General features: G+C 55.0%; 105 protein-coding genes, 4 tRNA genes and 1 rRNA gene (1 of these 110 cut by a window edge). 69 read left to right on the forward strand and 41 right to left on the reverse strand.

Annotation, left to right across the window (positions count from 1 at the left end):
- Nucleotides 1-54: 54 nt before the first annotated feature.
- Nucleotides 55-170, forward strand: a 5S ribosomal RNA gene (rrf, locus tag QHL1GM_RS13300).
- A 69-nt stretch (nt 171-239) separates the two neighbouring features.
- Here rrf and QHL1GM_RS13305 read toward each other — a convergent pair.
- The 4 genes from QHL1GM_RS13305 to flgA all read right to left on the reverse strand — a co-directional run bounded on the left by QHL1GM_RS13305 (nt 240) and on the right by flgA (nt 2,602).
- The gene (locus QHL1GM_RS13305; RefSeq protein WP_071694916.1) at nt 240-980 is read right to left on the reverse strand and encodes an SDR family NAD(P)-dependent oxidoreductase; all 741 of its coding nucleotides are present in this window, start codon (nt 978-980) and stop codon (nt 240-242) included.
- A 77-nt stretch (nt 981-1,057) separates the two neighbouring features.
- Nucleotides 1,058-1,507 (reverse strand): flagella synthesis protein FlgN, encoded by a 450-nt coding sequence (locus tag QHL1GM_RS13310; RefSeq protein WP_071694917.1) that lies wholly within the window; start codon nt 1,505-1,507, stop codon nt 1,058-1,060.
- A gap of 13 nt (nt 1,508-1,520) precedes the next feature.
- Entirely contained in the window at nt 1,521-1,787 is a 267-nt protein-coding gene (flgM, locus tag QHL1GM_RS13315) for a flagellar biosynthesis anti-sigma factor FlgM (RefSeq protein ID WP_071694918.1), read from the reverse strand.
- Nucleotides 1,788-1,885: 98 nt separating this feature from the next.
- Nucleotides 1,886-2,602, reverse strand: a complete 717-nt coding sequence (gene flgA / locus QHL1GM_RS13320) for a flagellar basal body P-ring formation chaperone FlgA (protein ID WP_071694919.1) — start codon at nt 2,600-2,602, stop codon at nt 1,886-1,888.
- 203 nt (nt 2,603-2,805) lie between these two features.
- On the opposite strand from flgA, the gene flgB reads away from it, so the two are divergent.
- The 11 genes from flgB (at nt 2,806) to flgL (ending at nt 14,034) form a co-directional block, all read left to right on the forward strand.
- On the forward strand, nt 2,806-3,240 hold the full coding sequence (flgB, locus tag QHL1GM_RS13325) for a flagellar basal body rod protein FlgB (protein WP_071694920.1): 435 nt from the start codon (nt 2,806-2,808) through the stop codon (nt 3,238-3,240).
- Nucleotides 3,241-3,271: 31 nt separating this feature from the next.
- Complete coding sequence (gene flgC / locus QHL1GM_RS13330) at nt 3,272-3,682, forward strand: flagellar basal body rod protein FlgC (RefSeq protein WP_071694921.1); 411 nt, start codon at nt 3,272-3,274, stop codon at nt 3,680-3,682.
- Between the two features lie 3 nt (nt 3,683-3,685).
- Complete coding sequence (locus QHL1GM_RS13335; protein WP_071694922.1) at nt 3,686-4,375, forward strand: flagellar hook assembly protein FlgD; 690 nt, start codon at nt 3,686-3,688, stop codon at nt 4,373-4,375.
- A 52-nt stretch (nt 4,376-4,427) separates the two neighbouring features.
- Entirely contained in the window at nt 4,428-6,146 is a 1,719-nt protein-coding gene (locus QHL1GM_RS19385) for a flagellar hook protein FlgE (protein WP_175540385.1), read from the forward strand.
- 31 nt (nt 6,147-6,177) lie between these two features.
- Complete coding sequence (locus QHL1GM_RS13350) at nt 6,178-6,936, forward strand: flagellar basal body rod protein FlgF (RefSeq protein ID WP_071694923.1); 759 nt, start codon at nt 6,178-6,180, stop codon at nt 6,934-6,936.
- 50 nt (nt 6,937-6,986) lie between these two features.
- Nucleotides 6,987-7,769 carry a flagellar basal-body rod protein FlgG gene (flgG, locus tag QHL1GM_RS13355; RefSeq protein ID WP_071694924.1) on the forward strand — a complete coding sequence of 261 codons (783 nt, stop codon included), beginning with the start codon at nt 6,987-6,989 and terminating at the stop codon, nt 7,767-7,769.
- 38 nt (nt 7,770-7,807) lie between these two features.
- Entirely contained in the window at nt 7,808-8,497 is a 690-nt protein-coding gene (locus QHL1GM_RS13360) for a flagellar basal body L-ring protein FlgH (RefSeq protein ID WP_071694925.1), read from the forward strand.
- Between the two features lie 61 nt (nt 8,498-8,558).
- Nucleotides 8,559-9,689: a flagellar basal body P-ring protein FlgI gene (locus QHL1GM_RS13365; RefSeq protein WP_071694926.1), complete on the forward strand. Its 1,131-nt coding sequence runs from the start codon at nt 8,559-8,561 to the stop codon at nt 9,687-9,689.
- Complete coding sequence (gene flgJ, locus QHL1GM_RS13370; protein WP_071694927.1) at nt 9,689-10,717, forward strand: flagellar assembly peptidoglycan hydrolase FlgJ; 1,029 nt, start codon at nt 9,689-9,691, stop codon at nt 10,715-10,717. The genes QHL1GM_RS13365 and flgJ overlap by 1 nt, the downstream gene beginning before the upstream one ends.
- A gap of 73 nt (nt 10,718-10,790) precedes the next feature.
- The gene (flgK, locus tag QHL1GM_RS13375) at nt 10,791-12,725 is read left to right on the forward strand and encodes a flagellar hook-associated protein FlgK (protein ID WP_071694928.1); all 1,935 of its coding nucleotides are present in this window, start codon (nt 10,791-10,793) and stop codon (nt 12,723-12,725) included.
- Nucleotides 12,726-12,741: 16 nt separating this feature from the next.
- Nucleotides 12,742-14,034 carry a flagellar hook-associated protein FlgL gene (gene flgL, locus QHL1GM_RS13380; protein ID WP_071694929.1) on the forward strand — a complete coding sequence of 431 codons (1,293 nt, stop codon included), beginning with the start codon at nt 12,742-12,744 and terminating at the stop codon, nt 14,032-14,034.
- Nucleotides 14,035-14,096: 62 nt separating this feature from the next.
- Here the strand turns inward: flgL and fliR are convergent, their stop codons facing one another.
- The 13 genes from fliR to fliF all read right to left on the reverse strand — a co-directional run bounded on the left by fliR (nt 14,097) and on the right by fliF (nt 25,465).
- A complete protein-coding gene (fliR, locus tag QHL1GM_RS13385) occupies nt 14,097-14,888 on the reverse strand; it encodes a flagellar biosynthetic protein FliR (protein WP_007112098.1) in 792 nt (263 codons plus the stop codon).
- Between the two features lie 4 nt (nt 14,889-14,892).
- Entirely contained in the window at nt 14,893-15,162 is a 270-nt protein-coding gene (gene fliQ / locus QHL1GM_RS13390) for a flagellar biosynthesis protein FliQ (RefSeq protein WP_027958744.1), read from the reverse strand.
- An 85-nt stretch (nt 15,163-15,247) separates the two neighbouring features.
- Nucleotides 15,248-15,979: a flagellar type III secretion system pore protein FliP gene (fliP, locus tag QHL1GM_RS13395; protein WP_368087072.1), complete on the reverse strand. Its 732-nt coding sequence runs from the start codon at nt 15,977-15,979 to the stop codon at nt 15,248-15,250.
- Nucleotides 15,980-16,056: 77 nt separating this feature from the next.
- Nucleotides 16,057-16,500 (reverse strand): flagellar biosynthetic protein FliO, encoded by a 444-nt coding sequence (gene fliO / locus QHL1GM_RS13400; protein ID WP_071694930.1) that lies wholly within the window; start codon nt 16,498-16,500, stop codon nt 16,057-16,059.
- Nucleotides 16,497-17,021 (reverse strand): flagellar motor switch protein FliN, encoded by a 525-nt coding sequence (gene fliN / locus QHL1GM_RS13405; protein ID WP_071694931.1) that lies wholly within the window; start codon nt 17,019-17,021, stop codon nt 16,497-16,499. The genes fliO and fliN overlap by 4 nt, the downstream gene beginning before the upstream one ends.
- On the reverse strand, nt 17,018-18,073 hold the full coding sequence (gene fliM, locus QHL1GM_RS13410; protein WP_071694932.1) for a flagellar motor switch protein FliM: 1,056 nt from the start codon (nt 18,071-18,073) through the stop codon (nt 17,018-17,020). The genes fliN and fliM overlap by 4 nt, the downstream gene beginning before the upstream one ends.
- Before the next feature lie 21 nt (nt 18,074-18,094).
- Nucleotides 18,095-18,571, reverse strand: a complete 477-nt coding sequence (gene fliL, locus QHL1GM_RS13415) for a flagellar basal body-associated protein FliL (RefSeq protein WP_071694933.1) — start codon at nt 18,569-18,571, stop codon at nt 18,095-18,097.
- Between the two features lie 173 nt (nt 18,572-18,744).
- Nucleotides 18,745-20,052 carry a flagellar hook-length control protein FliK gene (locus QHL1GM_RS13420; RefSeq protein ID WP_071694934.1) on the reverse strand — a complete coding sequence of 436 codons (1,308 nt, stop codon included), beginning with the start codon at nt 20,050-20,052 and terminating at the stop codon, nt 18,745-18,747.
- Between the two features lie 19 nt (nt 20,053-20,071).
- A complete protein-coding gene (fliJ, locus tag QHL1GM_RS13425) occupies nt 20,072-20,524 on the reverse strand; it encodes a flagellar export protein FliJ (protein WP_071694935.1) in 453 nt (150 codons plus the stop codon).
- Nucleotides 20,521-21,915, reverse strand: coding sequence for a flagellar protein export ATPase FliI (fliI, locus tag QHL1GM_RS13430; RefSeq protein ID WP_071694936.1), 1,395 nt, complete (start codon nt 21,913-21,915; stop codon nt 20,521-20,523). Before fliI ends, fliJ begins: the two co-directional genes overlap by 4 nt.
- A gap of 11 nt (nt 21,916-21,926) precedes the next feature.
- Nucleotides 21,927-22,700, reverse strand: coding sequence for a flagellar assembly protein FliH (locus tag QHL1GM_RS13435; RefSeq protein ID WP_071694937.1), 774 nt, complete (start codon nt 22,698-22,700; stop codon nt 21,927-21,929).
- Nucleotides 22,693-23,700, reverse strand: a complete 1,008-nt coding sequence (gene fliG / locus QHL1GM_RS13440; protein WP_071694938.1) for a flagellar motor switch protein FliG — start codon at nt 23,698-23,700, stop codon at nt 22,693-22,695. The genes QHL1GM_RS13435 and fliG overlap by 8 nt, the downstream gene beginning before the upstream one ends.
- Nucleotides 23,693-25,465, reverse strand: a complete 1,773-nt coding sequence (gene fliF, locus QHL1GM_RS13445) for a flagellar basal-body MS-ring/collar protein FliF (RefSeq protein ID WP_071694939.1) — start codon at nt 25,463-25,465, stop codon at nt 23,693-23,695. Before fliF ends, fliG begins: the two co-directional genes overlap by 8 nt.
- Nucleotides 25,466-25,720: 255 nt before the next feature.
- Here fliF and fliE point away from each other — a divergent pair, with 255 nt between their 5' ends.
- Nucleotides 25,721-26,053 carry a flagellar hook-basal body complex protein FliE gene (fliE, locus tag QHL1GM_RS13450; protein ID WP_071694940.1) on the forward strand — a complete coding sequence of 111 codons (333 nt, stop codon included), beginning with the start codon at nt 25,721-25,723 and terminating at the stop codon, nt 26,051-26,053.
- A gap of 17 nt (nt 26,054-26,070) precedes the next feature.
- Here fliE and QHL1GM_RS13455 read toward each other — a convergent pair whose 3' ends face one another.
- Entirely contained in the window at nt 26,071-26,433 is a 363-nt protein-coding gene (locus QHL1GM_RS13455; protein WP_071694941.1) for a flagellar protein FlaG, read from the reverse strand.
- A gap of 333 nt (nt 26,434-26,766) precedes the next feature.
- Between QHL1GM_RS13455 and QHL1GM_RS13460 the strand changes: the two genes are divergently transcribed.
- From QHL1GM_RS13460 to QHL1GM_RS13590, 27 genes are all read left to right on the forward strand, one after another.
- Nucleotides 26,767-28,455 carry an HD domain-containing phosphohydrolase gene (locus tag QHL1GM_RS13460; protein WP_071694942.1) on the forward strand — a complete coding sequence of 563 codons (1,689 nt, stop codon included), beginning with the start codon at nt 26,767-26,769 and terminating at the stop codon, nt 28,453-28,455.
- Nucleotides 28,456-28,661: 206 nt separating this feature from the next.
- Complete coding sequence (gene fliS, locus QHL1GM_RS13465) at nt 28,662-29,078, forward strand: flagellar export chaperone FliS (protein ID WP_071694943.1); 417 nt, start codon at nt 28,662-28,664, stop codon at nt 29,076-29,078.
- Between the two features lie 7 nt (nt 29,079-29,085).
- On the forward strand, nt 29,086-29,496 hold the full coding sequence (gene fliT / locus QHL1GM_RS13470) for a flagellar protein FliT (RefSeq protein WP_071694944.1): 411 nt from the start codon (nt 29,086-29,088) through the stop codon (nt 29,494-29,496).
- Nucleotides 29,493-30,749, forward strand: a complete 1,257-nt coding sequence (locus tag QHL1GM_RS13475; RefSeq protein WP_071694945.1) for a flagellar hook-length control protein FliK — start codon at nt 29,493-29,495, stop codon at nt 30,747-30,749. The genes fliT and QHL1GM_RS13475 overlap by 4 nt, the downstream gene beginning before the upstream one ends.
- Nucleotides 30,733-31,026: an EscU/YscU/HrcU family type III secretion system export apparatus switch protein gene (locus tag QHL1GM_RS13480; protein WP_071694946.1), complete on the forward strand. Its 294-nt coding sequence runs from the start codon at nt 30,733-30,735 to the stop codon at nt 31,024-31,026. The genes QHL1GM_RS13475 and QHL1GM_RS13480 overlap by 17 nt, the downstream gene beginning before the upstream one ends.
- Nucleotides 31,027-31,132: 106 nt before the next feature.
- Nucleotides 31,133-31,465, forward strand: a complete 333-nt coding sequence (flhD, locus tag QHL1GM_RS13485) for a flagellar transcriptional regulator FlhD (RefSeq protein ID WP_071694947.1) — start codon at nt 31,133-31,135, stop codon at nt 31,463-31,465.
- On the forward strand, nt 31,462-32,004 hold the full coding sequence (gene flhC, locus QHL1GM_RS13490; RefSeq protein WP_071694948.1) for a flagellar transcriptional regulator FlhC: 543 nt from the start codon (nt 31,462-31,464) through the stop codon (nt 32,002-32,004). Before flhD ends, flhC begins: the two co-directional genes overlap by 4 nt.
- A gap of 254 nt (nt 32,005-32,258) precedes the next feature.
- Nucleotides 32,259-33,128, forward strand: a complete 870-nt coding sequence (gene motA, locus QHL1GM_RS13495; RefSeq protein WP_071694949.1) for a flagellar motor stator protein MotA — start codon at nt 32,259-32,261, stop codon at nt 33,126-33,128.
- Nucleotides 33,125-34,072 carry a flagellar motor protein MotB gene (gene motB / locus QHL1GM_RS13500; protein ID WP_071694950.1) on the forward strand — a complete coding sequence of 316 codons (948 nt, stop codon included), beginning with the start codon at nt 33,125-33,127 and terminating at the stop codon, nt 34,070-34,072. The genes motA and motB overlap by 4 nt, the downstream gene beginning before the upstream one ends.
- Before the next feature lie 52 nt (nt 34,073-34,124).
- The gene (cheA, locus tag QHL1GM_RS13505; protein WP_071694951.1) at nt 34,125-36,212 is read left to right on the forward strand and encodes a chemotaxis protein CheA; all 2,088 of its coding nucleotides are present in this window, start codon (nt 34,125-34,127) and stop codon (nt 36,210-36,212) included.
- Complete coding sequence (gene cheW, locus QHL1GM_RS13510) at nt 36,209-36,706, forward strand: chemotaxis protein CheW (protein ID WP_071694952.1); 498 nt, start codon at nt 36,209-36,211, stop codon at nt 36,704-36,706. Before cheA ends, cheW begins: the two co-directional genes overlap by 4 nt.
- A 132-nt stretch (nt 36,707-36,838) precedes the next feature.
- Entirely contained in the window at nt 36,839-38,110 is a 1,272-nt protein-coding gene (locus QHL1GM_RS13515) for a methyl-accepting chemotaxis protein (RefSeq protein ID WP_254795314.1), read from the forward strand.
- Between the two features lie 59 nt (nt 38,111-38,169).
- Nucleotides 38,170-40,320 carry a PAS domain-containing methyl-accepting chemotaxis protein gene (locus tag QHL1GM_RS13520; protein WP_071694954.1) on the forward strand — a complete coding sequence of 717 codons (2,151 nt, stop codon included), beginning with the start codon at nt 38,170-38,172 and terminating at the stop codon, nt 40,318-40,320.
- A complete protein-coding gene (locus QHL1GM_RS13525; RefSeq protein WP_071694955.1) occupies nt 40,317-41,189 on the forward strand; it encodes a CheR family methyltransferase in 873 nt (290 codons plus the stop codon). The genes QHL1GM_RS13520 and QHL1GM_RS13525 overlap by 4 nt, the downstream gene beginning before the upstream one ends.
- Before the next feature lie 91 nt (nt 41,190-41,280).
- On the forward strand, nt 41,281-42,342 hold the full coding sequence (locus tag QHL1GM_RS13530) for a chemotaxis response regulator protein-glutamate methylesterase (protein WP_071694956.1): 1,062 nt from the start codon (nt 41,281-41,283) through the stop codon (nt 42,340-42,342).
- Between the two features lie 93 nt (nt 42,343-42,435).
- Entirely contained in the window at nt 42,436-44,130 is a 1,695-nt protein-coding gene (locus QHL1GM_RS13535; RefSeq protein ID WP_071694957.1) for a methyl-accepting chemotaxis protein, read from the forward strand.
- Between the two features lie 125 nt (nt 44,131-44,255).
- Nucleotides 44,256-44,645: a chemotaxis response regulator CheY gene (gene cheY, locus QHL1GM_RS13540; RefSeq protein WP_022520923.1), complete on the forward strand. Its 390-nt coding sequence runs from the start codon at nt 44,256-44,258 to the stop codon at nt 44,643-44,645.
- 41 nt (nt 44,646-44,686) lie between these two features.
- Nucleotides 44,687-45,382 (forward strand): protein phosphatase CheZ, encoded by a 696-nt coding sequence (gene cheZ / locus QHL1GM_RS13545; RefSeq protein ID WP_007112065.1) that lies wholly within the window; start codon nt 44,687-44,689, stop codon nt 45,380-45,382.
- A 104-nt stretch (nt 45,383-45,486) separates the two neighbouring features.
- The gene (gene flhB / locus QHL1GM_RS13550; RefSeq protein WP_071694958.1) at nt 45,487-46,653 is read left to right on the forward strand and encodes a flagellar biosynthesis protein FlhB; all 1,167 of its coding nucleotides are present in this window, start codon (nt 45,487-45,489) and stop codon (nt 46,651-46,653) included.
- Nucleotides 46,650-48,737 carry a flagellar biosynthesis protein FlhA gene (gene flhA / locus QHL1GM_RS13555; protein WP_071694959.1) on the forward strand — a complete coding sequence of 696 codons (2,088 nt, stop codon included), beginning with the start codon at nt 46,650-46,652 and terminating at the stop codon, nt 48,735-48,737. The genes flhB and flhA overlap by 4 nt, the downstream gene beginning before the upstream one ends.
- Nucleotides 48,738-48,796: 59 nt before the next feature.
- The gene (gene flhF / locus QHL1GM_RS13560; protein ID WP_071694960.1) at nt 48,797-50,980 is read left to right on the forward strand and encodes a flagellar biosynthesis protein FlhF; all 2,184 of its coding nucleotides are present in this window, start codon (nt 48,797-48,799) and stop codon (nt 50,978-50,980) included.
- A complete protein-coding gene (locus tag QHL1GM_RS13565) occupies nt 50,977-51,543 on the forward strand; it encodes a hypothetical protein (protein WP_071694961.1) in 567 nt (188 codons plus the stop codon). Before flhF ends, QHL1GM_RS13565 begins: the two co-directional genes overlap by 4 nt.
- A gap of 25 nt (nt 51,544-51,568) precedes the next feature.
- Nucleotides 51,569-51,997, forward strand: coding sequence for a flagellar protein FlhE (locus QHL1GM_RS13570; RefSeq protein ID WP_083571033.1), 429 nt, complete (start codon nt 51,569-51,571; stop codon nt 51,995-51,997).
- Between the two features lie 26 nt (nt 51,998-52,023).
- Nucleotides 52,024-52,725 (forward strand): RNA polymerase sigma factor FliA, encoded by a 702-nt coding sequence (locus QHL1GM_RS13575; RefSeq protein WP_071694962.1) that lies wholly within the window; start codon nt 52,024-52,026, stop codon nt 52,723-52,725.
- A 40-nt stretch (nt 52,726-52,765) separates the two neighbouring features.
- A complete protein-coding gene (locus QHL1GM_RS13580; RefSeq protein ID WP_071694963.1) occupies nt 52,766-53,587 on the forward strand; it encodes a motility protein A in 822 nt (273 codons plus the stop codon).
- Nucleotides 53,588-53,592: 5 nt separating this feature from the next.
- Nucleotides 53,593-54,267, forward strand: coding sequence for an OmpA family protein (locus QHL1GM_RS13585; protein WP_071694964.1), 675 nt, complete (start codon nt 53,593-53,595; stop codon nt 54,265-54,267).
- Nucleotides 54,268-54,290: 23 nt separating this feature from the next.
- A complete protein-coding gene (locus QHL1GM_RS13590; RefSeq protein ID WP_083571034.1) occupies nt 54,291-56,297 on the forward strand; it encodes a sensor domain-containing diguanylate cyclase in 2,007 nt (668 codons plus the stop codon).
- Between the two features lie 11 nt (nt 56,298-56,308).
- On the opposite strand, the gene QHL1GM_RS13595 is transcribed toward QHL1GM_RS13590, so the two are convergent.
- On the reverse strand, nt 56,309-56,818 hold the full coding sequence (locus tag QHL1GM_RS13595) for a hypothetical protein (protein ID WP_254795360.1): 510 nt from the start codon (nt 56,816-56,818) through the stop codon (nt 56,309-56,311).
- Between the two features lie 300 nt (nt 56,819-57,118).
- On the opposite strand from QHL1GM_RS13595, the gene QHL1GM_RS13600 reads away from it, so the two are divergent.
- Together QHL1GM_RS13600 and QHL1GM_RS13605 are read left to right on the forward strand one after the other, a co-directional pair.
- The gene (locus QHL1GM_RS13600) at nt 57,119-59,230 is read left to right on the forward strand and encodes an adenosylcobalamin-dependent ribonucleoside-diphosphate reductase (protein ID WP_071694967.1); all 2,112 of its coding nucleotides are present in this window, start codon (nt 57,119-57,121) and stop codon (nt 59,228-59,230) included.
- A gap of 56 nt (nt 59,231-59,286) precedes the next feature.
- Nucleotides 59,287-60,081, forward strand: a complete 795-nt coding sequence (locus QHL1GM_RS13605) for a ribonucleoside-diphosphate reductase (RefSeq protein ID WP_071694968.1) — start codon at nt 59,287-59,289, stop codon at nt 60,079-60,081.
- Between the two features lie 55 nt (nt 60,082-60,136).
- Here QHL1GM_RS13605 and QHL1GM_RS13610 read toward each other — a convergent pair whose 3' ends face one another.
- Both QHL1GM_RS13610 and uvrA read right to left on the reverse strand, forming a co-directional pair.
- Nucleotides 60,137-60,880 carry a Crp/Fnr family transcriptional regulator gene (locus QHL1GM_RS13610; RefSeq protein WP_071694969.1) on the reverse strand — a complete coding sequence of 248 codons (744 nt, stop codon included), beginning with the start codon at nt 60,878-60,880 and terminating at the stop codon, nt 60,137-60,139.
- Nucleotides 60,881-61,041: 161 nt separating this feature from the next.
- Entirely contained in the window at nt 61,042-63,888 is a 2,847-nt protein-coding gene (gene uvrA, locus QHL1GM_RS13615) for an excinuclease ABC subunit UvrA (protein WP_071696004.1), read from the reverse strand.
- Nucleotides 63,889-64,071: 183 nt separating this feature from the next.
- On the opposite strand from uvrA, the gene QHL1GM_RS13620 reads away from it, so the two are divergent.
- The 4 genes from QHL1GM_RS13620 to QHL1GM_RS13635 all read left to right on the forward strand — a co-directional run bounded on the left by QHL1GM_RS13620 (nt 64,072) and on the right by QHL1GM_RS13635 (nt 67,839).
- Nucleotides 64,072-65,451 carry an MFS transporter gene (locus QHL1GM_RS13620; RefSeq protein ID WP_071694970.1) on the forward strand — a complete coding sequence of 460 codons (1,380 nt, stop codon included), beginning with the start codon at nt 64,072-64,074 and terminating at the stop codon, nt 65,449-65,451.
- A 72-nt stretch (nt 65,452-65,523) separates the two neighbouring features.
- Complete coding sequence (gene ssb / locus QHL1GM_RS13625; RefSeq protein ID WP_071694971.1) at nt 65,524-66,165, forward strand: single-stranded DNA-binding protein; 642 nt, start codon at nt 65,524-65,526, stop codon at nt 66,163-66,165.
- A gap of 52 nt (nt 66,166-66,217) precedes the next feature.
- Entirely contained in the window at nt 66,218-67,108 is an 891-nt protein-coding gene (locus tag QHL1GM_RS13630; RefSeq protein WP_071694972.1) for a sugar nucleotide-binding protein, read from the forward strand.
- Nucleotides 67,105-67,839: a 1-acyl-sn-glycerol-3-phosphate acyltransferase gene (locus QHL1GM_RS13635; protein ID WP_071694973.1), complete on the forward strand. Its 735-nt coding sequence runs from the start codon at nt 67,105-67,107 to the stop codon at nt 67,837-67,839. Before QHL1GM_RS13630 ends, QHL1GM_RS13635 begins: the two co-directional genes overlap by 4 nt.
- A gap of 80 nt (nt 67,840-67,919) precedes the next feature.
- On the opposite strand, the gene fabB is transcribed toward QHL1GM_RS13635, so the two are convergent.
- The gene (fabB, locus tag QHL1GM_RS13640; protein WP_071694974.1) at nt 67,920-69,137 is read right to left on the reverse strand and encodes a beta-ketoacyl-ACP synthase I; all 1,218 of its coding nucleotides are present in this window, start codon (nt 69,135-69,137) and stop codon (nt 67,920-67,922) included.
- A 13-nt stretch (nt 69,138-69,150) separates the two neighbouring features.
- Entirely contained in the window at nt 69,151-69,666 is a 516-nt protein-coding gene (gene fabA / locus QHL1GM_RS13645; protein WP_022520895.1) for a 3-hydroxyacyl-[acyl-carrier-protein] dehydratase FabA, read from the reverse strand.
- A gap of 277 nt (nt 69,667-69,943) precedes the next feature.
- On the opposite strand from fabA, the gene QHL1GM_RS13650 reads away from it, so the two are divergent.
- On the forward strand, nt 69,944-71,785 hold the full coding sequence (locus QHL1GM_RS13650) for a bifunctional diguanylate cyclase/phosphodiesterase (RefSeq protein ID WP_071694975.1): 1,842 nt from the start codon (nt 69,944-69,946) through the stop codon (nt 71,783-71,785).
- Here the strand turns inward: QHL1GM_RS13650 and QHL1GM_RS13655 are convergent.
- The 10 genes from QHL1GM_RS13655 to QHL1GM_RS19755 all read right to left on the reverse strand — a co-directional run bounded on the left by QHL1GM_RS13655 (nt 71,763) and on the right by QHL1GM_RS19755 (nt 80,695).
- Entirely contained in the window at nt 71,763-72,272 is a 510-nt protein-coding gene (locus tag QHL1GM_RS13655; protein WP_071694976.1) for a DUF2878 domain-containing protein, read from the reverse strand. The two genes, QHL1GM_RS13650 and QHL1GM_RS13655, sit on opposite strands and share 23 nt — an antisense overlap.
- Nucleotides 72,273-73,541, reverse strand: a complete 1,269-nt coding sequence (locus tag QHL1GM_RS13660; protein WP_071694977.1) for a cyclopropane-fatty-acyl-phospholipid synthase family protein — start codon at nt 73,539-73,541, stop codon at nt 72,273-72,275.
- Entirely contained in the window at nt 73,538-74,326 is a 789-nt protein-coding gene (locus QHL1GM_RS13665; RefSeq protein ID WP_071696005.1) for a DUF1365 domain-containing protein, read from the reverse strand. Before QHL1GM_RS13665 ends, QHL1GM_RS13660 begins: the two co-directional genes overlap by 4 nt.
- 8 nt (nt 74,327-74,334) lie before the next feature.
- Complete coding sequence (locus tag QHL1GM_RS13670; RefSeq protein WP_071694978.1) at nt 74,335-75,702, reverse strand: NAD(P)/FAD-dependent oxidoreductase; 1,368 nt, start codon at nt 75,700-75,702, stop codon at nt 74,335-74,337.
- Nucleotides 75,699-76,484: an SDR family oxidoreductase gene (locus tag QHL1GM_RS13675; protein ID WP_071694979.1), complete on the reverse strand. Its 786-nt coding sequence runs from the start codon at nt 76,482-76,484 to the stop codon at nt 75,699-75,701. Before QHL1GM_RS13675 ends, QHL1GM_RS13670 begins: the two co-directional genes overlap by 4 nt.
- Nucleotides 76,485-76,548: 64 nt before the next feature.
- Complete coding sequence (locus tag QHL1GM_RS13680) at nt 76,549-76,980, reverse strand: nuclear transport factor 2 family protein (protein ID WP_071694980.1); 432 nt, start codon at nt 76,978-76,980, stop codon at nt 76,549-76,551.
- A gap of 33 nt (nt 76,981-77,013) precedes the next feature.
- Nucleotides 77,014-78,426 (reverse strand): deoxyribodipyrimidine photo-lyase, encoded by a 1,413-nt coding sequence (gene phrB / locus QHL1GM_RS13685; RefSeq protein WP_071696006.1) that lies wholly within the window; start codon nt 78,424-78,426, stop codon nt 77,014-77,016.
- Between the two features lie 83 nt (nt 78,427-78,509).
- Nucleotides 78,510-79,430 (reverse strand): MerR family transcriptional regulator, encoded by a 921-nt coding sequence (locus QHL1GM_RS13690; protein WP_175540426.1) that lies wholly within the window; start codon nt 79,428-79,430, stop codon nt 78,510-78,512.
- Between the two features lie 206 nt (nt 79,431-79,636).
- A complete protein-coding gene (locus QHL1GM_RS19750) occupies nt 79,637-80,026 on the reverse strand; it encodes a hypothetical protein (RefSeq protein ID WP_254795315.1) in 390 nt (129 codons plus the stop codon).
- 81 nt (nt 80,027-80,107) lie between these two features.
- Nucleotides 80,108-80,695: an NAD(P)/FAD-dependent oxidoreductase gene (locus QHL1GM_RS19755; protein WP_254795316.1), complete on the reverse strand. Its 588-nt coding sequence runs from the start codon at nt 80,693-80,695 to the stop codon at nt 80,108-80,110.
- A 147-nt stretch (nt 80,696-80,842) separates the two neighbouring features.
- Here QHL1GM_RS19755 and QHL1GM_RS13700 point away from each other — a divergent pair, with 147 nt between their 5' ends.
- Entirely contained in the window at nt 80,843-81,745 is a 903-nt protein-coding gene (locus QHL1GM_RS13700) for a TIGR01777 family oxidoreductase (RefSeq protein WP_071694981.1), read from the forward strand.
- 153 nt (nt 81,746-81,898) lie between these two features.
- Here the strand turns inward: QHL1GM_RS13700 and rapA are convergent, their stop codons facing one another.
- Together rapA and QHL1GM_RS13710 are read right to left on the reverse strand one after the other, a co-directional pair.
- Nucleotides 81,899-84,844, reverse strand: coding sequence for an RNA polymerase-associated protein RapA (gene rapA / locus QHL1GM_RS13705; protein WP_071694982.1), 2,946 nt, complete (start codon nt 84,842-84,844; stop codon nt 81,899-81,901).
- Between the two features lie 113 nt (nt 84,845-84,957).
- A complete protein-coding gene (locus tag QHL1GM_RS13710) occupies nt 84,958-85,761 on the reverse strand; it encodes a TlpA disulfide reductase family protein (RefSeq protein ID WP_071694983.1) in 804 nt (267 codons plus the stop codon).
- A gap of 141 nt (nt 85,762-85,902) precedes the next feature.
- On the opposite strand from QHL1GM_RS13710, the gene QHL1GM_RS13715 reads away from it, so the two are divergent.
- From QHL1GM_RS13715 to QHL1GM_RS13725, 3 genes are all read left to right on the forward strand, one after another.
- Entirely contained in the window at nt 85,903-86,139 is a 237-nt protein-coding gene (locus QHL1GM_RS13715) for a hypothetical protein (protein WP_071694984.1), read from the forward strand.
- Nucleotides 86,132-87,685, forward strand: coding sequence for a phospholipase D family protein (locus QHL1GM_RS13720; RefSeq protein ID WP_071694985.1), 1,554 nt, complete (start codon nt 86,132-86,134; stop codon nt 87,683-87,685). The genes QHL1GM_RS13715 and QHL1GM_RS13720 overlap by 8 nt, the downstream gene beginning before the upstream one ends.
- A gap of 143 nt (nt 87,686-87,828) precedes the next feature.
- Nucleotides 87,829-89,037 (forward strand): ABC transporter substrate-binding protein, encoded by a 1,209-nt coding sequence (locus QHL1GM_RS13725; protein WP_071694986.1) that lies wholly within the window; start codon nt 87,829-87,831, stop codon nt 89,035-89,037.
- A 77-nt stretch (nt 89,038-89,114) separates the two neighbouring features.
- Here QHL1GM_RS13725 and QHL1GM_RS13730 read toward each other — a convergent pair whose 3' ends face one another.
- The 6 genes from QHL1GM_RS13730 to typA all read right to left on the reverse strand — a co-directional run bounded on the left by QHL1GM_RS13730 (nt 89,115) and on the right by typA (nt 96,642).
- The gene (locus QHL1GM_RS13730) at nt 89,115-90,440 is read right to left on the reverse strand and encodes a branched-chain amino acid ABC transporter permease (protein WP_071694987.1); all 1,326 of its coding nucleotides are present in this window, start codon (nt 90,438-90,440) and stop codon (nt 89,115-89,117) included.
- Nucleotides 90,440-91,444, reverse strand: coding sequence for a branched-chain amino acid ABC transporter permease (locus QHL1GM_RS13735; protein ID WP_071694988.1), 1,005 nt, complete (start codon nt 91,442-91,444; stop codon nt 90,440-90,442). Before QHL1GM_RS13735 ends, QHL1GM_RS13730 begins: the two co-directional genes overlap by 1 nt.
- A gap of 16 nt (nt 91,445-91,460) precedes the next feature.
- On the reverse strand, nt 91,461-92,180 hold the full coding sequence (locus QHL1GM_RS13740; RefSeq protein WP_022520879.1) for an ABC transporter ATP-binding protein: 720 nt from the start codon (nt 92,178-92,180) through the stop codon (nt 91,461-91,463).
- A gap of 75 nt (nt 92,181-92,255) precedes the next feature.
- Nucleotides 92,256-93,026 carry an ABC transporter ATP-binding protein gene (locus tag QHL1GM_RS13745; RefSeq protein ID WP_071694989.1) on the reverse strand — a complete coding sequence of 257 codons (771 nt, stop codon included), beginning with the start codon at nt 93,024-93,026 and terminating at the stop codon, nt 92,256-92,258.
- A 49-nt stretch (nt 93,027-93,075) separates the two neighbouring features.
- Nucleotides 93,076-94,521 carry a sodium-dependent transporter gene (locus QHL1GM_RS13750; RefSeq protein ID WP_071694990.1) on the reverse strand — a complete coding sequence of 482 codons (1,446 nt, stop codon included), beginning with the start codon at nt 94,519-94,521 and terminating at the stop codon, nt 93,076-93,078.
- A gap of 270 nt (nt 94,522-94,791) precedes the next feature.
- Entirely contained in the window at nt 94,792-96,642 is a 1,851-nt protein-coding gene (gene typA, locus QHL1GM_RS13755; protein WP_071694991.1) for a translational GTPase TypA, read from the reverse strand.
- A gap of 230 nt (nt 96,643-96,872) precedes the next feature.
- Between typA and QHL1GM_RS13760 the strand changes: the two genes are divergently transcribed.
- From QHL1GM_RS13760 to tuf, 18 genes are all read left to right on the forward strand, one after another.
- Complete coding sequence (locus QHL1GM_RS13760; RefSeq protein WP_071694992.1) at nt 96,873-97,868, forward strand: biotin--[acetyl-CoA-carboxylase] ligase; 996 nt, start codon at nt 96,873-96,875, stop codon at nt 97,866-97,868.
- Nucleotides 97,865-98,704: a type III pantothenate kinase gene (locus tag QHL1GM_RS13765; RefSeq protein ID WP_071694993.1), complete on the forward strand. Its 840-nt coding sequence runs from the start codon at nt 97,865-97,867 to the stop codon at nt 98,702-98,704. The genes QHL1GM_RS13760 and QHL1GM_RS13765 overlap by 4 nt, the downstream gene beginning before the upstream one ends.
- Nucleotides 98,705-98,855: 151 nt before the next feature.
- Nucleotides 98,856-98,939 (forward strand) — tRNA-Tyr (locus QHL1GM_RS13770).
- A gap of 134 nt (nt 98,940-99,073) precedes the next feature.
- Nucleotides 99,074-99,147: transfer RNA gene (locus QHL1GM_RS13775), tRNA-Gly, on the forward strand.
- A gap of 13 nt (nt 99,148-99,160) precedes the next feature.
- Nucleotides 99,161-99,235: transfer RNA gene (locus QHL1GM_RS13780), tRNA-Thr, on the forward strand.
- A 194-nt stretch (nt 99,236-99,429) separates the two neighbouring features.
- Nucleotides 99,430-99,505 (forward strand) — tRNA-Trp (locus QHL1GM_RS13785).
- Between the two features lie 73 nt (nt 99,506-99,578).
- The gene (secE, locus tag QHL1GM_RS13790; protein WP_071694994.1) at nt 99,579-99,962 is read left to right on the forward strand and encodes a preprotein translocase subunit SecE; all 384 of its coding nucleotides are present in this window, start codon (nt 99,579-99,581) and stop codon (nt 99,960-99,962) included.
- An 8-nt stretch (nt 99,963-99,970) separates the two neighbouring features.
- A complete protein-coding gene (nusG, locus tag QHL1GM_RS13795; RefSeq protein WP_071694995.1) occupies nt 99,971-100,504 on the forward strand; it encodes a transcription termination/antitermination protein NusG in 534 nt (177 codons plus the stop codon).
- Nucleotides 100,505-100,590: 86 nt separating this feature from the next.
- The gene (rplK, locus tag QHL1GM_RS13800; protein ID WP_007112017.1) at nt 100,591-101,022 is read left to right on the forward strand and encodes a 50S ribosomal protein L11; all 432 of its coding nucleotides are present in this window, start codon (nt 100,591-100,593) and stop codon (nt 101,020-101,022) included.
- A 2-nt stretch (nt 101,023-101,024) separates the two neighbouring features.
- Nucleotides 101,025-101,717 carry a 50S ribosomal protein L1 gene (gene rplA, locus QHL1GM_RS13805; RefSeq protein WP_071694996.1) on the forward strand — a complete coding sequence of 231 codons (693 nt, stop codon included), beginning with the start codon at nt 101,025-101,027 and terminating at the stop codon, nt 101,715-101,717.
- 319 nt (nt 101,718-102,036) lie between these two features.
- Nucleotides 102,037-102,543 carry a 50S ribosomal protein L10 gene (rplJ, locus tag QHL1GM_RS13810; RefSeq protein ID WP_071694997.1) on the forward strand — a complete coding sequence of 169 codons (507 nt, stop codon included), beginning with the start codon at nt 102,037-102,039 and terminating at the stop codon, nt 102,541-102,543.
- A gap of 112 nt (nt 102,544-102,655) precedes the next feature.
- The gene (gene rplL / locus QHL1GM_RS13815; RefSeq protein WP_022520870.1) at nt 102,656-103,024 is read left to right on the forward strand and encodes a 50S ribosomal protein L7/L12; all 369 of its coding nucleotides are present in this window, start codon (nt 102,656-102,658) and stop codon (nt 103,022-103,024) included.
- Between the two features lie 300 nt (nt 103,025-103,324).
- Nucleotides 103,325-107,401 carry a DNA-directed RNA polymerase subunit beta gene (rpoB, locus tag QHL1GM_RS13820; protein ID WP_071694998.1) on the forward strand — a complete coding sequence of 1,359 codons (4,077 nt, stop codon included), beginning with the start codon at nt 103,325-103,327 and terminating at the stop codon, nt 107,399-107,401.
- A 10-nt stretch (nt 107,402-107,411) separates the two neighbouring features.
- Nucleotides 107,412-111,626 carry a DNA-directed RNA polymerase subunit beta' gene (rpoC, locus tag QHL1GM_RS13825; RefSeq protein WP_071694999.1) on the forward strand — a complete coding sequence of 1,405 codons (4,215 nt, stop codon included), beginning with the start codon at nt 107,412-107,414 and terminating at the stop codon, nt 111,624-111,626.
- A gap of 213 nt (nt 111,627-111,839) precedes the next feature.
- A complete protein-coding gene (rpsL, locus tag QHL1GM_RS13830) occupies nt 111,840-112,214 on the forward strand; it encodes a 30S ribosomal protein S12 (protein WP_008959173.1) in 375 nt (124 codons plus the stop codon).
- Nucleotides 112,215-112,416: 202 nt separating this feature from the next.
- On the forward strand, nt 112,417-112,887 hold the full coding sequence (gene rpsG / locus QHL1GM_RS13835) for a 30S ribosomal protein S7 (protein ID WP_009288145.1): 471 nt from the start codon (nt 112,417-112,419) through the stop codon (nt 112,885-112,887).
- 200 nt (nt 112,888-113,087) lie between these two features.
- A complete protein-coding gene (gene fusA / locus QHL1GM_RS13840; RefSeq protein ID WP_071695000.1) occupies nt 113,088-115,211 on the forward strand; it encodes an elongation factor G in 2,124 nt (707 codons plus the stop codon).
- A 28-nt stretch (nt 115,212-115,239) separates the two neighbouring features.
- Nucleotides 115,240-115,343: the beginning of an elongation factor Tu gene (tuf, locus tag QHL1GM_RS13845; protein ID WP_064235089.1), read on the forward strand. It continues 1,090 nt past the right edge of the window; 104 of the gene's 1,194 nt are visible here — the first part of the coding sequence; the start codon lies at nt 115,240-115,242; its stop codon lies off the right edge, out of view.

Here is a 115,343-nt window from a genome sequence, read left to right on the forward strand (position 1 = left end):
AGACGCACACACTTGAGCAAACGCTCGTCAGCATGATATGCATTAACAGTTACGCCTGACGACCATAGCACGCGTGAACCACCTGATCCCTTGCCGAACTCAGCAGTGAAACCGCTTAGCGCCGATGGTAGTGTGGGGTCTCCCCATGCGAGAGTAGGTCATCGTCAGGCACCTATTCAACGAAGAACCCAGCCACCCGGCTGGGTTTTTTGTGTGCGTGGAAGAAAAACACCTCACTCTTACCAATCGATAGGTTGGCCATTCCAATCCCAAAAGGTACCGCTATCATCAGGCGTTCGCTGGGCGATAACTGCCAGCAACTGCTCCGCTACAAATGTGGGCGTGAACAACTTCTCGTGAGGAACCCTTGCTTGAAAGGGTTTGGAGAGTGCCGTGTCGGTGGTGCCTGGATGCAGGCAAAGCACGGTGGATTGCTTATTAAGTCGTTTAAGTTCTATGGATGCTGTCTTAAGCAGCATGTTATGCGCTGCTTTGCTGGCACGATAGCTGTACCAGCCTCCCAACTGATTATCCTCGATTGAGCCAACTCGCGCCGAAAGGCTGGAGATTACTGTCGGATGCGTCCCTTTGAAAGAGTCTTGCAGTGCCGCTAGCAATAAAATCGGCGTAAAAGCATTGATGTTCATTGTTTGGGTTAGGTTTTCGACGCTAAGCTGATCGAGGCGCTTTTCAGGCAACAGCTGTTGCGCCTTATCATGAAGGATGCCAATGGCATTGAAAAGGAAGTGAATGGGTCGGGCAGCTAGCTCTTTTTGAAGTGCCTTTCTACCTTGCTCTTGAGAGACATCAAGCATTAAGTGAGTAAGGCGGGGATCGTCAATTCGTGGTGGTTGGCGGCTAACGGCAATAATGTGACCAACATGCGGAGTAGAGAGTAACTGCTTAATAATGGCAGTGCCTATTCCCCCCGATGCGCCGACAACCATCGCTGTATAATGGTGAGGCAGTAAATTGAACATGATAAGCCTTTGAAATCCCACTGATGAGGGCTTTCATTGAAACGTCATGCAGAGAGTTTGTCGAGAGATTAGATATATTAGGCGGAGGCGTTGATTCTGCCCGGTTGGGCGCTATTACGGCCATCCGGTTTATAAAGCGTTTTTTCTGCAATTTGACGGATATAATCCAGCATTGCTTGGTTATGCTTCATGCGTACGGACAGCATCTGCCCCGTTAGCTCATTCATGCGCGAGGCTCGTTCGCTCTTTTCTAGCAAGCTTTCCCAAGCCGTATGACAGCCTGCATCGTGAGCAGCCGCTCTGGCGCCGTTAGCTCCTTGGGCATAGCCAAGACGCTCTTGTACATTGCGACGCAGGGTCTCGATACGCTCTAGCTCTGCCAATAGTGACTGCTTGTCTAGTGCAACTTGAGATAGTGCATCACCGTCAATGTCACCTTGCGTCAATAAATTTTGCTCGCTGGACAACAACGAAATAAGAGAATCAAGGCGCTGTTGTTGATTGGTAAGCAAGGATGCAAGGCTCATTTACAGGCTCCCCTTATAAATCTTTAAGATTGGCAATTAGGCCCTCGGCGATACGGTCCGCGTTCATTTCAAGGCGGCCCTCGCGAATGGCGTCGCGTATCTCTTCAACTTTTGCGCTATCGATATCTTGAGATTCATCGATGCTAGATTGGCTCAGTTGAGTAGATTCACGTGTTGTGCCACCCGGTGTAGCGGGTGTAACGCTGTTAGCTTTTTGCGTTTCGTCGCGCTGCTGAGCCTGGTTAGAGCGTAACAGCGGATTAATGTTATCAATATTCACGTCGTCTGCCTCATCGTCAGCGTCGATGCGCTTTGCGTTTAGTATAGCTTGTATAAAGATAACTATCGGCAGTGCTGGGTATAACTTTAGGCGTCACGCTAAAAATCCACTACCAAAATACCTCGTTCAGCGACACGAGCAGTCAAGATTTCTCGTGAACCAAAACGGACTCTAACTTGCTCACCAAGAGCGCCATTTTCAAGCGCTTCGCCTTCACGAGAAACGCGAAAAGCTGAGCCTTGAGCTATGACAGTGACGCGCTGACCACGTTCAACTAAATGAGGCGCTTGTAAATAATGGGCTAAAAAGGCGCTGCCACTGCGAATGGGGCGCTGAGCTATTTTGCCCACGATATCTTCTTCGGCTGTCAGCGCTTGAGCTGACAGGTCACCAAGGTTGCCACCGCGTTCATTGAGCATGTTTGACGTTATCAGTGTGCCCCGCTCAATGTCTCTTGCTGCCACCACATAATTACCAATGACATCAATTTGGGCCTGCAAGTAGCGGACTTGTCGGCTGTCTTCACCGCAACGTACCCCAACGGACACACGGCCCAAGGGGGCTTGATTAGCATTGGGTAAAAAAGGTTCCGGCTGGATGCATTCCGGCAAATGTGGGGACGGTGGCCGTAGATCAATCACCACTTCTTCGCCTAATGCTTGCGTCTCTTCGTACAGAAATTGATGCACTTGTTGGAGAAGATTGTCGTCATCAGCCTGAGCCTTGGTTAGAGCAGTCACGCATAGGATGGTCAAGAAGAGGACCACTTGCCAGTAGCGAAGCGTGCTTGGCTTAATAAAGCGCTGTCGTAGCATGAGGGGAGGCCACTTACTTGGGAGCGAAGGAAGGAGAGCAACGAGAAGGGTTCATCGCTCAGTCTAGCGAAAAGGCAGTAGCCGTATCACGCGAAATGCTGGCAGAAACGACAGCTGTTCCATGCTTTAGGCTGACAGCTCCAGACGTATTCTTCATCATCAACAAAATCCATTTTATTTTTTGCCTCAAAGCGAGGGTCGGCATGATTGATCAACTGGAATCTGCCTTTAATTTTCATCAGCAAGCAGTCGGGTTACGTCAAGCGCGTCACGAGGTGTTAGCGGCTAATATCGCCAATGCCGATACGCCTAACTATAAAGCGCGTGACATCGATTTTGCTAGTGAGCTGAAAAAAGCAGTAGACGGTACTCAGAATGCATCCAGTAATACCGGCGGTGGTCTGACGTTGGCGCGCACCACTGGTAGCCATATTGCTGGAGAAGGCCCCGCATGGCGTGGAGCGGGCAACGCCGATTTACTTTACCGCATTCCTGACCAACCTAGTTTGGATGGAAATACGGTTGATATGGATCGTGAGCGCACGCAATTTGCTGATAACGCTGTTCGTTATCAAGTCGGACTCACAATGCTCAACAGCCGTATTCAAGGGCTGAAAAATGCCATGCAGCCCGAATAACCAGACCAAATTAGTGAGGAGTTAATAAACGATGTCGATGTTCTCTACGTTTGATATTGCCGGTTCGGCAATGAGCGCCCAGTCCCAGCGGATGAACGTTACCGCTAGCAATATGGCCAATGCCGACAGCGTGGCCGGGCCTGATGGCGAAACCTATCGAGCGAAACAGGTCATGTTTGAGACTCAGGCACAAGGCAACCGCTATGGCGTTGGCGGTGTGCGTGTTACCGAGGTGGTGGAAGACGATTCGCCTCTGCGCATGGAGTATATGCCCAGCCATCCGGCAGCTGATGAAGAGGGCTATGTAGCAAAGCCCAACGTTGAGCCAGTGCATGAAATGGTCAATATGATTTCTGCCTCGCGCTCTTATCAAGCCAACGTTGAAGTATTTAATACCAGTAAGCAGATGCTGATGCAGACGCTGTCGCTGGGTGAGGGATAAGCCATGAATGTCGATACGAGTGTATTGAATAGCGTAAATGGCAGCGGCGCTAATGGTCTCTCTGCCCGTCAATCCGATGAGCTGCGTGAAAGCTTTATGACGCTGCTTATCACCCAGCTACAGAATCAAGACCCGCTTAAGCCGATGGAAAATTCGGAGATGACCTCGCAGTTAGCGCAAATTAATACGGTCAGCGGCATTGAAGAGCTGAATAGCACGCTAGAAGGCATCACCAGCCAAATGGATGCCAATCAGGCGCTGCAAGCAAGCGGCCTAATCGGCAAAGGTGTCATGGTACCTGGCAAGGATGTTTTATTAGAAAAGGATGACGACGGGAATTCTTACACCACACCCTTTGGTATAGAGCTGGCCAAACCGGTGGCGAATGTAAAAGCGACCATAGTGGGACAAGGTGGCCAAGTCATTGCACGGCTTGATCTGAAGTCGTTGGATGCAGGTGTCCATTCTTTCGAGTGGGACGGGCTCAATGAGCAGAAAGAGGCGGTTGCCAGCGGACGATATTCGGTGCAGTTAGAGGCAACCGATGCTCAAGGTGAAAAAATTGAATCTACGGCCTTACAGTACGCAGTGGTCAACCGGGTAACGCCTAATGATGGCAGTGGCAACGTTCGGCTCGATCTAGGCGCTATTTACGGCCAGATCAGTCTGAATGACGTTAAGCAAATTCTTTAACTATTAATTAATCCAAGTATTTGATTAAACACAGCTTTCTTAGGGGAACATTATGAGTTTTTCACAAGCACTCAGTGGCCTAAACGCTCAGCAACAAAAACTAGGTGCCGTTGGTAACAACATCGCCAACTCGCAAACGGTCGGTTTTAAGAGTTCAAACGTACAATTTGCCGATGTATACGCCCAGTCCCGTGTAGGGCTTGGGGTTCGCACCTCGACCGTGCAGCAGAACTTTGGACAAGGCAATATTGAGTCCACAAACCGCAATTTAGACTTAGCCATTGCCGGGGAAGGCTTCTTCCGCTTTCAGCAGCCCAATGGCGAAGTAGGCTATTCACGTAATGGACAGCTGACCATGACGGCTGATGGACGCTTAGTGAACGCCCAGGGAGCCCAGATTATGGGTTACTCAGCTGATGCAAATGGCAATGTGCAAGCGGGTGGCCAGGTAGCAGGGCTAACAGTTGACTCAGATGCACTGCCTGCTCGAGCAACAACCGCTGTCGAAAATGTACTGAATTTGGATTCTCGTGAACAAGTAGGCGAAGATCTCGACACGGTTGAAGTTAATGGACAAGAAATCGATTTCCACTTCTCGACGAATTTTACTGTCTATGACTCATTAGGTAATCCATTTAATAATACGGTTTACTATGAAAAAGTTGGCAGCCCGGATGGCACTAATCAAAATGTTTGGGAGGCAAAAGTTGTAGCTGGGAATGAGTACAATCCAGAGAATAATTTCTTAGTTGAGTTTAGTGAAAATGGTACGCTAAATTCAGTCCGTGAAATAACTGCTCAATACCTGACGGCGCAAGACAACCTTAATATCGAACAGTCAGATTTTAATGCTTCCCAAACCGCATTAAGTAGTCAAATTGGCCAAATTCGTGAGCAATTTGACGCAGCTAAAGCTTATTTAGACGGTTTAGTTTCCTCAGGCGACGTAGATGATAGTATTGCTCTAATATCAGACTTGAAGGTTGCAATCGGAAATGTTGAGTCAGTTTTAGTTGCAGCAGAGTCAGCAGTAACCAATGGAAGCGAAGTTCCTGATTTGTCAGCTAGTTTAACGGGTCTGACTGATGCAAGTGATGCTGCTGATGCTGTTCCAAACTTTGAAAGAACAGTATTTGATGGCAGCTTGACTGATGCTGCAGGCGATCCTGCAGGTCCTGCAATTGATTTGTTGGCTAATATTGATGGCTATAATGACAGTGCTGAAGATGTGGAGCAGGCTGAAGCCGCGTTATTAGCGGCATACAATGCACTGCCCGCGCAAGATAGTCAGACTGAAATCTCATTAGCTATTAATAGCGGCGCGGCTTCACCTCTTACCTATAGCTATGACCTTGCTGGTACAACACAGTTTGGTAATGGTTCAACCGCCACCGATTCAGATCAAGATGGTTATACTTCCGGTGCTTTGGTAGGAATCACTATCGAAGATGATGGCACCGTTATGCGTAACTACTCTAATGAGCAGTCGTTAGCTGCGGGCCAGATAGCACTGGTGAGCTTTCGTAACCCTGAAGGTCTAAAGCCTGATGGCGATAACCTGTGGACCGCTACTGCTGCTTCCGGCCAAGAGTTGGTCGGGGTGGCGGGTACTGGTTTGCGCGGCTTAATTGAGGCGAGTGCGGTTGAAACCTCCAATGTCGATATGGCGCGCGAGCTGGTGGACATGATTGTTGCACAGCGTGCGTATCAGGCTAACTCGCAGACTATCAGTACCCAGGACGAGCTCCTGCAGACCATTATTAACCTTTAATGATCGGTCATTTGGGTAAGGAGTAAGTACCGTGGATCGAATGCTCTATACCGCCATGAGTGGTGCCAAAAACAGTATGGACCAGCAATCGGTGGTGAGTAATAACCTATCGAATGTGGGCACCACCGGTTTTCGTGCACAGCTACAGGCGGCTCGCTCCGTTCCCGTGCAGGGCGATGCGTTACTGGCAACGCGCACCTCAGCGGTGACGACGACGCCCGGCAGCGATTTTTCCCAGGGCCCCGTTGAATATACGGGGCGCACCCTTGATGTCGCGATGCAAGACGACGCATGGATGGCGGTGCAAGCGGATGACGGTACCGAAACCTATACACGGCGTGGCGATCTGCAGATCGATAGCGATGGCGTTCTGCTCAACGTTGGGCGTCCAGTGATGGGCGAAGGTGGCCCTATTGCGGTACCTCAGGGCGCACAGGTCTCCATCGGTGCCGACGGGACAATTAGCGCCATTCCCGAAGGCGTTGGGCCAGAAGCATTGGTTGAGGTTGGCCGTATTAAATTAGTGACGCCTGAAGAGGGAGCGCTAACGCGCGGTGAGGACGGCCTATTTCGTGCGCCACCGAACGATGAAGGTGAGCCCGGTGCTTTGCCCGTTGATCAGAATGCCAAGTTAGTTAGCGGCGCGCTTGAGGGCAGCAACGTTAGCGCCGTTGATGCCATGGTCTCGATGATCGATGTTGCGCGTCGATACGATATGCAGATGAAAGTGCTAAGTACCGCTGACGAAAATGCCCAGCGCGCCAACGGCATTCTATCTATTCAAGGTTGATGTTGGCCATTTAAAGCTGATGTGAGTCAGTCGGTCAAGGGAGCATAATTATGATTAAGTCGTTGTGGACAGCTAAAACAGGCTTGGAATCTCAGCAAACCAAGCTGGACGTTATTTCAAATAACCTGGCCAACGTGAGTACCAATGGCTTCAAACGCTCACGCCCGGTGTTTGAAGACCTGTTATACCAAAACATGCGTCAGCCAGGGGCCCAGAACAATATTCAGGATCGCCTGCCATCCGGTATGCAGGTGGGTACCGGGGTGCGCGCCGTGGCTACTGAGCGCCTGCATACACAAGGTGGGTTAGAGCAGACTGAAAACTCACGCGATCTTGCGATCAATGGCGAAGGTTTTTTTCAGGTACTGATGCCAGACGGTACAACGGGTTATACCCGAGACGGTAGTTTTCAGTTAAATGAAAATGGCCAAATGGTAACCGCCAACGGCTATCCCGTTGAGCCTGCCATTTTTCTACCCGAAAATGCGCTGTCTGTGAATGTGGGTGAAGATGGCACGGTGAGCGTTCGCCAGCCAGGCGTTGCACAGGATAATGAGGTGGGGCAAATCACCGTCAGCACCTTTATTAATCCAGCTGGTCTTCAGAGTATTGGTGGCAACCTCTACCTGGAAACGGGAGCCTCCGGGGCACCCAATGAGAATATGCCGGGTATGAATGGCGCGGGTCGCCTGTTCCAGGGCTATGTGGAAACGTCGAACGTCAATGTGGTTGAAGAAATGGTCAATATGATTCAGACCCAGCGCGCCTATGAAATTAATAGCAAAGCGGTGTCCACCAGCGATGAAATGTTGGCACGTTTGAGCCAGCTGTAACGGTTGTTACTCATCGGGCTTATCTTATAGGTTGCGTTATGCTGGAGTTGCACCACATGTCACGTCGTATTGCGCTAGCGGGGCTGGTGCTTTTAATGCTAGTTGTTGCCGGGTGCGCTCAGATTCCAAGAGCCTCTGTCGTAGGCGAACAAGAGCAGATCAGTATTGTTGATCGCCCACCCCCCATCCCCAATGGCTCTATTTATCAGGCCAGGCAAGGCTATCAGCCGCTCTTTGAAGATCGCCGACCGCGTTCGATTGGCGATATTTTGACGATTTTGCTGGATGAAGAAGTTAGCGCGAGCAAAAACTCGCAGTCCAATGCAGGGCGTAGCGGTAGCGCCGGCCTTAACCTTGCCCAGCTCCCGGATGCACTCGAAACACTTGCAGAATATGGTTTCGACGTTTCTGGGGAAAACGATTTTACGGGCAGCGGTGGGTCACAGGCCAATAACTCCTTTACCGGCACCATCACGGTATCGGTATTAGAGGTAATGAATAACGGTAATTTACGTGTGCGTGGCGAGAAACAAATTGCCATCAATCAGGGCACGGAGTTTATTCGTTTTTCCGGCGTCGTTAATCCGCGCACGATCACCGCCCAAAATACCGTGCCTTCCACCCAGGTGGCGGACGCGCGAATTGAGTATGTGGGTGACGGTTATATTAACGAAGCGCAGCACATGGGTTGGCTACAACGTTTCTTCTTAAACGTCTCGCCATTCTAGCCCCTATTTGGAGCTATCAATGTTAAAGCGACCAATAACACTGTTACGACGGGCAATAGCGATGCGGTTAAGTGGTTATCGAACAATCAACACCTGGTTTATTCAGTTAGGTGTTTTGGTGCTGATGTGTTTATTGGCTTTTCCTGCCCACGCAGAGCGTATTCGTGAGTTGGCCGGGTTTGCCGGTGTCCGCGATAACCAGCTGGTGGGCTATGGCTTAGTGGTTGGCCTTGACAGTACCGGTGACCAAACAACTCAAGCGCCTTTCACCAGCCAAAGTCTGATCAATATGCTTTCCCAGCTTGGGGTGACTGTGCCTGCAGGAACGAACTTACAACTGCGTAACGTAGCTGCAGTGATGGTAACAGCTAATCTCCCACCGTTTTCAAGGCCGGGTCAGCGGTTGGATATAGTGGTTTCGTCGATTGCCAATGCGCGTAGTTTGCGAGGCGGTACGCTGTTAATGACACCTTTAAAAGGCGCCGACGGTGATACCTATGCTATTGCCCAGGGCAACATGTTGGTAGGTGGCGCAGGCGCCCAAGCGGGAGGCAGCAGCGTGCAGATCAATCAGCAGGCTTCGGGGCGTATTCCCAATGGTGCCCTGGTTGAAAGGGAAGTGCCGCTCAACCTGGGCGGTAACGGTGGCATGCTTGAATTGCAGCTTAACGATTCCGATTTTGGCACCGTTCAGCGTATGGTCACAGCTATTAATAATGAGTTTGGCCAGTCAGTTGCCTATGCGCGTAATGGACGAGTAATCGCCCTGGATGGCCCTGTGGATGACAACGCGCGCGTCAACTTTATGGCGCGCGTTGAAAACGTTCAGGTGACGCCCACAGAGGCACCCGCGCGTGTTGTGCTGAATTCACGTACCGGCTCGGTAGTGATGAACAGTGCCGTCACATTGCGAGAGGCGGCGGTGGCCCATGGCAGCCTGTCGATCATGATCGATACCCAGTTTGGCGTTAGTCAGCCTAATCCCTTTGGAGAGGGTGAGACGGTCGTGGTACCCGACGCGGATATTGATATTGAGCAGCAAGAGGCTTACCTGCAAATCGTAGAGGGCGCGCAGCTCAACGAAGTGGTCAATGCATTGAATGCGCTAGGCGCTACACCTCAAGACTTGATGTCGATTCTGGAAGCGTTAAAAGCGTCGGGTTCACTGCGTGCTGAGCTGGAGGTTATTTAATGAGCGCGAGTGATATGACCAATCAGTTCGCCCTGGATATGAATGGCTTTCAGCGGCTGCAACATACCGCACGAGTTGACCCCGAAGCTGGCGTGAATGGCGCAGCCCAGCAGTTTGAAGCGCTGTTTATTCAGATGATGATGAAGAGTATGCGCGACGCGACGCCCAGTTCAGGATTGATGAACAGCAGTGCGACGGATACCTATCAGTCGATGCTGGATCAACAGTGGTCACAGGTAATGGCTTCGCGTGGAATGGGTCTTGCTGATGTCCTCGTTGAGCAGTTGGAGCGCCAAGGGGCCATCTCAAAAGCGCAGCCAGATGCCGATCAAGAGCTACAAGCTTTAATAGCAGGGATTCCCCGTGGCACCCCCCGTGTGCTTGACGATTCATTTGCAGCTAATGCTGACAGGATTGACACCACAAATACGCAGGACAGCGGTCAATTCTTAACCGAGCTAGAGGCCATTCGCCAGGGCGTCGAGAAGGGTAATACAGTAGATGAATCCGAGCTAAGCCAGCGTGAGCAGACGGCCTTAGGTCACGTAGATCAATTCATTCAAACGCTAGCGGCTCCAGCCCAAGCGGCCAGTGCGACTACCGGTGTTCCCGCGGAACTTATTTTAGCCCAGGCAGCGTTGGAAACAGGCTGGGGCCGCCATGAAATCGCAACTCGTAGCGGTGCTAATAGCCACAATCTATTTGGCATTAAAGCGGGCAGCCAGTGGCAGGGCGAAACAACCGATATTGTGACCCACGAATATATCAACGGGCGACGAACGCAGGTGGTCGACACCTTCCGTGTCTACGACTCGTTTGAGCATGCCTTTACCGACTATGCTGGCTTAATCGGCAATAACCCCCGCTATGCCGGTGTGGTTCAGGCGCCTACCGCAGAGCAGGCAGCACGTGAACTGCAGTCAGGCGGGTATGCTACTGACCCACTCTACGCGGAGAAATTAGTCGCGGTGATGAATACCATGGGGCCACTTAACGCTGACGGCAATTTCTTAGCCGATTCGCGTTAGCCCTTTCCTCAAGTTTTTCTGCGCAGTGCCGATACTTAAAGAAGATATAGGTATCGGCCTAAGGAATTGAACCATGAGCATGTTTTCGATCGGCTTAAGCGGCCTCAATGCCGCGCAGAATGCCCTGAATACAAGCAGTAATAATATCAGTAATGTCTATACGCCTGGCTATAACCGAGAGTTGGCCCAGTTGGGTGAAGGTCGTGTCGGTGGCGGGGTTCGTGTCAATGATATAGAGCGCCAGTTCAATACGTATGTGGCTGACCAGTTAAATAGTGCCAAAACACAGTCAAGTGCTTTAAACACTTACAATAATCAGGTAACGCAAATCGATAACCTGTTAGCCGATCGTGAGGCAGGCCTAGCTCCTCTGATGCAGGGGTTCTTCTCATCGCTGGAAGATTTAGCTAGCTCGCCTTCTGATCCGGCCGCTCGGCAGGGTGTACTGGGTCAAGCCAATACGCTGAGTTCACAGTTCCGCTCTTTTGATGGCTACCTGCAAGATATGCAGAGCAATATCAATAGCCAGATCAATGATGAAATTACCCAGATCAATAATACTACGGAGCAGATCGCTGGTATAAACAAAGAGATAGCTCTGGCACGTGCCCGGACTGGCGAGGCGCCCAATAGTTTGCTCAACCAGCGCGATCTCATGGTTTCCGAGCTCAATGAGCGTATGGATTTGCGCCTGAATGTTCAGGATGGCAAAACCTATAACATTAGCTTACCCAATGGTCAGCCGCTAGTAGCGGGCACGGACTCGTTTCAACTCGAAGCGATGCAATCAGATACTGATCCCCAGCGTACAGTGGTAGGTTACCGCGATGGGGGAGGCAATTTAGGTCAATTAGACGAATCGACGATTACGGGCGGGGCATTAGGTGGATTAATGACCTTCCGCTCGGAGACCCTGGATAAAACCCAGAATCAAATTGGTCAATTAGCTGTCTCGCTCTCGGTGGCGTTTAACGAGCAGCATAAGAAAGGCGTAGACCTTAATGGTGAGCAGGGCGGAGACTTTTTTACCGTGCGCTCGCCTCAGACTTATAGTAATGAGAATAATAATGGCACGGCCGTCATTAAGTCTGCAGAGTTTGATACTGAAACTATTGGTCAGCTTCGCGCGACAGATTACACCGTGCGTTTTGAAGGTGGCACGCCTACGGTCACACGTAACGACAATGGCGTGGCATTAGAAGATGACGCCGTTGAGTGGGATGCTGGCGCCGGAGAGCTCACTTTCGGTGGGGTTTCGCTCAGCTTTAGCGGCACAACGAGTAATGGCGATCGCTTTGAAATTCAGCCTGTTCGTCGTGCCGGTAATGGTATGGATTTGAACATTTCTGATGTAGACAAGATTGCGGCGGGTGACGCAGGTTTTATTAATGTAGGAAATGATACCGGTAACTCGTTCGAACGTGAGGGTGATTTAAACGTTAGCAGTTTAGGTATATCTTCTGGCGCTTTCGCCGATAACAGAAAATATCAATTTGAGGTGGATTCGGACGGCAAGCTGACAGTGACACCAGCAACATCGATTACGGTTGGAGGCGCGGCTTTTGATCCGTCTGACGACGAGTTGCTTCCTGGACAAGCTGTTGTTGTTGATGGCATCAGTTTTACGATTGATGCCCTCCCGGAAGCAGGCGAAACGTCGTCATTAACAGTTAACCAGACTATTTTCGCCACTGGCGATAATCGCAACGCTTTGGCACTGCAAAACCTGCAGGCCGAGTCGAAAGTAGGTGGTAGCGCCACCTTTACCGGTGCCTATGCCTCAATGGTCAGTGATGTGGGTAATCGTACTAATATTACACAAGTGAACTTGGATGCTAGGCAGGGGCTTACGGATCAGCTGACCGCTGTGCAACAGTCCGAGTCTGGGGTTAATTTAGACGAGGAAGCCGCTAACTTAATCCGTTACCAACAGTACTATCAGGCCAATGCGCGTGTAATTGACACCGCAGGAACGCTGATGGATACCATCTTGAACCTGCGCGGTTAATTCGGGAGCTTAAGTTATGCGTATTAGTACCGTTACCATGTTCGAGCAAAGCACGGCGTCTATGAACCGCCAGCAAAGCGATTTGATGAAAGTTAGTCAGCAGATCGCCAGTGGCCGACGCGTGGTTAACCCATCAGACGACCCCCAGGCCGCCTCGCGGGCGGTTGGTGTAGATCAGGCAAAGGCGGTTACGGAACAATATTCAGATTCTCGCGTATCGGCGCGTAATTCGCTATCGCAGACTGAAAGTATCTTGAACAGTGTAAGTGATGCGGTGACCAGCGCGAAAACGCTTTTGATCCAGGCCTCGAGTGACACTTTGAGTGATGTCGATCGCGAATCAATTGCCAGCGAGCTTAAAGGCGTTTACGAAACGATGCTGGGTCAGGCCAATGCTACAGATGGTAATGGTCGCTATCTGTTTGGCGGCTATAAAGATAATGCCCCACCGTTTGTTAAGTCAGCCGATGGCAGCGTGGAGTATAAAGGCGACAGTAATGTACGCGAGCAGCGTGTGGATGCCTCGCGGTTGATACCGGCTAATGATAATGGCGAGACTATCTTCAAGAGCGTACCTAGCGGTGCGGGCTATATAGCTGAATCTGTTAAGACTGATGGCCAGGGAATGCGTCTAACTGCTGACGAGGCTAGAAACGATGGCACCGTAACATTCACCGGTCCGCAGGTATCTGATGTCAATGCCGAGGGCTATGGTGAAAATTACCGCATAGTGTTTACTGAAAATCCAGATGCCGACAGCGGTTTTGATTACCAAGTTCAGCGTTTTGAAGAAGATGCTTGGCTAACAGACGAAGGCAGTTTGGTATCTGAAGGTGAATATACGGGAGCAGGTCAGCAGCTATCCTTTGGTGGTATTAATATTACGTTAGAAGGTGAGCCAGCTGAAGAGGATGAAATTCTAGTGGCTCAGTCTGGTGGGGACGTGCGTGGTGCTGATCTTTTTCGTACCATGGAAGAAGCCATTCGCGTATTGGAAAACCCCGCTGATGATGCCACCAAAAAAGCTGACCTGCGCAATACCCTAAACACTGCCATGCGCGATCTGGACAATAGCCTAGATAACGTTCTAACCGTACGCGCTTCGGCTGGGGCTCGCTTGAATGAACTTGATGTGATTGATGCGGTAGGTGGTAATCGTATGCTTAACTATGAGCAGACGCTATCCGATTTAGTAGACCTTGATTACGCAGAAGCAATTTCTGAGTACAGCTTACGCCAAGTAGGCATGCAGGCAGCGCAAAAAGCATTCGTGGATATTAAAGGCTTATCGTTATTTAACTATATGTAACGAGCATCTAGCTCTTACACGTTTTACTAAAATCCCCATGCTTTTTATTAAACCTGGGGATTTTAGTTTAAAGGAGCCATTGTTTCGATTAGCCCTTGCATAAATCCCAGCCCCTGGGTAAATAACCGCTGCAAAAAACGATTAATGTCGGTCATCAATACCATCATTAATATGAGGCCCACGATGAGAGAGGTAGGGAAGCCGATATTAAATACCGTGAGCTGCGGAGCCGAACGGTTCAGGATGCCCAGTGCCAGGTTGATGGTCAGCAGTGAGCCCACCAGCGGTAACGCCAATAACATACCCGAGGCAAAAATTGTTCCCGCATAGCGGGCGAGCAACTCAAATGCCCCTGGGTTAAAGGTACCAATCCCAATAGGCAGCGTTTGGAAGCTCATGATCAGGGTTTCAAGCACCATCAGGTGGCCATTCATCGCCAAAAACATGAGCAGGGTGATCATATAGAGAATACGTGATAGCACCATAATATTGGTGCCGCTCGACGTATCAAAAAAGCTCGCAAACGCCAGACCCATTTGCAGGCCGATAAAATCCCCCGCGGCTTGAACAACCGCAAACATGATGTGCATAACGAGACCCATCGCTAAGCCGATTAGGATCTGTTCGATCATCACTCCGACCCCAGCCCATGACATGATGGCGATATCAGGCATGGCCGGTAAAATCGGCGCAATGACAATGGCAATTAGGGCAGCAAGGCCCACTTTAGCTTGGTTAGGAACGCTAGAGTGACCCCACAGAGGTGAGGCCGCCATGAAGGCAGTAATACGCGCAAACGGCCATAAGAAAGCCACCAACCACCCCTGCAGTTGTGCGAAAGTGACTTCCACCATAGCGCTACATCACCATGCTAGGGATGTTGGTAAATAGGCGGTGAGTAAAGTCGGTAATCAATCCAATAAGCCAGGGGCCAGCTAATACCAGTACCGCGAACACCGCTAGAATTTTAGGAATAAAGGTTAGCGTCATTTCATTTATCTGGGTCGCGGCTTGAAACAAGCTGATGATAAGACCGGTGAATAGCGCCGCAAGCAGCATGGGACCAGCAAGGAGAAGCGTTACACGCATACCTTGGTAAGCAATGCTCATCACCATTTCAGGGGTCATAGCTGTGATCCTCTGTGTCGTATAAACGACGTGTCATATAAAACGACGCGACCTACTCAAGCAATAAAGCTATCTCTATGAAGCGCTATATCATGTAAAAGCTTTCTGCCATCGAGCCAATAATAAGCTGCCAGCCATCAACTAAAATGAAAAGCATTAGCTTAAAAGGTAACGAAATAGTAATGGGTGGAACCATCATCATACCCAGCGCCATCAGGGTACTGGCTACTACTAGGTCGATGATTAAAAATGGGATAAAAATAGTGAAGCCAATTTGAAACGCTGTTTTAAGCTCGCTAGTGACGTAAGCCGGCAATAACACTCGCATAGGTAACTCTTCCGGACCTTGCATTGGCCCTATATCCGCCAAGCGAACGAACAGGGCCAGGTCAGGCTCGCGGGTTTGGGCAAGCATGAATTCGCGAAATGGCTGCTGGGCAAGTAGCAAAAATTCTTCAAAATTAATCGATTCATTAGTCAGCGGTACCCACGCGTTGTCATACACCTGTGCCAATACTGGCGACATGATAAAAAAAGTTAAAAATAGCGCTATCCCCAAGAGCACTTGGTTGGGCGGGGTTGCCTGGGTGCCCATTGCCGTACGTAATAGGCTAAGCACAATGATGATACGCGTGAAGCTTGTCATCATTAGCAGCATGGAAGGTAAAAACGCTAGCGAGCTTAGAAAGAGCAGTGTTTGCAGCGAAAGCGACCACTGCTGTCCGCCGTCTTCTAGCGGCTGCGAAATAATGCCGGGGATCTGTTGTGCATGCACTGGGCCTGCTATAAAGCACGCGACAACAATAGCCAGCCACAGTGAGAGCGGCTTAGCCATTTTGCTCTTCAAAACAATGCTCTTAAAAGCACAGGGCCAAGAAAGGTGCATCCATTGCCTCATGGCGTGTGATGTGGGTCGGTGGGCGCGGATGCATCACGGCGGCGGCCTGCAGCTAGCGCTTTTGATAGGCGACGCGAAAAGCGTGAGGAAGGCGGAGCCGGCGCGGTTGCTGGGGGCGTTTCTGGCGCCGGTCGCTCGTGGAGCTTAGTAATTCGCCCACCGCCCACACCAACGACCAGCCAGGTATCTTCTACTTCGACAATCACAATACGCTCACGATTGCCCACAGCAGTGCTGCCGACAATGCGCAGGTGAGCGCCATGGCGAGTGGTATGGTTGCTCCAGCGCTTTAAAAGCGCCGTGCAGATTAAAATGATCACTATGACTAGGGCTAGAGCCGCGGCTGTCTTGCCTAAAACAGCCATGCCTATCAATGCCTCGCCACCGTTACCTAATGCATCGAGCGATCCATTCTGTGACGCGGGGTTTGCAACGCTCATCGGTTCAATTTATGAATACGTTCAGAAGGCGTGATGATTTCAGTAATACGAATACCGTACTTATCTTCGATCACGACAACTTCGCCTTGAGCAATCAAATAGCCGTTAATCAAGATATCCATTGGCTCACCGGCGAGCCCTTCAAGCTCAATGACAGACCCTTGCGCCAACTCCAGCAACTGCTTAATAGTTAGCTTCGTACGGCCGAGTTCCACGGTGAGTTTCACCGGGATATCCATGATCATCTCTAGCTCACGCGCCTGCGATGAGCCGCTGTCCGGACTCAACGGGCGGAAGATGTCTTCACTCGCTGCTTTCGCTGCAGGTGCTTTTGACTCTGGTGCAGCGGGTGTTTCTTCTTCGCTCTCTTCAGCGGATTCCTGCTCCGCCATCGCGGCTGCCCAAGGATCTTCCTCTTCGCTAGCAGCATCGGCGCTGGATGTAGGCTCTTCTTGCTCGGACATGGCATCCGCCCAATCGTCGTCAGAGACGTTCTGATCAGGCTTATTGGGATCAGTCATGCTTTGGATTCCTTGGCTTTCTGTCGCGTAGACCCTTTAATAAAGTCCTTGGACGATGCGTTATTCATAGCGGCATGGTCAATCATATGTAAGACACGCAGTGCATGCTGTTGACGCTGACTACCGTACTCACACTCCATCACAGGAACCCCATCAACGCTGGCGGTGATAGAGCTCGGAATGTCTAACGGTAGCACGTCGCCTTTCTTCAACCCCATTACATGGGCGATACGGCTGGGTATTTGAGCAAATTCAGCGACCAGTTCTACTTCTGACTGACGTAGCTCACTCGCCATACGGCGCGACCAACTGCCATCTTGGTCGTGGTTACTATCATTGATCGGGTTGGCCAGTAAATCACGCAATGGCTCGATCATGGCGTAAGGCATGCATATCTGAAAATTACTCGATAGGTTGCCGACTTCGATATTGAACTTGGTATTCACCACAATTTCGTTGGGTGAGTTAGTGATGTTGGCAAACTTTGACTGTACTTCTGAGCGCAAAAAACTGACATCTAGCGGATAAACGACTTTCCAGGCCTCTTGATAAGCATCAATGGCGAGATTGAGCAGCCGCTGGATAATGCGCTGTTCGGTATTGGTGAATTCTCGACCGTCCGATTTAGTCACAAAGCGACCGTCACCACCGAAGAGGTTATCAACCACCATAAAAACAAGGTTGGGTGGGAAAACCACGAGAGCTGAACCACGTAACGGCTTCATCGACACGATGTTCAGGTTTGTCGGCACGGGAACATTACGTGAGAACTCGCTAAAGCTTTGGTAACGAACGGACTCTACGGTAATGTCCGCGCTGCGCCGTAATAGGTTGAATAGGCCGTTACGGAAATAGCGCGCAAAGCGCTCATTGATAAAATCTAGCGCGTGCAGGCGCTCGCGAATAACGCGATGCTGAGTCGACGGGTCATAAGGGCGAACGCGAGCTTCATCTTGCGCTTGGGAAGATGAAGCCGAAGGCTCATCATCTCCGCTAACGCCCTTTAACAGGGCATCAATTTCTTCCTGGGACAGTAGATCGTCCTGTGACATGAACGGCTCCAGTTCCCGAGGTTATTGCACAATAAATTCAGTGAATAAAACTTCACGCAAATCAAGCGGCGGCTGATTTTCCGTCAGCGGGACGTTGAGACGATCAACAATCGCTTGTGCAAGCTGCTGCTTACCTTCAGATGAGGTAAGTTCATCAGCCTGCTTGCCGGATAGTAGCATCAACAAACGGCTGCGCACTTGGGGCATGTGTTCTTCTAGAATCGCTTTACTTCTCTCATTACCCACACGCAGAGTCACGCCTGTATAGAGTAAGCGCGAGCCATAGCTGTCATCGGCAAGGTTGACGGTAAAGGGTTCAATACGCATGAAAATAGGCGACTCGAGCTCCATTGCCTGCTGCATTTCTGCGTTTCCAGAACCGTCATTACGCTGATCGATTACCATATATATAGCCACTGCTGCGCCTGCTGACGACAGCAAGACCAGGATAATCATTATCCAGAGTAGTTTTTTTGACCCACCGCTTTGTTCTGCCATTTGCGATTCCTGTGAACTCCATGCGTATCACTAGCAACGTATTATGCCTAACGCGCATGCTGGTGATGAAATGAACAGGCTCATTTGGCAAGCCTATCTTTTGGTTTAGCTATTTAATGCGCGTATTGATATGTGTAGCACAAGAGTAATCATACAAATTCAGGCACCCCCGCTTAAGCATAAAGGTCTACGCGTCCATCCAGTATCAATGGACTGCTGCCAGCGCTTTGTGTTGCTTCATCCAAACCAATATCGCCGCTGTCACCGCCCGCTTCAGTGCCTTGTTGACCGTTTGATTGGGCAAAGCCCTGGGCGTTGGGGTCACGCTGTTCGCCAACCGATGTCTCACCTAGCGATATGCCTTGCTCAGCCAGCGCTTCCCTTAGCTGCGGAATCGCTTGTTCGAGCACTTGTCGCACCTGGGCATGGGCTGACAAAAAGTGTGCTTGAGCTCCCTGCTCACCAAATTTTAGTGAGATAGAAAGTGGCCCTAGTTCTGCAGGGTTCAACTGCATTTGGACATGCTGTTCGCCCCCGCGCTGTGAAATCTGCACCAACTGCTGGCTTAGCTGTTGTGGCCAGGCAGGGTTTGTTAAAGGCGTTGTTAAAGTGGCAGCTGTGGGATTGACCGCGGGAGCAAACCCTTGTGCTGAGGGCTGCGAGGGTAACGACCCACCGGCGCTTAAAGAGAATCCAGAGAGTAAGTGCTCACCAGTTGGAGTTCCTTTAGGTGCGCCCTCTACGGTCATTAGAACGCCCATGAGCGCCTCACCACTGATTTGAGAGGCTGCACCGCTAGTGTTAATTTGAGCAAAGAAAGTATCAGGCTGTGGTCTTGGGGCTGCCTGGAGCTCAACAACAGGCGAGCGGGCATCGGCTAATCGAGCCATCTCAGCAGGTAGTGAATTGGTGCCCTGCTGCTGTCCCACCAGGACATTTAGTGCCGAAACAAGCTGCGCAGCTTCCGTTTGATTAATATTTAGCTGTTGGGCAACCGCCTCCAGCGTCGCCGGAGTTATCGGAGACTCCAACTGCGCTTCTGGGCTGCTTTCAGAAAAGGACGCCATCAGTGCAAGACGGCTAGCAATTTCGTCAAGGGGCGTTGATGCCTCTCCACTATTAAGGCCTAGTGTGTCTACGCTGATGTCTGAGTTCGGTAACTGAAGCTGCGCCAGCAGGTCGGATAAGTCGCTCTCACTGACGTCAAGACCCAGGGTTTCAAGTAGAGCGCTCAAATCTTCAACGTCAGCTCCTAACGCGTCTGATAAAAGCGTGCTGAGTGCTTTTAGCTGCCCTTGCTGAAGCGGCGCCTGGGAGGCGCTAGTTTCACTCAGCATCCGCGCTGGTAAACGTTGAGCATCAGACACTTGTGTAAGCGTTTGATGAAATAAACCGCTGGCTGAGTCTGATCGGCTGAAAGCGCCTTGAGACTGCGTCTGAGGCGAACTTTGGCTGACTGAAAGCAACTGGTGAATATTCATGTTCAGTTCCCTGACACCGCTAATGCGGAGTGTCGTTATGCTGACGAGCCGCGCGGCTTGTCACCAGATCATCGTTAGTTTTTTGTTCATGACGCTCACTGCGGCGGTGCTCTTCTAATAGACGACGCGACGCCAGTGTATCGTAGGAAGACAGCTTTCGCTGCTCTTGTTGCCAGTTCTTTTTACTCTGTTCAACGCTTGCCTGTTGAGAGGCTAGCGCCTGGCGGGCACGACTTAGGGCCGCGTCCAAAGAGGCCAGGAACTGTTGATAATTGTACATCGTGGCGGGGTCAATACCGTCACTCATCGCTTTTTGCAAACGCTCGGCGTATTCCGCCCGATAGCTCAACAGCGACTGTAACTGAGCAGTCGTTTGCTGCTCAGTTTGTCGCTCTTGAGCCAGTGTCTTGCCGGCTTGATCGCGGGCGCCTCTGGCTAAGTCGGTCAACATTTCGAGCTGTGAATTGCTCATGCACGTCCTCCTACTAACGCGTGTAGCGCTTGGCGAGCATCGGCAAGCGTCGCACACTCATCAATATTCTGTTGCAGGAAGTTTTCTAACGATGGAAAGCGTTTCACTGCCTCATCAAGCTGTGGGTCATGACCTGGGCTATAGGCTCCCACGCTGATAAGGTCCCGGTTACGCTGGTAGCGCGAGAACAGTTGCTTGAAGACCCGCGCTTCCTGGAGCTGTTCGGGTGAGGCAATTGAAGTCATTGCACGGCTAATCGAGGCTTCAATATCGATTGCCGGATAATGACCTGCTTCGGCTAATGTTCTCGACAACACGATGTGCCCGTCTAAAATGGCCCGAGCAGAATCGGCAATAGGGTCCTGCTGGTCATCGCCCTCCGTTAGAACGGTATAAAATGCCGTAATGGAACCACCGCCACGCTCAGCGTTACCTGCACGCTCCACTAGCCCCGGCAGTTTGGCAAACACCGACGGCGGATAACCTTTAGTAGCAGGTGGCTCACCAATGGCCAGGGCAATTTCCCGCTGTGCCATGGCATAGCGCGTCAGTGAGTCCATAATCAGCAGAACATCGCGACCTTCGTCACGAAAGCCTTCTGCCAGGCGTGTCGCATAAGCAGCACCCTGCAGCCGCTGTAACGGTGAGGTGTCAGCGGGAGCAGCGACCACAACCGCGCGCCGTCGTCCTTCAGGGCCTAAAATATTATCGATAAAGTCCTGTACTTCACGTCCTCGCTCACCAATCAAGCCGACCACAATCACATCGGCCTTGGTGTAACGCGCCATCATGCCTAGCAGCACTGATTTACCTACCCCGGAGCCTGCAAACAGCCCCATTCGCTGCCCTCGGCCTACGCAAAGCAGTGCATTAATAGCGCGAATCCCGACGTCAATTTGCGCATCAATCGGCGCGCGAGAAAGCGGGTTGAGCGGTGGTGAACTGAGTGTTGCCCGGGGTATCTCTTCTACGCTCTCACGATCATCAAGCGGATTACCATTGCCATCCAGGACACGGCCCAGCAGGCTATCACCCATAGGAAAGCGGCGTGCACTGTTGTTGCCGCTCTCATCCAGAGGTGCGACGCGCGCGCCAGGCATCAGCCCAATTACCTCTTCCAAGGGCATCAGGAATAGCTTGTCGCCAGAAAAGCCGACGACCTCTGCTTCAGCATGCCTATCGCTGTCGGTTAAGCGACCGTCGCTGCCTGGCAATTCAATCCGGCAGGCGCTACCCACGGCAACACGAAGACCAACCACCTCAATCACCATACCCGTCGCGCGAATAACGCGGCCGCTATTGCGGTAGCGAGGCAGATGGCTGACACGCTGCTGCGTGCGTCGCAATGCCTTATTCCAACGATGTTGATGGGGACAGGTGGTATCTGCCATAGCGTATCCGCCTAGGATGAAGGAACGTTAGAAGAGGGTGGGGAATTGAGTCCGCGTTTGCGCGATTGAGCCTGAATGGCGTGCCAACGGCTTTCAAAGGTAGCGTCAATTTCACCCTGGGCACTGGTTACCCGACAGCCGCCACGGGCAAGCTGGTCATCCGGCTGCAACTTCCAGTTGGCGGCCCTGAGCTCATTGCCCAAGTGCTCCTCTACTAGAGCGTGATCATCGGGGTTGAGCCAAAGGCGCTGCTGGCCAACCAGGGGAGGCTCGGTGTGTAGCAGTTCGCGGACGATGGCCAAGATTTCTTCAGGTGCCTCCTGTAGGGCATCACTAGCCAGCTGTTTGCCAGTGGCTAGTGCTAACTCGACCAAGTCGTAGGCGATGGTGTCATCAAGGCGTTCAAGCGCATCCGAAAACTGTTTGCCAAGGGTTTCCAGCGGTGCAACCGTCTTGCGGATTTGTGCTTCTAACTCAGTTTTTGCCTGTACAGCAGCTTCCTCTAAACCCTTTTCAAGCCCCTCTTGGCGGCCCTGTTCAAAACCAGCCTCATAGCCCTCTTTTTCGGCTTGTTGGCGAATACGCTCATAAAGTGCTTGGCGTTCACTCTCTTCACGCTGGCGTGCCAGCTCGGCAGCTTTTTGTGCCGCCTGAACTTTGCGCTGGTGAGCCGTGGGGACCTCGCCATCTGACGCCTGGCTGCTCTGGGTGGTTGCCAACTCATCCATTTGCCAGCGACGCCAATCGCCATGGCGATCAAATTTAGGCGAGTGAGTATTAGACATACTCGTCGTCTCCACCTGCCAAGACGATTTCACCTGAATCAGCTAAACGCCGTACGACCTGCAGGATAGCTTTCTGCTCGGTTTCAACTTGAGAGACGCGGATAGGGCCACGGGCTTCCATATCTTCACGAACTAAATCGGCAGCGCGCTGCGACATATTGCGCAGGAACTTGTCCACCAGAGCGTCCTGAGCCCCTTTAAGGGCCACCACCAGCGAGTTGGTTTCGACTTCTTGCAACACCATCTGAATAGCGCGGTTGTCGAGGTCAAGCAGATTCTCGAACAAGAACATTTCGTCGATAATCTTCTGGGCCAAATCTTCGCTATGAGCACGCACAGTCTCGATAGCGGTCTCCTCTTGGGAGGAGTTCATTAAATTGAGAATCTCGGCAGCCGTTCTTACGCCGCCCATTTTGCTGCGCTTGAGGTTCTGACCGTCCAGCATGCTGGTGAGTACTTCGGTCAGTTCCTGTAATGCGGCGGGCTGAACGCCGCTAAAGGTAGCGATACGAAGTACCACATCATTGCGCAGTTTTTCTTCAAATAGTTCGAGGATGTCGGACGCTTGATGACGATCCAGGTGAACGAGAATCGTGGCAATAATTTGCGGATGCTCGTCGCGAATGAGTTCGGCAACCATGGTGGCTTCCATGAGGTTGAGTGCGTCGATGCCCGAATTATTCCCCGTTGTTTCGAGAATATCTTCAATTAGGCTAGTTGCGCGCTCGCTGCCCAGTGCTTTGGTTAACACCGAGCGGATGTGATCGCTGGAGTTAAGGTTGAGCGCTACAAACTCTTCGGTCTCCTTATGGAACGCTTCGAGCACCGCTTTCATGTCGTCATGGGAGACCTGGTTCAGCCGGGCCATCTCCATACTAATTTCTTGCACTTCATTGGCACCAAGGTATTTAAAAACCTCTGCGGCACTGTCTTCATCGAGTGCAAGCAATAAGACGGCGCTCTTGCGGGCACCGCTCATCTCAGCAATTGAACTACTCATTAGCATTCATCCAGCTACGAATGATCATCGCGACCATGCGGGGGTCTTCCTGAGCCATTTCACGCAGGTCATTGAGGTTATGCTCGTAGAGTGAGGTTTTACGCCGACGCTTCGGCTTGGCGTAGGTCTCATCGCTCTCTTCAGGCGCTTCACTCTCTTCGTCATCATCGCCACCGACGCTAGCCGCTAGCGTGCTGCCAGGCGCAGCCGTTGCCATAACCGGTGTTTGGGTATAACGCTTAATTAAGGGGCGCAAAATCAGCAGATAAAGCAATAGAATCGCCAACGCAACCAGTAGGTAGCGACCCACTGTGGCAGCCATTGAAAGAATATAAGGATCTTTCCACCACTCGACCTCGGCGGTTTCCTCTGTACTGCGCGCGAAGGGAGAATTGACGACTTCAACTTCATCGCCGCGAAGTTGCGAGAAGCCCATTGCTTGACGAACCAGGCGCTCAATTTGTGCCACCTCATTGTCCGTTAGGGCAACATCGACCCATTCACCTTCGTCGTTCATTTCCGAGCGAAAGTTCACGACCACCGCAGCGGAAAGCCGCTCTATCTGGCCGAGACGGTGCTGGACATGCTCAATACTGCGATCGACTTCATAGTTGATTACGTCGTCTTGACGCAGGTTGCGCAACGCTTCCGGCGGCACGTCTTCTTCTTGCGGATCGTCACCTTCTTCCTCGCCTTCCGGCTGGTTGATAGGGGAGGGTATGGTGCCCGGCGGGGTATTGCTTAGTGCACCAGGAATTCCTGTGGCCAATGGGTCTTCACCATCAAATGCAAGGCTAAGCTGGCGGCTACGCACGGCTGCTTCGTTGGGCGGTTGATTTGGCCCGTAGCGTTCAGATGTTTGCTCGCGCCGCGAGAAATCGATCTGCGCAGCAACCTGGGCGCGCACGTTATCGCGTCCCAAAATAGGCGTTAGAATGTGTTCAATGCGCTGTTGGTAAGAGCGCTCAACCTCGGCAATGTACTCAAGCTGCGAACCATCCAGGTCGTTTCCATTGCTTGTCTCAGCAGACAGTAATCGACCATCCTGATTAACCACGGTGACATCTTCAGCGGCAAGCTCTGGGACGCTACCCGAGACCATGTGGACGATCGCGCTGACCTGGCCTTCACCCAAAACGCGGCCAGGTAACAGGGTTAGCACAACGGATGCTTTAGCTGGCTCACGATCACGAATAAATACCGATGGTTTGGCCATGGAGAGATGAACCCTCACGCCTTCCACCGGCCCCAGCGATTCAATTGAGCGCGCAAGTTCGCCTTCCAAGCCCCGTTGGTAGTTAATCTGCTCAGCAAACTGGCTGATCCCAAACGCCTGGCTATCCATTAACTCCAGGCCAAGGTTGCCGCCTCGTGGAAGGCCTTGCTCTGCGAGTTGCAGGCGCAGTGTGTGGACCTGGGTGCTAGGCACCATTAACGCCTGGCCACCTTCGCTGAACTGATAAGGGATTCCGCGGGCATCAAGTTCATTGATGATGCTGCCACCATCAGCTTCGCTAAGGTTGCTGTAAAGCACTCGGTACTCAGGACTGCTCGCCCACATAAAGAGAGCTGCGACAATAGCAATTGAGGCGGCACCAGCGATAAGCAGTGCGACTAGTGGATTGCCACGCAACTGCTTCAGCGTTCGCTCGAAAGCCGAATCGCTAGCTGTACGTTCGGCATTTCCACTGCCTGAGCTTCCACTAGAGGGAGCGGCTTGATTCGTACTGTTTTGACGGCCTGCCGTCGCACCAGTTTCGCTCATGCGACCCTCCAAAGGGGCAGGCAAAACTGGTGGCGGCCCAGGCGCATCACCAAAGAAGGCATAGGCTATATCCGTCAATCGCGGTTATCCGCCTAAAAGATGAGGCGGAATTGTGATGACGGCCATTATCCGGTGGCTAGTCGAGCCTAAAGGAAAGATAAGCTCCGCTTTTTATGCGCATTTGTCCGTATGAGGCGGATTGCTTTGGTGTTAGGCTTTTCGCATTAGATCTTTTTTGCGAATTGAGGTGAGCGTATGAGTACTCCCGCAATACAGGCTGCGCTACAGCAGATGCAAGGCATGGCGACCCAGGCGGCATCCACACAGCCGCTTAGTGGTGCTCAGGCGTCAGCAGCTGTCGGGCAAGGCGGTTTTGGTGGTGAGCTGCAGGCCTCTATTCAGCGTATTAACCGGCTTCAGCAGGCGGCTAACAGCCAAGCGATGGCTTTTCAGGCGGGTGACCCTAATTTACAGCTCAATGACGTGATGGTCGACATGCAGAAGTCTAGCGTTGCGTTTCAAATGGGGCTTCAGGTTCGCAACCGCTTGGTTTCTGCATATCGTGATGTTATGAACATGCAGGTATAGGCTTTCGACGCCAAGTTTTAGGCTTCAATAGAGATTATTCGTCCTTGCATTTCTTCTAGTCGCTCAGCAATGTCGAGTACTTCTTCTGCTGGGATCTGGCGTATTACCTCCCCAGACTCCTTATCGATGATCCGCGTAATCACGCGTGAGGTTTCTTCGCTTAACTCAAACTCTATGCCGCGTGGGCGCATTATTTCGTTAATGCGTTGAATGGGTTCAACGAGCTCGATGGCAGAGATTTCCCGCTCGGTGGAATCTACATTAAGCTGAGTGTTCGTTGTCGGTAGCTGGGCCAGTGTGTTTTCTAGCCGCTGACGTGGATTTAAGTTAGTGAGAGTTGAAGCTATCTGTGTAGTGGCTTCAGTGGGTAGTGAGCTCATGGGGCACGTTCCTTTTTCGAAGTCAGCTTTGGCAGCCAATTGTGATGCAGCAGCGTGGAACGGCGGCCATAGCTCGGTTTTTTGCATTTAAATAAACGTTTCTAAACTATTATCGGCAGGACGCTGAAAAACTTTACGCTTACCGGTCTAGCGCTCCGTTTGCTCACTATTGAGAGCGTCGACACTACCCCTCCCGCCTCTGTTTACTTTTCTGTAGCCATCTAATAAGCATGGGAATGATGCCTTTTTGCGCATACGCCCGGCTGTCGGCATCTGATATGCTTTCCCGCTTTGCGGTTAACTAATTAACGCATAAGAGTAAGTGAGGCGAGAATGGTGGCGCAGCAGGGTGAGTTTGAAACAATAGCAAGCACAACAGTGATCGAGTCTCTGCTGAATGCCTTGATCGAAACGGGCGGTGTATCGCTCTGCCTTGCCGCAGCTGGTGCTCGCCCAGAGCCCATTGTCTTGATGGAGCAGCACCTAGGGCAAACACTGGTGATGGATCTCTCATCAGTTGATTATTTACTTCACCATCTTCAGGGCGGCGCCGCTTTCTACTTGCGCGGTCAGGCGCAAGGCAAAGTGGTACAAACGCCATTGCTGCACCTGACGGAGACGCGTCATTCTGGAGGGCGCTTTCTGTGTTGCAGTGATTATCCGACATCGTTGGATGTGTTGCAGCGCCGTGAGTCCTTCCGCGCTAAGTTACGCATGGGGATGGTAGTGTCGGTAGGCTTGCAGGGTGGTGATGCCGAGATAGAAGGTGAGTTACGGGATTTGTCCCAAGACGGCTGCCAGCTTGAATTGCCGTTGGCGGCTAGCGGCCTGTTGGCAGAGGCCGCTAGCCCCCTGAAGCTAGCGTTTACCTTCCCCGATGGCACGTATTTTGAGGTGCTTGGAGAGGCTCGCCATCAAAAGACAGACGCTGAGCGCCATCTGCTGCGCGTCGGTTTTAACTTCGTGGAGTGTAGCTCAGAGCAAGAGCGGCAAATTTGGTATTTCGTGTGTGAAATAGAGCGCGAAGCGGCCCGCTATAAAAAAGAAGAGCAAAGCGAGCGTCAACCCTCTCCGCTGTTCGCGTTGCCAAACAAGCGACCTGGCGCCGGAGAGATGCTTGGGCGACGTGATGTCCAGCGCTATGCTACCCCTATGGCGCGTCGGTTGGTAAAAGTCGCCGCCTATCTGGATGCGCAGCTACTGTTGTTACAACAGGGTAGCGATATCGATGGGCGCCAGCTCTCGCGCTATGCTGATCGAATTCTGGATCTTCACGAAGAGGATCGTGAGGCATTGCTATTTGCTTCTCGCTGCTTATTTCCCGAGCCTTTAATAGTCCGCCACGGTATTGCAGTCGCCATTCATTTGCTCGATTTTGTGGGTGCCAGCATGCCTCGCGAGCTGCGCAAGGCGATAGTGGCCAGCGGTCTTGTCCATGACCTCGGTAAGGCGCTGGTTCCTCAGGTGTTATTCAAAGCGCCGCACTTTGAAGGGAGTCACCGAGAGGCGATCAGTGAGCATGTTCAATTGCTGCTTGATCGTTTGCATAGCTGCCAGTGGCTGTCGGCGGGTGTTGCTCAGGCGGTGATTGGGGGAATTAACGAGCGAATGGACGGTAGCGGTTATCCCGGCGGCCTAAGTGGGGCCGACCTTAGTGAATTGGCTAAAGCGAGCGCTGTAGTCGACGTCGTAGAGGCAATGCGGCGTGATCGTGCAGATCGTTCGGCTAAAACAGCGCAGCAAATTTATCGCCATTTATTGCAGCATCCACATCACTTCGATATGCGCTGGATTAAGCGCTACATCGATCATTTTAAGGGTCTGCCAGTTGGCTCGCTGGCGCGCTTTTCCAGTCAGCAACAGGGCTGGGTTTTACGCATTGATGCTAAAGGCAATCCTACGGAAGTGTTGCTTGCGCCCCAGGTTGAACCGCCTATGCGTGACAATGTGGGCGTGGTTGTGCGGGATAATATTACTGAGCGGCTTGGTCGAACCGTAGGTGAAATCGCGGTGTCTACCTGACAGGTGCGAACACAAGGCGTTAGTGAGTTATGAGCAGCTAGTTATTGTCATATGCAGCGCTAAAAAAGCGTTGTGAGTCGTTAAAGTCCCCTAAGCTCGCGCCGATAGATACTAGTAGTGCAGTACGTTGTTTGTTTTTGTCTTTTAATATTTGTGGTTTATCACTCTATAGGGTGAGCATAAAACCACGCACAGGAGTTCCGCTTATGACTTACTCTCGCGGTGGCGCCGCCTATGGGCGGGGAGCTAACGCTTATGCGCGTGTCGGCGTAGAAAGCGGAGTGATGTCTGCAGACCCTCATCAGCTAATTGTGATGTTGTTTGACGGCGCCCAGGCCGCTATTCGTGCTGCGCGCATTCATATTCAGGCGGGCAATACGGCCGAGAAAGGCAAGTCGATATCGAAAGCGCTGGATATTGTTAATAACGGCCTTGCCGCTGCTCTTGATCAAGAGAAAGGTGGTGAGATTGCCGAGCGCTTAGCATCGCTTTATGACTATATTTCGCGTCTGCTGTTGGCGGCGAATCTTCGTAACGATGAAGAGAGTTTAAATCAGGCCGAGCGCCTTCTCGAAGATATCGCTTCAGCCTGGCGTGATATTGGTCAACGGCAGAGCGCGTGAGGCAATAATGTCAGCATCTACATCTGCTCATGATAAAAGTGCTCAACAGTCGTTACTCAACAGCTATGAAACGCTACTGAGCCGCGTTGAGCATATGCACGAACTTGCTAATGCCGAGCAGTGGGCAGAGTTGATCGATCAGCGTACAAGCTATGTATTGCTGGTGGAACAACTGCGTGAGTTGGATATGACCGTATCGCTTGATACTGCTGCTCTAAAGCGCAAAGCCGAGCTGCTTGAGCGCATTCTTGAACATGATGTGGATATTCGACGTCGCTTAGTATCGCGCCGCGATGAGCTGGGTAAGCTAATTGAAGTGTCTCAACGTCAGCGAAACTTGCATCGCGCTTATGCGCCCCAGCAAGGCTCTGCGGTTGCCTATGAAACGGATGATGCTGATTCCTCGAGGTCTCCGTGAGCGGTATTACTCCGCTGATTGATACGCTCTTGCACCAGGTGCTAGGGCGGCAAGGGGAGTTGTCGCTGCAGCGGGCGCTTGATCAACCCGTAAAGCCCATTCCTCCAGGCCAAGGCCCGCGTGCAGTGATGGGCGATGCTAATTTGGATGGGCGAGCGTCACCGTTAAGCGATTTAAAGCGATTGCCACTTCCCGCCGATGGGGGGCGAACATTACCCCGCGGTGATTCACCACCATCTGCGCCAGGGTCAACGCAGACGCATTTTAGCCCTGCTGCAAGGACTATTGCGGACGTTCTGTTACGTTTCCCGGCTCCCCCCTCGGTGATGCGACCAGAAGCACCCCTGATCACCAGCCAAGAAATACCAGCGGCTAATACAGTAGCGACGCGCTTAGAAGCAAGTATTCGTGACAGTGGACTGTTTTATGAGTCGCATTTGAAACGTTGGTTCCAGGGCGAGGGCGCCCGTCAGCAGTTATTAAATGAACCACAAATGCAGGCTGGGCCACGTCCGTTAGCGCCCCTTTTGCCCACTGGTTTGGGTGCTTCACATACGCTGATGACGGGGTTGGCTCCATTGGCCACACCGGGGGGGCAACAAGGGGCGGGGCAGGGTGGTAAGTCTATCCTGCCCAACATACCGCTGATACCCGTGAACCATGAAAATGGAATGGCCCGTTCCAATGTTGCAACGACTGCTCCTAACTCGGGTTCGCCTGTTGCATCCCCTCCCGCTGCTACTCCCACCCAGAATGCGCCTGCTGCTATGGCAGGCGAAGGGCGTGAGATTAGCCAGGCAAGGGAAGTAGCCGAGCTGATGGCCAATCGTCCTGCTCGCGAAATCGTCCATGAAAGTTTGCAGAGTCTGGTGCGTCAACAACTTGAGATGTTGGTGATGCCGACTATCCGCTGGGAGGGTGATGTTTGGGCAGGAATTTTTATGGCCTTGGTAATCAACCTGCCTGCTCGCGAGGAGGGGAAAGAGGGTCAGCAGCAGGAGGGTGAGCCGGATGGCGGTTGGCGCTCTGATATGCAGCTTGATGTTCCCAGTTTGGGTTCGTTTAATGCGTCCCTGTGGCTCTATCGAAATGTGTTAAGTATCGATTTCACCACCGAAAGCACACAGGCTTATCAGCGCATTGATGCTGGATTGCCCGCCTTAGAGAAACGACTGAGCGCCTTGGACTTACATAAAGTGCAGCTTCGCGCACGCTATATCGAAGCGGAGGCTACGTATGGCAACGCCGGGTGAGCGTCGTCGCCAAGCCGTTGCTTTGGCTTATCAAGAGAATGACCGGGCGCCCCGAGTAGTGGCGAAAGGCTACGGCGACTTGGCCGAGCGGATTATGGCCGAAGCACATCGCCAGGGCATTTATGTGCACGACGCGCCAGAGCTGGTGGCGCTTTTAATGCAGCTAGATCTGGACGCAGAAATCCCTGCAGGCCTTTATCAAATCGTCGCAGAACTCCTGGTGTGGGTGTTCGAGCTTTCAGAAGAAGGGCTGAGTCATCGTACAATCCCCGAGTAGCCATTTACAGACGTTGTGTGTAACCATGATGAGAGGTAATAAAAAGTCATTAACGGCGCCAGTATAATGGTCACAACAACGCGCCTGAGTCGTTCAATGGGACATCATGAGTCAAACCAACTTTCTCGATGAAATTCAGGAAATAAATTTAGCTTATTTGCTTCTGGCGCAGCGCTTGCTCGATGAAGATCGTGAAGCTGCAATGTTTCGCTTAAAAATAGACAGCGATGTCGCCGAGCTAATTGTGTCACTCAATGCTCGTCAGCTGACCAAGCTGGCACGCACCAGCCAGTTGCTGTGTCGGTTTAGCCAGACTAGTGCAGAACGTTTGCGCCAGCTCACTGATAATCCTCGTGATCAGGGTTTGTCAGGGCTCCATGCGTCGCTGCTGCTGGCGAGTGAACCGTTTGAGCCAATGCCGTCGGGGGGAGTTAAGTGAGCCAGAAAAGCTTGGTCGATGAAATGCACCAAGTGCAGCTGGCCATCGAATTGATTGAGCTGGGTGCGCGGCTGCAGGTGCTGGAAACAGAAACGGAATTAAGCCGTACGCGTTTGATCAAGCTGTATAAAGAAGTGCGAGGAATGTCACCGCCAAAGGGAATGCTACCTTTTTCCACCGATTGGTTTATTACCTGGCTTCCCAATGTTCACTCGTCACTGTTTTACAACATTTATGTAAGCCTGAAGAAGGCGGCAGGTTGCGATCGAATTGATGCCTTCGTCAAAGCGTATCGGCTCTATGACGAGCAAATGTTTCTGGAAAAGGTGGAGCCGGTTCTTGGGCTTACACGCGCATGGACGCTGATACGGTTTTTCGAAAGTGATTTGCTGCAACTCAATCAGTGTACGCGTTGCAAAGGGCAGTTTGTGGCGCATGCGCATAGTCCCGCTCAGCACTACGTATGTGGCATATGTCAGCCACCTTCACGGGCGGGGAAAACGCGCAAAGCACAGCAGGAAAATAGTGAAAAAATGTAACAACCTAATTTCCCTTGCCACCTATCGCAAGAATTAGGGTATAAGACGTAGTGATGAGTGCTTAGTCATAAAATTTGAGTGTATCGAAGCAGATAGCCGCAAAAGTCAGCGATACTTTTTAATTAGACAACCGCTTAGCCCTAGTACTATGGGGCATCAATTTTGCTCGGGATGGAACATCTCTTAAACATCAGAACAGGTGGCTAAGTTTTGGTTCCCTTACATTAATACTGAATACCGCAAGGACTCTGCTTGTGCTGATACCTCTAGGCTATGTAATCGTATTGCTGTCTGTGTTTGGTGGCTATGTGCTGGCAGGTGGCAGCTTAGGTCCCCTGTACCAACCCCTTGAGCTGCTCATTATTGGCGGCGCGGGTGTTGGTGCGTTTATCGCAGCGAACAATGGCAAAGCGATTAAAGCGACATTTAAAATTCTGCCCCGGCTCAAGCGCGCAAAAAAATATAACAAAGCACTTTACATGGAACTAATGGCGCTGCAGTTCAAATTACTCTCCAAGATTCGTCGTGAGGGGATGTTAGGCATTGAGCGGGATATTGATAACCCGCAAGAAAGCCCCCTTTTTCAGGAGCACCCTACGGTACTTGCTGATCCGCATATCATGGATTTCCTAACGGACTATCTGCGCTTAATGGTAAGCGGCGGCATGGAGCCTATGGAAATCGATGAGCTGATGCTGCATGAGATTGAAGTCTTTGAGCAGGAGGCTCACGTGCCCATTGATGCCATCGCTAAGGTTGGCGATGCCATGCCTGCCTTCGGCATTGTGGCGGCGGTGATGGGGGTTGTTAAAACCCTGACCTATGCTGACGCATCACCGACCCAGATGGGCGAGATGATCGCTCACGCACTGGTAGGAACCTTTCTGGGTATTTTGCTGGGCTATGGTTTTGTCAGCCCGCTGGCAAGTTACATTGACCGCCAGGCTAAAGAAGCCGAAAAAATGCTCCAGTGTATTCGCATTACGCTGCTGGCAAGTTTGCACGGGTACGCTCCGCAGTTGGCCGTTGAGTTTGGCCGCAAGGCACTCTTTGCTGCCGAACGCCCGAGCTTTACGGAGCTTGAAGAGTACGTGAGGGATGCAAAAAAGGCCGGTAACGCATGAGTAAGGGTGGTGACAAGCGTCCGATCGTCATTCGGCGCAAAAAAGTCGTTCATGCCCATCACGGTGGTGCCTGGAAAATTGCCCTAGCGGATTTTATGACCGCTCTGATGGCTTTCTTTTTAGTGTTATGGATATTAAGCATTGCCAGTGAAGAAGAGCGGCAGGGCGTAGCGGAATATTTTAGCACCCCGCTTGTTACGGCCATCACCGGTGGGGACCGCTCTGGTAGCACCAGTGTGATTCCTGGGGGTGGGCCAGATCCCACTCATAGCGATGGCGAGCGGGCGCGCATTGATAGCCTTCAGCGCACTCGCCCAAGCATGCAGGAGCGAAACTTCTTCAGGAATTTGCAAGAACGTATTGAGCGAGCCATTGAGCAGGACCCAGAGCTGCGCCAGTTGCGTAGTCAAATGCGTTTTGACTTAACCCGTGAAGGGCTTCGAATACAGCTGCTGGATACCGATCAACGGCCTATGTTTGAGTTAGGTAGCGACCAAGTCGCTCCTTATATGCGTAGCCTCTTACGCACTATTGCACCGCTGCTAAACGAGCTTCCCAATGAGCTAAGTATCAGTGGGCATACCGATAGCGTCCCCTATGCGGGTGGCTATCGCGGCTACAGTAACTGGGAGCTTTCCAACGATCGCGCAAACGCATCGCGTCGAGAACTTGTTGCGGGGGGCTTTGACCCAGATCAGTTATTGCGCGTTTCGGGCTTTGCGGATCGCGTGCTACTGCCCGAGACTGAGCCAACCGATCCGATCAACCGACGCATAGAGTTGGTGGTGCTCTTCCCAGAGATTGCTGAAGCAATTCGCGATCCCGCCGTGATGGATTCGGGTGCTGCATCGCCGGAAGCTTCAATTGAGGCGCTAGAAGCTTCAACCGAAGCGCAAAATGAATCAACACAACAAGACGAGCCTCAGGTGCAAGTGCCAGAGTGACCTGAGCCTGTCATAGGCTTTCATAAAAGCGACGTTTAGGGTGGAGCGGTGAATGGATATAGCGGATTTTTTTGACACCTTTTTTGAAGAGGCTGAAGAGCTGCTGTCGGATATGGAGCAGCATTTATTGGAACTGGATGTTGACGATCCAGACAGTGAACAGCTCAATGCTATTTTCCGTGCCGCCCACTCGATCAAGGGGGGAGCGGGGACCTTTGGTTTTACCGTACTGCAGAAAACCACGCATATTTTGGAAAACCTCCTCGATTACGCACGTAAGGGCGAACTGACGCTGCGGGCCGATCTCGTGGATACCTTTTTAGAGGCTAAAGACATCATGCATGAGCAACTCGATGCCTACCGCAGCGAAGAGGAGCCAAATCAAGAGGCATTTGAGCGCATTTGCCAAACGCTGCAACAAATTGCCCTGGATGAAATCGGCGAAAAGCTAGATGGACCGGCTATTCCAGCTGCTGAGCCCAAGGCTTCGCCTGGTCAAAGCGAAAACGGTACAGAAGCAAAAAGTAGCGAAGAACAGACCGTGAACGGCCAGCTGTTAGTGGCGCTACTAAATGTTGAAGATAAAGACCGTATCTTACTGGTTGAAGAGTTAGAGCAGCTCGGCGAAGTGCAGTCCCAATCCGGCGACGCAAAGCGCTACGAGGTTATTCTCAAAAGCAGCGACAGCGCTGACGATATTGAAGCGGTCATGTGCTTTATTATCGAGCCTGATCAGATTGAGATTACGGCTGTCGAGGGCGTTGCTGTCGAGCCAGCCACCCCCGAGACCGAAGCTCCGCCGCCTGCTGCCCCGGCGCCGCAAGCTGCTGCAGAAAACACGGCCTCTAAGGTGAGCCCAGCAAAAGCCGCTGCTAAAGAGAAGCCCAAAAAAGCGGCCGCCGAGTCGTCGTCAATCCGCGTGTCTGTGGATAAAGTCGATCAAATTATCAACTTGGTGGGTGAGCTGATCATCACCCAGTCGATGCTCGATCAAACGGTTAGCGATTTAGAAGATCAGTCAGTTGGCAATAGCTCGCTGCAAAATGGCATGAGCTTGCTGCAGCGCAACGCCCGCGATCTCCAAGAAGCGGTCATGTCGATTCGAATGATTCCCATGGAGTTTGTATTCAGCCGCTTCCCTCGCGTGGTGCGCGACACCGCCGGTAAGCTGGGTAAAGAGATCGAGCTGATTACCGAAGGCAAGTCCACAGAGCTAGATAAAAGCTTGGTGGAACGGATTACCGATCCGTTAACGCACCTGGTGCGCAATAGCCTTGATCATGGCGTAGAGATGCCTGATGTACGCGAAGCCATTGGCAAACCGCGGACCGGTAAATTAACTCTATCGGCGCGCCATCAGGGCGGCAATATTTTGATTGAAGTGCGCGATGACGGTGCCGGTATGGATCGTGATCGTCTTCTTGCCAAAGCGCGTGAAAACGGCCTTAACGTGTCGGACACCATGTCCGACGAAGAGGTCTTCCAGCTCATTTTTGCTCCCGGTTTCTCGACCGCTAACGAAGTGACCGACGTATCTGGTCGTGGCGTGGGCATGGATGTGGTGAAGCGTAATATTCAGAGCATGGGCGGTCGCGTTGAAATCCAGTCGAAACTAGGCGAGGGCACCAACACCCGTATCGTATTACCGCTGACGCTGGCTATTTTGGACGGTATGTCGATTAAAGTCGGCGGTGAGACATTTATTCTTCCGCTTTCCACCGTGCTTGAGTCGCTACAGCCCTCAAAAGACGATATGTATGCCATGGCCGGTGACGACGTGGTGATCAAAGTGCGCGACGAGTATCTGCCCGTGATCGCTATTCACGAAGTGCTGAACGTCGAGAATGCGATTACCGACCCCACCAAAAGCATCGCTGTCATTGTGCAGGGCGAAGGTCGTCGCTATGCCATGTTGGTAGATGAGTTGATCGGACAGCAGCAGGTCGTGGTCAAGAATTTGGAAGACAATTACCGCAAAGTACCGGGGATCTCGGCCGCAACCATTTTGGGCGATGGTAGTGTTGCGTTGATTCTGGATATTACCGGTTTGCATCGCCTGAGCCGCTATAAAAAAGAGGCCGGCAAAAAAGTAGTAAACAATCAAAACCTTTCAATTTTTAAGGAGGCTGAGCCGTCATGAGTCAAGCCAACAGTGGTGCGGTATTAGCCGCAGAAGCCGAAAACCGCGAATTCCTAGTGTTCTCATTAGGTGATGAAGAGTACGCCATTGATATTTTGAAAGTGCAGGAGATCCGTGGTTACGAAAACGTAACACGCATTGCCAATGCACCTGATTTTATCAAAGGGGTCACCAATCTGCGCGGCGTCATTGTGCCGATCGTTGATCTACGCATTAAGTTTCATTTTGATAAAGTTGAATACGGTGGCCAGACGGTGGTGATCGTGGTCAATGTAGCAGATCGGGTGGTCGGTATCGTTGTGGATGGCGTTTCCGACGTGATGACATTAACCCCTGATCAGATTAAACCGGCTCCGGAATTCGGTGTCACGCTCTCGTCTGATTTCCTAAGTGGATTAGGCAGTCTAGACGACCGTATGTTGGTACTCGTAGATATCGATAAGTTGCTCACTAGCGACGAGATGGCGTTAGTGGAAAGTACCAGCAATCACTAAGGCTTAAATGCATGGCACAGGGAGTGTGCCAGATCCGTTTTACCTAATGATGCATTCTCGCGCTACGGAAAGTGCTGGCGAGTGCCGGTTGTGCGTGGAGAAAAGGGCGTGACACAGCGAATGCGGCAATTAATGAATAATATGACAGTGCGCTTAAGTTGGGGCTTAGTTTTAGCGACGCTTTCGGTACTTGTCTTGATTGCCAGTGGTATCGGCCTTTATGCCCTGCACCATGGCGCGGCGATTGTGCAGGCATCTGACGACGTGCAGACGCAGCAGGTCGCGTTTAGCGCTTTTGCCGCAACGGTTCGCTGGGCGCTGCTCGGCATTGTGGTAATGACCATTGCCACGGTTGTCGTGGTTGTCTGGGGGGTAACAGCCAATGTATTGCGCCCACTAGATCGTTTGGTGGGCCATTTTGAGCGCATGGCGCAGGGAGATTTAAGCCAGGCCATCACCTCGCCGGGTAATAATGAGATAGGGCGGCTTTATAGCGCCATGGCCCATATGCAGGGCTCTCTCTCCCAAACGGTAGGCACAGTGCGCACCAGCGGTACGTCGATTTATGAACGCTCGCAGCAAATTGCCAGTGGCAATAACGACCTCTCTTCGCGCACTGAGCAGCAAGCAACCTCGCTAGAAGAGACGGCTTCCAGCATGGAGCAATTAGCCTCCACGGTGGGCCATAACGCTGAAAATGCTCGCCAAGCCAGCCAACTGGCCGGGAGCGCGACCCTGACGGCACGTCGCAGCGGTGAAGAGGTGGGAGAAATCGTCAGCACCATGCAGGACATTAGCGCAAGTTCTCATCAAGTCGCTGATATTATTACTGTTATCGATAACATTGCGTTTCAGACCAATATTCTAGCGCTAAATGCCTCGGTGGAAGCGGCGCGTGCCGGCGAGCATGGTAGGGGGTTCGCCGTAGTGGCACAGGAAGTGCGCAGCTTAGCCAGCCGCAGTGCTGCTGCCGCCAAAGAGATTCGTACGCTGATTGACGCATCACTTAGCAAGGTGGATACCGGCACACAGCGCGTCAATCAAGCCGGTCAAACGATGCAAGACCTAGTCAGTGCTGTTCAACGCGTTAGCGATATTATGGATGATATCGCTGCCGCTTCTGAGCAGCAGAGTAGTGGCATAGGCCAAGTGAACCAGGCCGTGGCACAAATGGATCAGGTCGTGCAGCAAAATGCCCAGTTGGTTCAGCAGGCCGCGCGAAGTGCCAATGAACTTGAAAGCGAAGCGGCTCGCTTACGTGAGGCTGTGGAGCGTTTTCGTGTCACTGAGGCGCCCGGCCAGCGCACTCCGGCAGCACCGGCTCTTATGCCTTCGGCATCACCAAGCCTTCCCGCGCGGCACAAACAACCAGCGGAAGAAGCAGAGGAGTGGGCATCGTTTTAATTTGCTTGGTAGGGCAGGCAACTTTTTCTAAAAAATAAAACATTATAAAAAGGCAAACCATGCGTAATAACCAGCCAGTCTCTCAGCGTGAAATTGAGTTAAAAGAGGACGACTTCTTAGTCTCGCGTACCGATATCAAGGGGCGCATCACCTATGCCAACCCTGCGTTTATCGATATTAGCGGCTTTGAGCACGCAGAGCTGATAGGTGCGCCGCATAACCTGATACGTCACCCAGATATGCCGCCAGCAGCCTTTGAAAATCTCTGGCAAACCGTCAAGACGGGTGAGACGTGGCGCGGGCTGGTCAAAAATCGCTGCAAAAATGGCGACCACTACTGGGTCAACGCCAGTGTGACGCCGATTGTCGAAGATGGACAAGTAGTGGGCTATACCTCGGTGCGCGTGCAGGCAAGCCGCGAAGCCATTGCGCAGGCAGAGCAGGCGTACGCTGAAATACGTGAAGGCCGTAACAAACGTTACTACTTGGATAAAGGTCGATTACGCCAGAAAGGTGTGATCAAACGTTTGGCCCGAGTACGCCTCGATACTATTCGTGCCAAGTTGGTAGGCATGATTGTCGTGGCCGGACTGCTGCTGTTAATTAGCGGAGGGCTAGGCTTGTATGGCTTGAATGTTTCGGGCGAGCGCTTGGGACAACTGAATAATGATGGCCTGGGAGACGTTATTCGCCTGCAGCAAATCGATCAAACCATTGCCCAAACCCGCCAGGCGATGATTGAACCAGAGCGTATGGAGCTGATTGAGCAGCGTTTTGAGATGGGCGAAAGTATTCAGGAAAGCGCCGCATCGGTCGCCGCTGTATGGCAAGAGTACTACTCGCGGGAGGTCAATAAAACCGAACTTGCCGCCGAGTTTGATCAGGCGCTGCAGGTGTTCTTGCAAAATGGTATGAGCCAGGCGGCCAGCGTCCTGCAGGCGGAAGAGGCTTATCAAGCCTTTACCGGTCTAGATGCGGTGATCAGCGTGATGACCAACGAGGGCCGCGTCCTGTCAGGCATGGTGAATCAACTGATTGCCCAGAAGCAGCAGGCAGCTGAGGCCATGGCCGATGAAGCGCAGCAAGGTCAAACCACTATGCTGGGCGCGCAAGCAATAGTCCTTGGGGTTGGTTTACTGCTACTTATTTTGATCGGTGTGGTGACCTTGCGGGCGATTACTCGACCGTTAAAAAGTGCCGCAGGTTTTACGCTGCAAATTGCTGGCGGTAATTTGGCGGCTAAAGTGCCTGCCCTGCGACGCGATGAAGTGGGCCAGCTAATGGACTCGCTGAACACTATGCGCAAAAGCCTCAGCAGTATTATCGCCGACGTCAAAAACGGCATTGACGTGGTCACCCCGGCTGCCCAGGACATCGCCAGTGGGAACGAAGAGCTTTCCTCGCGTACTGAGCAGCAGGCGGCCTCATTGCAGCAAACCGCTTCCAGCATGGAAGAAATGACCGCGACCGTGCGGCAAAACAGCGATAACGCTCAAGAAGCCCGTCGCTTAGCCGATAACAATGCTATCCAGGTGACGAATACCGGCGAGTTGATGGCACAGTTGGTCGACAATATGCAGCGGATTACGCAAAGCTCCCAGCAGATGGCCGATATCATCAATGTGATTGATTCGATTGCGTTTCAGACCAACATTTTAGCGTTAAATGCATCGGTAGAAGCAGCGCGTGCGGGCGAACATGGGCGTGGTTTCGCCGTGGTGGCCGAAGAGGTGCGTAATCTGGCGGGTCGCAGCGCAGGCGCTGCTCAAGAAATTCGCGGCCTGATTGATGGCTCTAACCGTGAGGTTAACGCGGGGGCCAGTTTGGTGACTAAAGCCGAAGCCGCGATCAGTGAAGTCGCAGAAGCCGCGCGAAGCGTGACGCAAATTATGCACGAGATATCGGCCGCCTCCGAAGAGCAGAGCCATGGTATTGCCCAGGTTAACCAGGCAGTCGCAGAGATGGATCAAGGTACCCAGCGCAATGCCGTGCGAGTTCAAGAAACCGCACGTGCGGCGGTCTCCCTAGAGAAACAGGCGGGGCTATTGGCGCTATCGGTGGAAGCGTTCCGATTAAACAGTCAGGGGGCGCTACGTCCGCCAGCAGTGACAGTATCCAAGCACGCTGCCCAACTGCCTAGCACTGCGCCGTCGAATAATTCGCCCGTTAAACGGCAAACAGCCTCAGTAGAGGAGTGGGAAGAGTTTTGACCGAACAACGTGAACGGGTTGTAGACGCTGGTCAGTGGACATCGAGCAGTCAGATTGAACGCGATCTGGTACTGACGGATGCGGATTTTACGCGTATTCGCGAGCTGATTTATCAGCGCGCCGGCATTGTGCTGGCTGAGCATAAACGTGAAATGGTCTATAGCCGCTTAGCAAAGCGGCTACGCCACCATGGCATGACGCGCTTTACCGATTATTTGGTACGCCTGGAGCGCCAGCCAGAGGCCAAAGAGTGGGAGGCGTTTACCAATGCGCTGACCACCAATCTCACGGCCTTTTTTCGTGAAGCGCACCATTTTCCGCTGTTGGCTGAACACATAAAGAATAAGCAAGACCCGGTCACCATTTGGTGTTCGGCCGCCTCCACGGGGGAGGAGCCGTACTCGCTGGCAATGACATTGCTGGAAACGCTAGGCGCGAAAGCGTCGCAAGCCAAAGTGATCGCGACCGATATCGATACCGATGCGCTGGCCAGGGCTCGTGCTGGCGTTTATCCCTTGGAGCAGGTGCGCAAGATCGATGAGACGCGGGTAAAACGTTTTTTTCAAAAAGGTACCGGTAACCATGCGGGCTTTGCACGGATACGCCCAGAAGTCTCCGCACTAGTGGAGTTTTTGCCCCTAAACTTGCTGGCGCCCCAATGGCCAATTAAAGGCCCTTTTGATGCGGTGTTCTGCCGAAACATCATGATTTATTTTGATAAAGATACTCAATCAAAAATTCTTAAACGGTTTGCGCCACTGATGAAACCCGATGGCTTGTTGTTTGCAGGTCACTCAGAAAATTTCTCGTACATCAGTGATGCTTTCAAACTGCGTGGCCAGACTGTTTATAACCTGGCCAAAAAATGAATAATTATCGTGTCTTTCTGATCGCCTCAGGCGCTGTGGCTCCGGCGGTTGCAATCACACATCAGGCGTCTACAGCAATAGGAGGCGTGCTTTGAGCGCAGCCAAGATCAAAGTACTGTGTGTCGATGATTCGGCGCTAATTCGCGATTTGTTAACTGAAATTATTAACTCTCAGCCTGATATGGAAGTCGTTGCGGTAGCGCCTGACCCCATTGCCGCCAGGGATTTGATCAAGCAGCACAATCCTGATGTGTTAACCCTCGACGTGGAAATGCCGCGCATGGACGGCTTGGATTTTCTCGAGCGGTTAATGCGTCTGCGTCCTATGCCGGTGCTGATGGTGTCGTCGCTAACCCAAAGCGGTTCAGAGATCACCCTGCGTGCGCTTGAGCTTGGTGCGCTGGATTTCGTCGCCAAGCCGAGCCTGGGCATCCGCAATGGGATGATGGAGTACGCCGACGAAATTGCCGAAAAGTTGCGTGCCGCGGCGCGCTCACGGCCCCGTCAGGCGCGGCATAAAAACACGCCGCCACCAGCGGCCTTAAAGGCCCCGCTGGTATCGAGCGAAAAGTTGATTATTATCGGCGCCTCCACTGGCGGTACTGAAGCGATTCGGGCGGTGCTTGAACCGTTACCGGCGAATGCCCCGGCGATTTTGATTACCCAACATATGCCCGGTGGTTTCACCCGTTCGTTTGCCGAGCGGCTGGATCGGCTGTGCCGGATTACGGTTAAAGAGGCTACCGATGGTGAACGGATCCTGCCTGGGCATGCTTATATTGCCCCCGGCGACCAGCACCTCAAGTTGGCACGTAGTGGCGCTAACTACGTGGCGCGATTAGATGACGGCCCGCCGGTAAACCGCCACCGCCCATCAGTCGATGTACTGTTTCACTCAGCGGCTCAGCACGCGGGCAAGAACTCAATCGGCGTGATTCTTACCGGTATGGGTAAGGACGGTGCCGCAGGGCTGCTTGAGATGCGCCAGGCGGGTGCGCCCACCATTGCCCAAAATGAGCAGACCTGTGTGGTCTTTGGTATGCCGCGAGAAGCCATCGCGATGGGGGGCGCGGTAGAAGTAGTCGCATTGGATGATATCCCTTCACGGATGATGGCGCTGATCGCCGCCTCTGGCCGCGCCCAGCGTGTATAGGTAATTGATAAGAAATTAGTTAAACGACTTTGCTTAACAACTAAGCATATGAACTGAACATAAAATTTTAATAAGCTCGCAAGGGAACTCCCAATGAATCGTTTACTGCGCAACTTGAGTATTCACGCCGCTGTAGTGGCGGCACTCGTTTGCTTTGTCGCTCTGATTTTAGTACTTGCGGGCTTGGCGGTTGTGGCCGATCGCAACGCGCAAAATAACTTAGCAACGCTAAGCCAGATTAGCGATGCGCAGTTAAATGAAATTAATCGCGCCGACTCGCTGCTAAACCAAGCCATGCTGGCGATGGAAACTGCTTCAAACTATCTGATGGTCGGCCAGACTCAGCAATCCAATGCACAGGTCGATATCGCGGCTGATCGTATTGAGCGTGCCGAGCAACGTTTTGAAAGTTTTGCTGCAACACCTCTGACCTCTCAAGGTCAGGCATTGGGGGACGCTTTGACTACTGATTTTCGAGCGGTACTCGAATTGGTTAAGCAGCAGCACGAAACCTTTCAATATATGGATTTAACCAGCTACAACAGTCTGCGCGATGAGTTGGTTGAGCCGTTAATTACTTTGGCTGGCAGTATGACGGCGTTTGTTGATTACGGTTTCCAGCGGGTAGACACAATACGCACCGACGCAGAGGCTCAAGGCAATCTGTTTACCATAATCAATATGGCGGTGGTGGTGTTTGCCATGTTCATGACCTTGGTAATCTACCTAGGTTTGCGGCGTACGGTGATTGCGCCGCTAAGAGGCGCCATCCAGCGCCTGGATGCGATTGCCGAGGCTGACCTAACCGATCCGCTGCCGGAAGCGGGTAAAAATGAAATTGGTCGTCTGTTTGGCGCCATGGGCACCATGCAGCAAAACCTCACCAATATCGTTGGCCGGGTACGTGAAGGCAGTAACGAAATCCATCATGGCACTCGCGAGATTGCCAGCGGTAACGCTGATCTCTCCTCGCGCACGGAGCAGCAGGCGGCATCGATTCAACAAACCGCGGCCAGCATGGAAGAGATGACCGCGACGGTAAAACAGAACGCCGACAACGCCCGCCAAGCCAGCACCCTGGCAGCAGACGCCTCCACCACGGCAGAGCGCGGTGGTGAAGTGGTCGCGCAAGTAGTTCAAACCATGCACGGCATCTCCACCAGCTCAAAAAAAGTCGCCGATATTACCAGCGTTATTGATTCGATTGCCTTTCAAACCAATATTTTGGCGCTCAATGCCTCAGTAGAAGCCGCGCGTGCCGGCGAGCAAGGCCGAGGCTTTGCGGTCGTGGCGGGGGAAGTGCGCAATTTGGCCAGCCGTAGTGCGGATGCGGCCAAAGAGATTAAAACGCTGATTGATGCCTCGGTGACGCAGATTCAGCAAGGCTCAACGCTGGTCGAGCAAGCCGGTACCACAATGTCGGATGTGGTCACCGCAGTGCGCCGCGTAACCGATATTATGGATGAAATATCCGCTGCCTCCCAAGAGCAGAGCGACGGCATTGAGCAGGTCAGCCAAGCGGTGGGTCAGATGGATCAAGTCACCCAGCAGAACGCCGCGCTGGTACAGCAAGCCTCTGCGGCGGCGGCATCGCTCGAGGAGCAGGCCAACCGGCTGGAGCAAGCGGTTGCCGTGTTTAAACTGCTAGGTATGCAAGGGTCGTCACATCAGACGCTGCCCGCTGCATCGCCAGCCACGAATGCAATGCCTGCACCCCGGGTCGACCAGCAGCAAGCGAGTCGACCTGTCGCCAAGCGCAGCGACCACGAAGAGTGGGAAGAGTTTTAAGAATGAGTTTTAAGAATGAGTTTTAAGAAAAAGTCTTAGCAACAGTTCTAAGAAACAGCTTTAAATCCCTGACTGTACTGTTCAGTCACCCCAGCGCCATATACTGATTGATTAGAGGATGACCCATGGCAGATAAGAATATGAGTTTCCTGGTTGTAGACGACTTTCCTACCATGCGTCGGATCGTGCGTAGTCTGCTTAAGGAGTTGGGCTTCACCAACGTGGATGAAGCAGAAGATGGTCAAGATGCGCTCAATAAACTGCGCGCTGGCAAGTTTGAATTCGTCGTTTCCGATTGGAACATGCCGAACCTGGATGGCCTGGAGATGCTTAAGGAGATCCGTCAGGATGACGCCTTGAAAGATCTTCCCGTGCTGATGGTGACCGCAGAAGCGAAGAAAGAGAACATTATAGCGGCCGCTCAAGCGGGCGCTAACGGCTATGTCGTCAAGCCGTTCACCGCTGCAACCCTGGAAGAGAAGCTCAACAAGATCTTCGACAAACTGGGTATGTGAGCGACTGAGCCTATGTGCTTGGTTAACGAGGAGACAACATAATGAGTCAGAATGAGCAGTCCGATTCTGCCCAATCGTCCGAACAAGCCGCTGAAGACCTAATTCATCGCATCGGGAAGTTGACGCGCATGTTGCGCGAAAACATGCGCGAGTTGGGGCTGGATAAAGAAATCGAGAAGGCGGCCGAAGCCATCCCCGATGCACGCGACCGCTTGCACTATGTCGCCACCATGACGGAGCAGGCAGCAGATCGAGCGCTCAATGCCGTTGACCGTGCGCAGCCGCTGCAGGATCAGTTGTCAGACCGAGCGGAAGCGTTGGATAAGCGCTGGGCCGAGTGGTTTGAAGCGCCGAAAGAGCTGGATGAGGCCAAGGCACTCGTCGTTGAGACGCGCACTTATCTTAGCGATGTGCCTGATGTGGTTTCCGCGACGAATAAAGAGCTGATGGAAATCATGATGGCCCAGGACTTCCAAGACCTGACCGGCCAGGTAATTAAGAAGATGATGGACGTGATCCATGAGATCGAACATCAGCTGGTTCAGGTGCTCATTGATAACGCGCCGGGCGCACATGCACGAGAAACACTGCAGCGCAAGGCCGAGGATCAGTGGAAAAGCGACAATGCACGGCGTAACGAAGAGCTTTTGAATGGGCCGCAAGTGAAGGATAATGTCCCCGATACCGTCTCTGGACAAGACCAAGTAGACGACCTATTGGATGAATTAGGCTTTTAAAGCGCGTTATTACACGCCCTCTGGGCACGCAAGCACGCTATTCAGCCGTCCCTATGGACGGCTGAATACGTGATAAGCTTCGCTTCACCTGGCCGGATACCCGTATGGCAGATAACGATAGCGACCAGGAAAAGACCGAAGAGGCCACGCCCAGGCGAAAAGAGAAGGCCCGTGAAGAGGGCCAGGTTGCCCGTTCCCGCGAGTTAAATACGTTTTTGCTGCTACTGGGCGGTGTGATTGGCCTCTATAGCATGGGCAAAATGCTCTATGACCAGCTGGGTGCGGTGATGGAGCAGGCTTTCTTGTTTGAGCGTCGCCAGGCAATGGAAAGTACGCCGATGTTGGTCAATGCGCTGGATCTTGGGCAGCGCACACTATTTGCCATGATGCCGCTGTTTTTACTGTTAGCCGTGATTGCATTGGTAGCCCCGGGGTTGATGGGAGGCTGGCTGATATCGGGTAAATCGATGCAGCCCAAGTTTTCCAAGCTAAACCCTATTAAAGGCGTAAAGCGTATTTTCTCCACCCAGGCACTGATCGAATTGGCTAAAGCGATTGCCAAGTCGGTTCTGGTAGGGGGTGTCGCCGCAACGTTTTTGTATTTCAACATCGGCAAATTTATGGCGCTAATGGATCAGCCTATCCAGCAAGCGCTGACCAACGCGCTAACCATGGCGGCTCAGGCGGCCGGGCTCATGGTGCTGGTGTTGATCGTGGTTATTTTGATCGATGTCCCTTTCCAGCTCTGGGACAATGCAAAGAAGCTGCGCATGACTCAGGAAGAGGTTAAGCGTGAGCACAAAGAGTCCGAAGGCGACCCGCATGTGAAAGCGCGCATTCGCCAGCAGCAGCAGGCCATGGCGCGGGGTAGGATGATGAGCAAAGTGCCCGAGGCCGACGTCATCATTACCAACCCCACGCACTATGCGATAGCACTGACTTATCAGGAAGGTAGCATGGGCGCGCCACGGCTGGTGGCAAAAGGCGCCGACGCAGTGGCCGCGCGCATTCGCGAAATTGGTGAAGAGGCAGGCGTGCCACGATTGGAGGCAGCCCCATTAGCGCGGGCCCTGTATCATCACGTCGATCTAGATGCAGAGGTACCTGCCGAGCTGTATACCGCGGTGGCGGAAGTAATGGCCTGGGCCTATCGCCTCAAGCAAGTAGCAAAACAAGGAGGCGAGGTGCCCCCAATCCCCGATAACCTGCCGGTACCACCGGAGATGGAAAGCCCCGGGCATGGCGCCGGTGGTAATGAGGCGCAACCATGAAAGGCTTGAGTCAGCTAGTAGGTCGGCGCGACTGGATGAGTGATGTGCGCATGAAGCTGCTGGTCGGGCCGCTGCTCATCCTCATGATCTTGGGCATGATGATCGTGCCCTTGCCCCCCTTCGCCCTGGATTTACTCTTCACCTTCAATATCGCGCTGGCCATTATGGTGTTAATGGTCAGCATGTTTACGCAGAAGCCGCTGGACTTTGCGGCGTTCCCTGCTGTGTTGCTATTTACCACGCTGCTGCGCCTGTCGCTCAATGTGGCCTCTACCCGGGTGGTGCTCATGGAGGGCCACCAAGGCGGTGCGTCCGCGGGTAAGGTCATCGAAGCGTTCGGGGCGTTCCTGGTCGGCGGTAATTTCGCTGTAGGCCTAGTGGTCTTCCTTATTCTCGTCATCATCAACTTTATGGTTATCACCAAAGGTGCTGGCCGTATTGCCGAAGTGGGTGCGCGCTTTACCCTGGATGCGATGCCCGGTAAGCAGATGGCCATCGATGCCGATCTGAACGCTGGCTTAATCGGCGAAGAAGACGCCAAGAAGCGCCGCGCGGAAGTCGCGCAAGAGGCGGATTTCTTTGGTTCGATGGACGGCGCAAGTAAGTTTGTCCGTGGCGATGCCATTGCCGGTTTGGTGATTATGGTGGTCAATATCATCGGCGGGCTGATGATTGGCATGCTGCAGCACGATATGAGCTTTGGCGCTGCTGGCCAGACCTATATGTTGCTGGCGATCGGCGATGGCCTGGTGGCGCAAATTCCGGCCCTGGTGATCTCGACCGCAGCGGGTGTCACGGTCTCTCGGGTTAGTACCGATACGGACGAGGATATTGGCCAGCAAATGCTCAGCCAACTATTCGTTAATCCCCAGGTACTGATATTGGCCGCCATAGTGATGGGGCTATTGGGCATGGTGCCCGGCATGCCCAATTTAGTGTTTCTGCTCTTTACCGCACTATTGGCGGGTTTGGCGTGGTTTATTATGCGCCAAAAAGAGCAGTCGTTGGTCAAGGAGGAAATTGCGACTACGCCTGTGCCGTTACAAGAGACGCCTGAAGCGAGTTGGGAAGACGTGCAGCTGGTCGATACCCTCGGCCTGGAAGTGGGGCATCGCTTAATCCCGCTGGTCGACTCGCGTCAAAAAGGCGAACTGCTCGGGCGCATTAAGAGCGTGCGGAAAAAGTTTGCCCAGGAAGTCGGCTTCCTGCCGCCGGTGGTGCATATCCGCGATAATTTGGAGCTGCCACCCAACGCCTATGTGCTCTCAATGAAAGGCGCCGAGATTGGTCGCGCCGAGGCGCAGCCGGGCAAGTGGCTGGCGATTAATCCGGGGCAGGTGTCAGGCGAGCTGCAGGGCACCCATACTCAAGATCCCGCCTTTGGTTTGCCCGCTGTGTGGATCGATAGCAACCAACGTGAGCATGCCCAGGTGTATGGCTACACCGTGGTGGATGCCAGTACCGTCATAGCAACTCACTTGAACCACCTGTTGCACCGTCATTCGCCCGAGATGCTGGGCCGTCAGGAAGTGCAGAAGCTGCTGGATAAAATGGGTGATGATCAGAAAGCGCTGGTCGAAGAGGTCATCCCCAAGGCTATTTCGTTAACGGTGCTGCAGCGTATCTTGCAAAACCTGCTCGACGAAGATGTCTCTATCCGCGATATGCGCACAATTCTGGATACCCTGGCGGAGTACGCCACCCAGCAAAAAGATCCCAACGAGCTGACAGCGCTGGTGCGTGTCTCGCTGGGGCGTGCGATTGTCCAGCATTGGTTTGCAGGGCAGGAGACGCTCAATGTCATGGGGCTGGATGCCCAACTGGAGCAGGTGCTGGTACAGGCTATGAACGGTAACGGTGCCATGGAGCCCGGGTTGGCAGAGACACTGATGACCCAGGCGCAGCAGGCGCTGGAGCGTCACGAAAGCTCCGGCGAACCGCCGGTGCTGGTGGTGCAGCACTCGCTGCGAGCGGTGCTGTCGCGTTTCTTACGCCGCCGTCTACGCCATATGTCCGTATTGTCCCAGGCTGAAATTCCCGATGACCGCACATTAAGAGTGACCACCGTCGTCGGCGGACGTTAATGATGATGCGCCGTGATAGGCTAGCGTCGACCATTTCCAGAATAGGCAAAAGGTAAATCATGAGCGTTAGACGTTTCGTGGGAGCCAACAGTCGTGATGTGATGCGCCAAGTGCGCGAAACGCTCGGTGAAGACGCCTTGATTGTTGCCAATCGGCGTACTGAAGGGGGCGTTGAAATTTTGGCCATGGCGGATGAAGCCATTGACCACTTTGAACCTTCACCGGAACCCGCCCCCCCCGAAACGCCGGCAGCGCCTCCGCCGCAAGATCCCATGCAAGCGATGAGCGAGCGCTTACTGCGCGAAATGCAGGATATGCGAGCGCTGCTAGCCAATAGCCAGCCAGCCAATACCGCTTCCCCACTGCCAACAGCGCCGACCGGCACGGCGGCGCGGCTGCGCCAACTGCTATGGAACGTCGGTTTTAGCAGTGAACTCGCCGATGAGCTGCTGGCAGGGTTGCCCGCACCGCTAACCAGGTTAGACGGCGATAGCGAAGCGCCGCTGCAGTGGCTGCGTCAGCAGTTAATGGATCGCCTCTGCGTGCTGAGCGATGAGCCCAGCTTTTTCGATCAAACCGGTATTGTTGCCCTAGTGGGGCCGACAGGAGTGGGTAAAACCACCACCACCGCCAAGCTAGCCGCTCGTTTTGTGATGCGCCACGGTACGCGCCCGGTGGCGCTGGTCACCACCGACAGCTTCCGGATTGGCGCCCACGAGCAGCTGCGCATCTATGCGCGCCTGCTGGATACCCCGATGTACGCGCTTGACGCCGAGCAACCCATCGACGATTTGCTGGGGCGCCTGCAGGGCAAGCAGTGGGTGATTATCGATACCGTGGGTATGAGTCAGCGTGACCAGCGGGTGATTGAGCAGATTGCCCACCTCCAGGGCGGACGCTCGCGGGTGCGTTTGGTACTGCTTCTCAATGCAGCCAGTCAGCCGGAAACCCTCGAAGAAGTCGTGCTGCGCTACCGCCAGGCCGCGCGAGCGGCGGGCGCAGAGCTAGATGACTGCATTATTACCAAGCAGGATGAGGCGGGACGTTTGGCGCCGGTATTAGACATTATTATGCGTCACGGAATGCGCGTGCTGTTTGGTTCAAATGGCCAGCAGGTGCCTGAAGATATGGCCATTGCCGCCCCCGATGCGCTAGTGGATCAAGCGCTCAGCACGGCGACGCCACAGCGGGAGCGGGCGCAAAGTGCTGACACCCCGATGGGCATGCCGCGCTGGTCGCGGGATGTACTGGGCCAGGGGCGTCGCTTGTCGTCGCTACTGGCGCGGCTGCGCCAACGCGTCACGGGCTTTGCGGAATTAGAAGAGGTCTGGAATTTAGCTTCGCTGCCTAGCCGTGTGCAGGAAACGCGTTTAGATGCATTACTTGCCGGTTACCCCGCGGCGGAAACCACCTTAGGTATGGCGTGGTCAGCGCGGCGTAACGAGCGCGGCTGCGACTGGGCAATGCCGGACATTGGCCTGGACACTGATGGCGCCTGGCTGGCGCTTCCCTGGCTGCAGCATCGCCACGCCGCGGGGTGGCAGCCCCGCTTAGCCGCTTTGACTTCATCAAACGGCGTCGCTGTGCACTTACTACCGCGCTTTCCCGAACCCGATGCGTTGGCGTGGCTGGAAGCCGAGCACTTGACCTGGGTCAGCCAAGTAGCCCCTAGTCATCGAGTACTCTTTCACCACGAACGTCAGTCGATCCGTCAGCTGTTTAGTGACAGTGTGCTAACGCATCACGTGGGGGTACGTTTTCGCGGACAATCGGTGCAGCTGTGGACTGCCTACGCCGAAGTCGAGGACGCCAGCAGGACGGCTCTACTAGCCTGGTACGGCGAAGTGCGCGACCCGGAAAGTGCCAAAGTGGTGGCGCGGCGTTACTGGCTTACCCCAGCACGGTTGGGGGCAGAGGTGCTCTCGCTGCTGTTAACCCAACTGCAAAGCGAAGGTTTGTCTGCTTTGACGCGTCGCGCGTGGCAGCAGTTGAAAGAGGCCGATAGCGGAGATCTCAATGCCGAAGTTCGCCTATTGATGGCCAGCGGTGTGGCATCGGTCGCCGGGCATCTCGATGTCGCCGATGATGAGGAGGCGCAAACGCTGCGCGGCGACCTGCTCAATCTTCTAGGCACCAGCCGCCGACGCCGCGATACCGGCATGCTCGATGCGCTGGTCTACGCCTTTATGGCGCGGGATGCGATTCGCCAAATGGGCAGTGTTAGTCGAGAGGGTGTGGCGTGAGCGAACAAGATCAAGCCTCGGGACTGCGCAAGTGGGCAAGCCTGCAGCGCCAACAGCAGCAGGCTGAGGGTTCGGTTGACGTCGCGGCGGCAGAGCATGTGCCCGAAGAGACCGGCCCTTTATTAGCGCCTATGTTAGCGGCGGTGGAAGAGCCAGCGACAATGGCGCCGCCCAAGCCCAAAATTCCGCTTATTGTGGTCGGGCTGCCCGGTAGCGGTGCACCCCAGGTGAGCAAGGTCAAAGCGCGTCTGGGGCAGTGGTCAATGCTAGGTCGAAGCTGGGCCGGTGATCCTGACGATTGGGATATTCGTATCGCCATGGCGGAAACTTCCGATCTTGCTCAGCTACGCGATCAATACAGCCGTTGGGCGCTATGGATCAGTAGCGATGCTGATACCTTCGCTGGTATGTTTGGGACGTTGCGTCAGCTGCATGAGCGGGGTGGGCCGCGTCGTTTGCTGGCGCTGCATGAACCCCACTTACCGCGCCAAGGGTTACTCGATAACTTGCGTCAGGCCGCTGATTACTACTTAAATATGGAGTTACTGGTACTTGCACGATGAGCACACTCTGCCGAGGAGACCAAGCATGCTAAGCTGGCCGTTAAGAGGGAGACTGCTGCTGATTGGGATATTGTTGACGGGGTGTCTACTGGCAGGATTGACGGCCAACGCCCAGGCGGCACCCGGCAGTTGGAGTAGCCAGATACCCGGGCTGATGGTGGCAATGAGTGATCGGGCAAGCACGAGTAAAATGGCTACCCCGCCCACCGTCGGCAATATTCAGTCAGGTCAACTCGGGCGTGTCCAGTGGCAGTTTGAATACCCCCACGGTGCGCTATTAAACGCTTGGCTGTGCCATCCAGAGCAGTGTGTTGCATTAACCGGTATGCGTGGTTCTACCGCCGCACTAGCGGGGCGAGCCGCTGAAGAGCCGTTGCATTTTCGCTTCGCCTTACGCCCAGGCCAGCGGCCTGTTCGCGTGCAAGGGTTGCAATTGATTGTGAACTATCAGTGAAGGCTGGATAGCCGCGAGGCGAGAATATGTACACAGCACAAGGCAGGATCAAACAGAGTGAGCTGTTGACGCAATACATGCCACTGGTGCGACGCCAGGCCTTGACGCTTCAGGTTAGATTGCCAGCGAGTATTGAGCTCGATGACCTGATCCAGGCCGGGATGGTGGGGTTGCTGGAAGCGCTAGGTCGTTTCGATGCTACCCAGGGCGCGACGTTCGCGACCTTTGCCAGTCAGCGTATTCGCGGTGCAATGATGGATGAGTTACGCACCCGTGACTGGCTGCCCCGCAGCGTGCGCCGGTCAGCGCGTGCGGTTGACAGCGCCGTTCGCCAATTAGAACAACAGCTCGGGCGAGCGCCGGAAGAGAACGAAATTGCCCTCCACCTTGAGATGCCGCTGAGTGAGTATCAGCAGCTCCTCAACGACACCAACAGTGGCCAACTGTTGCCGTTTGAAGAGCTGGTAGCCGACGGCGGCGAGCCTGTCAGCAATGAACTGGGCACTTCACCGTTCGAGCAGTTGCTAGATGGCCAGCAGCGGCAAACGCTGATTGACGCGATTGAAGCGCTGCCAGAGCGGGAAAAGCTGCTCATGGCGCTGTACTACCAAGAAGAACTCAACCTCAAGGAAGTAGGGGCTGTGTTGGGCGTAACGGAATCACGCGTTTCTCAACTGCACAGCCAAGCCGTCAGCCGTTTACGCGCGCGTTTACACGACTCGGCATAACACCTCTTTTTACTCACTTGTGACCGGCAAGGAGCCGTGGATGAATCCTTCGACGCTGATAGGCATATTTGCCAGCATACTGCTGTTGGTAAGTGTGTTGTTTTTCACCGCAGAGTCCCCTGAAAGCTTTATCAATTTACCGGGCCTGGCCATCGTGGTGACCGGTACCCTAGCGGCGACCTTTATCAGCTATCCGCTGAAAGAGGTGCTCCGCGTCGTACGGCTAGTGGGCTTGGTATTCCGGCGCGAAAATACCTATATGCGTGACGATATCCGCGAACTGGTGGATATGTCGCGGCTGTGGTTTAAAGGCGATGTGCGCGCGGTCGAGCGCGAGTTGGAGCACACCAGCAATCCGTTTTTACGTACCGGGATCCAACTGGTGATTGCCAACACCAAAGAGGATGAAATTTTTGACATGCTGCGCTGGCGCATCGCCCGCCTTAAAGCGCGTGAGCATGCTGAGGCACAAATATTCCGTACCATGGCCACCTACGCACCCGCGTTTGGCATGATCGGCACCCTGGTGGGGCTGGTCAATATGCTGGAAGTCATGGACGCAGGCGACCTGCAAGTAATTGGGCCCCGCATGGCAGTCGCTCTGCTTACCACTTTCTACGGTATTTTACTCGCCAACTTAGTGTTTAAGCCGATTGCAGTGAAGCTCGAGCGCCGCACCGAAGAGCGGCTGATTACCATGAATATGGTGCTGGAAGGTATTTCGCTGATTACCAAGCGCCGCCTGCCGTCGTTTATCGAAGAGACCCTCAACTCGTTTGTGGCTAACTACCACGATGAAATTCGTGATAACAGCGTCAAGCCAAGGCCTGACTCGTCGGTTAGTTCGGCGGCCAAGGGATAGCCAGCATGTTAGACCGCGATACGCGCCATGCGCTGGAAATGTCGCCATCGCCAGGTGATGGCGATGATGGTTGGCTAACCAGTTATCTTGATGTATTGACGCTGCTAATCACGCTCTTTGTACTGCTGCTTTCACTAACGCCACCAGGTGGTGGTGAAGCGGCTGATACTGCTTTCATGCGCTCGGCTAGCGCTGTATCATCACTGCCGCTGGCGACGTTGGCTACCGGCATACAGCCCCGCCATGCAGGGCTGCAGCCACAGTTTGATGGCCTCAGTATCCCCGGCGTGAGCGTTTCGCAAGGGCGCGAAGGGGTCACGCTACGCATTGATACCAGCCTGCTATTTCCTAGCGGTCAAGCGGTGTTGACCCCGCAGGGGCGGGGCGTGGTAGAAAGTCTTATCGGTGTGCTAACGAGTTTTGACGGCCAGATATCGGTAGAGGGCCATACCGACAGCGTGCCTATTTCAACGGCCCGCTTTCCCTCTAATTGGGAGCTCTCATCAGCACGGGCTATCGCTGTGGTGAGGCATCTAGAGCGCCAAGAGTTCAATATTTCTCGTATGCGGGCCGTCGGTTATGCCGATACCCAACCCATGGAACCGAACGCAACCGCGGATGGGCGAGCTGCCAACCGTCGCGTAGAACTGTTGCTAAGGCAGCAGGTCGAGGGTGAATAGATTGCGAGGCCACGTTTGTGTCCATGTACCACCCGCGGTTGCAGTCATTTGGTGCCCTGCTGATTTTAGATGCCGATTGTCGACGCATCCAAACCAGTAGCACTAACTTAGCTCGCTTGACCGGTGTTGAGCACCCTGAAAATGGGCAGCTCACCCTTGCCTGCGTGTTGGGGAAACGGCTAAGCCAGCGGATGCGTCGTGAACTGCAGGGGCAGCAGCGGCTCCCCGGCCCGCTAGTGTTTAATCGTCCCAAACACAGCAACGGTCGTTTTCAACTCCACGCTTACCGAGCGGGTGAGCAGGTTATCGTCGAGATTGAGCCACTTAATCCCCAGGGTAAGCGCCGCCTACTGGGTACTGTGAATGAGCGGCTGATGCACTTAGCTGAAGCGACGCATCAGGAAGAGCTGCTTGACGCTTTGGTTAACGCTATTCAACAGCTCACCGGTCATGATCGCGTCAGCGTGTGCCATTTTGATAGCGATTGGCATGGTTTGATGGTCGCCGAAGCGCTGGGAAAACAGCTGCCCTCGCTGTTAGGCCAGCGCTTTCCCGCCAGCGACTTCCCTGTCGCCTTACGCAAAAGTTACCAACATAACCCGGTGCGGTTAATTGAAGACGTTGACGCGCCCCCTGAAACGCTAATGCCCGCTTGCCCTGAAACGCGTCTTAACGGCAGTTTTTTACGCGCACCTGCCCCGGAACGACAGCGCTATTTAAACCGCTTGGGGGTGCGTGGCTCACTTAGTTTGGCAATTCAGGGAGATACCGGCATATGGGGGCTAGTGTTTTGTCACTCGGTAACCCCGCACCCGGTTGAGCCCCCCTTGCGAGATGCCGTTCGCACTCTCGTGCAAATGGCCACCCAGCGCATGCTGTTGCTGCGGGCGCGTCAAGAAGCCCGCTACCTGCAGCGGGTTCAGGATAGCCTGGTACTCAGTGCACGAGCGCGCAGCGAGCCGCAAAGCCCCCAGCGAATGCTGCATGAGCAGGCGGCTATCTGGATGAAGCTATTTCGCGCCCATGGCGTGGTGCTGTGGGTGAATGGTGGCGCTTATCAAGCGGGCATGACGCCGCCCCCAGAAGCGATCAGCCAGTTTGTGCTGCGTCTGGAAAGGGCCCATGTGCATAGCGGCCCTTGGTGCACGCGCGAAATCGCCAAAGAGACGTTAACCTGCTCGCTAGACATGCCCGAACAGTGCGGGGCTCTAGCTGTGCCGCTGCCGATGAACTCAACCCAGCGCGCCTGGCTGATGTTTTTTCGGCCCGAGCAGGTGGAAACGCTATATTGGGCGATGCAACCCACGACCAACCCTCATCCGGCGTCAATAGCGGCTCCCTCGACCGCCTGGCAGGAAGAGGTGGTGGGTAAGAGCGAAGCGTGGCAACGGGTAGAGCGCTTAGCGGCGGTAGATTTGGGTGAAGATCTGACGCTGGCAATTTCCGCCTATGAAATTAGCTCACTTAATAGACATTTGGAGCACGAGCGCAAAGCCCTTGCTGAGGCTAATCAGCGACTCGAGCAACTGGCCCATTTTGATCCGCTAACCAAGGTGTGGAACCGCTACCGCATCGAAGAAGCGATCAATGCAGAGCTAGTGGCTGCCAAGCGCTATGCGGCCACCTTTGCGTTATTACTCTTTGACGTGGATAACTTCAAACAGATCAATGATGCTCACGGCCATAGCGTGGGGGACGATGTGCTGGTGGCGCTGGCCCGCTTAGTAGAAAGCTCGCTGCGCGGCTGTGATCACCTGGGGCGTTGGGGCGGCGAAGAGTTTATTGTGCTGGCAACTCACTCTGATGTTGACGCTGCCCTTGGCCTGGCTGAGCGGCTGCGCTCGTTGGTAGCAGCGCTACGTATAGAAGGGCTTGAACAGACCATTACGGTGAGTATCGGTGTTGCCGTTTGGCAGCCGGGCGACAGCTGTAAAACCATTATCTCCCGGGCCGATGACGCCATGTACCGCGCTAAGCATGGTGGACGCAATCGCGTTGAAATGGCGCCTAAGCCCGTGGTGCCGATCTAAGCATTCACACCTTAAAAGTTTCCACTACCTTTGCACTGGCTGAGCATCCGGTGAATCGCTGCGTCGGCGCCTTGCAGGCTAAAGGTCATATACCATGGCTCGCGCTCCTCCTGGTCAAAGCCGAGAAACAGCTGCTCGCCCTGGCGCATGTCGGCCATTAGAGATTCCAAGTCACTTAAGTAAAAGTGGGCATAAAAACCGTCATCGCCGCGCTCGGTAATAAATTCCGCCATGGTGTCGATAACGGGCTGCTCATCGATGCGCAGCCGGGCGGGCACTAGGTTGACCGCACGGCTCTCACCTTGCTGCTGCTCAAGGGTGACGCGCATCTCCAGCCAGGGTAAATCGCAAACGCCCGCGGTGGCGTTCAAGCTCAGCGTAGCGTCGGAGTAGCTGTGGGTTTCCACTGCACGGTAGTGACGTTCACCCCCCAGCGTTAGCGTCATCGACTGCCAATGGTCGTGGTTGGTTACGTCCTTGGTATTAAACGTGGCGGCGCTAGTGTCGGGCGTCACTACCATCAGTGAAACGGCCATTACCACAGCAACTAACCGAGGAAATGACATAGCGACTAACGTAAGCAAGCGGAAACGCGGGGTATCAGTAGCAGTCATGATCTGAGCCATTTAACTAAAAGGGTCAGTCTATAACGTGTTGGGAAGTGCCAAAAGAGTAACGCGCTGATTTTTCTATATATGGTAGAAAAAAGTAAAAAAAGCGCCCCATATAGTGGAAAGTCAAGTCTATACTTCATTCCGATGCCACGTATAATCGCACCATTTAAGCGCTACATTCACCCCGTTGTGAAGGAGTTTTGCGATATGAGCACCGCTGCTAAAGCTATGAAGACCTCTAACGATGTCCCGATGCAGGCCCCTTCGCGGGAGATCTGGGATGCTAAATATCGTCTCAAGGATCGTCATAGCCAGCCCGTCGATCAGGACGTTGGTGCTACGTTTGAACGGGTTGCTCGCGCCCTCGCAGTGGTAGAAGGTGATAAAGCGGAAGAGTGGCTGCCGAAATTCCGCTGGGCGCTGGAAAATGGCGCTATACCTGCCGGTCGAATTCTCTCCAACGCGGGCGCTGAAGCGTATAAGCCCGCGGTGAGCCTGATTAACTGCACCGTTTCGCGCACGATTCGCGACTCCATGCGCGATATTCTCGACTCGGTAGTCGATGCGGGCATGACGCTGAAATCCGGTGCAGGTATTGGTTACGACTTCTCGACGCTGCGCCACAAAGGCGCCTTCGTATTCGGCGCTGGCGCGGGCACTAACGGCCCGCTGGCGTTTATGGATATCTACGACAAGATGTGTTTCACCGTGGCCTCTGCCGGTGGCCGCCGTGGCGCCCAAATGGGCACCTTCGATGGGGGCCACCCGGATGTGCGCGAGTTTATCCAGGCTAAGCGCGAAGCGGGTCGTCTGCGTCAGTTTAACCTTAGCTTGCTGATCACCGATGAGTTTATGGAGGCAGTGAAAAACAATACCGACTGGCCGCTGGCCTTTCCGCTGCACCCCGGTGAGAAAGAGGACGTGAAAGCGGAAGACCTGCTCTATCGTGATTGGCCGGTGGTGGAAGAGGGCTACACGGTGGATGCCGAAGGCCGAGTTGCCTGCCGCATTGTTGAAGTGATTAAAGCGCGGGAGTTGTGGGACACCATTATGTCCTCCACCTACGACTACGCCGAGCCGGGCTTTATCCTGATCGACCAGGTTAACCGCATGAACAATAACTGGTTCTGCGAGGATATCCGCGCCACCAACCCCTGTGGCGAGCAGCCTCTGCCGCCGGAAGGCGCCTGCCTGCTGGGCTCGGTCAATCTAACCAAGTTTGTCATCGACCCCTTTGGCGCCGAGCCGCGCTTTGATTGGGAGCGCTACCGCAAAGTGGTTGCGATCTTCACCCGCATGCTCGATAACGTGGTTGAGATTGCTGGTTTGCCGTTGCCCCAGCAGCAGCGTGAAATTGAAGCCAAACGCCGCCACGGCATGGGCTTCTTGGGCTTGGGCTCAACGCTCACCATGCTTAAAATCCCCTACGGCTCTAAGCAGTCGCTGGTGTTTACCGATGAGGTGAGCCGTCATTTGGCGATAGAGGGCTGGAAGCAGGCGCTGGAGCTTTCACAAGAGAAGGGCATGGCGCCGGTGCTTGAGCAGGAGCACACCATTACCCCTAAAATGTTGCGCGAGCGGCCGCAGTTGGCCAAAGATGGCTACGAAGTGGGCGATCAAGTGCCGGGACGCATTCTGCACGCTCGCTACAGTCAGTATATGGCCCAAGTGGCCGAGCTTGAGCCCGAGCTTGTGGCACAGCTGGCTGAGCACGGCGCGCGCTTTACCCACCACAGTTCAATTGCACCGACAGGCACGATCAGCCTGTCGATGGGTAACAACGCCTCCAACGGTATCGAGCCCTCCTTCTCGCACCGCTACTTCCGCAATATTATCCAGTCGGGTAAGAAGACCAAAGAGCAGGTCGAAGTGGTTTCTTTTGAGTTGGCCGCCTACCGCCACTTTATCGCTGCCGACGCCGTGGATAGCGACCTGCCGGACTACTTTGTCACCGCCGATGCCATCTCGCCCGAACAGCACGTTGCGGTTCAGGCCGCCGCCCAGCACTGGGTCGATTCGGCGATCTCAAAAACGGTCAATGTGCCTACCGAGTTCCCCTTTGAGCAGTTCCAGGATCTCTATTTGCAGGCTTACGAAAGCCGCTTAAAAGGCTGTACTACCTTCCGCTTTAACCCTGAGGCCTTCCAGGGCGTTCTCGTGCGGGAGGATGATCTTAAAAACACCACCTACGTGTTTGAGCTGGAAAATGGCGAAACCCTTGAGCTCAATGGTAGCGAAACGGTGATTTACGACGGTGAAGAGCATAACGCTGCCAACCTCTTTGATGGCTTAAAAGAAGGCACCTACGGCAAATGGTGATGCCGCGCTAAGCGCTATCTGTTTAAAACGCACACCTTTGCTAAGTGGAGAACATCATGGCTGTAGAAATTACCTCAAAAATCGTTGGTTACCGTATCAAGCAGCAGGAACAGGCAGCGCCCGTTCCCGAGCTTCAGGATGAAAACCCGCTGACGGTACGAATTCCTTCACGTCCGGAAGGCACCCTGGAGGCGGTATCTGAAAAGATCTCTTACGTGGGCGCGGAAGGCCGTAAGAAAGTCTACCTGCTGGTGTCGTTTATGCCGGTGGAGGGCGTGATTGGCGGTAAGCGGGTGGTGATTGAGCGCCCGGTGGAGTTCTTTTTTCCGTCAGGGCAGCTCTCCAGCGAGCACCAGTGGATTACCGCCACCATGCGCAGTCTTTCGTTAGCTGCCCGGGGCGGTTACGTCACCCAGGCGGGGGCGGATCTGCGCAAAGTAGCCTGGGACAAAGGCCTGGTGCGCTGTGGCATGAACCGTTGGAACAAGCCAATGTTCCACGACTCGGAAGTCGCGGCGATTGCTTGGTCGATTCAGCAGATTCTTTACCGCCGCGGCTTTTTGGATCGGGATGGCAACCAAGTGCCGGTTGAGCAGTTGGTCGAGCGTTATGCCCATCGTATGACTCACGGCCATGCTTGGCAGCCCGGTGCTGAAGAAGAAGCGAATGATGCTCCCGTTGAAACAGGCGCGGTAGAGCCGATTGGCGGTGATAAGGCAACGCCGGGAAAAAAGCCTGAAGGCAGTGCCCCGGCTACGGTGGGTAACTGCCCCGAGTGCCGCGGCGAACTGATCATGATGGATGGTTGCCCCACCTGCTATGCAGGCTGCGGTTGGTCAAAGTGTGGTTAGGCGTAGCTTAGACTTTTAGTTTTAAAAAACCGCGTGCTAACAGCACGCGGTTTTTTTATGCAATTTCGCCTAACAGGGGGCGGACGTTGTCGGTGAGGTAGCAGTCGTCAAACTGTCCTTCATTACTGAGGGCTTTTAAATTCGGGATTGTTAGGTGGTGGCGATCACGAAACACCAAACCATCTTCGCTAAGCGCGGTAAAGGTACGGCTAACGTGTACCGGGCTTAGCCCTAGCACATCGGCCAGCTGCTCCTGGGAGAGGGGCAGGCGGAACTGGTTGCTAATGTCCGGGTTGGTTTGGCGCAGCCTTAGATACATCTCATAAAGGAAGTGCGCCATTTTTTGGCGGGCGCTGCGTCTAGCCAGCGTCACCAGCCGCTCGGTCATTAGCGCCTGTTGGCGGCTACCGATGGCAAACATGACCGATGTTAGTGGTAGCGACCGGCGGAATATTTCCAGCATACGCTTGTGCGGAAAATGACAAATCACACCGTCATCAATCATGCGCACATTCTCAAGACGCTCGGAGAACGCAAACTCGCGCAGTCCAATAATATCCCCCGGTAAAAACACTTCCAGAATCTGGCGATCACCGTTTTCCAGATGGCGGTAGGAGTAGGCCCAGCCGCTTTTTAGCGTGCAGAATTCATTGGCCGGGTCGCCCATCTCCCAGAGTAGCGTGCCCGACTTAATATCGGTCGGGCTCTCCTCCAGCGTCATGAGCAATTTCTTCTCATCATCGCTTAATGAACAGTAGTGATTGAAGTGCTTAATAATACAGCTATTTTCCTGACCCACGACTTATCCCTCCAGCAGAAGATTGCATAATACTGCTAACTATAATCTGCCCACCACTATAAACAATGTGGCTATCTACTGCGTTGACCAAAGGTACCAACTAGCATGGCTATTTAGTCTGAGGGTGGGCGTCTGCCCACCCCGCCTGCAAAAAACGAGTGCTAGCGCTTCGTTGCGCGTTTCCCCCGTGCCAGCAGTGGCGCTAAGAATCGGCCGGTATGCGAGACTTCCTGCTTGGCAATCTGTTCAGGCGTGCCTTCGGCGATGATCTGTCCGCCACCGGAGCCCCCTTCGGGGCCAAGATCGACAATCCAGTCGGCGGTTTTGATCACATCCAGGTTGTGCTCAATCACCACGATAGTATTGCCGTGATCGCGCAGGCGGTGGAGTACCGTCAGCAGCTGGCGGATATCCTCAAAGTGTAGCCCGGTGGTCGGCTCATCCAAAATATACAGCGTTTTGCCGGTATCGCGCTTGGCCAGTTCGCGGGCGAGTTTAACCCGCTGCGCTTCGCCGCCCGAAAGGGTGGTGGCGCTCTGTCCCAAGCGGATATAGGAGAGCCCCACATCGAGCAATGTTTGCAGGCGACGGGCAATCGCCGGTACCGGGCTGAAGAATTCCAGCGCGTCTTCCACGGTCATGGCCAGCACCTCGTGGATCGTTTTACCCTTGTAGTGAATATCCAGGGTTTCGCGGTTGTAGCGCTTGCCCTTACACACGTCGCAGGGCACGTAGATATCCGGCAGAAAGTGCATCTCTACCTTGATCATGCCTTCGCCCTGGCACGCCTCGCAGCGCCCACCTTTAACGTTAAAGCTGAATCGGCCGGGCTTATAGCCCCGGGAACGCGCTTCTTGGGTGCCAGCAAACAGCTCGCGAATCGGTGTGAAAATACCCGTATAGGTGGCCGGGTTGGAGCGCGGCGTGCGGCCAATTGGGCTCTGATCGATATCGATGACTTTATCGAGCTGGTCGAGCCCTTCGATTTTCTCATAGGGCGCGGCGGTCAGGGTGGTCGCGCGGTTTAGCTCGCGAGCCGCAATGGGCATCAAGGTGCCGTTGATCAGCGTCGATTTACCCGAGCCGGAAACCCCGGTAATGGCGATAAACAGCCCAAGCGGTAGGCTAAGCGTGACGTTCTGAAGATTGTTGCCGGTAGCGCCGCGCACAGTTAATTGCTTTTCTGGATTGCCAGGGATGCGGTAGGGCGGTACGGCAATTTCCCGGGTACCCGATAAATACTGGCCGGTCAGCGAGTTGGGGTTGTCCATGACATCTTTAGGTGTGCCCTGGGCGACAATTTCACCGCCGTGCACGCCCGCGCCTGGGCCGATATCCAGTACGTGATCAGCGGCGCGAATGGCGTCTTCATCGTGCTCGACCACAATCACGGTATTGCCCAAATCGCGCAGCCGCTCAAGGGTTTTCAACAATCGGTCATTATCCCGCTGGTGCAAGCCAATCGACGGCTCATCGAGAATATACATCACCCCGACCAGGCCCGCGCCAATTTGGCTGGCTAAGCGGATACGCTGGGCTTCACCGCCGGAGAGCGTGTCGGCACTGCGCTCAAGATTGAGGTAATCCAGCCCCACATTGACCAAAAACTCTAGCCGGGCGTGGATCTCATGGACGATTTTATCGGCGATCTCACCTTTGCGCCCTGGCAGGCTTAAATCGGCAAAGTAGCGCCACGCTTCACCAATCGGGAAGCGCACAATCTCGGCGATGTTGTGATCATCCACGTAGACATGGCGCGACTCTTTCCGCAGTCGCGAGCCACTACAGGTCGCGCAAGGCTGCACGGCGATGTATTTGACCAGGTCATCGCGCACCATGTTGGATTCGGTTTCCCGATAGCGGCGCTGCATATTGGGCAGCACGCCTTCGAAAGCGTGTTCGCGGGTGACTTTGCGGCCGCGGTCGCCCACATAGACAAACGGGATGTGCTCGTCGCCGCTGCCGTTGAGGATAACCTCCCGATCGCGGTGGGCGAGCTCTTGCCAGGGCGTTTCCAGCTCAAAACCATAGTATTTGGCCAGCGCCTGGAGCTGGGTAAAGTAGTAAATATTGCGCCGATCCCAGCCTTTTATTACGCCTTCGGCAAGCGACAGCTCCGGGTGGCTGATGAGCTTGTCCGGGTCGAAGTACTGCTGGACACCCAGCCCGTCGCAGGTGGGGCAGGCGCCCGCCGGGTTGTTGAACGAGAACATCCGCGGCTCAAGTTCCGCCAGCGAGTAGCCGCACACCGGGCAGGCAAAGCGCGATGAGAAGGCAATGTCGTCGCGCTCACCGTCCATAAAGTGAATCATGGCGGTGCCGTCAGCGAGGTTCAGCGCGGTTTCAAAGGACTCCGCCAAACGTTGGGCAAGGTCGTCGCGCACTTTGAAGCGGTCAACAACAACGCTGATATCGTGTTTTTTGCGCTTATCCAGCGGTGCGATATCGTCCAGCTCTAGCACTTGGCCATCGACCAGAGCGCGCACAAAGCCCTGGGCGCGCAGCTCGGCCAGTAACTGTAAATGTTCGCCTTTGCGGCCTTTGACTACCGGCGCCAGCAGCATCAGTTTGGTGCCTTCGGCGAGGTTCATGACCTGATCGACCATCTGGGAAATGGTCTGAGCTTCCAAGTCTTCGCCGTGTTCGGGGCAGCGGGGTGTCCCGGCACGGGCAAACAGCAGGCGCAGGTAGTCGTAAATTTCGGTGATGGTGCCCACGGTCGAGCGCGGGTTGTGGGAGGTGGACTTCTGCTCAATGGAGATCGCAGGCGACAGCCCTTCGATGTGATCCACATCGGGCTTTTCCATCATCGATAGGAACTGGCGCGCATAGGTGGAGAGCGATTCCACATAGCGGCGCTGCCCCTCGGCGTAAAGGGTATCGAACGCTAACGACGATTTACCCGAGCCGGAGAGGCCGGTTATCACAATCAGCTTGTTACGGGGCAGCTCCACATCGATCTGCTTGAGGTTGTGGGTGCGGGCACCCCTGACCAGAATGCTGTCCATCAACACCTCGAATCGCGCGGCAAAAGCGCGATTATACGTTTGTCGGCCCCCTCCCGGCAAAACAGCTTTCATAACCTGCGGCAACTCGCGACGTTTCCAGCGCCAGCCCAAACCGCTAGAATAGAGGATTGTCACAATTCACACTGACTCACCACATGCTTAACCACCATATAAAAGGGCATTATGCGCAAGGTTTCCGCACTATTGCTGGCCTCTGAACGTCGTGCGATCAGTGGTTTGGCCGGGCTTTATGCATCGCGCATGCTGGGTCTGTTTATGGTGCTGCCGGTATTGGCGCTGTATGCCGACACCCTTGAGGGTTCAACCCCGCTATTGGTGGGCGTGGCGCTGGGTATTTATGGTTTAACCCAGGCGACGCTGCAAATTCCGTTTGGGTTACTTTCTGATCGCATTGGGCGCAAGCAGGTAATTGCCATGGGGCTGGTGATTTTTGCCCTCGGCAGCGTGATCGCGGCGCTCTCCGATAGCATTGCCGGCGTTATTGCTGGTCGAGCGCTGCAGGGCTGTGGCGCCGTAGCCGCGGCTATTATGGCACTGCTGGCGGATCAAACCCGTGAGGAGGTGCGCACCGCCGCCATGGCGACCATTGGGCTCTCTATTGGCGTGTCGTTTGCGATTGCCATGGTGCTGGGGCCGTGGCTTGCCGCCTGGGCGGGGCTGGCCGGGGTGTTCTGGTTTACTGCACTGCTAACGCTGGTGGGGCTGCTGGTACTGTGGCGCTGGGTGCCTTCAGCGCCACGGCGAAGGCGCCACCGTGATGTGGGCATGGACCGCCAGCAGTTTAAGAGCGTGATAATCCGCCCTGATTTATGGCGGTTGGATGTGTCGATTTTTGCCCTGCACTTAGTGCTGATGGCGATATTTGTCGCGGTACCTTTTCGCCTGCTAAACGCCGGTGTGGCGATTGAGTATCATGGGCTGGCGTATCTTGGCATTATGGCGCTATCGTTTGTTGCTATGGTGCCGCTGATTATCGTGGCTGAGAAGCAGCAGCGCATGCGCTTGATGTGTCTGGCAGCGATCGGCGCTATTGTGTTGAGTCTGGCGGGGCTGGGGTTGCCACTCTCGCCAAGCTACTGGCTGTTTGTATGGCTGTTTGTGTTCTTCACCGGCTTTAACTTGCTGGAAGCGACGCTACCTTCCATGCTCAGTAAGCTTGCCCCGGCGGGCGCCAAAGGAACCGCGATGGGGGTGTACTCCACCAGCCAATTTTTAGGCGCTTTTTTAGGCGGTACGCTAGGCGGCTTGCTGGCTCACTATGGTGGTCTCAATGCGGTCTTTATTGGCTGTGCTGGTTTGGCGTTATGCTGGTGGATCGCCATGTGGCGGATGCCCGCACCGCCACCGCTCTCCAGCGAAGTGGTGGCGCTTCACGAGACCCAGGCAGACGCGCTCGACCTGTTAATGGAACACTTAGCCGATGTGGTCGGCGTGGAAGATGTCATGGTGGTGCCGGAAGAGCGCTTGGTCTATTTAAAGGTGAACCGTCAGCAACTTGATCAGGCAGCGTTGAACAAGCTAATGGCACCCCCAAAATCTTAATCCAGCCGTGCCAATGAAGTGTGGCGGCGGTTGGCAATAAACTCTACATGACAGCTATTAAAGGAGCGCCTTATGGCTCGCGGCATTAACAAGGTCATTCTGATTGGCAACCTCGGGCAGGATCCAGAGGTGCGTTTCACCCCCAGCGGCACCGCCGTGGCCAATTTAAATCTGGCCACCACCGATACCTGGATGGATCGTCAGAGCGGCCAGCGCCAAGAGCGCACCGAATGGCACCGCGTGGTGATGTTCAATAAAACCGCCGAAATCGCCCAGCAGTACCTGAAAAAAGGCTCCAAAGTCTATATTGAAGGGCGCCTGCAAACCCGCAAGTGGCAGGATCAAAACGGTCAGGATCGCTACTCGACGGAAATCGTCGCCAACGATATGCAGATGCTTGACGGTCGCAGCGGTGATTTCCAAGGCGGCGGCGCCCCGCAAAACAACTATCCCCAGAACGCGCCGGCGCAAAACAGCCCCGCCCAGAATAACCCTGCCGCCAATAATCAGGGCGGCGGTTATCCCCCACAGGGTGGCGCGCCCCAAGGCGGCAATAACTACCCCGGCGGGCAGAGCCCGCAGCAGTCTCCTCGCCCCGCGCAGCCAGCGCCGCAGCAGGGCAACCAAGCTCCTCCGCCCAACCAGCAGAACAGCAGCTACGGCGCCCCGGACCCAGGTAACTTCGACGATTTCGACGATGAGATCCCGTTCTGAGCGTGCTATTCGTCGCTCAGCGTGGAAGTAAGCGTGATAAGGGAGGGGTGTCTTGAAGCTGTTAATACTGGATGCCGGACACTGCCTAAGCTTGGCACTGGCCCGGGAAGCAAGCCGTCGTGCCGATACAGAGTTGGTCATCGAGCAAGGAACCACCATCACGCCGTCACGCCTTGAGGCGATAGCCCCTGACGCCGTGATTATTCCACCGTTGGCCCACCCACTGAACATGGCGCCAGCGGACGTTACGGCCCATGCCGATGCGGTAGATATCTGTCTGGATGCCTGCCAGGCGCAAGACGTGGCGTTGGTATGGTGTGTCTCCGATCAGCTTTACGAAGACGGTTTGGAAGTCCCCATTGACGAGCACGTGGTGCCTGCTCCGCGGGATGACAGCTTGCGCCGCCTGGTTCAGACCGGTGACCGCATCCGTGCGGAGTTTCAGCGTCATTTGATTGTGCGCTTAGGGCCGCTGTTTGCGCTGGAAGGCAGCCATGCATGGCTAAATGACATCATCGGTCACTTGGTGCTCGGGAAGGCGGTGCGCGCTGCGGAGGATGTGATTTTTTGCCCGACCTCCGCGGATGCCGTCGCCATGGCGCTGATTGGTATGCTACAGCAGCAGGTCAGTGGTGCTGAGTCCTGGGGGGCTTATCATCTTGCTGGCACCGAACCTGTCAGCGCTTTTACCTTTACCTCCATGGTGCGTACCCAGCTATTAACGCACCTTGAGGGGCGCGGTGAGCAGATTAACCTCGGCGAGGTTCAGCCGCTTAAACATCATCACGATGCTAAGCTACGGCGCGTTTTGAACTGCCGACGTGTGCTGGACGTGTTTGGCGTTCATCAGAAACCGTGGCGCTTAGAGGCTGGACGTATGTTAGATGCGTGGTGTTTAACCCGTGAAAGTAACCGTGTCAGCGATACAGGAGCGTCGGCTTGATAAATGTGGTTCGCAGCTTGGTTTTTTATGCCGGCTATTTTTTTGCCATGCTAATGATCGGCATCCTGTTTCTACCCATTGCGCCGTTTCTTCCGCTGTCTGGCCGCTACCGCTTACTCAATTTGTATAACTATTTTTTGATGGTGTGGTTTCGTATCGCCTGCGGGGTGCGCTACGACATTCAAGGCCGGGAAAACCTGCCTAGCGGCCCCTGCGTGATCCAGGCCAACCATCAGTGTGAATGGGAAACCGTGTTTCTGCAGGTAATGAAGCCGCCGGTATGTACCGTACTGAAACGCGAATTACTGCGTCTACCGATCTTTGGCTGGGGTTTGCGTCTGCTTCGCCCGATCAGCCTAGATCGCTCCAAACCGGCGCGGGCGATGAAGCAAGTGCTTACACAGGGCGTCGAGCGTTTGGGCACGGGGCTTTCGGTGCTGATTTTTCCTGAAGGGACGCGGGTAGATCCAGGCATTCGCAAGCGCTATAACAAAAGTGGCAGCGTGGTGGCGTGTCGTGCAGGGGTACCGGTCTTGCCGGTGGCTCACAACGCTGGCGAGCGCTGGCCAGGACGCCACTGGGTTAAGCAGCCCGGCGTACTGCGTGTGCGCATTGGTAAGCCAATTGAGACGGCTGGGCGTATGCCCGATGAAGTGCTCGCAGACGTCGAAGCTTGGATTGAAGCGCAGCTACAAGAAATTTCAGACGTGCCGCGGCCTACCTCTCGCTAACAGCGTATCTTGCTGCCATATGAAAACGGCGCCCAGTGGGCGCCGTTTTTATGCTCATCATACGAGTAGTCGTACTAGCGCTAGTCGTTAAAACGCTGGAAGACTAAACACGCATTGGTGCCGCCAAAGCCGAAGCTGTTAGATAAGGCACGATCTATCGTCACGCCATCGCGGCGTTCGGTGACAATATCAAAGCCATCGGCCTGCTCATCCAACTCGGTGATATTCGCCGAGGCGGCAACAAAGTTGTGCTGCATCATCAGCAGCGAATAGATCGCTTCCTGTACACCGGTAGCCCCCAGGGAGTGGCCGGTGAGCGATTTGGTCGAGCTCATTGCGGGCGTTGTATTACCAAACACTTCGCGTATTGCTTTGAGCTCGGCAACATCGCCTACGGGCGTCGAGGTACCGTGGGTATTGATGTAATCAATATCGCCATCGACCGTTGCCATCGCTTGGCGCATGCAGCGCATAGCACCTTCGCCCGAAGGAGCGACCATATCATGACCGTCAGAGGTAGCGCCGTAACCCACTAATTCGCCATAAATCTTGGCGCCGCGGGCTTTGGCATGCTCAAGCTCTTCCAACACCAACATGCCACCGCCACCGGCGATAACAAAGCCATCGCGGGCCTGATCGTAAGGGCGCGAGGCCTGTTCAGGGGTGTCGTTGTAGTGGGTAGAGAGCGCGCCCATGGCATCAAATAGGCAGGAGAGAGTCCAGTGCTCCTCTTCGCCGCCACCGGCAAACACAACATCCTGCTTGTTGAGCTGAATTTGCTCCATTGCACTGCCAATACAGTGTGCTGAGGTCGCACAGGCAGAAGAGATAGAGTAATTGATGCCTTTGATTTTAAACGGCGTCGCCAAGCACGCTGAAACGGTGCTGCCCATTGTCCGGGTGACGCGATAAGGGCCAACGCGGCGCAGCCCTTTTTCACGCAATACGTCGGCTGCTTCAACCTGATTAGCGCTTGAAGCACCGCCGGAGCCGGCAATAAGCCCCGTACGCTCGTTAGATACCTGCTCTTCGCTCAGCCCTGCGTCTTCGATGGCCTGGGCCATAGAAACATACGCATAGGCAGCTGCATCGCCCATAAAGCGGCGCAGTTTGCGGTCAATGAGAGCGTCAAGATCAATATCGACACTGCCTGCGACATGGCTACGGAAGCCACGCTCGGCATACTCTTCTTTAAAACGAATACCGCTGCGCCCAGTTTTGAGCGCGTCCAGGACCTGTCGTTGGTCGTTGCCAAGGCAAGATACGATGCCAAGGCCGGTGACTACCACTCGTCGCATGGGAGCCTCCTGTTCAGAAATTCGCAGTGGAGGTAAATAGGCCAACGCGCAGATCATTAGCCTGATAGATGTCGCGTCCGTCAACGGTTACTGTACCGTCGGCGATACCCAAGATAAGACGCCGGGTAATAATACGCTTAATATTAATGCTATAGGTCACTTTTTGTGCATCCGGCAGAATCTGTCCGCTGAATTTAACTTCGCCGCAGCCAAGCGCACGTCCACGACCTGGGTGGCCTAGCCAGCCCAGATAAAACCCGACTAGCTGCCACATGGCGTCTAAACCCAAACAGCCAGGCATGACGGGGTCACCGGGAAAGTGGCAGTCAAAGAACCACAAATCAGGCGTGATATCCAGCTCGGCGATCAGTTCGCCCTTGCCATGCTCACCGCCTTCTTCGTGTATATGCTTGATGCGATCAAGCATCAGCATGTTAGGCGCAGGGAGCTGTGCATTGCCGGGGCCGAATAATTCGCCCCGCGAGCAGGCCAGTAGTTCTTCGCGATCAAAGGAATGTTGCTTGGTCACTGAATCGTTCCGAATATCAAATTGGTTGTAGTACTAGTCTACTTCCCGTAACCGCTGAATGCACGTAACTGGCTATTTATCGCCCATAACTTGAGATTTTAGCGGATCGGCCGATAACACTTTAGTGGGCAGCTTGGTTAAACAGCTGCCGATTGTGCACAATAAATGTTCCATTGCCGTAATATAGAGCATCCAAGTTTCTTAGGCGGCATGGTCAGCATGGCACCTAACGCTAATTTTTATTTAGGTTAATCTGTATAGGGTATAGCGAATCGCCATGTGGCTTCCTGTTTCTCTCAATCGTCCGTTAGTTTGGGTCGCACTGACGGCGCTTCCCGCTTGTGTTTGGGTACCTGATGCGATGCTACGCTTGGTGGCTGCCACGCTAGTTGCGCTTGGGGTGTGGGACGCCTGGAAACAAGTGCGTCAACAGCGGCTGCGCCTGCGGCTGTCGCAAGATACGTTAAGTCTCGCCAGCGATGCCATGGTGATTACCGATGCGCAAAATCACGTTATGGTAGTTAATCCAGCATTTACCGAAATTACCGGCTATGCCAGCCATGAGATTCAGGGGCTGAAGCTGGAGACGCTGGCAGCACCGCGCCATGATAAGGCCTTCTATCAAGCGTTTTGGAGCACGCTGAAAAGTACCGGCCGTTGGGAAGGTGAAATGTGGAGCCGGCGTAAACACGGCGACGAATACCCCGAGTGGCTAAAAGTCCGTGCCGTGACCGACAAGCGCGGCAACATTACCCATTTTATTAATCTGTTTACCGATATTTCGGCACAAAAAGCCCGTGAGCGCGATTTGCGCCGTATCGGCTACGAAGACCCTCTCACCGGGCTGCCCAACCGTCGCCGTCTCCACGACCTGCTTGCCTCCCGGCTGCGCCATTTACGCGCGGGCGAAAGCCTGGATATGGCGCTGGTGGATATCGATGGATTGAAGTCAGTCAACGATAGCCTGGGGGTTGAGCAGGGTGATCGGCTATTAGCGCGCTTTGCCCAGCGGCTAACCAGCTACGTGGCAGGGAGCGAGGTAGGGCGCCTGGGCGGCGATGAGTTTATGGTGATTCGCACCACCACCTTCGACGATCATGACCAGTGGATAGCCACCCTGCGCGAGCATATGAGTCGGCCATTTGAAATTAACGACCACTCGTTGCGCCTAGGGCTCACGATTGGCAGCTGTCGGGTGCCCGAAGATGGTAACGACTCGGGTGTCGTCTTCCAGCGCTTAGAGTCGGCGCTTTACAGCGCCAAACGCCTGGGGCGTAACTTAAGCCAGCGCTTTCGCCCGGCATTGGATAAGCAGGATAACCCTCAGCTGGCACTGGTCAGCGATCTACGCGCTGCGCTTATTTCCGGTGACCAGCTGGAGCTGCATTATCAAACCCAGCATGATCCTGGCAGCGGCGAGCTGGTGGGGATGGAGGCGCTACTGCGTTGGCGCCACCCCAGGGACGGCATGATTTCCCCGGGCGACTTTATTCCGTTGGCCGAGCGGCACGGTTTAATGAGCCAGCTGGGCGCCTGGGTGATCGAAAAAGCCTGCGCCCAGCAGGCCCATTGGCGCAACAGCGCTATGCCCAAGCTGACGATTTGGGTCAATATCTCGGCGCTGCAGCTGTTTCAAGGTGATCTGGAGAGCCAACTGACGACCTGCCTAAAGCGTTACCAGTTGAAGCCTTCGCAAATTGGCTTGGAGCTGACGGAGTCGGTGCTACTCGACGAGCGTGCGGGGGATATGGGGCCACGCCTACAGGCGCTACGGGATCAAGGCTTTGCGATTGCCATCGACGACTTTGGGACGGGTTATTCGTCGCTTGGCTACTTAAAACGCTTGCCGGTGGACAAGATAAAACTCGATCGGGCATTCATTAAAGAGCTGCCCCACGATCAGGCGGACGCCTCGATAGTTAAGGCCGTCTTGGCAATGGCAGAGGGCATGGGGCTAGGGGTGATTGCAGAAGGTGTTGAAACCAAAGAGCAGTGTCAGTTCTTGGTCAAGGCCGGGTGCACGTCCGTGCAGGGGTTCTACTTTGCTCGGCCGCTTGCCGCCGCTGAGTTGGAAAAACGTTTGGTGCCCGCACCTGTCACTGCTCCTTCTGCTTCATAGGGTTGAAATAGCTGATACCCATACAAAGCATCGCCCAAATGAGCGCCTGAGCGGGGAGTAACCAAGCAGCCAGGGTCACCTCCGCCAGTAGCGCTCCACCGTAATAAGAGAGTGGGCCGCTAATGGCGCCACACAGCGCGGCTAGCAATGGATAGCGCCACAGCCATGCAAGCGAATGATAGACCAGCGTGGCAAACAGCGGCCAAAGCATCCACAGCCACAGCGGTAGAAGCCCCAGCACCAGCGTTTGATCGTTAAAATCGAAGCCTCCCAGTAACTGCAAGCCGCCATCAATCACCAGTCCCAGCAGCGCAAATCCGGCGATAAATCGCCACTCCCCGGGGCGCGCCCAGCGCCATAGGTGCCAGGCCAACAGGCTGGCCCCTGCTATGGCGGCAACCCATGAGCCGCCCAGCACGCACAGTAGCCAGCCAGCCTCAAAGCGCAGGGCATTCAACACCAGCGCCTGCCACTTGGGTGATGCCATTTAGAGCGCGCCGGTGAGCGGAATGGGTTTCGCCGCTGGTTTAGCCAGCAGTAGATGGCAGGTGCCAATGGAGCGCTCGATAAAGCCGCCCTCGCAGTAGCACAGGTAGTAGCGCCACATGCGGATAAAGCGCTCGTCGTAGCCCAATGTTCTCACCTGCTCCAGGCTGGCTTCAAAGCGGTGACGCCACTCCCGCAGGGTGCGCGCGTAATGCGGGCCAATTTCATCCAGTGCGACGATGTTCAGTGACGTTTTACGCATAACGCTGGTTAACATGGCGTGGTGCGAGGGCAAAAAGCCGCCAGGAAAAATGTAGCGCTTGATAAAATCCATATCGCGTTTAGCTTCTTCAAAGCGCTGGTCGCGGATGGTGATGGCTTGTAGCATGGCCTGACCATCGTCGGTCAGCAGGCTGTCCAGTTTGTTGAGGTAGGTATCAAGATACTGATGCCCCACCGCCTCAATCATCTCCACCGAAATGAGACGGTCGTAGCGACCGGTCAATTCACGATAATCCTGTTTAAGCAGGGTGATTCTATCTTCTAACCCCTCTTCCCTAATACGCTGAGCGGTATGGGCGTGTTGCTCATCCGAGATAGTCGTGGTGGTGACGCGGCAGCCGCGGGTTTTGGCGGCGTGAATCGCTAGTCCTCCCCAGCCGGTCCCAATCTCTAGCAGGTGATGCTCGGGCTGTACGTCGAGCTTTTCCAGCATCAAATCGAGCTTATAGGTCGAGGCCTCTTCCAAGCTGGCTTCCGGGTAGGGGAACACGGCGCTTGAATACATCCAGTGGTGACGATCTAAAAACGTAGAAAACAGATCGTTGCCGATATCGTAGTGGGCGGCAATATTGCGTTTCGAGCCGCTTAAACTGTTGCGCTGCAAGCGGTAGGCGGCGCCCAGTAACCAACGGGCGAAGCGGGCACTGCCGTTCTCCATTTTCGTATTTACCTGCTCAAGGTTAGCGGCGAACAGGCGCACCAGGGCGACCAGATCGTCGGCGTCCCAATCGCCATCCATGTAAGATTCGGCAGCCCCTACGGTGCCGCCAAAGGCAAGGCGCTTCCACGCGCGGGAGTGGCGAATCACCACGGTCACTTGCAGCGGGCCTTGTTGACCTAGGTGATGACACTGATTGCCTTCAATCAGGGTGATACGGCCGCCGCGAAAGTCGTCCAGCTGGGCCATTAGGCGTGGCTTTAACCACTTGGTTAAGCGATCTTGCGCAATGGGCTGAATATTGGGAGGCGTGGAACGCAGGGTCGTCACTTTGAAGTCTCCTTGCGCTTGGGGTGGTTATAAACGGGGACGCGCTTAAGCCACAGGCGAAGCGCTTCAAAATGAATGCCCGCAATGGTTTTCAGGCTCATCCATGGCTGGCGCGCCAAGGTTTTTAGCAACGCGCCACGGGTGGCGGGTGTGGCGTCAAGGGTTAAGGTGGCATCAAAATGGCACTGCTGATCCTGCCAGTTCTCCATGTGCAGAAAGAGCTTTTCGGCGGGGGCATTAAATTTCCAGCGATAGGTCATCTCCATGGGGTTAAATGGCGAGACGTGAAGATCTTTATCGAAATGTGCTTGGTGGCTGTGGCGTGTTGGGTCCACCGCGCTGGCGTAGCGGGTGCGCTCACGCCAGGGCATGTTGGTGACCTCACTTAATACGGCTGTCAGTCGGCCCAGATGGTCGTAGGCGTAGTAGACGGAAATAGGGTTAAACATGCAGCCCAGCGTGCGGAGCTGGGTAAGCACACAGATACGGCCATTAGGTGCACTGCCCAGTTGACGAATAAGCTCCTCGCGAACGGCGGTTTTTAGCGGGCGGTCAACCGGGCCTAGATAGTCTTCGCGGCGAAAGCTTGCCAATGCAGGGCGTCGAGCGCTAAAGCCGGGCACCTTATCGAATAGGTCGGGCAGTTCATCCAGATCCAACCAGGCCATCCACAGCTGGTAACTAAAGGCGTGGGATGTGGGCGTAAAGCGCCGGTGGCGTAGGGTGCCACGATAAATACGCGAGCGTGGCTGGGTGGTTAGCCCAGCTGTCATTTCAGTCAGCATGCTAGCCATCAACCCAGCCCCTCGACACCTTGCGGTGATAGCAACTCATGGGCAGGCAGCGCGGAAGGATCTGCAGGCGGTGGGGCAGCTTCATCACAGCCTAATGCCTGCGCCACCCGTAGCGCACTCCACACGCCGTCTTCGTGGAAGCCGTTACGCCAATAGGCGCCGCAAAAGTGGGTGCGATGGGCCGTAGACGAAATGTCGGCGTGGCGCGCTTGAGCCGCTTGGCCTGCCAGGGTGAACTGGGGGTGTGCGTAAGTGTAGCGGCCCAGCACCTTGCTGGGATCGATGCTGGCACTGTCGTTCAGGGTCACGCAAAACGTGGTGTCACTCTCTATCCGTTGAAGGATATTCATAGCGTAAGTGACCGATACCCGTGCTTCGCTATCGCGCTGGTCGAGGCGGTAATTCCAGCTCGCCCAGGCGCGCTTGCGGCGCGGCAGCAGGGCGGTGTCGGTATGCAGCACCACCTCGTTATCCTGGTAGGGCATGGCGCCGAGGATCGCTTGCTCGTCGCTGCTGGCGTCGCCCAGCATGGCCAGTGCCTGGTCGGCGTGGCAGGCGAGCACTACTTGGTCAAAGCGCTGGGTGCCGGAGGGCGTGGTAATACTGACGCCGGTGCTGTTGCGGGTGATCCGGGTGACCGGTGTATTGAGGTGAATGCGCGATGCATAGGGCGCCGTCAGGCTGGGGATATAGCTTTTCGAACCGCCCACCAGGGTGTGCCACTGAGGGCGGTGGTTGACCGATAGCAGGCCGTGATTACGGAAAAAACGCACAAAAAACGCCAGCGGGAAGGCGCGTAAATCACTGATGCTGGCCGACCAGATGGCGGCCCCCATGGGCAGTAAGTAGCGCTGCTGAAAATCGCGGTTGTAGCGGTTACGGTCTAAATATTCACCCAGGGTCATATGCTCGGGGAGCTGTTGGCTCTCCAGCGCTTGGGTGGCCTGCTTGTTAAAGCGCAGAATGTCTCCCAGCAGGCGGTAAAAAGAGGGGTTAAATAAATTGCGTCGTTGGGCAAACAGCGAGCCTAAGGTATGCCCGTTGTACTCAAAGTCCCGCGCTGTCTCATGTACCGAGAAGCTCATTTCGGTGGCTTGTGAGGCGACGCCCAGGGTGGCCAGCAGGCGCTGAAAATGCGGATAGGTCCAGTCGTTAAAGACTATAAAGCCGGTATCGATAGCGTAGGCGTGCCCCTCAACGTCCACATCCATGGTGGCGGTGTGGCCACCCAGGCGTGAATCCGCTTCAAACAGCGTGACCTCATGCTGGGCGGAGAGGTACCAACCGGCTGCCATGCCGCTAATACCGCTGCCAATAATGGCAATACGTTGTGACGCTCCAGAGCTTTGTGATGCCATGGCGCTCATGACGACTCCTTTTGGCTGCGAGTCATGCGCAGGCCCACTTGGCGGCGCAGAGCGGGGGGCAAAATACCCAGTAATTTAACCAGATAGGTAAACCGGCGTGGGAAGTGGATGTCCAGACGCCCCTTCACCAGCCCCGCGATAATGGCATCGGCGGCTTGCTCTGCAGTCACCTGCATCGGCATAGGGAAGTCGTTACGTTCGGTGAGCGGCGTTTTCACAAAGCCGGGATGGATCAGGCTGACCTCAATGCCCTCCTGATCAAGGTCTAAGCGCAGCGACTCCAAAAAGTAACTCACTGCGGCTTTAGACGCCCCATAGGCTTCCGCACGGGGTAGCGGTAAATAGGCCGAAGCGCTGGAGGTAGCGGCTAACCGAGCCGGAAGGCCCTCTTTGCGCGCTGCGCGCAGCAGCGGCAGTGCGGCTTCGACGCCGTACAAAGTGCCGAACAGGTTAGGTTTGAAAACGCGTTCGACTAAATCCATATCGAACTGCTGAGCATTCAGGTATTCACAGGTGCCGGCGTTAAAGAGCGCCAAGTTTAGCGCCCCGAGCTGGTCGCGGATGTCGTTACCTGCCTTGAGCACTGCCTGCCGGTCGCTGATATCCAACGGGAGAGGGTGGGCATTGGGGTGGCCATGGCACAACCCTTCAAGAGCTTCAGCGTTGCGTGCGCTAAGCACCACCTGATGGCCTTGGGCGATAAATTTGCTCGCCAATGCCTCACCAATACCTGATGTGGCACCGGTTAACCAAATGCGTTGGGGCGTTTCCCATGTACTCATCAAGCCTCCTAGTGCGCCCCGCCGTGATGTTAAAACCATGATGTTCAAACCAGGGTGTTAAAACCTAGGCGAGGCGTTTTTTTAACCAGCGAATGGCGCTGCCCATCAGCGGCAACTGCTCGTAGAGCATGGCGCCCGCATCAAAGTAATCGCGATGGCGCTGAACGCGCCCGTCATCAGCAAAAGTAAGCGCACTACAGCCTTCAACCTCTATAGGTTTGCCACCTGCCAAGCGCGGATGGATAAACGTCATGGTCCAGGTAACGAACGCTTGCTGACCCTGTAACTGCCGAGCGTGATAACGGAAATGGCACTGCTCAACATTTTCATACATGGTTGAAAAATAGCGCTGTAACGCTTCGCGGCCTTCGATCTTATGCAGCGGATCGCTAAAAACAATATCATCAGTATATACCTCGTATAGTTTTTCTGTACAGGTATTGTCTAGTTTATTGAAAAAGGCGCAGAACGCCTCTAACGCCGCAGGCTCAGCCATGACGGTTTCCTTTAGCAGTTGCTAGCAACAGGTTTATTTAGATAGCGATTTAAACGCCTCTAAGGCGCGCTGGCGTGCCGCTTTGTGGTCGACAATAGGCGCAGGGTAGTCGACATCGGTGAGTAGATCTTGCTGCGGCGCATGGCGCGCTTTAGCGGGCAATTTGGCCAGCTCAGGCAGCCAGAGGGCAATAAACTCACCTTCAGCGTCAAAACGAGTGGATTGGGTGGTGGGGTTAAAAATGCGAAAGTAAGGGGCGGCATCGGTACCCGTTGAGGCTGCCCACTGCCAGCCGCCGTTGTTGGCGCAGAATTCGCCGTCAACTAGGTGGCGCATAAAAAAGGCTTCGCCGCGGCGCCAATCAATCAGCAGGTGCTTACTTAAAAACATTGCCGTGATCATGCGCAGCCGGTTATGCATCCACCCGGTCGTCACTAACTGTCGCATGGCAGCATCAACAATGGGGTAGCCCGTTCGACCCTCACACCAAGCTTGAAAGCCTTCGTCATCGTCGCGCCACGCTAACTGTTTAGTGTGTTCTTGAAAGGGTTGGTAGCGACACACTTGAGGAAAACCCACCGCTACGTGCTGATAAAATTCCCGCCAGACCAGCTCGTTGACCCAGGTCGTAAGGCCGATATCGCCATCGGCTAAATCCCCGCCATTCTCAGCCATCACTGCTTGTAAACACTGACGATGGGAGATCATGCCGAGCGCCAGGTAGGGCGATAGTTCGCTGGTGCCGCGAACCTTAGGTAGGTCGCGCTGGGCGTTATAGTGTCGACCACGAAAGCGCAGAAAGCGCGCCAAGTTATCCGCCGCGGCATTTTCACCGGCAGGCCATAGCTGCCCATCAATAGGGAAGCTATCAAGCTTGGGTAGTTCAGGCAGCGAGTCGCTTTGGATATCCAGCGCCGCTTGTACCGGTGGCGTCGCGCGCAGCGCCAACTGGTCAGCGCTGACCTGTTTGTGCCATGCCTTGGAGAACGGCGTAAATACCCCGTAGTAGTCGCCTTTGCCGGTTAGCAGGCTGCCGGGGGCAAAGGCTACAGCGTCGTGGTAGCCATGGGCGGTAATACCGGCCTGTTTAAAGGTGTCTTGCACAGCGTGGTCGCGGCGGCGCTCATTGAGCGCGTACTCGTAATTGAAGTGCAACTGCTCAACATCATATTCGCGAGCGATCTTGAGCAGCGCCTCGGGGGCCTGGTCATAGCGTTCAATATCGCGATGCAGCAGCGGAATATTCAAACCGTTGAGCGCTGTTTTGACGGCAGCAACACCCCGCGCCCAAAAATCCAGCTTATTAGCGCCGTGGCCATGGGCTTGCCACTGGGGAATGCTGCGCAGAAACACCGCTATCACAGGGCCCTTAGCCGCAGCGGCGGCGAGGGCGCTGTTGTCGTCAATGCGCAGGTCGCTGCGCAGCCAAACCAACTGACGTTTCATAGACTTATCTGTCATGGGGCTCCTGCGGCACAAAAAAATGGCCGGTCACCGGAGGGCGAACGGCCAGGATAAAAGCGCGCTGGTTAGAGTACGCCAGACTCGCGTAATAGTGGGCGCAAGCGGGCAATCGCCTGAGGTAGGTCATCGCCCAGCATGTGTACCGGTCCATCGCGCAAATCGTTTTCGCGCAAACGAGCCACTTCGCCGCATACGCCGATGGGCACGTTAAGCGCCTCGGCTGCTTTAGGCAGCGCTTGGTTAATATAGCTATCGCTCTCCCGCTGGCCGCTAGAGAGCAGCACCATGGATGAGTGCAACCGCGCCACTGCCTGGGGGAGATCCTCCAGCGGCAGTGAGTGGTCAAGCATTTGCACTCGGTAGCCCTGTTCACTGGCCATCAGCGCCGCCATCAGTACCCACAGCGGGCCGGGATCATCGGGCATGGCGTTGAGCAGAATCAGCGGGCCACGCGTGGCCTGGTTGGCATAGTGCAAACGGATGCCGACCTGGCTGCGCAGGAACGCTTCCAGAGTGCGGCGAACCAACTGATCCGCTTGAACGGCCCACTTGGCCTCTAAGGTCAAGATAACCGGTTGCCATAGCTCATTAATGGCAACGCTCAGCGGGTAGAGCGCCAAACTCTGGTGATAAAACGCTTCCAGCTTGGGAAGATCCAACGCTTCGATGATGGCTTGCAGCTGCAGGCGTTGGCTCGCCCAGTCACCGGCATCGGGTGTCGGGGCTTCAATTGTTTCTGGCTGGTCAAGCAAGTCGGCGACTTGACTGACCGGCACACCACGATTGAGCCACTGCAGGATGCGTTCGATGCGGGTGATGTCATCCTGAGCGTAAAGACGATGGCCTTTCGGCGTGCGCTGGGGGCGAATTAGCCCGTAGCGTCGTTCCCAGGCGCGTAGCGTGACCGAATTCACCCCTGTTAAGCGAGAAACCTCGCGTATCGGATAGAGTGGCGTATCGGGTGGGTGGGTCGCCTTCAGACTCATGGGCGCCAGTACCTCGTCGGTAACTGCAGCGCGGCGCTGCATGGACTTGTCATTGTTCGCCGCGGCGAAGGTGATTCATATTCCATTTAAAGATGGCCTGATTTAAAAACTAAACATTAGCACGATACTGTATGCCCATTTGTACAACTTGTCGCTACCCGGTACAACCTTTATAGGAATCCTTCTTAATCATTTAAGCCCCGTGCTTATTGGACCGACCGGCCTACTAGTGCTTCTCCTAAATGGTGTCCGGATAGCCAGGCATCCTCAATACGACCGTCACGGAAGCTGTCGCCGCATAGGGCCAAGCCGTTGGCACTGTATAAGTAATCATATTCGCAAGGGGTTGAGGGCTGCGCATAGCGCCAGCGATGAGCGCCCGTTTCAATCAGCCGGGGGAGCGTGGCGGAAGATGGAAAAATACTTTTCAGGGCGGTGAGTAGTTGTTCTGCCACCCACTCGGCAGGCTGCTCTAAATGGGCTTCGCTCCACTCGAGCTGTGCCAAAAGGCTAACGCTTTCCGGCTGTGTGTCGCGACCTGGTTTGGTTTGATTGCGGGATACTATGTTAAGGGCTGGATGCGCGAGGCGCGCCATCTGCCAATCCGGGTCAACACCGGATACGGCAGGAAACGGCCCGTCAAAAATTGCCCATCCTGCCCAACAGGCCCACTGTTCTCAGGTTAAACACGCCGCTGCCAGAGTGTCGTCCCATGGTTCGATCAGCGCATGGGCCTGGGGAGGCGGCGCGCTAATAACCACATGGTCGTAGGGCCCGTGGCGAGCCCCGCCAGCATCTACTAAAAGCCAGCCGTTGGGCGCGGGGGTGAGCTTGGCGATGGGCGTATCGGTATGCAGCTCGGCATTGGGCTGGGCCGTTAGCGAATCGGCCATATAGCGCGTCAAGGCACTCATTCTGGGCGCACCGGTGTAGCGCTTTTGGCCATCATTGTGCGCCTGCCAGCCGCTTGAACTAGCCTGATAGGTACGGGTCGGCCAAGTGGCTATGCAGCCAGCGGCGAGCCACTCATCGACGGCGCGTTGAAAATCTGCGTCGCGCACGCTAAACGCCTGGGCGCCTAAATCAAGCGTCGCGCTGGGTCTGCGTTTACTCGACATGCGCCCACCGGGGCCGCGGGCTTTATCAAATAGGGTGACGCTGGCGCCGCTGCTGGCCAGTACCTGCCCACAGGCAAGTCCTGCGATGCCTGCGCCTATAATAGCGACTGAGTGATGGGTAGTAAGCGGCGGTAGCGGTTTGGCCATGAGCACTCGCAACTTGTAAAAGAGGTCGAATTAATCGTTGTGGAAGCGCATGGTAGCAGTTGTGTATAAATATCGTACAATTTAGTTGTCGATTAATGTATCTCGCAAAACTGACACCTAACAATGCCACTCAATAGGAGTAATTCCATGCGCGTACTAGTGACCGGAGGCAGTGGCTTTGTCGGCCAGCGTCTATGCCGACAGTTAGTCGAACAAGGCCACGAGGTGCAGGTGGTTTCCCGCTCACCCCACCAAGTGCGAGATCAATTGCCGAACAGTTGCGATATTCGCGATAGTGCCCAGGCGTTTATTGAGTCACCGCCGGACGCCTTGGTTAACCTGGCCGGTGAGCCGATTGCCGCCAAGCGCTGGAGCGAGGAGCAGAAAGCCAAGCTGATTAATTCCCGTGTGGCGGCAACCCAGCAACTGGTGGCGCTCTGCGCACAGCTGAAGGCCAACGGCCAGCCGCTGCCAAAGGTGATGGTGTCGGGTTCAGCGATGGGCTACTACGGCGATCAGGGCAAGCGCGTGGTAACCGAGGAAACAATGCCCAACGATGAGTTTGCCCATCGGCTGTGCAAACAGTGGGAGGCAGCCGCCCGACCCATTGAGGCCATGGGCGTGCGGTTGGCGATTGTGCGAACGGGGCTGGTGTTAGAGGCGGGCGGCGGTAGTCTTCAGAAAATGCTGCCGCCGTTTAAGATGGGGTTAGGTGGCCGTTTTGGTAGCGGTGAGCAGTTTATGCCGTGGATTCACCGCGACGATTTAGTCGCGGCGATCCTGTTTCTCATTGATCAAGAGGGCTTGAGCGGCGCCTTCAATGGCAGCGCCCCGCACCCGGTGACCAATGCCACCTTTACTAAAACCCTGGCTAGTCACCTCAATCGCCCGGCCATTTTCCCAGTACCCGCCTTTGTATTGAAGGCGGGCTTTGGAGAAATGTCGCGGCTACTGCTCACCGGGGCGGATATGCGCCCCGCGCGCCTTGAGGCGGCTGGATTTACTTTTCAGTATCCAACCTTGGACAAGGCGCTTGAGGCGATCCTTTAGCGATTGGCGACCCCAGTTAGCTGCGGCGTTAGGGTGCCGCGGGGGCGCTGTAAACCCGTCCGTGGGCGCTACTTCCGCCATCCATGGCGAAAGACCCCCGCTTTACCCTATCGCCGCCGCTGTGCCGTTTGCATTGTGCGTTTACTTTAACGACTAGCGGTCGGCATCAACGGTGATAATCACCCGCACTGAGTCCAGCCGCAGGCGGGTGTTTTCAATGGCTTCGCTGAGTGCCTTGCGCTCATCTTTTAGCGCGTCGATTTCCGCACTGCGCACCGCCGGGTTGTGCTCGGCAAGTGCCGTTAAGCGGGCAATTTCGGCGTCCAGCTGGGCGCGCATGCGCGCTTCGGCGTTCTCGACGATGCTGGGCAGCTGGCGCTCGGCTTCGCCTTCACCCTGTGTTAGCAGTTCACGCAGTTGGTCGTGACGGCTCTTGATCAAATCCCGTGCCAGCGACTTGTTAACCTTCTGTAGGTTTTTACCTAACCCGGTGAAGGAGATTTTGCTGGTCAGATTGGCGCCTGATTCATCCAGCAGCAAGCGCACCGCAGTGGGCGGCAGGAAGCGGTTAAGGTGCAGTTTCTTGGGCGCCGGGCAGTGGGTGCGGAACACCAGCTCGGCCATCAATCGGCCGCTGGGAATGGCGTCGTGGCGCAGCAGGGCGAGCGCCGAGTTGCCCATGGTGCCATCCAGCACGCGGCCCATCATTTCCCGCAGTAGTGGGTGCTCCCAGGAGAGCCGCTGCACATCGTCACGGGCCAACGCCTGGGCGCGGCTGTAGGTGGCGGTAAAGCCCTCTTCACCTTTAACCAGGCCCGGCAGACCATCCAGCATATGTTGGCTGGGCTGCAGGTGCATCAGGCCTTTGCCGATCTCCTGGCTCTCCACGCCGAAAATATCCAGCGCCCGCTCAAGGTAGCGCGGTAGGGCTGCGTCATCATCAAGCTCGCGTACGCCGTCGATGACCTGCTGAGCGCGGGCGGGGCGGCAGGCGTTGAGCTCTAGCAGCCGGTTACGGCCCGCATCGTGCTCCGCCAGCTTGGCGCTAAACATCGTACGGGTTTCGGCGATGATCTCGTCAAGTGCCTCATCATCCAGCAGGGCATCAGCCAGGGCGTCGCCAAAGGCATCAAACAGCTCGTTGCCGACCCCATGGGGGGCACTGAACGCATCCATACCTTCGTGGTACCAGCGCAGCAGGCGCTCGCCGGGGCTGCCTTCGAAGGTGGGAATATGCAGCTCAATGGCGTGGAGTTGACCGATGCGATCCAGGCGGCCGATGCGCTGCTCCAACTGATCCGGGTGCTGGGGCATATCGAACATGACCAGGTGGCGGCAGAACTGGAAGTTGCGCCCCTCTGAGCCAATTTCCGAGCACACCAGCACCTGAACGCCCTCATCCTCATCGGCAAACGCCGCCGCCGCGCGGTCACGCTCTATCAGGGAGAGGTCTTCGTGGAACACCGGCGCGTGGTAGCCGCCCAGCACCCGTAGCCCTTCAGCAAGGCCTTCGGCGGTTTCCCGGTGGTGGGCAATGACCAGGACTTTTTCGTTGGCGAAGCCGCTCTCGCTGTCGTCGCTAAGCTTTTCCAGCAGCCAGTTAACCCGCGGGTCGATGTGCCACCAGTCTTCGCTATTGAGCGGGTCATTGCTGAGTTCGCGGTAGGCCGCGTCGGGGTAGATCAGCACATCAGGGTGATCCATGCCGGTCTCGATCAGCAGCTCGTCAAGATAATCATCGTCGCGCTCTAGACGGCGCACCATCCGGCGGTAGGCCGAAGGCAGCGCCAACGGCGCTAAATTGAGACGCCGCTCTGGGAAGCCGCCTACGTGGCGGCGACTGTTGCGGAACATTACTCGACCGGTGCCGTGGCGATCTAGCAGCGCTTCACTTAACTGGGCGCGAGCGGCGTCCTGCTGCGCTTTGCTGGCCTCCGGGTTGCACAGGATAGCCAGCAGCGCCTGGCTGTCGCGGTCATCGGCTACCGCAGAGACGTGGGCACGGGCGCTAGGGTCGTCAGGTAGCGCCTCCAGAGCATCAATGGCGCGGGCCACTTCGGTGTAGTGGCTCTCTTCGGCCTTGAAGCGCTCAAGATCGTGGTAGCGCTCGCTGTCCAGCAACCGCAGGCGGGCAAAGTGGCTCTTGATGCCCATCTGTTCGGGGGTCGCAGTGAGCAGCAGCAGGCCGGGAATCACCGCCGAAAGCTGTTCAACGCACCGATAGCCGGGGCCGCTGCCTTCTTCACTCCAGTCGAGGTGGTGCGCTTCGTCAACAATCAGCAGGTCGAACTGACTGGCCAGCGCCTGCTCCTGACGCTGGGGGTTGGCAAATAGCCAACCCTGGCTCGCTAACACCAGCTGCGCGCTCTCAAAAGGGTTGTAGCTGCCGTGAGCCTGGCTTTGGGTTTCATCTAACAGCGTGACGTTAAGCGAGAAGCGTCGCAGCAGCTCGACCAGCCACTGATGCGTGAGGCTATCGGGCACCAGAATCAGCGCGCGCTCAACGCGGCCGTTGAGCAGCAGGCGGTGCAGAATCAGGCCAGCCTCGATGGTTTTACCCAGGCCCACTTCGTCCGCCAGCAGTACGCGGGGCGCATGGCGGTTGGCGACTTCGTTGGCAATGTAGAGCTGGTGAGGAATCAGGTCGATGCGCGGCCCGGAAAAGCCCAGCGCGCTGTGCTGCTCGATACGCTGATAGTGGTGCAGGGTGCGAAAGCGCAAATCAAACCAGTCGTTGCGGTCGACTTGGCCGGTCAGCAGACGGTCGCGGGCCTGATCGAACTGCATGGTATCGGCGAGTTTGGCCTCGGGAAGCTCGCGAAGATTGCCTTCCTTGTCTTCACCGATATAGGTGAGCAGGCCGTTGGACTCTTTGCTGTCATCGACAACGATCTGCCAGCCATCGGCGGAGAGTACGCGGTCGCCGCTGCCGAACATAACGCGGGTGAGCGGGGCCTGGCGGGTGTTGTAGGTACGGGTTTCCTGACTGGCACTGAACAAAATGGTAACGCTACGGGCGTCGCAGTTAAGCACGGTGCCGAGCCCAAGCTCAGCTTCACCGTCGCTAATCCAGCGTTGGCCGGGAGAAAAATCGCTCATGATGCCTCGGAGGAGTCTGCTAAACGGGTCGTCTGCCGCCGGAGGGGAGCACCGGCGGCAACAGGGCGGGGGATTCTAACGCAAAGCAGCGGGGGGATTAAGGTGTATCGGCATCAATCTTTTAACCAGCGGTCCAGATGGGCGCGGGTAAGCTCGCCAACGTGGACATCCAGGGTGTTGCCCTGGCCGTCAAACAGCACGGTGGTGGGCAATCCCGGCGCTTGAAAAAGCGCCATCAGCTGCTGGCTGGGGTCACGCAGGGCGTAGCGAAACTCAAGCTGCTGCTCATCCAAGTAGCGCACCATGGGAAGTAAGTCTTCCCCCTGGTTGGCGACCACCACGCTCACGCCATCGCGCTGGGCAGCCTCCTCAAGCAGCGGCATTTCACGTAGGCAGGGCGGGCACCAGGTGGCCCATAAATTGACGATAATCAGGTCAGCATCTTCGGTTAGCGACGGCAGATGCACTTCAATGCCTTCCACATCTTCAAGGGTGACCTCCGGTAAGGCGTCAACCGCAAAGTCATTGCCCAGGGGCGCCAGGGTGACCAGCACCAGCCACAGGCTGGAGGCGGCGACTAGCATTGCCATTGCACCGCCCATCGCCAATAACCGCGCCCGCAGTGTCCAGGCCGACCATACCAAGCCTGCGGCCATTCCCCATAGGCCGTGGTAGCCGGGCTGCCAAACCTTGAGCGCTTCAAGCGGGGCGGCGCTATAGCTCTCCATGTTGAGTAGAATATGCCCCACCCGAGCGCCAACTAACCAAACAATAATAAGCCCGGTAAACCAGCGCTGTTGAGTCGGGCGTGGCAGCCCTAATAAAAAGCGCGCGCAGAGCAGTAGCAGCAGCGCGCAGCCAACGGCGTAAAGGCGTGGTAGCGAAATCAGTAGCGGGCCGAGAGCAATGGCGTTCATGGGTTTCCAGTTCAGGTTTTTAATTCAAATTTTTAACTTAGGTTCTCAACTACGGTTTTTAATTCAGGTTTTCCGTTAAGCATACTGTGAAGCGGGTACACTGGAGACCATATCATGCGAGCTGAAAATTACGGAGACGTTATGCCCCCACCCGCTTTCGATAAGCTGCGCGCGCTAGCGATCGGCTCCCAAGCGATTGGCTTAATGCTGATTATTACCCTGGAGACCGTCATGGGAAACGCAGCACGCCCCTGGCAGGGCGTGGTGTTGGCCGCCATGCTGGTCACCGCGTTAACGATTGCGCTGGTACGTCTCTATCGACGCAATCTAGCCCGCAAGCGCTGGGCCGAACGCCTTGATGACAATGACAATGGCTAACCCTTGTCGTTGGGCGCAATGGCTGAGCTTAGTGGTACTGTGCAGCCTATTGGCGGGATGCACCCACGCGGTGACGCGTGAACACCACACTACGCTAGCCTTAGATGATGCACGCACTACCTGGCTGGGTGAGCAGGCCTATCAGGCGTTAGCGGAACAGCCAGACCCCGATGGAGACCCCGATGGTTTTGCGCTGCTAGCCAATGGGCAGGAAGCATTCGCTGCTCGGGTGGGATTGATTCGCCAAGCCCAGCGTGAGTTGAATATTCAAACCTACTTACTAGGCGAAGGCCAGACCACACGGCTAATTCTTTCGCAGCTGATGGATGCCGCTGAGGAGGGCGTCCGGGTGCGCCTGCTGGTCGATGATATCGGCGCTATTGGTCAAGGTGATCGCTTAGCCGCACTGGCGAGCCACCCGAATATCCACGTGCGGGTTTATAATCCGCTCCCGGTGGGGCGTGGGCATATGTTCACGCGGATCTTGGCCTCTGTGGTCAACCCCGCTCAGCAGCACCGGCGCATGCATAACAAACTGTGGGTAGCTGATAACAGCGTCGCTATTGTGGGCGGGCGTAACCTGGGCGATGAATATTTCGATGCCAACGACGCCCGCAATTTTGCGGATTTGGACTTCGCGACCATTGGCGATGTCGTGCCGGCGCTTTCGCGCAGTTTTGATCTGTATTGGAACCACGGCTTGGCGCAGCCAATTGAGCGCTATCATCAAGTCGCCGATAACGCTTGGCAAACGCTCGAAACGGAGCTGGAAGATTGGCTGGATGATAATGCCGACTCGGAATACTTTACCCAGTTGCGCCGTCAGCCGCGCAGCGCGCCGCCCTGGGAAACCCTGCATTGGGGCGAAGGGCTGGCGATGTGGGATGCCCCCGGCAAGCTGGCGTCTGGTACGCCTGAGTGGCGAGATACCCTGCTAGGTGAGTTAACCGATGCCACCGAGCTTAACCAGCGGCTAGTGATTATTTCTGCTTACTTTGTACCCACCGAGCAAGGCGTGCAAAACCTAACGGACCTTGCCGACCAGGGTATCGCTGTCGAGATTATTACCAACTCACTGGAGTCGACAGACGCTGCCGTAGTGCACGGCGCCTACGCGCCCTGGCGTGGAACGCTGCTAGCCCACGGTATCACCCTTTATGAGCTGCGACCCGAGCAGGAAGCGGGCCCTGATGAAGACATGCGTGTGCCTGGCGCTTCGGCTTCAGCGCTACATATCAAGGCGTTAAGCTTTGACGATCAGCTGTTCGTGGGTTCGTTTAACGCTGACCCGCGGTCGATCTACTGGAATACCGAAATTGGCGTGCTGGCGCGCAGCGAGTCGCTGATGCAGGCATTTAACGAACTGGTGGCCGTAGGGCAAGAGCCTGCGCTGAGTTACCGCATCGAACTTACCCCAGAGGGTGAGCTGAACTGGCACCTAGAGCGCGATGGAGAAATGGAAGTTTTAACCACTGAGCCCGGGAGCTTTTGGCGCCATTTCAACGCCTGGTTAAGCCATACGCTTAAGCTTGATCGCTGGTTATAGTGCCTTTTTGCAAACTAGCGTTAGAAACCGATGCTTGTGTTTTTGCCGTTCCAGTTCCAGATTAATAGCAGCCTTAACGATTGACCGCTAAGGCAACCTAAAAAATTAAACAATCTCTTAAGATACTGGGAGCGACAAATAACATGATCAATAAGCGCGCATTAGCCACCGCTGTGGCGGCCTCAACCCTGGCAATGACTGGATTCGCACAGGCAGAGGTCAAAGTTGGCTTCTTGGGCGGCTTTACCGGGGGAATCGAAAGTTTAACGCCACCGATTTTTGCCGGGGCGCAGCTAGCCGTAGAGCAGATCAATGAGCAGGGTGGCATTCTTGATGGCCAAACGCTGGTAATGCCGTCTGGTGATACCACCTGTTCCGATGCATCGGCTGCCTCTAACGCCGCCGACCGTATGGTGAACTCTGAAAATGTCACCGCGATTGTCGGTGCGCTGTGTACCGGTGCGACGATTGCCGCAGCTAACAACGCCGCCATTCCCGGTGGTGTGCTGATGGTATCACCCGCTTCTACTGCGCCTGCAGTGACAGAGCTCGACGACAACGATCTAGTCTTCCGTACGGTGCCGTCCGATGCCTTCCAGGGAGAAATGCTGGCTAAGCTGCTGCTGGAAAAAGGCATCGATGCGGTAGCGGTCACCTACGTCAACAACGATTATGGTCAAGGGCTTTCAGACGCCTTTAGCACCGCTTTTGAAGCGGGCGGTGGTGAGATTGCCGAAAACCTCGCCCATGAAGATAACCGCGCTGATTATCGCTCTGAGCTAGGCTCATTATCAGTCAGTGGCGTTGATACCCTCGTCGTATTGGCCTACGCCGACACCTCCGGTCAAACGGTGTTGCGTCAAGCCTATGAAAGCGGGATGTTTACCCAGTACGTAGGTGCTGACGGCATGGTCGGCGATAGCCTGATCGAGGCTATTGGCGCTGATATCTTGGACGGTATGATCGCCACGCGCCCCGGCAGCCCTGATCTGCCCGGCACCGATATCTTTATCGAAGCCGCCGAAGCCGCTGATTTAGACCCGAGTGCGGTATTTGCCGCCCAAGCCTACGACGCCGCTTTCCTGATTGCGTTGGCGATTGAGCAGAACGGCAACGCTGAGCGTGAAGGCCTTTCCGAAGCGCTGCGCAGTGTTTCCAGCGCCCCTGGCGAGGTCATTCTGCCCGGCGAGTGGGAAAAAGCGGTTGAGTTGATTGCCGCAGGCACCGATATCAACTACGAAGGCGCCTCTGGTTCGCATGAGTTTGATGAAAACGGCGACGTGCCTGGCGTGGTAGTAGAAATGGTTGTAGAAGACGGCACCTTTACCGGCAAAGGTCAGGTTGATCTTTAAACTTCACGCTAAGCTTTAAAACAAATGCCCGGCTGTTACCAGCCGGGCATTTTTTTTTGGGTCAGCAGGTGAGAGGATCAGCTGTGGCTTTTGATCTTCTCGGGTAGCAGCCCTTTGGGCGCGAAGCGCAGCACCATGGTGATCAGCAGGCCAATCACCAGTACCCGGGCCTGCAGGGCGCGGCTATCCATATTGCCGGGCGCATCCCAACCGAAAGCGCCTTCGCCAAAGGACACCGCTAACTGCATTAAGAACAGCGCCAGGGGCTCCGACATAATCCAGATGATATAGACCGCCACCGCGCCAAAAATGGTGCCCAGGTTATTGCCCGGCCCGCCAAGTATCACCATTACCAACACCAGGAAGGTATGGTTAAGCGGCAGGTAGCCTTGAGGGTCGAAGAGGCTGTTGAAAGTGCCCAGTATGCCGCCGCCTAAGCCCATCAGAATGCAGCCCAGCACGAAGATTTCCAGCCGCCGCTTATTGATATCCTTGCCCATGGCCGCAGCGGAAACTTCGTTATCGCGAATCGCCCGGATCATGCGTCCCCATGGGGCGTTGTAGGCGCGATTGAGCAGAAAGAAGATCACCGCAATGATCACCGCGGTAAAAGAAAGATAGATGGCCCGGGAGATCGTGAAGCCTAATTCGGCAGGCCCCGGTGTGGGCCAGGGGAGTGGGGAAACCGTGGCGGTGCCGCGGGTAAGCCAGTCAGAGTTTTTCAGAAACGCTTTGATGATTTCGGCAATGCCCAGCGTGGCAATGGCCAGATAGTCGCTGCGTAAACCCAGACAGATATGGCCAATAAAATAGCCAACGCCACCCGCCAAGGCGCCACCGACAATCCAGCCGATCCAAGGCGGTAAGCCAAGCCCACCGACAAAGCCTGCCTGGTTTTCAATCGCATCAGTGACTTCGCGCAGTTGGCTAATCACCACAAGGTAAAGCACGAGACCCAACACCACCGCGATAAACGTACGCAGGGGCTTGGGTACGCCCAGTCGATCCAGCTTGCTGGCGCCAACGATCAGCAGTATGGCGGCAGCGCCATACAGCAATACGCGGCCAAATTCTCCGGGTAGCGCCGTGCCCCAGAAAGCATCGTTGACCGGTACGCTGAAGAACATTGCACAGAAGCCACCCAGAGCGACAAAGCCCATGACCCCGGCGTTGAACTGTCCCGCGTAGCCCCATTGAATCGTTAACCCCAGCGCCAGAATGGCGTAGCAGGCGGCTTCCACCAGCATGCGCGTGCTGTAGGCGGCGCCCATAATGGCGTAAACCGCTAAAATAGCCACGAGCAGCACACCAAACAGAATTAGCTCGCGCAGCGGAAAGCGACGTCTAGGCGCGGCCTCTTGGGGGGTGTAGGCAGGGTTGCGCGTTTTTTCTGAGTTGCTCATTAGATCACCTTGCCCTTAAAGAGTCCGGTGGGACGCCACACCAGAATGGCTACCAGAATGAAAAACGGCACCACAATTTTATACTCGGTACCCACAAAGGCCAGGTTCGACGGTAGCTCCAGCCAAGTGGGCAAGCTGTCGCGGAAGGGGCGCAGCAGCACGTTCCAGTTAAACACCGCCAGGGTTTCGGCAAAGCCGACCACAAAGCCCCCCGCAATGGCGCCGTAAGGGTGGCCAACACCCCCCACAATGGCGGCGGCGAAAATAGGCAGCAGCAGGAAGAAGCTTAAATCGGGTTTAAAGGTGACATCCAGGGAGAGCAGCGTTCCGGCAATAGCGGCCAGCGCCCCGGCGATTATCCAGGTCACAGCCACAATGGTATTGGTATTAATACCCGATGCCTGGGCGAGTTCAGGGTTATCCGACATGGCGCGCATTGCCTTGCCTAACCGCGAACGGTTAAGGAAAAGGTGTAGTGCGACGACGGCAACGATGGTAATCACAAATAGATAAATCTGCGGCTCGGTAACCACAATCGGAGCCCGGGCACCCTCGAAGGGCAGGGCCAGGCGGAAGATCTCTTTGCGGTCATCGACATATAAACTCTGCCCGCCGGTGCCCGAAAAGAGCCGAATCAAGCCCTGCAGAATCAGCGTGACCCCCAGCGAGCCAATCACCAGCACAATCGGTTTGACCCCATGGGCACGTAGCGGTTTATAGAAGGTCTTGTCGATGCCCACGGCCAAGGCGGCGGTCAGCAGCATCGCCAGCGGCAGCATTAGCACGGCGGTGGGTACGCCCAGGCTGGCGCCAGCCGCCGGGAAGGCCGTGGTGAGCAGCAGCACCATAAAGGCGCCGAAGGTCATCATGTCGGCGTGGGCGAAGTGGGCAAAGCGCATAATGCTGAAAATCAGCGTTACCCCAATGGCTCCGATGGCATAAATGGAGCCGCTGACGCTGCCCGAAATCACCACATTATTGATGAAAAAAACCAGTTCGTTCACGTGTATCTCCCTGGGGCTAGCCGCCCAAAAAGCTTTTGGCGACATCGGGGTCGGCGAGCAGTGCGGCCCCAGTGTCGGTAAAGCGGTTTTGGCCAGCGGCCAGCACAAAGCCTTTATCGGCTATCGCGAGTGCCTGTTTGGCGTTCTGTTCCACCATCAAAATACCCACGCCAGCGGCGTTGATCTGTTTGACGCGGTCGAAAATCTCATTCATATACAGCGGCGACAGCCCCGCGGTGGGTTCGTCCAGCAACAGCAGGCTCGGCTCGGCCATCAAGGCGCGCCCCATGGCGACCATTTGGCGCTGTCCACCAGAAAGCTCACCGGCAGGCTGGCGGCGCTTTTCGTACAGCGGTGGGAAAAACTCATAGATCTGCGCGAGCATGCGCTTGACGTTTTGCGGCTTTAAAAAGGCGCCCATCTCCAGGTTTTCCTGCACCGAAAGGCTGGGGAAAACGTTCTTCTCCTGGGGTACGAAGCCCATGCCGCGCTGCACCAGCTGGTTAGGTGGCAGGTTTTGGATTGGCTGGCCGTTAAGCAGTATCTCGCCCTGATTAACATGCAGCAGGCCAAAGACGGCTTTCAGCATGGTGGATTTGCCCGCCCCGTTAGGACCGACGATAACCCCGACCTCATCGGCCTCCAGCGTCATGTTTACCCCGTTAAGGATATTCATGCCGCCATAGCCGCCGTGCACATCCCGTGCGTCGATTAATGGCCTGGTTGTTGATGACATAAGCAAAGTATTCCAGCAAGGTCGCTTAGCAGCGACGTCATTATATTAATTGGCTAATGGGAGAAACCGTCACGCTTAAGCGGCATCGGTACCGAAGTAGGCCTCAATGACCTCAGGATTATTCTGGATATCGTTGATATGCCCCTCCACCATTACGCTGCCTTGAGCCAGCACGATAACCGGGTCACAAAGGCGGGCAATCATCTCCATATCGTGCTCAATGACCAGGAAGGTGTAACCCATTTCGCGGTTGAGCCGCTCAATATTGCCGATCAAGTCGCCCAGCAGGGTGCGATTCACCCCGGCAGCGATCTCATCAAGGAGCACCACCTTGGCATTGGTCATCATGGTGCGCCCAAGCTCAAGCAGCTTCTTCTGCCCACCCGATAAGTTACCGGCCAGCTCGTTGCGCACGTGGTGTAGGCCAACGAAATCGATGACTTCCAGGGCACGGCGGCGCACCTCAGCTTCTTCCCGCTGCACCTTGCCAGGCTTTAGCCAGGCGCTGAAGAGGTCTTCACCGGCTTGTTTGGGCGGCACCATCATCAAATTTTCCAGCGCGCTCATCTGGCTGAACTCGTGGGCGATCTGAAAGGTGCGCAGTAAGCCGCGATGAAAGCGCTGGTCGGCGCTAAGCGAGGTAATGTCTTCACCATCGAGCAGGACGTGGCCACTGTCGGGGGTCAAGGCACCGGCAATGAGGTTAAACAGAGTAGATTTACCCGCGCCGTTGGGGCCAATCATGCCGGTAATGGAACCCTTCTCCACTTGAATGGAGCAGTCGTTAATTACCTGCAGGCCGCCGAACGCTTTGTTGACTCGCTGTACATCAATAAGAGGGTTCATGGTGTCTCCACGCGATACAGGCGGCTAAAAAGCCGCCTGCGCACTGTTATTAAGTTGTTTGTCGTGGTTTTTTTAGCCAACGCTGGCTGGTTGCAAAGGCCCCAATCATGAGCAGCGCACCGAGGGTGGGGATCAAATAGCCATCCACCTGAGGAATGGTGCGTAAAAACACAAAGGACACCGCAGCAGGCGCCACAAAGCGCACTAGAAAACGCCATAGCTTAAACCAGGTGACGCTGCTGCCCAGTTCTTTCATCACTTCACTCTGGGTTAGCGCCCAGCCGGCAAACAGGGCTATCAGCAGACCGCCCACCGGCATAAAGATATTGGTAAGTAGCTCGATAAACTCAAACGCACTGCGCCCAAACAGGCTATGGAATATCGTCCCCTCGGCCCAAATGTTGAAGCTAACCACGGTCAGCAAACCCATTGCCCAGGCGGCGATGACCATGATCGTGACCGCTTGTGGCCGGGTCATGTCAAAGCGCTCCACCAGGAAGGCGGCGACAGGTTCGATCAGCGAAATAGAGGAGCTGATAGCGGCGCCGAGCACCAGGATAAAGAACACCCCGCCGACCAAAGCGCCAAACGGCATCTCGGCAAACGCCAGCGGTAGGGTGACAAACATCAGCCCAGGGCCTTGTCCGGTTTCCAAACCAGCGCCAAATACCAAAGCAAAAATGGCCAAGCCAGCGACCATCGCCACGGCGGTATCGACAATAGCGACGGCAAAGGCGGTGCGGGTCAGCGACACATCGCTGGGCATATAGGCGCCGTAGGCCATAATTGCACCCATCCCCAAGCTAAGGGTGAAGAATGACTGCCCCATGGCCTGCAGCCATCCCTCAAGGCTGAGGTCGGCGATATTAAACGTGAACAGGAAGCTGGCGGCGGCGCCTATATCGCCATTCACCACGCCGTATGCCAGCACCACCAGCAGAATCACAAACAGCGCGGGCATCATAATGCGCAGGCCTGATTCGATGCCTTTATGAATTCCCATACCCACAATCAGCGCGGACGCGGCAATGAAAAGGGTGTGATAGAGCGTCATTAAGCCAGGAGCGGCCAGCAGCGCATCAAAGCCATCGCTAATGGTCTGCGCATCGGCTCCGACCAGTGAGCCGGTCAGCATCAGCCAAGTGTAGTGAATCGCCCAGCCGGCAATCACCGAATAGAAGCTTAAAATCAAAAACGCCGAGGCGGCGCCTAGCCAGCCGATGGTTTCCCAGGCCCGTGAGGTACCGTGGGTTTTGGTCAGGTGCCGCATGCCCATAATCGGGCTCTGGCGGCTATTGCGACCCAGCATGATCTCGGCAATCAGAATCGGGATGCCGACGGCGAAGATCGTCAGCGCGTAGACCAATATAAAGGCACCGCCACCGTTTTCACCGGTGAGGTAGGGGAAGCGCCACAGATTGCCTAGGCCGACGGCGGAGCCAACGGCGGCGAGAAGAAAGGTACCTTTATGCGTCCAGACGTTTTGACCGCTCATGGGTATAGAGTGTCCGTATTTGGGGGTCAGGATGGGGTGATATCCAAACACCTGTATGAATATAACGATGTCAGCGTGCCTTGGACGCGCTGAATTTAGCGTTACTGTGCGATAGAACGCGGCGCCTTTCCAGCGTATTAGCGTTTAGGCTGCGTTTAGGGCGCTATCTTGGCAAGGGGTTTACGCTGGGGGCTGATGTTAGCGCAAAAGGGAGAAGGCATAAAAAAACCCGCTTTCGCGGGTTTTTGGGTACTCACTGCTTGGAGCGGGTTACTTCTTGCTGTAACGCTTACGCTCGGTCTCTTTCAGCAGCTTTTTACGCAGGCGGATATGCACCGGCGTGACTTCGACTAGCTCGTCGGAGTCGAGGAACTCGATTGCCTGCTCCAGGGAGAACTTAACCGGCGGGGTCAGTACGATGTTCTCATCGTTACCGGTGGAGCGCATGTTGTCGAGCTTCTTGCCTTTAGTGGGGTTAACCACCATGTCGTTAGCGCGGTTGTTAATACCGATCAGCATGCCTTCGTAGACTTCCGTGGCGTGATCGATAATCAGCTTGCCGCGCTCTTGCAACGCATATAGCGCGTAGGCAAGGGCTTTACCGTCAACCATTGAAACCAGTACGCCGTTACGACGCTCAATAGAGGCTTCAGGCTTCAGCGGGCCGTAGTGATCAAAACGGCTGGTCAGGATGCCGGTGCCTGAGGTCAGGGTCAAAAACTGGCCACGGAAACCGATCAAGCCACGGGCAGGAATGATGAAGTCCAGGCGAACCCGCCCTTTACCGTCCGGCAGCATGTTGGTCATCTCGCCTTTACGGTAGCCCAGCTCTTCCATGATCGAGCCTTGGTGCTGCTCTTCACAGTCGATGATGACTTCTTCGTAGGGCTCCTGCTTCTCACCGTCGATCTCTTTGATGATAACTTCGGGGCGGCCTACGGCCAGCTCAAAGCCTTCACGACGCATGGTTTCGATCAGCACTGAGAGGTGCAGCTCGCCACGGCCAGAAACCTTGAACTTCTCAGGGGTTTCGCCCTGTTCAACGCGCAGTGCTACGTTGTGGATCAGCTCTTGATCAAGGCGATCCTTGATATTACGGCTGGTCACAAACTTGCCATCTTTACCGGCGAACGGTGAATCGTTGACCTGGAAGGTCATTGAAACGGTCGGCTCGTCGACGGACAGCGGCGGCAGCGCCTCGACCTTGGCCGGATCGCATAGCGTATCCGAAATCGACAGATCGTCGATGCCAGTAACACAGACGATATCGCCCGCGGTGGCTTCGTTGGTCTGCACGCGCTCAAGGCCCATATGGGTCATGACCTGGCCGATTTTACCCTTACGCACATTGCCATCAACGCCGATGATCGACACCTGCTGGTTCGGTTTCACCGCGCCACGCTTGATGCGACCCAGGCCGATAACGCCTACGTAGCTGTTGTAATCCAGTGCTGAGATCTGCATCTGGAAAGGGCCGTCAAGTTCAACCTTCGGCGGCTCAACGATATCGACGATGGCCTGGAACATGGGATCCATGTTGTCAGCGAGCTCTTCAGGATCCATACCGGCAATGCCGTTTAGGGCGGAGCAGTAGATGATCGGGAAATCGAGCTGTTCGTCAGACGCGCCCAGGTTGTCGAACAGATCAAAAATCTGGTCGATAACCCAATCAGGGCGTGCGCCCGGACGGTCAATTTTGTTGACCACCACGATCGGCCGCAGCCCTTGGGCGAATGCTTTTTGGGTCACAAAGCGGGTTTGCGGCATCGGACCATCAACGGCGTCTACTAGCAGTAGCACCGAATCGACCATTGACATGACGCGCTCAACTTCGCCGCCGAAATCGGCGTGCCCAGGCGTATCCACGATGTTGATGTGGTAGCCGTTACCTTGGCTGTCTTGCCATTGAATGGCCGTGTTCTTGGCCAAAATGGTAATGCCACGCTCTTTTTCCTGATCGTTTGAGTCCATGATGCGCTCTTGACCTTCTGCTTTACGGTCAAGGGTGCCGGACTGGCTCAGGAGTTTGTCGACCAGTGTGGTTTTACCATGGTCAACGTGGGCTATGATCGCGACGTTGCGCAGGTTATTAACCGCGCTGGAGTTTTGCTGGTTTTGCATGCTGAGAGAGAACTCTTGTGAACACCCGTTCGTCCACGGGTCGGAAAATGCGGGTCGCAAGGGCTGGCAATTTGCCGACCATATTGGCTCTGGGCTTGCGTCCAATAGCCATTCTACCATGCCAAAGGCTTCGCTGATATTACTGCCTCTCATATCAACCTTGGTCTAGGAATGTTTTCGCCATGAACCTCCATCCGCTAGACTAGCGCTTTTCCCACTGGGGCAGGAGCATGACCATCGGCAACCTGATGCGTTTGTTAAGCGATGGCGAGGTTCACTCTGGCGAGCAGCTGGGTGAAGCGCTGGGTATTTCTCGTGCGGCGGTGTGGAAGCAGTTAAAAAAACTGGAAGCGCTAGGCGTGGAGGTAGTCGCGGTGAAAGGCCGTGGCTATAAACTGTCGCAGCGCCTGGAGCCCTTGGAAGGCGCCAAAATCGTTGAGCAGCTGCCCGCTCCGGCGCGCCACCATCTTGCGCGCCTATTTGTTGAAGATCAGTTACCCTCCAGCAACGAGTATCTGCGCCAACGCTTTGAGCAGGGCGCCGGGCATGGCGAAGTGTGCCTTGCTGAGCTGCAGACGTCGGGGCGTGGGCGCCGGGGTCGTGTCTGGTCGACGCCCTGGGGGCAGAGCCTAATGCTCTCGCTGGGCTGGCGCTTCGAGTCGGGTATCGCGGTGCTGGAAGGCTTGAGCTTGGCGGTAGGCGTCGTCGTTGCCCAAGTGCTCGAGCAGCATGGCGTGGCGCCGAAGCTTAAGTGGCCTAACGATATCCTGCTCTCCGAGCAGGGTGATGACCCAGGCGACGAGTTAGGCAAGCTGGCGGGTATTCTTATTGAAGTGACCGGGGATGCGGCAGGCCCCTGCGAAGTCGTCATTGGTATGGGCATGAATCTGTGGCTGCCCGCCGCCCAGCGGGCAGCGATCGACCAGCCCGTGGCGGCGCTTTTTGAGCGGCTGCCGAATATCTCGCGCAATCAACTGGCCTCCGAGGTGTTGGCAGGCCTGCTGGCTATGCTGGCTAACTTTGAGCAGGACGGGTTTGGCGCCTGGCGGGATGCTTGGAATCAGCGCCACGCCTACGCAGGGTTGCCTATTCGGGTGATACAAGGGCAACAGACCAGCGATGCCGTCGCGGGGGAAGTGGATGAGAGTGGTAACCTATGGGTTACCGAAAATGGTCACTCGCGACGCCTAGCCGGCGGTGAGATTAGCGTACGCAGGCGTTTATGATTCTGGATCTTGATATCGGCAACACGCTGTCTAAATGGCGTCTCAAGGATGCTGAGAGCAGCGAGATACGTTCCCGTGGAGCGGTTTGGACTCGGGAGGAGTGGCGCCCGGGGGCCGATATTCCCGATCTTGATGTGGTCGAGGCGGTGCGTATATCCAGCGTCGCCAGGGCGGCAGTGCTCGAGGAGACGGTCGCTTTGTTGCGCCGAAGGGTGCGGCATGTACACGTAGCTCACTCTACCCAGGAGGCGCTGGGGGTGGTTAACGGCTACGAAGAGCCGGGACGTTTAGGCGTTGATCGTTGGATGGGGGCGCTGGCGGGCTATCAGTTGGCGGGCGGTTGCTGTGCAGTAGATTGCGGCAGCGCGATCACTATCGATTTTGTGCTGCCAGGCGGCCAGCACCTTGGTGGCTTTATTATCCCCGGTCTTCGCCTGATGAAAGAGAGTTTGAAGCTTGGCACCCGCAATGTGGCCATCGACCCTGAAAGTGAGGCCGATGAGCTGCTAGAGCCTGGTCGGCGCACCGTTGACGCGGTCAATCACGGTATCTACATGGCCGCTGTTAGCGCTATTAATCGCATCTATAGCGAAGTGTGCGACCAAGAGGGTGTGGCGCTGCCGATGCTATTAACAGGCGGGGATGCACGGGTTGTCTCAAGAGGCGTGCAGGTGCCTCACGCGGTGTGGCCGGATATGGTCTACGGCGGTCTGGAGGCGTGCTTTCCGATGACCTTCGCCGAACGTGCGGGCAAAATGTCGGGCGCGCCGCGGGTGCCAGAGCCTGTGGCGCTAGAAAAGATTCGCGCGGGTCTTGCATTCTCCATGCTGCTTTGACAGAATGCAGCGCGTTCGAAGGCGAGACATAAGCGTCTCGCGATGTTGAAAGTGCAGATGTTAAGAGTGTTGATAAGCTAAGCTTTTAATAGCTATAACGATTATCAGGCTTGACACATTTTTGAAGGCTGGCATAATATGCCGCCACGTTGGAGAGATTCCCGAGTGGCCAAAGGGAGCAGACTGTAAATCTGCCGCGAAAGCTTCGAAGGTTCGAATCCTTCTCTCTCCACCAGAATTAAGCTGCAGCGATTTAATCGATGCGGCTGAATGAAAAGCCGGTAGCGGGCATTGTCTACGATTTATAGCTTGGTATAAGGTAAAAGCTATGAGGCGGCGCGTAGCGGATTGTCATTCAAGACAGGTTCTGCGGGCGTAGTTCAACGGTAGAACCTCAGCCTTCCAAGCTGATGGTGCGGGTTCGATTCCCGCCGCCCGCTCCAGTTGATGTGTTTGGCTCATGTAGCTCAGGGGTAGAGCACACCCTTGGTAAGGGTGAGGTCGACGGTTCAATTCCGTCCATGAGCTCCATATTGCAGATAAAGCGAGCGAAGCTCGCTTTTTTTGTCTCTGCGTTTAGGTGGGGTTTAGCATGCCTAAGCGTAAAGGAGGGGTTGTCAGGAGTGGTTTTCTCCGCTACCATGGCGCCCGCTGTTGTATAGGCGATTTAAAAGACGCTTATCGATAGATGTAGATAGTTGTTGTAAAAATCAGTACGACGATACAGGCCAGTAGCTCAATTGGCAGAGCAGCGGTCTCCAAAACCGCAGGTTGGGGGTTCGATTCCCTCCTGGCCTGCCAACCTTCCCCAGGTTGGTATGTCTTTTTCCAAAATTCTTTTATCGTTCGCCGCACCCTGAGGAGTCTCGTTTTTATGAAGCCTGGTTCTGTAAAACATGGCGCCGAGGTGCAACAGACGCGCCATGACGGGCTCAAGTGGGCGGCGGTCGTAGCGCTGCTTATCATTGCTGTTGTTGGTAATACCTATTTCGCCGATACTGGCCTGCTCTACCGCGTGCTTGGCGTAGTGGTGTTGTGTGTGATTGCGGGTTTGATCGCGCTAACCACTACCAAGGGTCGTGATTTAGTAGAGCTTGCCAGAAGCGCCAAGAAAGAGATTCAGCGCGTTGTATGGCCGACCCGTGCCGAAACCATTCAGACCACGGCCATTGTGCTAGTGGCCGTTTTGGTGGTGGGGCTAATGCTGTGGTTGATCGACACTCTTCTTGGCTGGGCGATGTCCGGCGTCATTGGTTAGGAGCTTTCATGTCCAAACGTTGGTACGTCGTTCACGCTTATTCCGGCTTTGAAAAGCATGTCATGCGCTCACTGGTTGAGCGTGTGAAAATGTATGGTATGGAAGATCGCTTTGGCGAAATTCTGGTGCCGACCGAAGAAGTCGTCGAAATGCGTGACGGCAAGCGGCGCAAGAGCGAGCGCAAATTCTATCCTGGCTACGTATTGGTCGAGATGGAAATGGCCGATGAGACATGGCACCTCGTCAACGAGACGCCGCGTGTTATGGGCTTTATCGGTGGAACAAAAGAGAAGCCAGCGCCAATCACTTCGCGCGAAGCGGATGCGATTTTGCTACGCGTTAAAGATGGCACTGATAAGCCGCGGCCCAAAACGATGTTTGAGCCGGGGCAGTCAGTGCGTGTTGTTGACGGGCCGTTTGCCGATTTCAACGGTGTTGTCGAAGAAGTCAATTATGAAAAGAGTCGTCTGCATGTCAGCGTGCTGATCTTCGGGCGCTCTACACCTGTTGAGTTAGAGTTCTCTCAGGTTGAGAAAGAGTAAGTTTTGATTCGCGTGAGACGACTCAATAGTCGTCTTGCTGGTACCGGGGAGCCTTCGGGCGCTATTACCCAATTGGAGCATAAACGATGGCCAAGAAAGTACAGGCTTATATCAAACTGCAGGTTGCTGCAGGTAAAGCCAATCCAAGTCCGCCGGTAGGCCCAGCACTGGGTCAGCACGGCGTGAATATCATGGAATTCTGTAAGGCGTTCAACGCAGCGACTCAAGAAATTGAGCCGGGCCTGCCGACGCCAGTCGTGATCACTGTCTACTCTGACCGTAGCTTCACGTTCGTCACCAAGACGCCGCCTGCTGCCGTGCTGCTGAAAAAAGCGGCTGGCATCAAGTCCGGTTCTGGTGAGCCGAACAAGAAGAAGGTCGGCACCGTGACGCGTGAACAGCTTGAAGAGATCGCCAAAACCAAAGAGCCTGATTTGACGGCTGCGAATCTCGATGCCGCTGTACGCACCATTGCTGGCAGCGCTCGCAGCATGGGCCTAAACGTGGAGGGTCTTTGATCATGGCTAAACTGTCTAAGCGTGCGAAAATCATTCGCGAAAAAGTAGACACCACCAAGGCCTACTCTATTGAAGAAGCGGTAGCGCTGCTCTCTGAGCTGTCTACGGTTAAATTCAAAGAGTCTGTTGATGTCGCCATCAACCTGGGCGTTGATCCGCGTAAATCCGATCAGGTTGTGCGTGGCGCTACCGTTATGCCTAACGGTACCGGTAAAGACGTGCGCGTTGCGGTCTTCACCCAGGGTGCCAATGCCGATGCCGCTAAAGAAGCTGGCGCCGACATCGTAGGTATGGACGATTTGGCTGAGCAAGTGAAAAAAGGCGTGATGGATTTTGACGTCGTTATCGCTTCGCCAGACGCCATGCGCGTTGTAGGTCAACTGGGTCAGATCCTAGGTCCGCGTGGCCTGATGCCTAACCCGAAAGTTGGCACCGTAACGCCTGATGTGGCGACAGCGGTCAAAAATGCTAAAGCCGGTCAGGTGCGTTTCCGTACCGACAAAAACGGCATCATCCACACTACCCTGGGTAAAGTGGATTTTGACGTGGCAGCTATTAACGGCAACCTGGAAGCACTGGTTGCAGACCTTAAGCGCCTCAAGCCGAGCGCGTCTAAAGGCATTTACTTCAAAAAAATGACTCTGTCCACTACCATGGGCCCGGGTTTAACAATTGATCACTCTGCTTTTGCGTAAGCAGGTAATCGTTGGTTTTTTTGTAGGAACCGAGCAAGAACTTTGCGGTCCCCCGTTTGGTTATTAACACTGGCCGGGGCATCGTCAAAGACCGCAGGTGCCGCGCTTAGTAAGTACGCTTTATGTGCTTACGAGGGCGGCTTAATTGCCCCATAAGCGCCTGCGCAGATGGTGTGGCCGCCAGTTGGTTAAGCTTAAGACGGCTTTCTGGTGAGCACCATCCCCAAGGCTTCCTGCTTTGCAGCTTTTTTAGGGCGAAGCGGGAAGAGATGGTAACCACCGGAACCTTTCTGGGTTCCGGCACGAAGGAGTGATCACTGTGCCACTAGCACTTGAAGGCAAGAAAGCGATTGTTGCCGAGGTCAGTGAAGCGGCCAAGGGCGCACTCTCCGTCGTAGTTGCTGATTCTCGCGGCGTTACGGTTGGTAAAATGACCGATCTGCGCAAGCAGGCGCGTGAGAATGGTGTAGAGCTGCGTGTTGTACGTAATACGCTGGCTCGCCGCGCTCTCGAGGGCACTCAGTGGGAGTGCCTGAACGATAGCTTTGTTGGTCCTACGTTGTTGGCCTTCTCTACTGACCATCCGGGCGCTGCCGCTCGTTTGTTCAAAGAGTTTGCTAAAACGAACAAGGACTTCGAAGTAAAAGCGTTGGCCTACGAAGGTGAGCTGATTCCGGCTGCTGACATCGACCGTCTGGCAACCCTACCGACTCACGACGAAGCAATTGCCAAGTTGATGTCGGTAATGAAAGAAGCCTCCGCTGGCAAGCTGGTTCGTACTCTGGCCGCTCTGCGCGACCAGAAGCAAGAAGCAGAAGCTGCTTAAGCAGCGTTTCTTGCAGGCGGCGTGAACGATCTCATCGATACGCTGCCTGAACCGAGCAATGAATCCTGAGTCCTCGGCTGACCGAGACTCCCGCAAAGTTAGGAATGAAACAATGGCACTGTCTAAAGACGATATCATCAATGCTGTAGCCGACATGACCGTAATGGAAGTTGTCGAGCTGATCGAAGCAATGGAAGAGAAGTTCGGCGTTTCTGCAGCGGCTGCCGTAATGGCTGGCCCGGCTGCTGGCGGCGAAGTAGCTGAAGAACAGACTGAATTTGACGTCGTTCTGACCGCTGCTGGCGACAAGAAAGTTAACGTGATCAAAGCGGTTCGTGAGATCACTGGCCTTGGCTTGAAAGAAGCTAAAGGTGCTGTTGACGGCGCTCCGGCGACCATCAAAGAAGGTCTGTCTAAAGACGACGCTGAAGCAGCTAAAGCTAAGCTGGAAGAAGCGGGCGCAACCGTCGAGCTCAAGTAATTCTTGTGCGGACGGCTTTACGCGCTGCGTAAGCTTCCACGGCTGGCGGCGGGATATCCCGCTGCCGGCCTTTTTCTGTTGTAACTGATGTTTGCAAACAGTAATGCTGTTGGCAAATGACAGAAGCGGCAGAAAAGTAAAAGCGTAATTGAATATAGTGTTATCGACTACAGTGTTATCGAACTAGATTTTCGACGGCGAGCTACCGATTTAGGAGCTTGCTGTCTGCGTCTGACGAAGCCCGCCGGGCAGCGATGACCACGCATCGGTCACCCATGGTGAACAAGCTGGGGAATACAGATGGCTTACTCATATACTGAGAAAAAACGCATCCGCAAGGATTTCGGCAAACTGCCCCAAGTGATGGATGTGCCTTACTTGCTGGCGATCCAGCTTGATTCCTATTACGACTTCCTCCAGCAAGATCGTTCGCCCGACGAGCGTCACGAGGTCGGTCTGCACGCGGCATTCAAGTCCGTGTTTCCGATTGAGAGCTTCTCCGGCAATGCAGCGCTTGAGTATGTCAGCTACCGCTTCGGTACGCCGGCGTTCGATGTTAAGGAGTGCCAGCTGCGCGGCGTGACTTACTCCGCCCCGCTGCGCGTCAAGGTTCGCTTGATCATCTATGATCGCGACTCTTCGAACAAAGCAATTAAAGATATCAAAGAGCAAGAAGTCTACATGGGGGAAATCCCCCTGATGACTGAGAACGGTACCTTTGTGATTAACGGTACTGAGCGGGTTATCGTTTCCCAGCTCCACCGCTCGCCCGGTGTGTTCTTCGATCACGACAAAGGTAAGAGTCACTCTTCCGGCAAGCTGCTCTACTCAGCCCGTGTGATTCCTTACCGTGGTTCCTGGTTGGACTTCGAGTTTGACCCCAAAGACAACGTCTTTGTACGTATTGACCGTCGCCGCAAACTGCCGGCCTCGGTACTGATGCGTGCGTTGGGCATGAACACCGAAGAGATCCTCGCCGAGTTCTTTGAAACCAGCGTCTTCCACATTGAGAAATCCGGTTTCTCTGTGGAGCTGGTTCCGTCGCGGCTGCGTGGCGAGACAGCTACTTTCGACATCAAGGATGGCGAAGGTAATGTGATCGTTGAAGAGGGTCGTCGGATTACCCAGAAGCACATTCGTCAGCTTGAAAAAGCTGGCCTTGAGCGTCTGGACGTGCCGATGGAGTACCTGTTCGGTAAAACGCTGGCAAAAGATCAAATCGACTCCAAGACTGGCGAGCTGATCTGCCCGTGTAATACCGAGATCACGCCGGAAGTGCTCGAGCGTATGGCTCAGGGTGGCATTGCGCTGATCGAAACCCTTTACACCAACGACCTTGATTGCGGTTCTTTCATCTCCGACACTCTGAAACTGGATGCCACTAATTCAGCTCTGGAAGCGTTGGTCGAAATTTACCGCATGATGCGCCCAGGCGAGCCGCCGACCAAAGAGTCTGCCGAGACGCTGTTCAACAACCTGTTCTTCAGCGAAGATCGCTACGACCTGTCGGGCGTTGGCCGCATGAAGTTCAACCGCCGCCTGCGCCGTGATACCGATACCGGCTCCGGCGTGCTGGATCGCAAAGACATCCTCGATGTGCTGCGCGAGCTGATCAGTATCCGTAACGGCTTCGGTGACGTCGACGATATCGATCACCTGGGTAACCGCCGTATTCGCTGCGTTGGCGAAATGGCCGAGAACCAGTTCCGCGTTGGCCTGGTGCGTGTAGAGCGTGCCGTCAAAGAGCGTCTTTCCATGGCAGAAAGCGAAGGCCTGATGCCGCAAGACTTGATCAACGCCAAGCCCGTTGCGGCAGCGGTGAAAGAGTTCTTCGGTTCCAGCCAGCTTTCGCAGTTTATGGACCAGAATAACCCGCTCTCAGAAGTTACCCACAAGCGTCGTGTGTCTGCACTCGGCCCCGGTGGTTTGACCCGTGAGCGTGCTGGCTTCGAAGTACGTGACGTTCACGCCACGCACTACGGGCGTCTATGCCCGATCGAAACGCCAGAAGGGCCGAACATTGGTCTGATTAACTCGCTGGCAACTTACAGCCACACTAACAGCTACGGTTTCCTTGAAACGCCGTACCGTAAAGTGGTTGATCGTCAGTTGACCGACGACATCGTTCACCTCTCGGCGATCGAAGAGGGCGATTTCGTTATCGCCCAGGCATCGGCAGCGGTAGATGAGTCCAACAAGCTAAGTGATGACCTGGTTCAGGTTCGCCACCGCGGTGAAACGACCTTTATGCGTCCTGAGCAAGTGACGCTAATGGACGTATCGCCACGTCAGGTTGTCTCCGTCGCGGCGGCATTGATTCCGTTCCTGGAGCACGATGACGCCAACCGCGCCTTGATGGGTTCTAACATGCAGCGTCAGGCGGTACCGACCCTGCGTGCTGATAAGCCGCTGGTAGGTACGGGCATGGAGCGTTTTGTTGCCCGTGACTCCGGCGTCTGTGCGGTGGCCAATCGCGGCGGCGTTATTGATTCCGTTGATGCGCGTCGTGTCGTGGTACGGGTTAATGAAGATGAAATTATCGGCGGTGAAGCCGGTGTTGACATCTACAACCTGACCAAGTACACCCGCTCGAACCAGAACACCTGTATGAACCAGCGCCCCATCGTGCGGCCTGGTGACAACGTGGCGCGTGGCGATATTCTCGCTGACGGCCCTTCTGTCGACATGGGTGACCTGGCCCTTGGCCAGAACATGCGCATCGCCTTTATGCCCTGGAACGGTTACAACTTCGAGGACTCGATCCTGCTTTCCGAGCGGGTCGTTCAAGAAGACCGTTTCACGACGATCCACATTCAGGAACTAACCTGTGTGTCTCGCGACACCAAGTTGGGCTCGGAAGAGATTACCTCCGATATCCCGAACGTGGGTGAGTCTGCGCTCTCCAAGCTGGATGAAGCGGGCGTTGTCTACATCGGTGCCGAAGTTGGCCCCGGCGATATTCTGGTCGGTAAGGTGACGCCGAAGGGTGAAACCCAGCTGACGCCTGAAGAGAAGCTGCTACGTGCTATCTTTGGCGAGAAAGCGTCTGACGTAAAAGATACCTCGCTGCGTGCCCCCACCGGCATGATAGGTACGGTCATCGACGTTCAGGTGTTTACTCGCGACGGCGTTGAGAAAGACTCCCGCGCCCTGTCGATCGAGCGCACTCAGCTTGACGAAGTTCGTAAGGATCTCCAAGAGACTTACCGTATCGCCGAAGACGCTACCTTTGAGCGTCTAAAGCGTACCCTTGACGGCCAAGCTGTTAACGGCGGCCCGAACCTCAAGAAAGGCGACGTACTCGACGAGGCGTACCTGGAAGAATTGCCGCGTCAGCAGTGGTTCAAGCTGCGTATGCAGGACGAGTCCTACAACGAGCTGCTGGCCCAGGCCGACGAGCAGCTGGAAACCCGTCGTAAAGAGATGGACGAACGTTTTGAAGATAAGAAGCGCAAGCTGACCCAAGGCGATGATCTCGCACCGGGCGTGCTGAAAATCGTCAAGGTCTACATGGCCGTTAAGCGTCGCATCCAGCCGGGTGACAAGATGGCCGGTCGTCACGGTAACAAGGGTGTTATCTCGGCGATTATGCCAATTGAAGATATGCCGTTTGACGAGAAGGGCGAGCCAGTTGACGTGGTGCTTAACCCGCTGGGCGTACCATCGCGTATGAACGTCGGTCAGATTCTTGAAACCCACTTGGGTATGGCGGCGCGCGGCTTGGGTGTCAAGATCGAAGCCATGTTGCGCGATGCACGCGGACAGCAAGTGGCCGAGATTCGTGACTTCCTGGGGCAGATCTACAATACGCAAGGTACGCGTGTTGAAGACCTCGATTCCCTGACCGACGATGAGATCATCGCCTTGGCGAAGAATCTCAAAGGGGGTGTGCCGATGGCCACGCCGGTGTTTGACGGTGCCAAAGAGCACGAAATCAAGCACCTGCTGAAGCTTGCGGACATTCCTGAGTCGGGTCAGATGGCCCTATTCGATGGCCGTACCGGTGACGCCTTTGATCGTCCGGTTACCGTCGGCTACATGTACATGTTGAAGCTTAACCACTTGGTAGACGACAAGATGCACGCACGTTCTACCGGTTCTTACTCGCTGGTTACCCAGCAGCCCTTGGGTGGTAAGGCACAATTCGGTGGTCAGCGCTTCGGTGAGATGGAAGTGTGGGCGTTGGAAGCTTACGGCGCCGCTTATACGCTTCAAGAGATGCTCACCGTCAAGTCGGACGACGTCGAAGGCCGCACCAAGATGTATAAAAACATCGTGGATGGCGACCACACCATGCAGGCAGGCATGCCGGAATCCTTCAACGTACTCGTGAAGGAAATCCGCTCGCTGGGCATCGATATCGAGTTAGAGAGCTAGGAGCCGTCACATGAAAGATTTGGTGAAAGTACTCAAATCGCAGTCTCAGTCCGAAGAGTTTGACGCGATCAAGATTACCCTGGCGTCGCCGGACATGATTCGCTCCTGGTCGTTTGGCGAGGTGAAGAAGCCTGAGACCATCAACTACCGTACCTTTAAACCGGAGCGGGACGGCCTGTTCTGCGCCAAGATTTTTGGCCCGGTAAAAGACTACGAGTGCCTGTGCGGCAAGTATAAGCGCATGAAGCACCGCGGCATTATTTGCGAAAAGTGTGGCGTTGAAGTGACCAAAGCCGCCGTGCGCCGTGAGCGCATGGGGCACATCGAGCTTGCCTCGCCGGTAGCGCACATTTGGTTCCTGAAGTCACTGCCGTCGCGTATCGGCATGTTCCTTGATATGACCCTGCGTGATATCGAGCGCGTGCTGTATTTCGAAAGCTTTGTCGTTATCGATCCAGGCATGACCACGCTTGAGCGTGGTCAGCTGATGAACGACGAGCAGTACTTTGAAGCGTTGGAAGAGTTCGGCGACGACTTCGATGCCCGCATGGGTGCCGAAGCCGTTCAAGAGCTGCTTAAAGATATCGATCTTGAAGAAGAGATTAACCATCTGCGTGAAGAAATTCCGCAGACTAACTCCGAAACCAAGATCAAGAAGCTCTCCAAGCGCCTGAAGCTGCTTGAAGCGTTCTACCACTCTGGCAATGCGCCGGCGTGGATGGTCATGGAAGTGCTGCCCGTGTTGCCGCCGGATCTGCGTCCGCTGGTACCGCTGGACGGTGGCCGCTTCGCGACCTCCGATCTCAACGACCTTTACCGTCGTGTGATCAACCGTAACAACCGCCTGAAGCGTCTGCTTGACCTCAATGCGCCGGATATTATCGTGCGCAACGAGAAGCGTATGCTGCAGGAAGCGGTCGATGCACTGCTGGATAACGGTCGTCGTGGCCGCGCGATCACGGGCTCTAACAAGCGCCCGCTGAAATCGCTAGCTGACATGATCAAAGGTAAGCAGGGTCGTTTCCGTCAGAACCTGTTGGGTAAGCGCGTCGACTACTCGGGCCGTTCGGTAATTACCGTAGGTCCGACGCTGCGTCTGCACCAGTGTGGTCTGCCGAAGAAGATGGCGCTTGAGCTGTTCAAGCCGTTTATCTACTCCAAGCTGCAGTCGCTGGGCTACGCCTCTACGATCAAAGCCGCCAAGAAGATGGTCGAGCGCGAGCTGCCGGAAGTGTGGGACATTCTTGCCGATGTTATCCGCGAGCACCCGGTACTGCTTAACCGTGCACCCACGCTTCACCGTCTGGGTATCCAGGCGTTTGAGCCGCTGCTGATCGAAGGTAAGGCCATTCAGCTGCACCCGCTGGTATGTGCTGCCTACAACGCCGACTTTGACGGTGACCAGATGGCGGTACACGTACCGCTGACGCTGGAAGCCCAGCTCGAAGCGCGTGCGCTGATGATGGCGACCAACAACGTGCTGTCGCCCGCTAACGGCGAGCCGATCATCGTACCGTCGCAAGACGTTGTTCTGGGTCTGTATTATATGACCCGCGAAAAGATCAACGCCAAAGGCGAAGGCATGGTGTTCTCTGACCTCAACGAGGTTGAGCGCGCTTTTGGTACCCAGGCAGTATCGCTACACGCCCGGGTTAAAGTACGTCTGGACGAAATTGATATCGAAGAAGAGAGTGGCGCGCGTAGCTTCCACCGCCGTATTTACGATACGACGGTAGGCCGCGCACTGCTGTTCCGCATTCTTCCCGAAGGTGTACCCTTCGAGCTGATCGATCAGCCGATGAAGAAGAAGGCGATCTCCAGCCTGATCAACGAAGTCTATCGTCGTGCCGGCCTCAAGCCGACCGTCATCTTCGCTGACCAGCTGATGTATACCGGTTTCCGTCTGGCGACCTGGTCGGGTGCCTCTATCGGTGTTAACGACTTCGTTATCCCCGAAGCAAAAACTGAAATCGTTGACGCGGCGGAAGCCGAAGTTAAAGAGATCGAAGACCAGTTCTCTTCTGGCCTGGTAACAGCGGGTGAGAAGTACAACAAGGTTATCGATATCTGGTCCAAGGCCAACGATAAAGTCGCCAAGGCGATGATGGTGGGTATCTCTAAAGAGACCGTCATCGATCGTGATGGTAACGAAGTTGAGCAGGATTCGTTCAACAGCGTCTTCATCATGGCCGACTCCGGTGCCCGTGGTAGTGCCGCCCAGATCCGCCAGTTGGCGGGTATGCGTGGCCTGATGGCCAAGCCGGACGGCTCGATCATCGAAACGCCGATTGTCGCCAACTTCCGTGAAGGTCTGAACGTGCTTCAGTACTTCATATCGACCCACGGTGCACGTAAAGGTCTTGCGGATACGGCCCTGAAAACCGCCAACTCCGGTTACCTTACGCGTCGCTTGGTAGACGTAGCGCAAGACTTGGTCATCACCGAAGTCGACTGTGGCACCGAAAATGGCCTGACCCTGCACCCGATCATCGAAGGCGGCGACATTATCGTACCGCTTTCCCAGCGCGTGCTGGGTCGTGTGGTCGCTCAGGATGTGGTTCATCCTGGCAGCGGTGACGTATTGATCGCTAAAGGTACCCTGCTTGACGAGAAGTGGTGTGCCGAGCTCGATACCATGGGTGTCGACGAGATCATCGTGCGCTCTACGATTACCTGTGAGACCGCACACGGTGTGTGTGCCTCCTGTTACGGCCGTGACTTGGCCCGTGGCCATCAGGTCAATATCGGTGAAGCCGTCGGCGTTATCGCCGCACAGTCCATCGGTGAGCCGGGTACCCAGCTGACCATGCGTACCTTCCACATTGGTGGTGCGGCATCGCGTTCGTCTGCTGTGGATAGCGTACAAGTGAAGCACGGCGGTAAGGTTCGTCTGCACAACATCAAGCACGTTGAGCGTGCTGACGGCAAGTTGGTCGTGGTATCCCGTTCTAGCGCCCTGGCCGTTGCTGACGACCATGGCCGTGAGCGTGAGTACTACAAGCTGCCTTACGGTGCTGAACTTTCTGTACGTGACGGCGACGTGGTCGATGCCGGTGCAACGGTCGCTAAATGGGACCCGCACACTCACCCGATCGTTGCTGAAGTAGAAGGTAAGGCGCAGTTCATCGATCTCGACGAAGGTGTCACCATGCACCGTAGCGTCGATGAGATGACCGGCCTCTCCTCTATTGAGGTGATCGAGTCCGCAGCACGTCCCATGGCAGGTCGCGATAAGCGCCCAATGGTTATGCTGCAAGACAACGCGGGCGAGTATGTCTCTGTATCGGGCTCTAATACCCCGGTGCAGTACTTGCTGCCAGGCAACTCGATTATTTCGGTCGACGATGGCGTGACTATCGGAGTGGGTGAAGTGGTTGCCCGTATCCCGGTTGAAGCCTCGGCAAACAAAGACATCACCGGTGGTCTGCCACGGGTTGCTGACTTGTTCGAAGCGCGTAAGCCGAAAGAGTCCTCAATCCTGGCCGAGATCAGCGGTGTGATCAGCTTCGGTAAAGAGACCAAAGGTAAGCGTCGTCTGACCATTACCCCGGAATCTGGCGATCCGTTTGAGGCGCTGATTCCGAAATGGCGTCAAATCGCCGTCTTCGAAGGCGAAACTGTCGAGAAGGGCGAGGTGATTTCAGATGGCCCGAGCAATCCTCACGATATCCTGCGCTTGCTGGGTGTTGAGGAACTCGCCAAGTACATCACTGCCGAAGTGCAAGACGTTTATCGTCTGCAGGGTGTAGGCATCAACGACAAGCACATCGAAGTTATTGTGCGTCAGATGCTACGCAAGGTAGAGCTTACTGATTCAGGCGACTCTGACTTCATCACCGGCGACCAGGCTGAGCTTGTGCGTGTGTTGGAACAGAACGAACGCCTTGAAAAAGAGAAAAAATTCCCGGCCAAGTATCAGCGTATGCTGCTGGGTATCACCAAGGCCAGCTTGGCCACCGAGTCGTTCATTTCCGCGGCCTCCTTCCAGGAGACAACCCGCGTACTGACCGAAGCAGCGGTGACCGGCAAGCGCGATTACCTGCGCGGCCTAAAAGAAAACGTGGTGGTTGGTCGCCTGATACCGGCAGGTACGGGCTTGACTCACCACGCAGAGCGTCGTCGCAAGCGCGAAGACGTTGAGCAACTGTTCAATCCTTCGGCTACCGAAGTCGAACAGGAGCTGGGTGCTCAGTTGACCGCTCTCGATTCTGATGACGAGCTGTAGGTCGGGTACCAAAAGCAGTAGGTAATATGAGTAAGTAAAACGAGTAGCTGACCTGAAAAGCGTCACCTTGCCGGTAAAACCTCCGGCAAGACTTGACGTGACCTAGGGTCAGCCTTTAGAATGCGCAGCCTTTAACAGTGGGGTGGGTGCGCCCGCATCCGCTGCATGTATTTGTTAAAAGGCCAAGGCAACCATTGGAGTCAGCTAAACACCATGGCAACGATTAATCAGCTAGTGCGCAAGCCGCGCAAGCGCCCCGTCACCAAGAGTGACGTGCCAGCGCTGCAGGCCTGCCCGCAAAAACGTGGCGTTTGTACGCGCGTTTACACTACCACCCCGAAGAAGCCTAACTCGGCTCTGCGTAAGGTTTGCCGTGTGCGCCTTACCAACGGCTTTGAAGTGTCTTCTTACATTGGTGGTGAAGGTCACAACCTTCAAGAACACTCTGTCGTTTTGATTCGCGGCGGTCGTGTAAAGGATTTGCCAGGTGTGCGTTACCACACCGTTCGTGGCGCCCTTGACACCTCTGGCGTTCAAAATCGTCGTCAGGGTCGTTCTAAATACGGTACTAAGCGTCCGAAGTCCTAATAAACAAATCCTAAGGGATAGGTTTTTGGAATAGGTCAGCTGTACGGCGTGATCCTGGCAGCAGGGCGTGCCGAGTAGCGATTATCACGAATTTGACGGTCTGATAAGAGTAAGGTCGGGCGGCGCTTGTCGTATTTGAAGTTCGTACACAGGCTGCATTAGTTCCGGGTTTACCTGAAAGATCCTTAATTGAGGGCTTATCATGCCTAGAAGAAGAGTAGTAGCTAAACGCGAGATTCTGCCGGATCCTAAGTTCGGAAGTGAGCGTCTCGCGAAGTTCATGAACCACCTGATGGTCAGCGGCAAGAAGTCCATAGCTGAGCGTATCGTCTACGGTGCGTTGGACAAGGTTGCCGAGCGTAGTAAAGAAGATCCGCTGGAGATCTTCGACAAAGCGCTGGAAGCCATCCAGCCAATGGTCGAAGTGAAGTCGCGCCGCGTTGGTGGTGCGACCTATCAGGTGCCGGTTGAAGTACGTCCGTCTCGCCGTCAAGCGCTGGCAATGCGCTGGCTGGTAGACGCGGCGCGTCGTCGCGGTGAGAAAACCATGGTGCAGCGTCTGGCGGGTGAAATGCTGGATGCCGCTGAAGGTAAAGGTTCTGCCGTTAAGAAGCGCGAAGACGTGCATCGTATGGCAGAAGCCAACAAGGCCTTCTCGCACTACCGTTTCTAAGATCGGCGTTTCTGAGTACGGCGTTTTTAAGTACGGCTTTATGGTTTTTATATGCACGTTGTTCAGCATGGCGAAGTGTTTGCTGAGTCGCGTCGTTGCAATACCCAACCGCTACCCTCAAGGGGTAGCGGCGGTCGCATAAGCCTCGCTTGCATACGCCGCTAAATTAACGAGCATCGCCAACAAACGGGAGTTTCACCGTGGCACGCAAGACTCCACTAAATCGTTACCGTAATATCGGTATCGTCGCTCACGTCGACGCGGGTAAAACCACGACGACTGAGCGTGTACTGTTCTACACCGGCCTTTCCCACAAAGTGGGCGAAGTGCACGACGGTGCTGCGACCATGGACTGGATGGAGCAGGAGCAGGAGCGTGGTATTACTATCACCTCCGCTGCTACGACCTGTTTCTGGCAGGGCATGAACAAGCAGTTTCCTGAGCACCGCATTAATATTATCGACACCCCAGGGCACGTTGACTTCACCATCGAAGTTGAGCGTTCGCTGCGCGTACTTGATGGCGCGGTTGTTGTACTGTGTGGCTCTTCCGGCGTTCAGCCGCAGACCGAAACCGTATGGCGCCAAGCTAACAAGTACGAAGTGCCGCGCATGGTATTCGTCAACAAGATGGACCGTACTGGCGCTGATTTCTTCATGGTTGTTGAGCAGTTGAAAGAGCGCCTAGGTGCCAAAGCTGTGCCGATCCAGATTAACTGGGGCACAGAAGAGGACTTTAAAGGCGTTATCGACCTTATTCAGATGAAAGCCATCCTGTGGGATGAAGAAAGTCTGGGTATGACTTATGACCTCGTGGATATTCCTGCTGAGCTACAAGAAACGGCAGAAAAGTACCGCGAAGAAATGGTCGAAGCAGCTGCCGAAGGCTCTGACGAGCTGATGGAGAAGTACCTTGAAGGCGGCGAGCTAACGATTGAAGAGATCAAGGCCGGTCTGCGTGCGCGCACCCTGGCTAACGATATCGTTCTGGTTACCTGTGGTTCTGCGTTTAAGAACAAAGGTGTTCAAGCAGTGCTGGATGGCGTTATCGAATTCATGCCTTCGCCGACAGAAGTTAAGGCGATCGAGGGTGAGCTCGACGATAAAGACGGCACCGTTGATACTCGTGAAGCTGATGACAGTGCACCGTTTGCGGCCTTGGCGTTTAAAATCGCCACCGACCCCTTCGTTGGTACACTGACCTTTATCCGCGTCTACTCCGGGGTTCTGAAATCTGGTGACGGTGTATATAACTCCGTTAAGCAGAAGAAAGAGCGCGTTGGTCGTATCGTTCAGATGCACGCCAACTCTCGTGAAGAGATCAAAGAGGTTCTGGCAGGCGACATCGCTGCTTGTATCGGCCTGAAAGACGTCACCACTGGTGATACCCTGTGCGATATCGATAACAAGATTGTTCTCGAGCGCATGGAGTTCCCGGATCCGGTTATCTCGGTTGCCGTAGAGCCTAAGTCTAAGGCGGACCAAGAGAAGATGGGTGTTGCATTGGGCAAGCTTGCTCAAGAAGACCCTTCGTTCCAGGTCAAAACCGACGAAGAAACCGGCCAGACGATTATTTCTGGTATGGGTGAGCTTCACCTGGATATCCTCGTTGACCGTATGCGTCGCGAGTTTAAAGTTGAAGCCAATATCGGCAAGCCTCAGGTTGCCTACCGCGAAACTATTCGCGGCAGCATTGAGCAAGAAGGCAAGTTCGTACGTCAGTCCGGTGGTCGTGGTCAGTACGGTCACGTTTGGCTACGTATCGAGCCGCTGACTAAAGAAGAAAAGGGTGAAGGCGACGAAGAGATCTTCTTCAAATTCAACTCTGAGATCGTAGGTGGCGCGGTTCCTAAGGAATACGTTCCTGCGGTTGAGAAGGGTGCTTACGAGCAGCTTAAAAACGGCGTTATCGCGGGTTACCCGATGATCGACGTTAAAGTATCGCTGTTCGACGGCTCCTTCCACGACGTGGACTCCAACGAGACTGCGTTTAAGATTGCTTCTTCTATGGCAGTAAAAGAAGGTGCCAGGAAGGCCAAGGCCGTGCTGCTGGAGCCGGTGATGAAGGTCGAAATCGTGACCCCCGAAGAGTTTATGGGTGACGTCATGGGCGACCTGAGCCGTCGTCGCGGCCTGGTGCAGGGTATGGATGACTCCTCTTCTGGTAAAGTCATTCGTGCAACGGTGCCACTGGGCGAGATGTTCGGTTATGCAACCGATCTGCGCTCACAGACCCAGGGCCGTGCGAGCTACTCCATGGAGTTCTCGAAGTACGACGAGGCGCCCTCCAGCGTCGTTGAAGCCGTCATCAATCAAAACGGTTAACCGTTAGCAACGTAAAGAGGTTATAGCAGTGGCTAAGGAAAAATTTGAACGTTCCAAACCGCACGTCAACGTCGGCACCATCGGTCACGTCGACCACGGTAAAACGACTCTGACTGCGGCCCTAACCCGCGT

The organism is Halomonas sp. QHL1 (genome assembly GCF_001882345.1).
Taxonomy (GTDB): Bacteria; Pseudomonadota; Gammaproteobacteria; order Pseudomonadales; family Halomonadaceae; genus Vreelandella.

Excerpts from the sequence above, each read along its gene's own strand:
- QHL1GM_RS13305 (WP_071694916.1), bottom strand. The coding sequence starts at position 980 with ATGTTCAATTTACTGCCTCACCATTATACAGCGATGGTTGTCGGCGCA.
- QHL1GM_RS13310 (WP_071694917.1), bottom strand. The coding sequence starts at position 1,507 with ATGAGCCTTGCATCCTTGCTTACCAATCAACAACAGCGCCTTGATTCT.
- flgA (WP_071694919.1), bottom strand. The coding sequence starts at position 2,602 with ATGCTACGACAGCGCTTTATTAAGCCAAGCACGCTTCGCTACTGGCAA.
- flgB (WP_071694920.1), top strand. The coding sequence starts at position 2,806 with ATGATTGATCAACTGGAATCTGCCTTTAATTTTCATCAGCAAGCAGTC.
- flgC (WP_071694921.1), top strand. The coding sequence starts at position 3,272 with ATGTCGATGTTCTCTACGTTTGATATTGCCGGTTCGGCAATGAGCGCC.
- QHL1GM_RS13335 (WP_071694922.1), top strand. The coding sequence starts at position 3,686 with ATGAATGTCGATACGAGTGTATTGAATAGCGTAAATGGCAGCGGCGCT.
- QHL1GM_RS19385 (WP_175540385.1), top strand. The coding sequence starts at position 4,428 with ATGAGTTTTTCACAAGCACTCAGTGGCCTAAACGCTCAGCAACAAAAA.
- flgG (WP_071694924.1), top strand. The coding sequence starts at position 6,987 with ATGATTAAGTCGTTGTGGACAGCTAAAACAGGCTTGGAATCTCAGCAA.
- QHL1GM_RS13360 (WP_071694925.1), top strand. The coding sequence starts at position 7,808 with ATGCTGGAGTTGCACCACATGTCACGTCGTATTGCGCTAGCGGGGCTG.
- QHL1GM_RS13365 (WP_071694926.1), top strand. The coding sequence starts at position 8,559 with ATGCGGTTAAGTGGTTATCGAACAATCAACACCTGGTTTATTCAGTTA.
- flgJ (WP_071694927.1), top strand. The coding sequence starts at position 9,689 with ATGAGCGCGAGTGATATGACCAATCAGTTCGCCCTGGATATGAATGGC.
- flgK (WP_071694928.1), top strand. The coding sequence starts at position 10,791 with ATGAGCATGTTTTCGATCGGCTTAAGCGGCCTCAATGCCGCGCAGAAT.
- flgL (WP_071694929.1), top strand. The coding sequence starts at position 12,742 with ATGCGTATTAGTACCGTTACCATGTTCGAGCAAAGCACGGCGTCTATG.
- fliR (WP_007112098.1), bottom strand. The coding sequence starts at position 14,888 with ATGGTGGAAGTCACTTTCGCACAACTGCAGGGGTGGTTGGTGGCTTTC.
- fliQ (WP_027958744.1), bottom strand. The coding sequence starts at position 15,162 with ATGACCCCTGAAATGGTGATGAGCATTGCTTACCAAGGTATGCGTGTA.
- fliO (WP_071694930.1), bottom strand. The coding sequence starts at position 16,500 with ATGAGCGTTGCAAACCCCGCGTCACAGAATGGATCGCTCGATGCATTA.
- fliN (WP_071694931.1), bottom strand. The coding sequence starts at position 17,021 with ATGACTGATCCCAATAAGCCTGATCAGAACGTCTCTGACGACGATTGG.
- fliM (WP_071694932.1), bottom strand. The coding sequence starts at position 18,073 with ATGTCACAGGACGATCTACTGTCCCAGGAAGAAATTGATGCCCTGTTA.
- fliL (WP_071694933.1), bottom strand. The coding sequence starts at position 18,571 with ATGGCAGAACAAAGCGGTGGGTCAAAAAAACTACTCTGGATAATGATT.
- QHL1GM_RS13420 (WP_071694934.1), bottom strand. The coding sequence starts at position 20,052 with ATGAATATTCACCAGTTGCTTTCAGTCAGCCAAAGTTCGCCTCAGACG.
- fliJ (WP_071694935.1), bottom strand. The coding sequence starts at position 20,524 with ATGAGCAATTCACAGCTCGAAATGTTGACCGACTTAGCCAGAGGCGCC.
- fliI (WP_071694936.1), bottom strand. The coding sequence starts at position 21,915 with ATGGCAGATACCACCTGTCCCCATCAACATCGTTGGAATAAGGCATTG.
- QHL1GM_RS13435 (WP_071694937.1), bottom strand. The coding sequence starts at position 22,700 with ATGTCTAATACTCACTCGCCTAAATTTGATCGCCATGGCGATTGGCGT.
- fliG (WP_071694938.1), bottom strand. The coding sequence starts at position 23,700 with ATGAGTAGTTCAATTGCTGAGATGAGCGGTGCCCGCAAGAGCGCCGTC.
- fliF (WP_071694939.1), bottom strand. The coding sequence starts at position 25,465 with ATGAGCGAAACTGGTGCGACGGCAGGCCGTCAAAACAGTACGAATCAA.
- fliE (WP_071694940.1), top strand. The coding sequence starts at position 25,721 with ATGAGTACTCCCGCAATACAGGCTGCGCTACAGCAGATGCAAGGCATG.
- QHL1GM_RS13455 (WP_071694941.1), bottom strand. The coding sequence starts at position 26,433 with ATGAGCTCACTACCCACTGAAGCCACTACACAGATAGCTTCAACTCTC.
- QHL1GM_RS13460 (WP_071694942.1), top strand. The coding sequence starts at position 26,767 with ATGGTGGCGCAGCAGGGTGAGTTTGAAACAATAGCAAGCACAACAGTG.
- fliS (WP_071694943.1), top strand. The coding sequence starts at position 28,662 with ATGACTTACTCTCGCGGTGGCGCCGCCTATGGGCGGGGAGCTAACGCT.
- fliT (WP_071694944.1), top strand. The coding sequence starts at position 29,086 with ATGTCAGCATCTACATCTGCTCATGATAAAAGTGCTCAACAGTCGTTA.
- QHL1GM_RS13480 (WP_071694946.1), top strand. The coding sequence starts at position 30,733 with ATGGCAACGCCGGGTGAGCGTCGTCGCCAAGCCGTTGCTTTGGCTTAT.
- flhD (WP_071694947.1), top strand. The coding sequence starts at position 31,133 with ATGAGTCAAACCAACTTTCTCGATGAAATTCAGGAAATAAATTTAGCT.
- motB (WP_071694950.1), top strand. The coding sequence starts at position 33,125 with ATGAGTAAGGGTGGTGACAAGCGTCCGATCGTCATTCGGCGCAAAAAA.
- cheA (WP_071694951.1), top strand. The coding sequence starts at position 34,125 with ATGGATATAGCGGATTTTTTTGACACCTTTTTTGAAGAGGCTGAAGAG.
- cheW (WP_071694952.1), top strand. The coding sequence starts at position 36,209 with ATGAGTCAAGCCAACAGTGGTGCGGTATTAGCCGCAGAAGCCGAAAAC.
- QHL1GM_RS13515 (WP_254795314.1), top strand. The coding sequence starts at position 36,839 with ATGAATAATATGACAGTGCGCTTAAGTTGGGGCTTAGTTTTAGCGACG.
- QHL1GM_RS13520 (WP_071694954.1), top strand. The coding sequence starts at position 38,170 with ATGCGTAATAACCAGCCAGTCTCTCAGCGTGAAATTGAGTTAAAAGAG.
- QHL1GM_RS13535 (WP_071694957.1), top strand. The coding sequence starts at position 42,436 with ATGAATCGTTTACTGCGCAACTTGAGTATTCACGCCGCTGTAGTGGCG.
- cheY (WP_022520923.1), top strand. The coding sequence starts at position 44,256 with ATGGCAGATAAGAATATGAGTTTCCTGGTTGTAGACGACTTTCCTACC.
- cheZ (WP_007112065.1), top strand. The coding sequence starts at position 44,687 with ATGAGTCAGAATGAGCAGTCCGATTCTGCCCAATCGTCCGAACAAGCC.
- flhB (WP_071694958.1), top strand. The coding sequence starts at position 45,487 with ATGGCAGATAACGATAGCGACCAGGAAAAGACCGAAGAGGCCACGCCC.
- flhA (WP_071694959.1), top strand. The coding sequence starts at position 46,650 with ATGAAAGGCTTGAGTCAGCTAGTAGGTCGGCGCGACTGGATGAGTGAT.
- flhF (WP_071694960.1), top strand. The coding sequence starts at position 48,797 with ATGAGCGTTAGACGTTTCGTGGGAGCCAACAGTCGTGATGTGATGCGC.
- QHL1GM_RS13570 (WP_083571033.1), top strand. The coding sequence starts at position 51,569 with ATGCTAAGCTGGCCGTTAAGAGGGAGACTGCTGCTGATTGGGATATTG.
- QHL1GM_RS13575 (WP_071694962.1), top strand. The coding sequence starts at position 52,024 with ATGTACACAGCACAAGGCAGGATCAAACAGAGTGAGCTGTTGACGCAA.
- QHL1GM_RS13580 (WP_071694963.1), top strand. The coding sequence starts at position 52,766 with ATGAATCCTTCGACGCTGATAGGCATATTTGCCAGCATACTGCTGTTG.
- QHL1GM_RS13585 (WP_071694964.1), top strand. The coding sequence starts at position 53,593 with ATGTTAGACCGCGATACGCGCCATGCGCTGGAAATGTCGCCATCGCCA.
- QHL1GM_RS13590 (WP_083571034.1), top strand. The coding sequence starts at position 54,291 with ATGTACCACCCGCGGTTGCAGTCATTTGGTGCCCTGCTGATTTTAGAT.
- QHL1GM_RS13595 (WP_254795360.1), bottom strand. The coding sequence starts at position 56,818 with ATGGTAGTGACGCCCGACACTAGCGCCGCCACGTTTAATACCAAGGAC.
- QHL1GM_RS13600 (WP_071694967.1), top strand. The coding sequence starts at position 57,119 with ATGAGCACCGCTGCTAAAGCTATGAAGACCTCTAACGATGTCCCGATG.
- QHL1GM_RS13605 (WP_071694968.1), top strand. The coding sequence starts at position 59,287 with ATGGCTGTAGAAATTACCTCAAAAATCGTTGGTTACCGTATCAAGCAG.
- uvrA (WP_071696004.1), bottom strand. The coding sequence starts at position 63,888 with ATGGACAGCATTCTGGTCAGGGGTGCCCGCACCCACAACCTCAAGCAG.
- QHL1GM_RS13620 (WP_071694970.1), top strand. The coding sequence starts at position 64,072 with ATGCGCAAGGTTTCCGCACTATTGCTGGCCTCTGAACGTCGTGCGATC.
- ssb (WP_071694971.1), top strand. The coding sequence starts at position 65,524 with ATGGCTCGCGGCATTAACAAGGTCATTCTGATTGGCAACCTCGGGCAG.
- fabB (WP_071694974.1), bottom strand. The coding sequence starts at position 69,137 with ATGCGACGAGTGGTAGTCACCGGCCTTGGCATCGTATCTTGCCTTGGC.
- QHL1GM_RS13650 (WP_071694975.1), top strand. The coding sequence starts at position 69,944 with ATGTGGCTTCCTGTTTCTCTCAATCGTCCGTTAGTTTGGGTCGCACTG.
- QHL1GM_RS13655 (WP_071694976.1), bottom strand. The coding sequence starts at position 72,272 with ATGGCATCACCCAAGTGGCAGGCGCTGGTGTTGAATGCCCTGCGCTTT.
- QHL1GM_RS13665 (WP_071696005.1), bottom strand. The coding sequence starts at position 74,326 with ATGCTGACTGAAATGACAGCTGGGCTAACCACCCAGCCACGCTCGCGT.
- QHL1GM_RS13670 (WP_071694978.1), bottom strand. The coding sequence starts at position 75,702 with ATGAGCGCCATGGCATCACAAAGCTCTGGAGCGTCACAACGTATTGCC.
- QHL1GM_RS13675 (WP_071694979.1), bottom strand. The coding sequence starts at position 76,484 with ATGAGTACATGGGAAACGCCCCAACGCATTTGGTTAACCGGTGCCACA.
- QHL1GM_RS13680 (WP_071694980.1), bottom strand. The coding sequence starts at position 76,980 with ATGGCTGAGCCTGCGGCGTTAGAGGCGTTCTGCGCCTTTTTCAATAAA.
- phrB (WP_071696006.1), bottom strand. The coding sequence starts at position 78,426 with ATGAAACGTCAGTTGGTTTGGCTGCGCAGCGACCTGCGCATTGACGAC.
- QHL1GM_RS13690 (WP_175540426.1), bottom strand. The coding sequence starts at position 79,430 with ATGAGTCTGAAGGCGACCCACCCACCCGATACGCCACTCTATCCGATA.
- QHL1GM_RS19750 (WP_254795315.1), bottom strand. The coding sequence starts at position 80,026 with ATGGCGCGCCTCGCGCATCCAGCCCTTAACATAGTATCCCGCAATCAA.
- QHL1GM_RS19755 (WP_254795316.1), bottom strand. The coding sequence starts at position 80,695 with ATGGCCAAACCGCTACCGCCGCTTACTACCCATCACTCAGTCGCTATT.
- QHL1GM_RS13700 (WP_071694981.1), top strand. The coding sequence starts at position 80,843 with ATGCGCGTACTAGTGACCGGAGGCAGTGGCTTTGTCGGCCAGCGTCTA.
- rapA (WP_071694982.1), bottom strand. The coding sequence starts at position 84,844 with ATGAGCGATTTTTCTCCCGGCCAACGCTGGATTAGCGACGGTGAAGCT.
- QHL1GM_RS13710 (WP_071694983.1), bottom strand. The coding sequence starts at position 85,761 with ATGAACGCCATTGCTCTCGGCCCGCTACTGATTTCGCTACCACGCCTT.
- QHL1GM_RS13715 (WP_071694984.1), top strand. The coding sequence starts at position 85,903 with ATGCCCCCACCCGCTTTCGATAAGCTGCGCGCGCTAGCGATCGGCTCC.
- QHL1GM_RS13720 (WP_071694985.1), top strand. The coding sequence starts at position 86,132 with ATGGCTAACCCTTGTCGTTGGGCGCAATGGCTGAGCTTAGTGGTACTG.
- QHL1GM_RS13725 (WP_071694986.1), top strand. The coding sequence starts at position 87,829 with ATGATCAATAAGCGCGCATTAGCCACCGCTGTGGCGGCCTCAACCCTG.
- QHL1GM_RS13730 (WP_071694987.1), bottom strand. The coding sequence starts at position 90,440 with ATGAGCAACTCAGAAAAAACGCGCAACCCTGCCTACACCCCCCAAGAG.
- QHL1GM_RS13740 (WP_022520879.1), bottom strand. The coding sequence starts at position 92,180 with ATGTCATCAACAACCAGGCCATTAATCGACGCACGGGATGTGCACGGC.
- QHL1GM_RS13745 (WP_071694989.1), bottom strand. The coding sequence starts at position 93,026 with ATGAACCCTCTTATTGATGTACAGCGAGTCAACAAAGCGTTCGGCGGC.
- QHL1GM_RS13750 (WP_071694990.1), bottom strand. The coding sequence starts at position 94,521 with ATGAGCGGTCAAAACGTCTGGACGCATAAAGGTACCTTTCTTCTCGCC.
- typA (WP_071694991.1), bottom strand. The coding sequence starts at position 96,642 with ATGCAAAACCAGCAAAACTCCAGCGCGGTTAATAACCTGCGCAACGTC.
- QHL1GM_RS13760 (WP_071694992.1), top strand. The coding sequence starts at position 96,873 with ATGACCATCGGCAACCTGATGCGTTTGTTAAGCGATGGCGAGGTTCAC.
- QHL1GM_RS13765 (WP_071694993.1), top strand. The coding sequence starts at position 97,865 with ATGATTCTGGATCTTGATATCGGCAACACGCTGTCTAAATGGCGTCTC.
- secE (WP_071694994.1), top strand. The coding sequence starts at position 99,579 with ATGAAGCCTGGTTCTGTAAAACATGGCGCCGAGGTGCAACAGACGCGC.
- nusG (WP_071694995.1), top strand. The coding sequence starts at position 99,971 with ATGTCCAAACGTTGGTACGTCGTTCACGCTTATTCCGGCTTTGAAAAG.
- rplK (WP_007112017.1), top strand. The coding sequence starts at position 100,591 with ATGGCCAAGAAAGTACAGGCTTATATCAAACTGCAGGTTGCTGCAGGT.
- rplA (WP_071694996.1), top strand. The coding sequence starts at position 101,025 with ATGGCTAAACTGTCTAAGCGTGCGAAAATCATTCGCGAAAAAGTAGAC.
- rplL (WP_022520870.1), top strand. The coding sequence starts at position 102,656 with ATGGCACTGTCTAAAGACGATATCATCAATGCTGTAGCCGACATGACC.
- rpoB (WP_071694998.1), top strand. The coding sequence starts at position 103,325 with ATGGCTTACTCATATACTGAGAAAAAACGCATCCGCAAGGATTTCGGC.
- rpoC (WP_071694999.1), top strand. The coding sequence starts at position 107,412 with ATGAAAGATTTGGTGAAAGTACTCAAATCGCAGTCTCAGTCCGAAGAG.
- rpsL (WP_008959173.1), top strand. The coding sequence starts at position 111,840 with ATGGCAACGATTAATCAGCTAGTGCGCAAGCCGCGCAAGCGCCCCGTC.
- rpsG (WP_009288145.1), top strand. The coding sequence starts at position 112,417 with ATGCCTAGAAGAAGAGTAGTAGCTAAACGCGAGATTCTGCCGGATCCT.